Raw genomic sequence first — 115,343 nt, 5'->3', positions numbered from 1 at the left:
CCGGAGCGGTTCGGTGATGGACGACATGATCGTCGCCTCGCTGGGACCGTACGCGTTGACCATGCGGCGTCCGGGAGCCCAGCGGGCAACCAGTTCCGGCGGGCACACGTCACCGGCGACCACGACCACGGCCAGGTCGTCGAGCCCGTGATGGTCGACCGACGCCAGCGCCGCCGGTGTGGAGAACGCGTGGGTGACGCGTTCGGCGGCGAGCAGTTCCGCGAGTTCCGAACCGCCGTAGATGGTGGGTGGCGCGATCACCATCGTCGCTCCCGCGCCGAGTGCCATCAGCATCTCGAACACCGAGGCGTCGAAGCTCGGGGACGCGAAATGCAGTGTCCGCGAACCGGACGTGACGCCGAGGAGCTCCCGTTCGTCGGTCACCAGGTTCATCAGGCCACGATGTGTGACCGCGACTCCCTTGGGCCTGCCGGTGGATCCCGACGTGTAGATGACGTACGCCACCTGATCGGACAGGATCGGCCGCATGCGGTCGCGGTCGGTGAGCGGCAACCGGGATTCGTGGGTGCAGCGCACCTCGAGTGCCGGGTCGTCGAGCAGCATCCACCGGACCGAGTCCGGGAGGAGGTCCCGTTTCGCGAAGACGGTGAGCCCGACCATCGCCCCGGAGTCCTGCACCATGTGCAGGATGCGGTCGGCGGGATATCCGGGGTCCACGGGAACGAAGGCGGCACCGGACTTCGCCACCGCCCACACGGCCACCACGGATTCGAACGACCGGGGCAACGCCAGCACGACCCGGGTTTCGGGTCCCACCCCCCGATCGACGAGCAACCGGGCGAGCTGGTTCGACCGTTCGTCGAGGTCGCGGTACGACAGGATCTCGCCTTCGAAGACGACCGCAGGCCCCTCGGGTGCGGCGGCAACGGCGTCGGCGAGGATCTCCGGCAGCAGTTGCACCGGCCGGGCCTCGGCGCCGCGAACCGGGGTGAGGGCCGCGTACTCCTCGTCGCTCAGGACGGGGATGTCGCCGACCGGCCGGTGCGGGTCGGCGACCACCGCCTCGAAGATCCGGTGCAGGCGTATCGCGTACTCGGCCGCGGTGTCTTCGTCGAAAATGTCCGTCGCGTAGACGAGTTCGGCGTCGATGCCGCCTGCCTCGCCGGCCACGCCGAGCCGCTCGGTGAGCGTGAAGTGCAGGTCGAACTTGGCGATGCTCGCCGGGGCCTCCACCGGTTCCACCGACAGCCCGTCCAGCTCGAGTCGGTCGGCCGACACCGCCTCCACGCCGAGCGCCACCTGGAAAAGCGGATGGTGCGACGTGGAGCGGACGGGGCTCAGGACCTCGACGAGCCGCTCGAACGGCAGGTCCGCGTGGGCGAACGCCTCGAGGTCCACGTCCCGGGCCTGTTCGAGCAGTGCCGCGAACGACATTCCGGGGTCCACGGTCGTGCGCAGGACGAGGGTGTTGACGAACATCCCGATGATGTCGTCGAGTTCCACCCGGCCGCGGCCGCCGACGGCGGTGCCGACGGTGATGTCGGCGGTGGTGCTGAGGCGGCCCAGGAGCACGGCGAGTGCGGCGTGGGCGACCATGAAGAGACTGGCGCCGTGTGCCCGCGCGAGTTCGGTCAGGGCCCGGTGCGTGTCCGCGTCGAGGGTGAACCGCGTGGCCGCGCCGCGGTGGGACGGGGCGGCGGGCCTGACCCGGTCACCCGGCAGGTACAGCTGATCCGGGACGCCGGCGAGCGCCTGCGTCCAGTACTGCAGTTGCGCGGCGGCGAGGCTGCCCGGATCGGATTCGTCGCCGAGCACCTGCCGCTGCCACAGCGCGTAGTCGGCGTACTGCACCGGCAGCGGCGCCCAGGCGGGTGCCCGGCCCGCGGCGCGGCCGGCGTAGGCGATCATCAGGTCCCGGATCAGCGGTTCCATCGAGGCGCCGTCGGCCGAGATGTGGTGGACGACGAGGGCGAGGACGTGCTCGGTGTCGCCGAGCGAGTACACCTTGACCCGCAGCGGCACCGCCTGGGACACGTCGAACCCGGCCAGGAGGAACTCCCCGAGGTCGGCGTGCAGGGCGGCTTCGTTCACCCGGACCGGCGCCGTCTCGGGACTGAACTCGCCGGGTTCGAGGATCACCTGGTGCGGCCCGCCGCGGGAATCCGGGAAGACGGTCCGCAACGATTCGTGCCGGGTGATCAGATCCTCGATCGCCGCGGTCAGCGCCGTCCGGTCCAGCGATCCGGTCAGCCGGACCGCTGCGGGCAGGTTGTACGTCGCCGACGAGGTGTCGAATTGGTTGAGGAACCACATCCGCTGCTGCGCGAGCGACAGCGGGATCCGGTCGGGACGCGGCTGCGGCACCAGAGCCGGTCCGGCGGAAACGCCGTCGGCGACCATGGACATTCGCGGCGCCAACGAATCTGCCAGCGCGAGGACGGTCGGGGCTTCGAAGATGTCACGCACCGTGACCCGAATGTCGAGCAGGGCGCCGACCCGGGCGGTCACCCGGGTCGCGGAGAGCGAGTTACCGCCTGCATCGAAGAAATCCGTGTCGAGACCGATGTCCGTACCGCCCAGCACTTCGGCAAACGCATCCGCGATCGACTGCTCCAGTGGGTTCCGCGGCGCCCTGTACGCGATCTCCTTGGCTGCGGCGCCGAAGTCGGGCGCGGGCAGGGCGCCCCGGTCGAGTTTGCCATTCGGGGTGAGCGGGATGGTGTCCAGGAACACCAGCGCCGACGGGACCATGTACCCCGGCAATGCCTGACGCACGAACGCGAGCAGAGCGGCCGGATCACGGTCGGCGCCCGCACCGACGAGCACGTGCGATGCCAGTCGTGTTTCCGACGGCGACTCGTAACCCAGAGTGGCAGCGAATTCGACGTCGGGATGTGCGTTGAGGGCGGCATCGATCTCGCCGAGTTCGATACGAAGTCCACGAACCTTGACCTGATGGTCGGAGCGGCCGAGGTATTCGATCGCATGTCCGGGAAGAGTTCCGTCGGTCATGCTGCCGGTCACACCGGAATGTACTGCGCGCCAGCGCACTATGTCACCGGTGCGGTACATCCGGGCACCGGCGGCCTCGAACGGACTGGCCACGAAGCGGTGTGCCGTGAGCGCGGCACGCTCATGGTACCCGCGTGCCAGAGCCGGTCCCAGCAGATACAACTCTCCCACGACGCCGACCGGCACGGGCCGCAACCTCGAATCGAGAACCACGGCGGCGACCCCGGGTAGCGGCCCGCCGATGGTGATGTCTCGGCCCTGGCAGAGCACCGAGCTGAACGTGGCGCCCACCGTCACTTCGGTGGGTCCGTACCCGTTGACGAGTTCGAGTCGGTCCGCCCATCGCGCCACCGTCTCCGGTGGGCAGGCGTCGCCGCCGACGACGATCGAGCACAGATCGTCCAATCCCTCCGGCTCAACCGACGCCAGAGCAGCATTCGTGATGGTCATGTGCGTGACGCGTTCGGACTGCAACACCTCGTGTAGCTCTACGCCGCCGTACACACCGGGCGGGCAGACCACCAGCGCGGCCCCGGAAGTGTGGGCCAGAAGCAGTTCGAGGACGGACAGGTCGAATGTGGGCGACGCGAGGTGCGCGACCCGGGACTCCTCGGTGGCCCGCACTGCGGTGGTATACGAGCCGGCGAGATTCGCGAGACCGCGGTGGGACACCACCACGCCCTTGGGCAGTCCCGTCGAACCCGACGTGTAAATGAGATAAGCGGGATGATCGATGTCCAGAGCGGAGATGCGATCCGCATCCCCGACCGGCGCCGTGCTCGCCGACGACAATTCGCGGAGCACTTCCGGGTCGTCGAGTACGAGCCAGTCTGTCACCCCGGGGAGGGTGTCGGCGAACTCGGCGCAGGTGACACCGACGACGACACCCGAATCCCGCAGAATGTGCGCGATACGGTCCACCGGATGCGCGGGGTCGATCGGAACGTAGGCCGCACCGGTCTTGGCAGCGGCCCACACGCACAGCACCGATTCGACAGAGCGCGGCAAGGCCACTGCGACGTAGGTTTCCGGGCCGACGCCCGTCCCGATGAGCGCACGTGCCAGCTGCGTCGATCGCCTGTCCAGCTCACGGTAATCGATCGAGACGCCGTCGAAGACGACCGCAGTCGAGTCCGGATACCGTTCCGCCGTCGCGACGAGCAGCTCGGGCAGGGTGGCGTTCGCGAGAAGCGGCCCGCCCCACACCGGTGCGAGAGACTGTTGCTCGGCCGCACCCAGGATGGCGATATCGCCGACGGCGATGTCGTCGGCGGAAGCGACCGCCTCGAGGATCCGCAGGAATCGGTCCGCGAATCCCGCGACGGTGCCCCGTTCGAAGAGTTCCGATGCGAATGTGAAGGCACCGGAGATCCCGTGGTGGTGACCGGCGTCGTCCACGACCTCGGCGAGCGCCAGATCCAGATCGAACTTCGCGATGTGGGGATCGAAGTCGACGGCCTCCACCACCAACTGCGGCAGTTCCAGCTTGACCGGTCGCAGATTCTGGAAGGCGAACATCACCTGGAACAGCGGGTGCCGATCGGACGACCGGGTGGGACGCAGGATCTCGACGAGCCGGTCGAAGGGAACCTCTGTGTCCTGGAACGCCGTGAGATCGACATCGCGCACCTGGTCCAGGAGAGCGCCGAAACTCTCGCCGGGGTGAATCCGTGTGCGCAAGGCCAGGGTGTTCACGAACATTCCGACGAGCGCGTCGAGTCCCTCGTCGCCGCGGCCGGCGACGGGTGTGCCGATCACGATGTCCGTGCTGCCGCTGAGCCTGTGTAAGAGCGTCGCGAACGCCGCATGAACGACCATGAACAGCGTGGTGCCGCCCTTCTGGGCGCGCTCGACCAGCCCCCGGTGGGTGTCGGCATCGATCACGAAGTCCACGCGTTCGCCGCGGTGCGACGCTACCGCCGGACGAGGGTGATCCGTAGGCAGATCGATTGCCTCGGGCGCACCGTCCAGAGCGGCACGCCAACGCTCGATCTGCTTGGCGGACAGACTGTCCGGATCGTCCTCGGCGCCGAGCAGGTCCCGCTGCCACACACTGTAGTCGGCGTACTGGACAGGGAGCGGCTCCCAGGACGGCGCCAGCCTTTCCACCCGGGATGCATACGCGGCCATCACGTCGGCGGCGAGCGGACCGAACGACCATCCGTCTGCAGCGATGTGGTGCGCGACGAGCAGCAGCACATGTTCGGAACGATTCTCCCGGAACAGGTGGATTCGGAACGGGATCTCCCGGGTCACATCGAAACCGGCGGCAGCGTACTCGGCGATCCGGAGCATCAGCTGGTCCGGCGCGGTTCGGATCGGTGTGAGATCGAATTCTGCGGCGGCGGCCGGCAGGATCTCCTGATGCGCACCGTCCGCCGAACCCGGATACACGGTCCGCAACGACTCGTGACGTTCGAGAACGTCACCGAGCGCTGCACGCAAAGCCGGGACGTCGATCCGGCCCGACATCCGCAGTGCGAGTGGGATGTTGTACGCAGACGACGAAGGATCGAACTGATTGAGGAACCAGACCCGCTGCTGCGCCAGCGACAACGGGATCCGTCCGGGACGCTCGCGCCGCGTCAGCGCGAGCCGCCCCGAGGACGCGTCCGTCCCCGACGTGGCCACTGCGGACACAAGTTCACGCACAGTGGGATTGTCGAACAGCGTGCGAACGGAGACACGGGTGCCGAACGCCGAACCGACCCGGGAAACCACCTGGGTGGCGGACAACGAGTTGCCACCGAGAGCGAAGAAGTTGTCGTCCACTCCGATTCGTGATTCGCCCAGCACATCCGCGAACGCTGCGGCGACGGCGAGCTCGTCCGCCGTGTTCGGTGCCGTGAATCGGGTATGGCTCACGAACACGGGCGCGGGGAGGGCACGGCGGTCGAGCTTCCCAGCCGGTGTCAGCGGGATCGAGTCGAGAACCATGATCGAACCGGGGACCATGTGCGCCGGCAACGCCCCGCCGACGAATGCGGTCAGGTCGTCCACGTCGACGCAGTTCCCCGACGCAGCACAGACGTAGGTGACCAGTGCTGTGACGCCGGATTCGGTGTCGTGCGCGACGGTCGCGGCGAATCCGACCGCAGAATGCGCTCGGAACGCGGAGTCGATCTCACCGAGTTCCACCCGGAATCCGCGAATCTTCACCTGGAAGTCGCTGCGCCCGACGTATTCGATGACGTAGGTCCCGGTGCGGGACTCGACCCACCGGACGAGGTCGCCGGTACGGTACATCCGCCGACCGGGTGCACCGTGGGGGTTCGCGACGAAACGCTCCGCGGTGAGACCGAATTTCTGGTGGTAGCCGCGGGCAAGCGCCGGCCCCGATACATACAGCTCCCCCGGCACACCGGGGGGTACAGGATGCAGCCGCGCATCGAGAACGAAGGCCTCGACACCGCGCACCGGAGCGCCGATGGTCATCCGCTCGCCGAGCGTCAGCGGTCCACTCTGCGTCACCATCATCGAGGACTCGGTCGGCCCGTATCCGTTGAACAGTGCCCGCCCCGGTACCCAACGCTCGGCGAGGTCGGAACCCCAGGCCTCTCCGCCGACGACGATGACGGCGAGTTCATCGAGTCCCGTGGGGTCGACGGACGCCAACGCGGCCGGTGTGATGAAGGCGTGTGTGACTCGCTGCTCGCCCAGGAGTTCGGCGAGCTCCGTACCGCCGTACACCGAGTGGGGAACGACCACCATCGTCGCGCCCCTGCAGAAGGCCATCAGATACTCGAACACGGAGGCGTCGAAACTGGGTGATGCGAAATGCAGGGTACGGGCGTCGGCGGTGAGCTCGTACTCGTCGGCCAGCTCGGCCAGCAGGTTGGCGAGCCCCGAGTGCGTGACGGCGACGCCCTTGGGCAGTCCGGTGGATCCGGACGTGTAGATGAGGTAGGCGAGCTGGTTCGCGTGCATCCGTCCGAGACGATCGGCCGCTGTCACCGCGGCCGAGGAATGGGACGCCACCAGCGCAGTGTGGTCGGGATCGTCCATCACGAGCCACGATGTCGAGTCGGGCAATCCGGCTCGGAACTCGGTCGTCGTCAGGCCGAGCGCGGCCCCCGAATCGCCGAGCATGTGTGCGATCCGTTCGGCTGGGTAGTTCGGATCCACCGGCACGAACGCGGCACCTGTCTTGGCAACGGCCCAGACGGCGAGAACCGACTCGATCGAGCGGGCGAGCGCGACGGCCACGAACGTCTCGGGGCCGGCTCCGGCCTCGATCAATTCGCGCGCCCAGAGGTTGGATCGCCGGTCCAGTTCTCCGTAGGTCATCGAACGGTCGCCGAAGACGAGCGCCGACGCAGACGGGTCGGCCGCCGACTCGGCCAGAACGTCCGGCAGCAGTCGAGCACGTCGACTCGCAGGCCCGCGAACCGGCGCCAGGCGGGCCCTCTCGGCGTCGTCGAGGAGATTCACGTCGCCGACCACCGTGGTCGGGTCTGCAATCACCGTTTCGAGGATTCTCACGAGCTGCACCGCGTACCGGCGCACAGTAATGTCGTCGAACAAGTCTGTGGCGTAGGTGAACTCCGCGCGAATACCCGACGGAACGCCCGCGGGATCGATGCTCTCGCCCAGTGTCAGCTGTAGGTCGAACTTCGCGACACGCGCGTCGATGTCCTCGACGCGCACCCGGAGTCCGGGGAGCTCGATGTCGTCGATTGCCGTCGGCTGCATCGACAGCGCAGTTTGGATGACCGGGTGATGTGCGGACGTCCGCACAGGGTCGAGAACGTCGACGAGACGCTCGAAGGGGAGGTCCGCGTGGCCGAATGCCCCGATGTCGCCGTCGCGTACCCGCGTCAGCAACTCGGCGAACGTCTCGGCGGTCTCGATGCGCGTGCGGAGCACGAGCGTATTGACGAACATTCCGACCAGGTTGTCGAGAGCTCGTTCGCCACGTCCGGCGATCGGCGCTCCGACGGCGATGTCGTCCGACGCGGACAGTCGGCCCAACAGGAGCGCGAACGCAGCATGCGCCACCATGAAGACCGTAGCTCCGTGTTCACGCGCCAACCGCTCGATGCCGCTGTGGATCTCTGGGGTGATGGCGAAGCCCACAGATCCCCCGGCGTAGGACTGCTCGGTTCGGCGTGGGCGGTCGAAGGGGAGTTTCAGCTCGTCCGGGAGACCGTCGAGCGTCCGTGTCCAGTACTCGAGTTGGCGTCGGGCGAGAGACTCCGGCTCGTCCTCGCTGCCGAGCACCGCCCGGTGCCACAGACTGTAGTCGGCATACTGGACCGCGAGTGGAATCCACTCCGGAATTCGGGACTCTGATCGGGCCGCGTACGCGGTCATGACATCCCCGCCGAGCGGTCCGAACGACCAGCCGTCGGCGGCGATGTGATGCAGCGTGATCGCCAGGACATGTTCGCCGGGACCGGTACGGAACAGCGTGGCCCGCACCGGCAGGTCCACGGACACGTCGAACCCGCGGGACGCGAATGCGATCATCCGAGAATCCAGCTCGTCCTCCGGTACGTCCACGAACCCGAGGGGCATGGAGAGGTCCGCCGCGGGCACGACGACCTGGACGGGTCCGCCTTCGGTATCGGGGAAAACTGTACGAAGCGACTCGTGACGTCCGACTACATCGTCGAGTGCCCGCGCCAGCGCTGCGACATCGAGAGCACCGGACATGCGGACCGCGAGCGGCAGGTTGTACGCCGGCGAGGCCGGGTCGAACTGGTTGACGAACCACATCCGCTGCTGCGCCGGTGACAGCGGTATCCGGGCCGGTCGCTGCACCGCGGCCAGCACCGGGCGCGCGTCTCCTGCGGCCGTGGGCGCGGCGAGACGAAGAGCCAACTCCGCGACCGTGGGCGCGGTGAACACATCGCGCACAGAGAGTCCGGTGCCCGACAACTCACCGAGCCGCGCCGCCACTCGTGTGACGGAGAGCGAATTGCCGCCGAGGTCGAAGAAGTTGTCTTGCGCGCCGACCCGGCCCGAACCGAGCACGTCGGCGAACACTGTCGCGACCGTGCGCTCGGCCTCATTTCGCGGCGCGATGTACTCGGTTGCACTCCCGTGGAATTCAGGAGCGGGCAATTCTTTACGATCCAGTTTCCCGCTGGTGTTCAGCGGGAACTCGGCGAGCACTGTGATCGCGGACGGCACCATGTACGACGGCAGGGACTCCGAAGCCTGTCGGCGGAGTTCCGCAACGTCCAGCTCGCCCGGTGTTCCGACTACGTACGCGACCAGATGATCGCCCACAGTGGTGTCGGAGTACACCGACACCACGGCACCGGTGACCGCCGGGTGTGATCGGAGCACTGTCTCGATCTCGCCGAGTTCGATGCGCTGACCACGGAACTTCACCTGGAAGTCGGTACGTCCGATGTAGACGAGCGCTCCTGCCGACGTCCATTGCACGAGGTCGCCGGTGCGGTACATGCGCTCACCCGTGCGTCCGAACGGGTTCGCGACGAATCGATCGGACGTGAGATCGACGCGGCCGAGGTATCCGCGTGCGAGCTGAGCACCGCCGAGGTAGAGCTCCCCCGGAACGCCGACCGGAACGGGATGCAACCGGGAATCGAGCACGTAGGCCTGTGTGTTCCATTCCGGACCACCGATCGGCACACTCGTGGTGTCGGCTGGACCGGTCTTCCAATACGTCACCGATACTGCGGCCTCGGTGGGCCCGTACAGGTTGTGCAGTCCGGCCTCGGAGAGTTCCCGGAAGCGCAGGACGGTCGCGGGCGGCAGCGCTTCGCCGATGACGAACACATGCCGCAGCGAACGGCACGACCCCACGGCGGCGGCCGCGACGAATACGTCGAGCATGGACGGCACGAAATCGGTGACCGTCACCGCATGCTCGTCGATGACCCGAGTCAGATAGGCAGGCTCACGGTGCCCGTCCGGAGTGGCCAGCACCATCGTGGCACCCACCTGCAGGGGCCAGAAGTATCCCCACAACGACACGTCGAATGTGGTTGCGGTCTTCTGCAACCACACATCCCGATCGGTGAGTGCGTACTCCGACTGCATCCAGAGCAGTTGATTCACGATGGCCGCATGCGGTACCGCGACCCCCTTGGGCTTGCCGGTGGAGCCGGAGGTGTAGATGACGTACGCAGGGTGTGCAGGCCGCAACGGTTCGATACGCTCGGCGTCGGTCAACGGCACCGCAGAGACACCCGAGAGGTCGAGAGTGTCGAGGGCCGACACGGGGATCCGGTTCGGCAGGTCCGGTCGGTCGGCCGAGGTGGTCAGCACGCACACCGGCTGCGCCGACGCGAGTACGTAATTCGTTCGCTCCGTCGGGTGATCGGGATCGACCGGCACGTATGCACCACCGGCCTTGAGTACTGCATAGATTCCGACGACCAGTTCCAGCGACCGTCGCATCACCACGGCCACTCGGGTTTCGGGGGCCACACCCAGCGCGATCAGATGCCGGGCCAGCTGGTTCGCGCGCGCATCGAGGGCTGCATACGTCAGCACGTCACCGTCGAAATCGACGGCAACAGCATCGGGTGTACGCGCCGCCTGCGCCTCGAACAACGTCAACAATGTCGACTCCGGCACGTGGTGGTCGGTGGCGTTCCAGTCGTGCATCACCCGCGCATACTCGCCTGGGATGAATCCGGTGACCTGGCCAACCGCGGCGGAGGGCTCTGCGATCAACGCACGGATCACCGAATCGAGCCGCGCCGCAGTCAACTTCGCTTCGTCGCGCTCAAAGGTATCCGGCAGGTAGGCCACCCCGAGCCGCAAGGTGTCGTCGACCTGGGCCATCAGACTCAATGGGTAGTGGGTGACACTGTGCACCTGGACCGAGTCCACACGCATACCTGCGATGTCGGTCTGCGCCTGCAGCGCCGCCTCATCCATGGGGTACGACTCGAAGACGGTGAGCGTGTCGAACAGCGCCCCGACCCCCGCCTCGGCCTGGATTTCCGTCAGGCCGAGATAGTGGTGATCGAGCAAGTCGGCCTGCTGCCCCTGCACCCGTGCCAGCAACTCGGCCACCGACTCGTCCGCGTCGATTCGTACCCGGACGGGGACGGTGTTGATGAAGAGCCCGACCATCGATTCGATCCCGGGGATGTGCGGGGGGCGGCCCGAGACGGTGGCGCCGAATACGACGTCGTCCCGTCCGGTGAGTCGCCTGAGCAGCAGAGCCCACGCAGTCTGGATCACCGTGTTCGGCGTGACGCCGTGCTGTCGGGCGAACGCGAGCAGCTCGGCAGTGTCCGCCTCGGAAAAGTGGATCGGGACTTCTTCCGGGTCCGCCGTCACGCTGCCGCCGGTACGGGCCGGCGCGAGCAGAGTCGGCTCGTCGAGGCCTTCCAACGCGTGCGCCCACGCCGCCCGCGAGGCGGAGGGGTCTCGGCGGGCCAGCCAGTCCAGGTATTCCCGGTACGGCCGCACCGCCGGCAACGCAGACTGATCGCCCGCGGTCGCATAGAGCACCAGCAGGTCCTGCACGATCAGCGGGATGGACCATCCGTCGAGGAGGATGTGGTGGTTGGTCATCGCCAACTCGTGCCGCTCCGCGCCCGTGCGCACGAGCAGCAAACGCAGCAGCGGCGCCTCGGACAAGTCGAACGGCGCGGTCCGGTTCTCTGCGACCAGCGCCTCGAGTTCCCTTTCCCCGGAATCACTCCCGCGACCCGTGAGGTCGACCACGGTCAGTGGGACCTCTACTCCGCGGAGGGGGATCTGCGCTGTGACATCGCCGTCCTGCACGAATACCACCCGCAGGTTGGAATATCGCTCCAGGAGCGCGGCGGCAGCTGCCCGCATCCGATCCGCCGACACATCGCCGAGCAGGGTCATCCGCAGCTGAGAATGGTAGACATCGACGCTGTGCTCGGCGGCCAACAGCGAATGGAAGTGGAAACCGGCCTGCAGCGGCGACAGCGCCCACACATCCTCGAGGGTCGGGTACGTCCGCTCCCAGACCTCGATCTGGGACTGGGTGAGCGCCACCGTGCCGATGTCCGACGGGGTCAGTCCCCCACCGGATCCGGCGACGACGTGTTCGATCTGTGAGACGAGCGCCTGCTGCCACAGATCGACGAGTTCGCGAACGTCGTCGGCTGCGAGCAGTTCACCGGCAAACCGCACTGCAGCTCCGAGTCGCGGTCCGGCATCGGTATCCGTTACGCCGACGTTGATCTCGATCGCTGCGGAAGCGCTCATGTCCTGATCGGTTTCACCCGAAAAGACTCGCGACGACGCGAGATCCGGCACCCAGCCGATCTCACGCATCTCCGGGGACAGATCGCCCATCCCGGTCTTTCCGAGGTAGTTGAAGACGACCTGGGGTGGGTCGAAGCCCGCGAGAATGTTGGCCGTCGCCGAATTGAGGTATCGCAGCAGTCCGTACCCGACGCCCCGGTCGGGGACCGCCACGAGCTGCTCTTTCACCGCCTTGATCGCGGCACCGGCCGACGCGCCGCCGACGAGTGCGTCCTGGGTGTCCAGCCCTTCCAGGGCGAGGCGCACCGGATACACGCTGGTGAACCAGCCCACGGTACGAGACAGATCGGCGCCCGGCACTACCGACTCCTCGCGGCCGTGACCCTCGAGGGTGATGTACGCGGAGTCGGCGGGCACCCCGCGCGCACGGCGCCACTCGGTGAGGGCCACCGCGAAGCCGGCAAGCAGCGAATCCCCGACAGAACACCCGAATGCCTCCGGCACCCGGGCCAGCAGCGTGCCCGTGATCTCGGTGGACAGCTCGACCTGCAACTCCTGCGTGGTCGAGGTCCTGTCCCGCGCCGGATCGAGCGCCCTGCAGCCGAGGAGCGGGTCCGGAGCGTCGACAACGCTTCGCCAGTAGTCGAGCTGCGCGAGGGTGGACGGCTGACGGGCAGCCTCCGACAACCCGTGCGACCACCGCCGCAACGACGTGCCGACCTCCGGCAGGTTCGGAGCGTGCCCGGCTGCGACGGCACCTCCCGCCGCAACGAGGTCCGGCACGATGATCCGCCAGGACACACCGTCGACGACCAGGTGATGGGCAACCACGAGGAGCCATCCGGGCCGGGCCGCACCACGATCCAAAAAGACGTACTGCGTGAGCACCGGGGTCTCGAGGTCGAGTCGGTCGGCCGCGGCAGAGAGTTCGCGGTCGATCAGCGCGTCGAAGGCTGCGTCGCCGAGGTCGGGATTCACCGGCACCGTCGTGACCAGTCGATCGGCGTCGACGGCACCGGCGGGCAACACCGAGTGATGCACATCCGCACCGTCGCGGACCAGCCGGGACCGCAGCGCGTCGTGCCGGTCGAGCACCGCCTGCACCGTCGTCACGATGTCCGATCGATCGATCCCGGTCGGCAGCGTGAGTAGCACGGACTGCGAATATCGGCCCACCGGACCCGACCGGTCGAGCAGTGATCGGACAACCGGTGTCAGCTCGACGTTTCCCACGCCGCCACCCGCCAGTTCGGCGAGCGCGCGTCGATCCGCCGACGCGACGGTGGCCACTTCGGCGAGCGCGGCAATACTCTTGCGCTCGAACACGTCCCGGGGGGTGAAAACGATCCCCGCGGCCTTGGCTCGCGAAACCAGCTGGATCGACACGATGCTGTCGCCGCCGAGAGCGAAGAACGAGTCGTTCACCCCGAGGTCGTCGACACCGAGCGCCTCCCGGAACAAGGCCGCGAGTGTTTCCTCCATCGGAGTACGTGGCGCCACTCGAGCGACCGCGACATCACCGACGGCCGGGGCAGGCAATGCCGCCCGATCCAGTTTGCCGCTCGCGTTGAGCGGGAAGGCGTCAAGCGTGACGAACCCGTCCGGAATCATGTATGCGGGCAGACGACTCTCGGCATACGCCGTCAGTGCCTCTGTGTCGACCGTCGTGCCCGCACGTGCGACGAGATAGGCCACCAATTGTTCGCTCGCCGCTCCGGAGTACACGGTCACGACCGCCTGGGCAACCGAGTCCGCCGACTCGAGTACCGCCTCGATCTCACCGAGCTCGATCCGCAGTCCGCGGAGCTTCACCTGGAAATCGTTGCGACCGAGGTACTCCAATTCGCCACGGTCAGTCCAGCGAAGACGGTCACCGGTCCGGTACATCCGAGCGCCTGGCGCGTCGAAGGGGTTTGCCACGAACCGTTCAGCGGTGAGTTCGGGGCGTCCGGCGTATCCACGAGACACCTGGGTGCCGGCCAGGTACAACTCACCGGTCACTCCGACAGGACTGGGGTGGAGCCGCTGGTCCAATACGTAGGCTCGGGTGTTCCACACCGGTGTACCCACGGTGACGATGCCCGAGTTCGAGGTGTCCACCCATGAGGTGGTCGAGGCGGCCGCGACCTCCGCGGGACCGTAGGCGTTGAGGACGGCAGCGTCGGAGACGGCCGCGAACCGTCGCGCCACATTGACGGACAGTGCCTCGCCGCCGACGAACACGGTACGCAGCGACGAGAAACGGGACGGCACAATCACGTCGGTGAATACGGCGAGCATCGACGGGACGAAATGTATCGCCGTGATCTGCTCGCTGTCGATCAGTTCCGCGAGGTAGTCGGGATCCTTGTGTCCGTCCGGTTCCGCGATCACGACGCGTGCTCCGACAGCCAGGGGCCACAACAATTCCCAGAGGGATGCGTCGAACGACTGCGGTGTCTTGACGACAACCCGGTCGGTCTCGTCCAGCGCACCGAGAGACACCAGGAACTCGAAATGGCTTCCGAGACCGGCGTGCGAGACGGCCACACCCTTGGGCCGGCCGGTCGAACCCGACGTGAAGATGACGTAGGCGAGGTTGTCGGCCGCGAGGGGCCGCAGCCGGTCGCGGTCAGTCACCGGGGCGTCGTCGAACCGGTCCAGTTCGAGACTGTCCATCGCGAGCACCCGGACTCCGGAGTCTGCCTCGAACTCGCCTCGAACTGCGGTCAGGACGAGAACCGGGTCGGATGCCTCGATGACGTGGGCCACTCGCTCCGCCGGAAGGTCGACGTCGAGTGGCACGTACGCCGCGCCACTGCGCAGCACGGCATGCAGGGCGATCAGAAACTCGATCGACCGACGGGCTGCGACCGCGACGGTGGTTTCGGTTCCGGCGCCTTCGGCGATGAGTGTGCGGGCCAATCGGTTCACTCGCGAGTTGAATTCCCGGTACGTCAAAGACACGTCGCGGTACACCACCGCCACCGCATCAGGTGTCCGTGCCGCCTGCTCGTCGTAGCGGGCGAGGTAGGGCCGCTCGCTCACCTCCACGTCCGTGGCGTTCCATTCGCGCAGCACGCGAACCAGTTCCCGTTGATTCAGCATCGGCAGGTCCCCCACCGCCGTGCCCGGATCGGCCAGCGCTGTCGCCACGATCCGCGCGAAACGGTCCGCGAACGACTCCACCGTGTCACGGTCGAACAGATCGACCGCGTACGTGAACGCACCGGTCAGACCGGACACGTTGCCGCGCTCGTCTCGGATCTCGGTGAGCGTCACATTCAGATCGAATTTCGCGACCTCCGGATTCATCTCGACGGCGCTCACCGTCAGACCCGGCAGTTCCAGCACTCCCGGTTCGAAGTTCTCGTATGACAGACCGACCTGGAACAGTGGGTGACGGGCTGTCGACCGGGCGGGTTCGAGTACCTCCACGAGACGCTCGAACGGCAGATCGGCGTGCGCGAACGCGGCGAGGTCGAACTCCCGCACCTGTGTGAGCAAGTCGGCGAATGACAGTTCACCGGATACTCGCGCGCGCAGGGTGAGAGTGTTGACGAACATGCCGACGAGGTCCTGCAGAGAGGGTTCGGCACGGCCGGCGACGGGTGTGCCCACGGTGACATCCACTGCGTTCGCCAGCCGTGAGAGCAGAACCGACAGCGCGGCGTGCCACACCATGAACGGCGTGGCAGCGGAGCGGGCCGCGAGTTCGGCGACGGCTTTCGCCGTGGCAGCGTCGACCGAGAACGGTACCGTCGCACCCGAATTCGTCGGCACGGCCGGGCGGGGCCGATCAGCAGGCAACTCCAGCAGGTCGGGGATGCCGTCGAGCGCCGCGGACCAGAATTCGATCTGCTCGGCGGCCTGCGACCGACCGTCGGTCTCGTCGCCGAGAAACTCCGCCTGCCAGTAGCTGTAGTCCGCGTACTGCACGTCCAACGGCGCCCACGACGGTGCGCGCCCAGCCGTACGCGCCGTGTAGGCGAGCAGGATGTCACGTGCGAGCGGGGCCATCGACGATCCATCTGCGGAGATGTGGTGCACCACCACGGCCAGCACGTGTTCGTCGACGGACAGTCGCAGCAATGCCGTGCGCAGCGGCACCGCGGAGGTGACGTCGAAGCCCTCTGTGGCGAGCTCCACGAGTCGCGCCGGCAGCTCCGCCTCGGCAATCGGCTGCACGTCGAGATCGAGGGACACGTCGTCGGCGCCGACGATCGCCTGATGCGGGCCGTCCGTCGAGTCCGGATACAGGGTACGCAGGGACTCGTGACGCTCCAGGACGTCGCGGATCGCCGAACGCAGTCCGTCGTCGTCGAGAATGCCGGACAGCCGCAGGGCGAAGGGCATGTTGTAGGCCGCGGATGCGGTATCGAACTGGTTGAGGAACCACATGCGACGTTGCGCCGGGGACAGCGGAATCCGTCCGGCACGCGTGGCGGCGACCAGCGGGGCACGTGGTGCCGTCGGCACTGTTCCCTCGATACGCTTCGCGAGCGCCCCGACGGTGGGAGCATCGAACAGGTCACGCAGGGCGATCGATGCACCCAACTCGGCCCGAATACGCGAGGTGACCCGCGTGGCGACGAGCGAGTTCCCGCCGACGTCGAAGAAGTTGTCCCGGAGGCCGATACGATCGACACCGAGAACCTCGGCGAAGATCTCCGCGAGGTCGGCCTCGACCGACGTGCGCGGGGCCACGTACTCCGAGGCGAAACCACCGAATTCGGGCGCGGGCAGGGCCTGACGATCGAGCTTTCCGCTCGTATTGAGCGGGAATTCGTCGACGACCATCAGCGCTGCCGGAATCATGTACGCCGGCAGGGACGCGGCCATGCACTCTCGAAGTAGCGTGGTATCGAGGTCGTGTCCCGGCTCGGGCACGACGTACGCGACGAGGTGATCGCCGGTGCCGGGATCGGAATGGACCAGCACGGCAGCGCTCGTGACCGACGGTTGTGCCCGCAGGACGAATTCGATCTCGCCGAGCTCGATGCGCTGGCCTCGGAACTTGACCTGGAAGTCGGTGCGCCCGATGTATTCGAGTGCACCCGCCGACGTCCATCGCACGAGGTCGCCGGTGCGGTACATACGCAGGCCGGCAGTAAACGGATTGGCCACGAACCGGTCCGAGGTGAGATCGACGCGGCCGAGGTAGCCCCGGGCGAGCTGCGCGCCCGCCAGGTAGAGCTCACCGGCAACGCCGACGGGAACCGGCTGCAGACGCGAATCGAGAACGTAAACCTGGGTATTCCACTCGGGCACGCCGATCGGCACCGTGCCGGTTGTCGTGGTAGCGGTGTCCCAGTACGTGACCGAGACTGCCGCCTCGGTGGGCCCGTACAGGTTGTGCAGTCCGGCATCGGACAGCGCCCGGAACCGCGTGACGGTCTCCGGGGGCAGCGCCTCGCCGATCACGAAGACGTGCCGCAGGGTGGCGCACGAAGTGGTGGGCACGGACGCGACGAAGGCGTCGAGCATCGAGGGCACGAAGTCCGTGACCGTGACACCGTGTTCGTCGATGACCCGAGCGAGGTACTCAGGGTCGCGGTGACCGTCCGGGGTGGCCAGCACCAACGTGGCTCCCGTGTACAGCGGCCAGAAGTAACCCCACAGCGATACGTCGAAAGTGGTTGCGGTCTTCTGCAGTAGCACGTCCCGTTCGGTCAGCGCGTATTCCGACTGCATCCACAGGAGCTGATTGACGATCCCGCGGTGCGGCACCGACACACCCTTGGGCCGACCTGTGGAGCCCGAGGTGTATATGACGTATGCGGGGTTGTCGGGGCGGAGCGGTGCCAGTCGGTCGGAGTCGGTGACGGCAGCGCCGGAACAGGAATCCAGCGCGATCCGATCGATCTCGACGAATGACGAACCGGCGGGAAGTGCGCCGCGGTCGGCCGAGGTCGTGAGCACGCAGACGGGCTGTGCGGAGTCGAGCACATACCCGATCCGGTCCGTCGGGTGATCGGGATCGACCGGCACGTAGGCACCGCCGGCCTTGACGATCGCGTACATGCCCACCAGCAGGTCCGGAGAGCGCCGCATCGCCAGCCCGACACGGGATTCGGGTCCCACCCCGCGGTCGATCAGATGGCGCGCCAGACTGTTCGCGCGGCAATCGAGTTGGGAATACGACAGCGTGACATCTCCGAACACCACCGCCACCGCATCGGGGGTGCGGGCAACCTGCGCGTCGAACAGCTCGGGCAGGCACACCGCAGGCACGCGGTGCTCGGTGTCGTTCCACGTGCCGAGGAGACGGTCGCGTTCGACGGCGTGGAGCAGGGGAAGATCACCGACTGTCGTCGCGGAGGATTCCGCGACCGAACGCAACAGGTTCACGAATCGCTCGGCCATCGACGCGACGGTCGACTCGTTGAACAGATCGGTGGCGTAGTCGAAGCCGGCCACGAGACCACCCGGCGCCCCCGCGTCCCCGAACCGTTCGGTGACGGTCAACTGGAGGTCGAATTTCGCAACATGGACATCGATTTCTGCCGCCGCGACCTCGAGGCCTGGCAGTTCGACGGAGGTCGGCGCGGTGTTCTGGAACGAGAGCATGACCTGGAACAGCGGATGGCGCGCGGCAGACCGGTCGGGGCTGAGCACCTCCACGAGTCGCTCGAACGGAACGTCGGCGTGGGAGAACGCGGCAAGGTCGGCGTCGCGGACCCGGTCGAGAACCTCCTCGAACGTGTCGCCCGGCTCGGCGGTCGCGCGAAGCACCAGGGTGTTGACGAACATGCCCACCAGGTCGTCGAGCACCTCCTCGCCGCGTCCGGCGACCGGGGTGCCGATGACGATGTCCGTTCCGGCGCCGAGACGATGGAACAGCACCACGAGGGCTGTGTGGGTGACCATGAACAGCGTGGTGCCGGTGCTCTGTGCCAGATCGACGAGACGCCCGTGGACGTCGGCGGGGACCGTGAATTCGACACGACCGCCCCGATACGACATCTCGGCGGGCCGAGGCCTGTCGGCAGGCAGCTCGAGCATCTGGGGCACTCCGGCGAGCGCCGACTGCCAGTGGGCGATCTGCCGCGCGGACAGGCTGTCCGGATCGTCTTCCGATCCCAGGAGTTCGCGCTGCCAGAGGCTGTAGTCGGCGTACTGCACCGGGAGGGGCGCCCAGGCGGGCGCGTGACCGGCGACGCGCGCCGTGTACGCGACCATGACGTCGGCGGCAAGCGGCGTCATCGACCAACCGTCGGCGGCTATGTGGTGGACGACGAGGACGAGGACGTGCCGGTCCGGTGCCTCACGGAACAGCTTGGCGTGCAGCGGTGTGTCGGTGGTGAGGTCGAATCCGGCGCCGCCGAGGGTCGCTACCGCGGCGGCAAGCGACTGCGCGTCCACGTCGATCGGATCGCCTCCGGGCAGCACGCTCGTGACGGGCATGATCAGCTGATAGGGGCCGTCGGGGCTGTCGGGGAATACGGTGCGCAGCGCCTCGTGCCGTTCCTGGACATCGCAAAGTGCCGCTCGCAGCGCGTCCCGGTCGAGAGCGCCGGTCAGCCGCAGGGCGATCGGCAGGTTGTAGGCGGCCGAGGCCGTATCGAACTGGTTGAGGAACCACATTCGCTGCTGCGCGACGGAGAGGGGCACGCGGGCGGGGCGGTCCCGCACGTCCAGCACCGGCCGCGGATCGGATTGCGAACCCGCCCGTGTCGCTGCGACCGCCAGCTGCGACACCGTCGGCGACTGGAACAGGTCTCGGACGCCGATCCGAACCCCGAGGGCAGCATTCACCCGGGACACGACCTGGGTGGCCGTCAGCGAGTTGCCGCCGAGGTCGAAGAAGCCGGTGTCGACGCTCAGTTCGGGGAGGCCGAGGACGTCGCGGAAGATCCCGAGGAGGATGTCCTCGGTGACCGTTCTCGGGCGCACGATGTCGGCCGAGCGTGCGGCGAAAACCGGTGCGGGCAGAGCGTTGCGGTCTAGTTTGCCCGCCGGAGTCAGCGGCACCGAGTCGAGGAGCATGACCGACGAGGGCACCATGTATCCCGGCAACCGCTCCCCCACGAACTCCGCCAGCACCCCGGTCTCCACGTTCGCCCCGGCCGCGGGAAGCACATATGACACCAGGCGGCTGCCGGTGCCGTCGTCGAATCCGACCGTGTGCGCGAACTCCACCACCGGATGCGCCGACAACACCGCATCGATCTCACCCAACTCGATCCGGAAACCCCGGATCTTCACCTGGTGATCACTGCGGCCGAGGAACTCCAGAACCCGGTCCCCGTCCGGCGAGGTCACCCACCGGACCACGTCCCCGGTGCGATACATCCGACCACCGAACGGGCACGCCACGAACCGCTCCGCCGTCAATCCGGCTCGATGCACATAGCCACGCGCCAGACTGGGACCCATCACGTACAGCTCGCCGCGCACGCCGGCCGGCACCGGACGCAGCCGCTGATCCAGGACGACGAGGTCCACACCGACGGTCGGCGAGCCGACACTCACCGATTGGCCGGGCACCATCGGACCGGTCGCCGACGACATGATCGTCGTCTCGCTCGGGCCGTACGCATTGACCATGATCCGGCCCGGCGCCCACCGCGTCACCAACTCCGGCGGACACACGTCACCCGCCACCACCACCGTCGCGAGTTGGTCGAGCCCTCGATGATCGACCGACGCCAGCGCCGCCGGAGTACAAAATGCGTGCGTCACACCATATTCGGTAAGAAACTCCGCGAGCTCCCCGCCACCGTAGACCGATGTCGGCGCCACCACCAGCGTCGCACCCGCGCACGTCGCCATCACCAGTTCGAACACCGACGCATCGAAACTCGGCGACGCGAAATGCAGCACCCGCGACTCCGACGACACCATCAGGCGATCCCGCTCGTCCGCCGCGAGGTTCACCAGACCCCGATGCGTGACCGCCACTCCCTTAGGCCGCCCCGTCGACCCCGACGTGTAGATCACGTACGCCGGGTGATCCACCGAAAGCGCCCGGGTGCGATCGGCGTCGGCGACCGGGTCCGACGGATACGACGCGACGGCCTCCCGAAACTTGTCGTCGTCGAGGACTATCCAGTGCGTGCACTCCGGCAAGCCATCCCGCAGCGCAGCGGTGGTGATACCGATCGGCGCTCCACAATCGCCGAGCATGAACGCGATGCGCTCGGCCGGGTACTCCGGATCCACCGGGACGAACGCCGCCCCGGCCTTCGCCACCGCCCACACACTCGACACCGACTCGACCGACCGCGGCAACGCCAATGCCACCACGACCTCCGGGCCTACCTGGAGGTCGATCAGCAACCGCGCCAACCGGTTCGACGTCTCGTCCAGGGTGCGGTAGCTCAGGGCGCCGTCTGGGTTCCCACGACCGGGTGCGACGAGGGCGTCGGCGTCCGGGTTGCTGCGGACGGCACCGGTGAGGAGGTCGGGCAGCGTGGCCGGTGCAAATCCGGCGCGGCCGGAGGCGGGCACCAGCTCGCGGCGCTCGTCGTCGTCGAGGACGTCGAGATCGCCGACCCGTCGAGGCCGATCGGTGTCGGAGGTAAGGAAGGCGCCGAGGAACCGGGTGAATCGCGCGTGATGAGCACGGAGGGTGTCATCGGAGTACAGGTCCGGGTTGGCCTCGAAGTCGAGGTTGAGGCTGGTGCCTGCAACGCCGTGATAGACGTTGACGGCGAGGTCGGTGATCGGTCCGGTGGACAGCAGTTCGAGTCTGCCGACGATGCTGCCGAGGGTGATCTCGTCGTGGAACAGCATCACGTTGATCAGCGGGCCGTAGAAGCCCTGGTCGTCGGTGGCCGCGTCGCGCCGGATGTCGATGTGCGGGTAGCGCTGGTGGCGGAGCGCCGCGGTGACCTCCAGCCGGACCGCGGCCACCAGATCGGCGTTGGTCATGTCCGGGCGGACGTGCAGGCGCAGCGGGACGACGTTGGACACCATGCCGCCGGACCGTCGGAGCAACGCGGTGGTGCGGGCGGTGACGGGCAGGCTGACGGCGACCTCGTCGCGTCCGGTCATCCGGGACAGGTACGCGGCGAACGCGGCGATGACCTCGAATGCGGTCGACGAGTCGTGACGGTCGATCGCGGCCTCGAGGTGGTCGACGAGGGTGCCGGGGATCTGCCCACCCGTTGTCCGGCTTCGTGCCCGCGCGGGTGCCGTGCGGTCGACGAGGCTGTGCGGTTCACCGATCATGGACACCCGCGCAGCCCAGTACTCCTGGTCGGTGCGGTAGCGCGGCGAGATCCGGTAGTCGTCGTCGGCCCGGATGACGTCGGTGAGTGCGGCGGCTTGGGACGGTGTGGCGGCACGCCCCTCGACGGCTGCGGTGTACAACTCGGCGGTCCGGGCGATGAGCGTCATCGATCCCATCCCGTCGAGCGCGACATGGTGGACTCGGCTGTACCAGTAATGACGATCCGGCCCGGTGCACAGAACCACCGAGGTGACGAGCCGATCGCCGCACACGTCGAGCGGAGTGGTGTACTCCAGCCGCATCCACTCCTCGGCCGCGGCGCGCGGATCGGACTCGTGCTGCAGGTCGACGAATCGGACCGACGCTTCCAGCGTCGGATCGACCAGCTGATAGGGCACCCCGTCGACCTCGACGAGCCGGAGAAAGGCGGAGCCGAGTTCGCGGCCGGCGGTGACCATCGATTCCGAGAGCAGCGGCACGTCGAGGTGGCCGACCAGCTCGACGCACTGCGCGATGGTGACGGGGACGCCGGGATCGAGTTGCTGGGCGAACCACATGCCCTGCTGAGCGGCGGAGAGTGGAAAGGCACCGTCCGGAATGCGACCAGCGGCGGCCACGTCACCACTCGGCACAGCTTCGACCACCTTGTTCGTCCTCTTTCCCGCTCCGGCGGTGGGTTGAACACCCACCGGCCACCGAAGAAACTCATAGTGACCTGCGAACCTGGGAATTTACCGAACCTTACCCGGGAGTACGCTTCAGGTTCCTATCGGACGTACGGTTAAGTTCGTTTCAACGCGTCTCACGATGTGGGCATCGCGCACGTTTACCCACGTATATCGCGTTTCCAGCCCCGCTACAGCACTGCCTACCCCGCTCGCCGAAGGAGTGGGGTAGCGGTTGGTGCCGGGCGCTTATCGGCCCGCTACACCCCTGATCTTGGCGATGCGATTGCGCAGCCCCCATTGGGTGACCTTGAGGAGCGCTTCGCGGACGATGCCGCCGCTCATCTTCGATTCACCGATCTCCCGCTCGGTGAAGGTGATGGGAACCTCGCGCACGATGAAGCCTTCCTGGATCGCCCGCCAGGCCAGGTCGACCTGGAAGCAATAGCCGTGCGACTCCACCGCACCGAGGTCGAGCTTCTCGAGCACCTCACGGCGGTATGCCCGGTAACCGCCGGTGATGTCCTTGATCTTCACGCCCAGCGCCAACCGCGAGTAGATGTTGCCGCCACGCGAGAGCCACTCGCGATGCTTCGGCCAGTTCACCACCGTGCCGCCCGGCACGTACCGCGAACCGAGGACGAGGTCGGCGCCCGCATCGACCTGGTCGAGGAGACGATGCAGCTGCTCGGGCGCGTGGCTGCCGTCTGCGTCCATCTCGACGAGGACGGTGTAGTCGCGGTCGAGTCCCCAGCGGAAACCGGCGATGTAGGCGGCGCCGAGCCCGTTCTTCTCCGTGCGGTGCATCACGTGGATGCGGCCGGCCTCGTCGTTCGACGCGAGGGTGTCCGCGACGTCGCCGGTGCCGTCGGGGCTGCCGTCGTCGACGACGAGAACGTGCGCCTCGGGGAGGGCCGCGTGCAGGCGTCCGACGATCAGGCCGAGATTCTCCCGCTCGTCATACGTCGGAATGATCACCAGAGTCCGTGCGCTCGGTGCCCCGCTCTGCCCGGATTCGGTCTCCGATGCCATGAGGATCCTCCCTGCCGGCAACTGCCGGCGCGTTCTCGGTACTGCCCTGAACCTTCTCGGTCCGGTTCTGAATCGATGTACGGACTTCGCGTCGTCGTCGCACCACGGCGAACGCGACGGCAGCGACGGCGCCGAGGCAGAGGAGTACCTCCGGAATCGGGCCGAGCCGACTTGCCAGCGTAGTACCGGTGCGCAGCGGCACCTGCGACACCAGGGCAGCCGGCACGAAAAGCGGTGTTTCCTGCACCGTGGATCCGTCGGGGGCGATGATCGCGCTCACACCGCTGGTCGCGGACACGACGACGGCGCGCCCGTGCTCCACGGCCCGCACCTTCGACATCGCGAGCTGCTGGTACGTCATCTCCGTGTCACCGAACGTGGCGTTGTTGGTGGGGACGGCGAGCAGTTCCGCGCCGCTGCGCACCGACTGCTCGAACGCCCGGTCGAAGGCCACCTCGTAGCAGGTCGCGACGCCCACGGCGATGCCGTTCGCGTGGACGACACCGTCGCCGTCGCCGGGAACGAAGTTGCCTGCCCGGTCGGCGTACGAGGAGAAGTGCCGGAAGAACCCGCGATACGGCAGGTACTCGCCGAACGGCTGGATGATCTTCTTGTCGTGCCGTTCCTGCGGTCCCGCCTCGCCGTCCCACACGATCACCGAGTTGGTGGTGGTGCGGTCGGAGTTGACGAGCACCGTCCCCACCAGGATGGGTGCACCGATCGCCTCGGACGCCCGCGTGATGTCGGCGGCGGCGTCGGCATTACGCAGCGGATCGATATCCGAGGCGTTCTCCGGCCAGATCACGAGGTCGGGTTGCGGCGCCGCGCCCGACGCGACGTCGGCCGCCAATTCGAGGGTGCGGTTGACGTGGTTGTCGAGGACGCGTTTGCGTTGGTCGTTGAAGTCGAGTCCGAGTTTGGGGACGCTGCCCTGGATGGCGGCGACGGTGACGGTCCGGTCGCCCGCGTCCTCACCCGGCAGCGTCGGCCAAAGCGCGAGCGAGACGACCGTCGCGGCGAGGGCGGCCACCAGGCCCCCGGCCAGGGGACGCTTCCAGTTCTCGGCGCCGCCGGCCCGGGCCCGCACCGTCACGGCGAGCGACGCGATCCCGGCACCGGTCAACGCGACCGCGAAGCTCAGCAGCGGGGAGCCGCCGATGCTCGCGAGCGGCAGGAACCAGCCCTCCGATTGACCGAACGCGAGCCGGCCCCACGGGAAGCCGCCGAACGGAACACTGGAGCGGAGCCATTCGGTGAGCGACCAGCACGCCGCGATCCACAACGGTGCCCAGCGCAGCCGGGACACGAGGACCGCGAGGAGCCCGAACAGTCCGACGAGCAGCGACTCGACCGCCGCGAGCGCAAGCCACGGGAGGGCTCCGACGAACACCCCGATCCACGGCAGGAGCGGGACGAGGAAGCCGAGTCCGGCGAGGTAGCCGTAGCCGAATCCCGCGCGCAGTCGCGGTGCCGGACCACCGCCGCCGGTCAGGACCAGCGTCAGCAGGGCGATCCCGATGGGCGCGAGGAACCAGAGCGGCCGGGGCGGGAACCCGGCGAACACGAGGTATCCGGCGGCCACCGACGAGGCGGAGCGCACCAGCACGCCGAGTTTGCCGGTGGTCCAGCGCGTCATCGCGTCACCGCTCATGGACGACGCTCCCCCGGTGCACCGAACGCAGAAGTACCGGTGTGGGCGCATCCTCCTCGAGCCGCGGCAGGGCCGGCACCCGGGACCGGGGGTCGGTCGACCACCGCTGCACGGAGTCCTTGGGGGCACTGACGACGAGTTCGCCCGCATCCCACACGGCGTAGGACGCCGGCGCGCCCGGGTCGAGGGTCCCGGCGAGACCGTCGCGGACCCCGCCGGCGCGCCACGCACCGCGGGTGGCGGCCGAGAACGCCGCCCGCGGGGAGATGCCGCTGCCCGGTGTGCGGTGGTGGACCGCCGCGCGCAGCATCGCCCAGGGTTCGACCGGGGTGACCGGCGCGTCGGAGCTCAGGGCCAGCGACACCCCGGCGGAGGCGGCCCCGGCGAACGGGTTGAGGGTCAGGGCGCGCTCGGTTCCGAGGCGCTGCGCGTACAGGCCGTCCGGACCACCCCACAGGGCGTCGAACGCGGGCTGGACGCTGGCGATCACACCCCACTGCGCCAGCCGCGCGGCGTCGTCGCCGGTCATCATCTCGGCGTGTTCGAGCCGATGCCCGGCCGCCGCGACCGCGGGACCGCCCAGCTCGTCGGCGACGACGGCGAACGCGTCGACGGCGGCCCGGACGGCGGCGTCACCGATGGCGTGGAACCCGGCCTGGATCTTGGCGATCGTGCAGGCGCGGACATGCGCGGCGATCTCGTCGACGCCGAGGTAGCCCTTGCCGGTGGCGCCGTCCCGATCCGCATAGGGTGCGCTGAGCCACGCGGTGTGCGACCCGAGGGATCCGTCGATGAACAGGTCGCCGCCCAGTGCGTGGGCACCGGTGATGTCCAGCACCTTCCGGGCCTCGTCGGCGTCGGTCACCGCCTGGCCCCAGTAGCCGCGGACCTCGACGCCGTGCCGGGTGCACAGGAGTTCACGGAAGTCGTCGAGCCCGGCGATGTCGGGTCCGCCGCACTCGTGGACCGCGACGATGCCGCGGGAGGCGATGGTGTCGAGGGCGGCGACGCGCGCGGCGGACCGCTGCTCGGCCGTCAGCAGTGACCGCGCGACGGTTCGGGCGGCGTGGTGCGCCTCGAACGTCAGCGGCCCGTCCGGGGAGAATCCGGAGGTGTCGCTCAGATCCGCGACCAACCGGCGAAGCGCGGTCGAGCACACGGCCGAGTGCACATCGATGCGGGACAGGTACACGGTGCGCCCGGGTGCGGCCTCGTCGAGCTGCGCGGTGGTCGGTCCGGTTCCTTCCGGCCACGTCGACTCGTCCCAGCCGTGCCCCCAGATGACGGCGTCGGCGTGGGTGCGGGCGAACGATGCGAGCCGGTCGAGGCATTCGCGGAGCGAGCCGACACCGACCAGGTCGAGGCCCACGATGTTCAGGCCGAGGGCCGTGACGTGAACGTGGGTGTCGACGAATGCGGGGGTGACGAAGGCGCCGCCGAGGTCGACCACGTCCGCGTCGGGGTGCAGTGCGCGGGCCGCGCGGTCGTCGCCGACCCACGACACCACACCGTCGGTGACTGCCATCGACGTGGCGTCTGGAGCAAAGGAACTGTAGATTCGGCCGCCGACCAGCAGTTGTGTAGTCACGGGCAACCAGTCTGCCTGTTAGGGCAGGACGTGGGGATCACGGGTCGGGGTTCGGGGCTCCTCGTCGATCACTTCACCCTCGAATACCTCGTCGACCACTTCGCCTTCGATGACCTCGCCGCGACCGCGGCGGGGTGCGCGCGCGAACGCCTCGGCCCCGGCGGCGACGGTTGCGGCGCGCCTGCCTGCCAAGAGGACCACGACGGGCCGAAGCATCCAGCGGGTCGGGGGAATGAGGAACAGCAGCCCGAGCACCGACGTGACCAGGCCTGGAACGAACATCAAGGCGGACCCGAGTGCGACGAGTGCGCCGTCGGCGACCGCGGCGCCGGGCGAGCCGTCCCCGCGCGCGGCACGGCGGAGGCCGTCCATCACCCGACGCCACTGCGAACGCATCAGCAGCACTCCGACCAGCGTGCCTCCGAGCAGCAGGAGCACGGTCCACAGCACACCGATGGCATGACCGACGACGACGAGTGCGGCGATCTCCACCACTACGTACAGCAGGAACAGTGCGGCGTACATGACGCCCCCTTTCGGACGGCCGGGTTCATCGAGGGTCTGCGGATCAACCGTCTGACCGTTCAACGTTCGGCGGCGCCGTTTTTCTCCCGGCGGCAGATATCGAAGCGCTCACGATCTAACCCTCAAGTTGACATTGAGACTATGAACATGATGCAGTTCACTGCGATGGGGGTCTTCCGATCCCGCGCACAACGAGGAGCCGATATGACTCGTTCCACCGTCTTCCGCCGAGCCGCAATCGTTCTCGCGTCCGCAGCAGCCTTCGGCATGATGTCCTCGGGACCGGCGTCCGCGGCACCGGTCGCCGACTTCGCGAAGGGTGCCGCGGAACTGCAGGCACTGGCCACCGAGGTCTCCCCGGCCGCCTCCGCCGCGGTGGACGCCCTGCTCGGAGCCAGCGTGTTCATCCCGAAGGACGTGCTCGAAGTCGGACTCACCACACCGCAGGACTTCATGTACCCCTCCCCCACGCTCGGATGCGGCGTCGCCGACAATCCCGCGACGGTCACCCTGGCGAGCGCCCAGGGCGGACCGAACTTCTTCCCGCAGATCAGTGCGAACCAGCTGCGATTCCAGGCCATCCCCGGCTATGTCGCGATCCCGCAGTCGTCCGACCTCAGTGTCGCCTGGATCAATCTCTCCACGTTCCAGGGCGGGATCGTCAAGCTCGACGACAAGCTGCCGATCCTGAACACCCCGCTGCTGTCGAAGATCGTCGACACCGGCAAGGGCACCGTCCTCGCCACCGTGTTCGGCACGGTCGGATACCCCGACGCCGTCACATGCACGGTGGTCCCGACAGTCGGAACCTTCACCGTCTGAGAGCAGACCGCTTCCCCACCCGCCGGCCTACGGGCCGGGTCGCACCAGCCCCGTCTCGTAGGCCAGCACCACTGCCTGCACCCGGTCGCGGACGTTCAACTTGGTGAGAATGCGTCCCACATGGGATTTGATTGTCGACTCCGAGAGGAACAGCTGGGCGGCGATCTCCGTGTTCGACAACCCCGTTGCCACCAGTTGCAGCACCTCGCGCTCCCGCTCGGTCAGCACGTCGAGGATCGCCGGGTCGCGACGCGGGGCCGGACCGTCGTCGAGGAACCGCGCCAGCAGGCGCCGCGTCACCTTCGGCGACACCACGGCGTCACCCGCGGCCACACTGCGAATGGCCGACACGAGGTCTTCCGACGGGGTGTCCTTGAGCAGGAAACCGCTGGCCCCCGCCCGCAACGCACCCATCGCATGCTCGTCGAGGTCGAAGGTCGTCATCACCAGCACCCGGCTCGCGACACCCGACTCCATGATCTGCGTAGTCGCGCTCACCCCGTCCACCACCGGCATCCGGACGTCCATCAGCACCACGTCCGGTTGGAGTGTGCGGACCGCGGCGACAGCGGCCGCGCCGTCGCTCGCCTCGCCGACGACGGTGATGTCGTCCTGGGCGTCGAGCACCATGGTGAGGCCCATGCGCATCAGTTCCTGGTCGTCGACGAGTAGCACGGTGATCGGCACAGCGCCAACCTAACACCGCAGGCCTCATCCGGTTCGGTCCAGCGGTGACCGGGTAGTCCAGTGCTGTGAGCCTCTCCCACGCACTGCGGTCGGCCGTCGCCGGCCCGAGTTCCCGGTGGTCCACCCCACCGAACGGCACCGCCCAGCATCCGATCAGTATCACCACGGCTTCCGTCTCCCGCGAGGAACAGCAGCGGGTGCGGATGCGCAAGTACGTGATCGTGATGGCTCTGCGGACACTCGCGTTCGTACTGTCCGCGGTGGTCTACGGACTGACCGCAAACGCATGGGCTGCGGTGGCGATCATCGGGGTGTCGCTTCCGCTGCCGTGGATCATCGGCCTGTTCGTCGACGACCTGCCGCCGTGGGAACAGGGCGACTCACACCGGTAGCGTTGCCGTACGGCCCAATTCGATGCACTCAGGCGCCCGTTCGCGCATTCGTTGCTCGCCGTCGGTGCACACCCCTATGATCGAGATGGCGGCTAGTTGGAGTGCCCACAGATCGGGGTGTCCAGATGCGAATCGCGGATGTGTTGCGAAACAAAGGTCCTGCCGTGGTGACGGTGGATCCAGGGATGTCGGTCAGCACGCTGATCGGCGAACTCGCCAGGCACAACGTCGGCGCCCTGGTGGTGACGGAGAACGACGCCGTCGTCGGAATCGTCACCGAACGCGATGTGGTGCGCCGCATCCACGAGCGGGGCCCCGACATCCTGAACGGCCAGGTCGCGGACATCATGACGACGTCGGTGTTCGCGTGCCTCCCGACCGACACCGTGGACAGTCTCGCCGAAACAATGACCGAACGCCGCATCCGGCACCTGCCGGTGATCGTAGACGGTCAGTTGGTCGGCATCGTCAGCATCGGCGACGTGGTGAAGAGCCGGATCGGCGAACTGCAGACCGAACGCGACCAACTCGAGTCGTACATCGACCACGGCTGAACCGGGGGAACCATGTCGTTGTTCGTCGTGGAGTACACGTACAGCCCCGAAACATCGTCTCTTCGGGACGATCACCGAACACAACATCGCGGGTGGCTCTCGGAACTGGTCCGCCGCAAGATCGTGCGTTCGACCGGGCCGCTCGCCGAAGGTCACGGTGCGCTGTTCATCGTCGACGCCGAGGACGAGGACACCGTCGCACGCCTGTTCGCGCAGGATCCGTTCGCCCACGAGAATCTCGTCGAGAAGGTGCATATCCGCGGTTGGACGCCCGCGATGGGCGAGTTCAGCGAGTAGCGAAGGTCACACGGCCGCACTCGTGCAGCGTACCGCCGTCGCGGACGGCACTGCGTCGTTCACTGAACAATTCGGTACTGCGAGCAGAGATCCCGCCTGCACTCTCTAGGATGTGCGCGGTGTCCACAGGATTGCTGAACGAGCCGATCGACCGGCTGACGCCGTCGCCGCGACCGCACTCGATCCGGAAGCCGGCGATCCTCGCCGCAGCCGGCGCTGCGGTGGCAGCCGTATTGTTCTGGATTGTCTCCGGAAGCCTCACCGACGATGCCTACATCAGCTTGTCGGCCGCCCGGAACCTGGCGGTCCACGGGGAGTGGGCGATCGTCCACGGGCTGACCGCGAACACGTCGACGTCCCCGTTGAATGTGCTCGCGCTCGGCGCACTGACATTCCTCACCAGGTTGTGGGGCCCGGGCGATCCCCTGCTCGCACTCGGAATGCTCAACGCGGCGGTCACCGGCCTGATGGGATGGGTGCTGGCGCGGATATGTCAGCGCCTGGGCATCGGGCCCGGCTGGGCGTGGCTCGCCGGTGCGCTGGTGGTGTTCAACCCGTTCGTGCTGTCCGCGGTCGGGCTCGAGGTGCTACTGATACCGGCCGCCGTCGTCGTGATGGTGTGGCTGGCACTCGAAGGCAAGGCCGCCTGGTTCGGTGCGGCTGCCGGCACGGCGGTGCTGGTGCGTCTGGACCTGCTCGTGTTCGTCGTCGTCATCGCGGCCCTGTCACCGGCGATCCGCACCCAGGTGCGCCGCACCACGGCCGGCTTTGCCGCCGTCGCCGGACCCTGGTACGTGTTCAGCTGGGTCGTCCTCGGTTCGGCTCTGCCCGATACATTCCTGATCAAACAGGGGCAGGCCTCCGACGTGGGGGGTTTCAACTACCTCACCGGACCCGTCATGTACTTCGAATCCAACCCGTGGCGGACGGTGGCGTCGTTCGGTCCCGCCGCCCTCGCAGTTCTTCTGCTCGCGCTCGCCCTCGTCGCGTACGCCCGGGGACGGCAGCGAGCGGTCCCCGTGCCGGGGCCTGTGCTCGCGCTCGGCGTGTCCGGTGCTCTCTACTACGTCGCCTACGTCGTCCTCGATACCGTGCCGTACCACTGGTATTACGTGGCGCCCGCGACGACGCTGGCGGTCTTCGCGGCCCTCGTGGTCGGTCTCTACTGGACGGCCGCACGCGGCACGTCGGACCGCGGAGTCGCCGGGGCACCAGCCGTCCTGCTGCTCATGCTGGGGGCAGGCGCTGTGTATTACGACGTGGAGGGCGGTCTCCCCTGGGACGCGCCGCCCATCTTCGGCAACTGGGCGAGCGCACACGACTACGAGCGGGTCGGCCGCGCGGTCGGCGCACTGGTCGGGGACGCGCCGGTGCGATCGCCCGGTGAGATCGGCACCCTCGCGTACTTCTGCGAATGCGTCATGGTCGACGAGTTCTCCGACCGCGGATTGGTGGTGGAGGACAGGTTGGTGCCCCGGCTCGCCGACGCGAACGAACCGGCACGCACGCTGCTGCGGGGCAACTACGCCTTCTTCGATTACCGCCTCGCGCCGGTGAATCCCGCGTTCGATCTCCGGTACGGGGAGGGGCACGGTCCCCGCGGGCCGATGTCGTGGGATGTGTATTCCGCCGCGCGCGGCGTCGGCCACTTCACCCTGGTTCCGCTCGCCGGCTGACCAGGGCCCGGCTTTCCGGCGGCCCCATGCTCCGAATATGCGGCGCAATGCGGAGGTTCGCAGCTAGCGTGGGGAATGCCAACCCGCTACCACGTCAGCTCGGTGTCGAACCGTGATTCCATTGCCCGATACGGATTGGACTACAGCCGTACGGGCGCTGCTCGCGGAATCGCCGGAAGCTACGGCCCCGAGCAGCAGGGCTCCTTCCTCGCCGCCGGTGAGCGGGAATGCGACTGGTTCGTGCGGATGAACAACACGGGCGGAGCCGTGGACGTGTGGGAGGTCCACGGCATCGACGATGACGACCTGATCCAGTCGCCCGAGGGCTTCTACTACTTTCCCGGCATCATTTCAGTGGACCAGCTGCGATTGGTGCAACGCGACCTACCCCCGGCCCGGAATCACTGATCGTGACCACGATCTCGGCGGGATGTGGTGTGAGGCTCGGTCGGCGCCCGCGAACCCCGCTCAGACGATGTATCGCAGCAGCGAGACGCCGTTCGGGAAACCTCGGGCCTCGAGCAGGAGCAGCCTCGGCATCTCGTACCCATCGGGGAACAACCTTCTCCCCTTCCCCTGCACGGTGGGGTAGACGAACAACCGGTATTCGTCGACCAGGCCGCACTCGATCAAGGCATGGGTGAGCGTGATGCTGCCTGTGACCACGATGTCGTGGCCCTCCTGCTCCTTCAGGGCCCGCACCTGGTCGATCCAGTCACCGGCGAGCACGGTCGAGTTCCGCCACCCAGGGTCGACCATGGTCGCGGATACGACGTACTTCTGAATCCGGTTGAGCTCGTCGGTAGTCCCGGTCCGGTCATCGGTCTGCTGGGGCCAGAAGCCGCGGAAGTCCTCGAACGTCTGCCGGCCCAGCAGGATCGCGTCGGCGCGCTCGGACTGGAGTCGGGTCGCCTCCATCAGCTCCGGGTCCTGGTCGGTGGGGTCGAACCAGGACCCGAGCATCTCGATGGAGCCGTCGAGGGTGATGTTCTGGGTGATTGCGAGTGTCCTCATATACATACCGACTTCGAGTCGGCCGCAGAATCATCGCCGGCGCAGTTTCCGAGCCCAGCCCAGAGTGTCGCCCAGCGCAACGCGGGCGGCGTCGCGTCGGAGGTCAACCCTTGATGAGATCGTCGATCTGGCCGATCGCCTGCGACGCGCCCTCCACCACACCCATGTCGAGCACCTGCTGGAGACCTTCGGCGGTCGCATAGGTGCTGACGTAAGTGGCGATGGTGCTGCCGTCCTGGTCCTGGAAGGAGAACTCGTTGGCGGACACGGGCATCGATTCGATCGGGGTGAAATCCGCGTCGGCGAATCCGTCGGTGAAGGTGAAGCCGGCAGGCTCATCGATGGAGATGATATTCCAGTAGCCCGCATGTTTGTCGCCTTCCGGTCCGGTCATGTAGTAGGTGACCCGACCGCCGGGGGTGAACTCATGGTCGACCACTGTCGCCGGGTAGGTCGGCGGACCCCAGATCTTCTCGAGCTGACGAGGATCGGCATAGATCTGCCAGATCCGCGCTCGGGGCGCGGCGAATTCGGCGGTGATGGTCAGGGTCAGTGCATCGGCGTCATGGCTGACGTTGGTGACAGGCATCGTTCATTCCTTCCGTTGGGGTTGCGTTGCGATCAGTTCGTCGATGCGCGCAATCCGACCGCGCCAAACCTGTTCCAGCTCGGCCAGCATGGATGACACCGCGCGAACTGCTTCCACATCGCCCGTGGCGAGTTGTTCACGGCCGCTGCGTCGTTTGACGAGTAGACCGGACTTCTGGAGAACGGCGACGTGCTTCTGTACGGCAGCGAAGCTCATTTCGTACTTCGCTGCCAGCGTGGAGACGGAGTGCTCGCCGGCCAGCACGCGACGCATGATGTCGCGCCTCGTTCGATCGGACAGCGCGTGGAACAGGGCATCGGCCCGGTCCTCGTCCGTTTCTGACACAACAGAAACATACAACCAATTGGTTGTATGTGCAAGACCGGATGTCCGCCTGGATCCACCTACCCCTTGTCGGCATTCCGCGCGCGGCGAAGACTCGAATCCATGAGTAATAAAGCAGTGGTCAGTCTCACCACCGGTCTCGAGGACGCCGAGAAGGTGACGGTTGCGTTTCTGGTCGCGGTCGGCGCGGCAGAACAACAGCGCGAGACGCTGATGTTTCTCACGAAGGAAGCGGTACGACTCGCGCTCGACGGCACGATTCAGGGGGTCGCCTGCGAAGGATGTCCGCCGCTGCCCGATCTGGCAGCGCGATACAAGAATGCGGGCGGCATCTACATGGTGTGTCCGATCTGCTTCGAGGCCAAGCACCTCGACAAGGACGCGCTGGTCGCCAACGCCGAACTCGCCGGGACGGTGCCGATGTGGAAGTGGATCGGCGACGAAGGGGCCGTGACGTTCAGTTATTGACCGGCGGTAGGGCGGTGGAGCCGCGCCGGTGACCCGTGCACGGTGAGTCGACTCGGGAGACGAGGTGCAGTTCCGGGGACGGCGACCCTCAGAGTGGGTCGAGACGGGTTTTGAGCAGACAGAATTCGTTGCCTTCGGGGTCGACCAGAACGTGCCACTGCTCCTCCCCTGCCTGGCCGATGTCGGCCGGGCGAGCGCCGAGCGCGAGAAGGCGTTCGAGTTCGGCGTCCTGATCGCGATCGGTGGCGTTCACGTCGATGTGCAAGCGGGATTTCCCCTTCTCCGGCTCATCCCTTCGACTGAGGATGATCGTCGGCTGCGGCCCGCCGAAGCCTTCGCGAGGCCCGATCTCCAACGTGCCGTCGTCCTCGCGATCGAGCACGACGAAATCCAGGACCTCGCACCAGAACCGCGCCAGCACCTCGGGGTTGCGGCAACCGAGGACGAGCTCACTGATACGACATGCCATGACGAACCTTCTCTCGGCGGCGATTTCGAGGAGCGGCCACGCGCGACCCTACGACGTACACGATGGTACGGGTGCGAATCCGATCCCGGACTAACATCGGCGCGCCCCGGACCTAGTCGTAGATGACGGCAAGTCCCCGGCGCTCGAGGTCCGCCAAGCCGTCCCGCATGGCCTGAAGCTGTTCGGGTGAATGCCCCACCCAGTCCGTGAGCTCGCCGACAATTCTCACGGGCTCCCGGGTGCGGTAGGAGCGGGTCGGATTTCCCGGAAACTTCTTGTCCGTCACGTTCGGGTCGTCCTCCAGTGCGCCTTCCGGTTCCACGATGTAGATCCGACACGGGCCGTCACCGGTAGCCAACTCGGCTCCCCACACGGCGGCGTCCAACGTGTGCGTCACATAGACGTGGTTCGAGACGCGTCCTGCGGCATAGTTCGACGGGCGCCCCGGCACCAGCACATCACCCACCGACAGGTCCGCCCTGGTGCCGTGGAGGAGCGCGCCCGACTCGTGCACTACAAAAGGTTTCGTCACGGCAAATCCTCCGTTGTTGTCGGTTCGACGATTGTGCAGCACGCCAGGGGTCTTGCCACAAGGCCCTCTCCCTGCCATAGAGTGAGAAGGGGACACACCACGTCGAGTCCTGTGGATGGAAATCGTCCGGTCGAATCTTATTGCTCCGGTATCGATTCCGGTATCGATTCCGGTGTGATACCGGTGGGCGGTCCGCAGATCGGAACCAGGTGCGCGTCGCATCGACGATGATTGACCGCGTGGAGAACACGAGCACCCAATCAGGCGACACCGTCCGAGAGTCGTATTCGGCCAGATCCGAGGAGTACGTGGAGCTCTTCGGCGCCATGACGTCGACGCACCCATCCGATCGGACCCTGGTGAGCAGCTGGGCCGCCGCCCTGACAGGTCCCGTGCTCGATGCGGGGTGCGGTCCGGGGCTGTGGACCGACTTCCTGGCCGAGTGCGGATCCGCGGTGAGCGGGATCGATCTGGTTCCCGAGTTCGTCGAACGAGCGCGCATACGGTATCCGGACCTCACCTTCGACGTCGGCCGCTTCGAGGCATTGGGCGCCGCGACGAAATCGCTGGGTGGTGTGCTGTCCTGGTACTCGCTCATTCACCACGGTCCGCGGGACATCCGGGTTCCGCTCACCGAGTTCGCGCGCGTGATCCGGCCGGGCGGAGGGTTGTTGGTGGGCTTCTTCGAAGGAGAAACCGTGGAGGCCTTCGGCCACGCCGTGACCACCGCCTATCGATGGCCGGTGGCCGAACTCGGCCGGGAATTGGTCGCGGCCGGCTTCGACGTGCTCGAGACACATACACGGACTGGGATCGGTTGCAGACCGCACGGCGCAATCACCGCACGCCGGCACAGCACCCCGTGAGTCGTCACGGGGTGGTCGTTCCGCGCGCGGAGTCCAGACGGTGCAGCAGGGCACGCGCACCGTCGAGGAGCAGTTCGAGGGCGTCCGGATAGGCGCTGCGTTCGGAGAGGTCTACGAGAAGTTCCGCGGTCGCCGCGATGTGCGGATGAGTTTCGGCCGGAAGCTGTGCGTAGGAGGAGCGCCACAGTTGCCGGTCGGACTCACGCACGTCGTCGGGTAGCGCGAGTTCGGCACCGTCGAGGGCCGCGAAGGCCAGCATCTGATCCACGTAGGCGCGGTAGAGGCGCACCGCGGCGCCGTCGGGAAATCCCGCCTCGCGCAGAATTCCGAGGATCGTCTCGACAGCGGACTTTTCGGAGGTGCGGCCACTGACTCGGCTCGCCGACAGGACCGCCGCCTGAGGGTGGTCCAAATATGATGCGTGCGAACGTATTCCGAGGGAATGCAGATCGCGCCACCAGTCCCCCGTGGGCTCCCATCCGTGGAACGACCGGCCGATCAGTTCGTCGGCGATCGCCAACGTCAGGTCGTCGATGCCGTCGAAATACCGGTAGAGGGTGCTGGGGTCGGCGCCGAGTGCAACGCCGAGACGGCGGACCGACAGACCTGCACTGCCGTGGTGGCGGAGCAAGCGCAGGGCCGTGTCCACGATCAACTTCTCCGAGAGCACGGCACCCTGCTTCGTCGGCCTCCGCCTGCGCCGGGCCGATTCTGGGACCACCTGCTTCGCCATGACCGCCTCCTTGCGCCCCGGCCACCTTATGCCAACACCGTTGACGATGTAAACGGCGAAGGTGTTGCATGTCACAGGCAGCGCGCGGCACCCCGATCTCGACATCCACCCAGCGAAAGCGACGCACACATGGCAGCACAGAACACCGGTACAGCCGGCGCACCACAGGCGACGGGTCTCCCCAAGACCCTCGGGATCGTGGACGGAATCGCGATCGCCGCGTCCAGTACCGCGGCGACGACCAGCATCGGCGTCGGCCTGGGAGTCATCGCAGCCGTGGTCGGACTCCAGATGCCGGTGGTGCTCCTGCTGGCCTTCGTCCCGATCCTCGGAATTGCCGGCGGATACGCTCGGCTCAATCGTGTCGAGCCCAACTGCGGAAACAGCTACGTGTGGGTGGGCCGCAGCCTCAATCCGTGGCTGGGCTTCCTCACGGGCTGGATGGCGATCATCGCGGTCGTGGTGTTCATGGCCTACACCACCGCCATCGCCGGGTCGGCGATCCTGCAACTCGGGGGCATGGCCGGTGTGCACGGCATCGGGGGGCTCGTTCTCGACCCGGACTCCACGCTGCAGTCCACACTGGTGGGACTGGTCATCCTGGGGGCGGTCACCTTCACCGCCGTCCGGGGCGTCGCGGTCGCGGCGCGGCTGCAGAAGTATCTCCTCGTCTTCGAATACGCCGTGCTGATCGGTTTCTGCGTGTACGGGCTGTTCGCCGGCAGCCAGCCGTTCTCACTCGACTGGTTCAATCCGTTTGCGATTCCCTCGTTTGCGTTGCTCGCGCAGGGCATGGTGATCGCGGTCTTCTTCTACTGGGGTTTCGAGGCGGCGTTCAGCGTGAGCGAGGAGGTGCGCGACCCCCGCGATGCCTCCCGCGCGGGTGTGATCACCGTTTTCCTGGCACTCGGGTTGTTCCTGCTCGGCGCGGTATCCTTCCAGCGCGTCCTCACTCCGGCGGAGCTCGCGGACAACGGGACCGTCGGGCTCGCGTTCCTCGGTGAGGCGCTCGCCGGCCGACCCCTGGCAGCGCTACCGGTGATCGCGCTGATGTTCTCCGTCGTCGCCTCACTCCAGGCGACCGTGATTCCCAGTGCCCGTGGACTGTTCGCCATGGGCCGGGACCGCACGCTCGGCCCGGTGTGGACCCGGATCCATTCCCGCTACGGAACCCCCGCAGCCGGCACGGTGCTGCTCGGCGGCATCTCCGCAGGGGTTGCGTTGCTGGCCACGGTCATTCCCAAGCTGAGCGACCTTCTCGGTGCCGGAATCAGCTCGATCGGTCTGGTCGTCGCCCTCTGGTACGGCCTGACCGCGCTTGCGGCCGCGGTGCGGTTCCGGAGAGTGCTGTGGGAGCATCCGTGGGAGGGACTGCGTGCGGTGGTGTCTCCCGCGCTCAGTGCGCTGGTGCTGCTGGCACTGGGCGGCTATCTGGGCTGGATCTTCTACACCTCCGCCGATCATCTCGAATTCAGCGCAGCCAACGGCTGGTTCCAGCTGCTGTTCCCGGTGCTGATCGTGATCTCCGGGCTGGTGGTGGCCGCGCACGCGAAGTGGGTCCGGAAGTCGCCGTATTTCGTCACCGGACGGGGAACGGACGCCGGCGACGCGGACCTGCTCGACACGCCCGCAGACGTCCCCGTCACCATCCCGTTCTGACCGGCCCGCCATCCGACACCAGCACTTCCCGACAGGAGATTTTCGATGTCAGCAGCACCCGCAGATCTGCTCTTCACCGGCGGATCCGTTGCCACCCTGAACCCTGCCCGAAGCCGTGCCACGACCGTCGCCGTCACCGGCGGCCGGATATCGGCGGTGGGCCACGACGAGGTCCGGGAACTGATCGGCCCTCACACCGAGGTCGTGGACCTCACCGGACGGATGCTGTTGCCCGGTTTCCAGGACGCGCACATCCATCCCGTGCTGGCAGGCCTCGAATACGCCCGCTGCAACCTCACAGGCACCAGCGACGCGGCCTCCACCCTCGCCGCCGTCCGCACCTACGCCGAGGAAAACCCGGAGGTGCCGTGGATCGTCGGGGGCGGGTGGTCGATGGAAGCGTTCGACGGGGGCACACCCACCGCGCGACTCCTCGACACGGTCGTCCCCGATCGTCCGGTGTTCCTGCCCAACCGCGACCACCACGGGGGGTGGGCGAACACCAGAGCCATGGACGTCGCCGGCGTCACCCGGCACACCCCGGATCCCGTCGGCGGACGCATCGAACGCGACGCCGACGGCGAGCCGACCGGCATGTTCCAGGAGTCGGCGATGGAGCTGATCGGCTGCCACACTCCGCAACACACCCCCGACGACCGACTGAAGGCACTCCTCTTCGCCCAGCGGTACCTGCATTCGCTCGGCATCACGGCCTGGCAGGACGCGCTTCTCGGCGATGCTTCGGGCATCGCCGACGTCTCGGACGCCTACCTGACGGCAGCACGGGACGGATCTCTCACCGCGCGGGTGGCGGGCGCGCTGTGGTGGGATCGCGATCGGGGCGCCGACCAGATTCCCGAACTGCTCGAGCGGCGCTCCCGCCTCCGAGTGGGACGGATGCGGGCCGATACCGTGAAGGTCATGCTCGACGGTGTCGCGGAGTCCCGGACCGCGGCCATGATCTCCCCGTATCTCGATGGATGTGGTTGTCCTACCGCTCATTCCGGCACCAGCTTCATCGATCCCGAACAACTGCGCGGCTATGTCACCGAGCTCGATGCCCTCGGATTCCAAGTGCACTTCCACGCCCTCGGTGATCGCGCGGTACGCGATGCGCTCGACGCGGTGCACGCGGCCCGGACGGCCAACGGATTCCGCGACACCCGACCGCACCTCGCTCATCTGCAGGTGGTGCACCCCAGCGACATTCCGCGCTTCCGCGCACTCGGCGCCACGGCCAACATGCAGCCGCTGTGGGCGGCGCACGAACCGCAGATGGACGAGCTCACCATCCCGTTCCTCGGCGACGAACGCGCCGGCCGGCAGTATCCGTTCGGTTCCCTGCTGCGCGCGGGCGCCACCCTGGCAGCCGGCAGCGACTGGCCGGTCAGCAGCGCCGACCCGATCCACGGCATCCATGTCGCGGTCAACCGCGTGCTGCCCGGTGAGGACGGCCGGGACCACCCCGTGTTCCTACCGGAGCAGCGCCTCGATCTCACGGCTGCGCTCACCGCGTACACCGCGGGGTCCGCGTACGTGAATCGTCTCGACGACACCGGAAGCATCGAGGTGGGCAAGCTCGCCGATCTGGTGGTCCTCGACCGGGATCCGTTCACTTTCGGCGACGACGCGATCGCCGACACTCGCGTGGCTCTGACCTATGTGGGCGGTGACCGCGTCTACACCGCGCCGAATGCGTGAGATGCCGATAATCGGCCCTACTGCGCCCCGAGGGCGTCGATCGCGGCCCGGAGCTTGGTCGTGGCCTCGTCTGCGACGTCCTGCAATGCCGGTTCGCCGGTCACGTCGACCATCAGTCGCGGGTTCATCGCGTCGACGATGATCGTGCCGTCGGCGGACGTGTCGGCGCGGACCACCACATTGCAGGGCAGCAGCAGGCCGATCTGCCGGTCCACGGTGACGGCGCGGTGTGCGAGCGGCGGGTTGCATGCGCCGAGGATGAGGTAGTCCTCCATGTCCTCACCGAGTTTCGCTTTCAGCGTCGCCTTCATGTCGATTTCGGTGAGCACGCCGAAGCCCTGCTCGGACAGCGCCTGCCGAGTGCGCTCCACCGCGTCGGCGAAGGTGGTGTGCAGAGTGGCAGACAGTGCGAGATTCATGATCATTCCTGCTTTCTGTGTGACGAGGGCGGGTGTCGCCGTTCAGGCGAGCGCGAGGAAGAGTTTTTCGAGTTCGGCTTCGGTCATGGGCTCGGCGCCCTCCGAGGTCTCGCCCGTCAGGCATTCCCGCAGACCGGTGGCGACGATCTTGAATCCGGCCCTGTCGAGCGCCCGCGAGACGGCGGCGAGTTGGGTGACGACGTCCTTGCACTCGCGGCCCTGCTCGATCATCGAGATCACGCCGGCGAGCTGACCGTGCGCACGGCGCAGCCGATTGAGTACCAGGGCGATGCTGTCTTCGTCGCCGACCATGGTGTTGCCCTTCCGTAGGTTTCTCACCACAGTACCCCTGGGGGTATTTTGGTGCGACTCGGAGGCCGTCGTGGCGCCGATCGGCTTCCACGGCCACACTGGAGGTGTCCCGCCGAAGTCAGGAGACAGTGATGGGCGACAACAGGCCGTTCGGGTTCGACCCCGACGATCTCGACCGCGTGATCCGGGAGGCGGGCGAGGAATTGCAGGGCGTCAAGGACCGCATCGTCAGGTTCCTCGACCAGGCGGATGCGCAGATTCCGTGGTCGGGCGTCTTCGCCGACTTCGCCCGGTCACCGCGCCCCGGTTCGAAGCCGGAGACGACCGGCGAGACCGGTGACGGCGTGTGGGCGATCTACACGGTCGACGCCGAGGGTGTCGCCCGCGTCGAACAGGTGTATGCCACCGAACTCGACGCGCTCCGCGCCCACAAGCACAATACCGATCCGCACCGCTCGGTGCGGTTCCTCCCCTACGGCGTCACCGTCAGCGTCCTCGACCAGCAGGAGGAACCGACCCCCCGAGAGACGGAGTGACCGAGAGACGGAGTGACCGAGCCGCTCACTCCTCCGGTTCGAGAGGCAACTCGGCGGTGACCCGCCAGCTTCCGTCGGTCTGCCGTCCCGCCTCGAGCGTGCCGTGCAGCACGGCCACCCGCTCGCGCATGCCCAGCAATCCGTTGCCGGACCCGAGGGAGAACTGGCCCGACGAGTTGCCGTTGTCGGTGATTTCGACGAGGACATCCGTCTCGCGGCGACGGACCCGCACCTTCGCGCGCGGGCGTTCTCCTGCGTGCCGCAGCACGTTGGTCAGCGATTCCTGAACGAGGCGGTGGACGCCCAGACTGACCGCGGGGCTGATGTCGTCCAGCTTTCCCGTCAACTCCAGTTCCACCGGCAGACCCGCGCTCCGCATCATGTCGACCAGCCGGGCGAGACCGGCCGTCCCGTGCTGGGGCATGTCGTCGGTCGCAGGTTCGGTGCGCAGCAGCGACACGGTGCGCCGCAGTTCCGCCAGTGCCTCCCGTCCGGTGCTCGCGATGTTGGTGAGCGCCTGCTTCGCGATCTCGGGATTGTTCTTCAACGCGTAGGACGCACCGTCGGCCTGCACGATCATCACGCTCACGGCGTGGGCGACCACGTCGTGCAACTCCCGCGCGATCCGAGTGCGCTCGGCCGCGACCGCGTCCTCGGCACGCCGGTCCCGGTCGTAGTCGGCGACGGCGAGCCGTGCCGCCACCTCCTCGTCGTACGCCCGGCGGGCCCCGAGGAACTCCGCCGTGATCCACGACAGCGCAAAGATCAGCGCCGAATACAGACCGGCCTCCAGCGGCCCCTGCTCGAGCAGCCAGATGGCGAGCGCGGAGTCGAGTACCAGGCCGACCGCGTACACGGCGGCGGCACGCCGGTCGACGTAGGCGACGAGGGTGTAGAGCCCGACCGCGAGGGCCAGCAATCCGGGATGCTCGGCCTGGAGATCGTCGATCGAATAACTGACGAAGGTGATCGTGATCGACACCACGAGAATCGCCCCGGCCGCGGCACGCGGGTAGGTGCGGCGCCACACGATGGGCAGGCACAGCAGGAAGCCGAGGACGAGCTGCACCCACGGTGAGCGATCCCCCGCCGCGGTGAAGGCGAACACCTCGAGGGCAAACAGGATTGCCGCCAGCATCGAGTCCGCAACCGTCGGCTTTCCTCGCAGCCACAGACTGAACCTCCGCATGTGCACAGCGTAAGTACCTCGCGGTGGGTGTGGTTGAGTCAGCACCATGAGTGTGGGTGACTGGGCGCTTCTTCTCACCGCCGCGACAGCCGCCGGGTGGGTCGACGCCGTGGTGGGCGGCGGTGGGCTGATTCTCATCCCCGCGCTGTTCCTCGTCGCCCCGCAGCTGACGCCGCAGGCGGCGCTGGCCACCAACAAACTCACCGCGTTCACCGGCACGTCCGCCGCCGTGGTTACGTTCGCACGGCGCATCCCGATGAATTGGCGGTTGCTGGTTCCGGCCGGCCTGCTCGCGGCGATCACATCCGCGCTCGGCGCCGCGACGGTGTCGCGGATCGACAAGGACGTCTTCATCCCGCTGATCATGGCGGTGCTCGTCGGTGTCGCCGTGTTCGTGACGATCCGGCCCCAGCTGGGGACCACGCTGGCGAAGGATCCGCCGACCCGGCGGAAGGTCGCCGCGGTCGTCCTGCTCTCCGCCGGCCTCCTCGGCTTCTACGACGGCCTGTTCGGTCCGGGCACCGGCACCTTCCTCATCATCAGCTTCGCGACCTTCCTCGGTACCGAATTCGTGCGCAGCGCCGCGATGGCGAAGGTGATCAACCTCGGATCGAATCTGGGTGCGCTGGTGTTCTTCGCCGCCACCGGTCACGTGCTGTGGGCGCTCGGTCTGAGCATGGCGGTGTGCAACGTGATCGGCGCGGTCACCGGTTCGCGGATGGCCCTGAGCAGGGGCGCCGGTTTCGTCCGGATCACCCTGCTGATCGTGGTGATCGCCATGGTGATCCGGTTGGGTTGGCAGCAATTCGCCTGAGCGACCGACTACGGTGGTCCAGGTGACGGCTCCACGACAGGTTGATCCGGAATTCCTTGCCCTTCCGCTGCGTTCGCTGGCGGACGCGGCACTCACCGCGGCGCGTGCGGCCGGGGCGTCGCACGCCGACCTGCGCGTGCACCGCCTCACCAGCCAGTCGCTGCGACTGCGCGACGGCGAGGTGCAGTCGGCGGTCGACACCGACGAACTCGGCTTCGCGGTGCGCGTCCTCGTCGACGGCACGTGGGGTTTCGCCTCACACGCCGAGCTGACGCCCACGACGGCCGCCGCCACCGCGGAGCAGGCGGTGGCCGTCGCCCGTGCGCTGCGCGGACTCAACCGGGAGCACGTCGAACTGGCAGGCGAACCGGTGTACACCGACGTCCACTGGGTGTCCGACTACGACGTCGATCCGTTCGAAGTTCCCGCCGCCGAGAAGATCTCGCTGCTCGGCGAATACTCCCGCAGGATGCTCGCGTCGGACGGCGTCGACCACGTCACCGCAGGCTGCCTGCAGGTGAAGGAGCAGACGTTCTACGCCGATCTCGCCGGATCGTCCATCGTGCAGCAGCGGGTGCGGCTGCATCCGCAACTCGAGGCCACCACCGTCGACCAGTCGGCCGGCGTGTTCGAGACGATGCGCACCCTCGCGCCCCCGGTCGGGCGCGGATGGGAGTACGTCGCCGGTGACGGCGTGTGGGACTGGACCGGCGAACTCGCGGAGATCCCCCATCTGCTGGCCGAGAAGGTGAAGGCCCCGACCGTGGTGGCCGGCCCCACGGATCTGGTGATCGACCCCACCAACCTGTGGTTGACGATCCACGAGTCCATCGGGCACGCCACCGAATACGACCGCGCCATCGGCTACGAGGCCGCCTATGCCGGGACGTCGTTCGCCACCCCCGACCTGCTGGGCACGCTGCAGTACGGGACGCCGATCATGCACGTCACCGCCGACCGGACCGAACGGCACGGGCTGGCCACCGTCGGCTACGACGACGAGGGCGTGGCAACGCAGTCGTGGGACCTGGTCGCCGACGGACTCCTCGTCGGTTACCAACTCGACCGGGCGTTCGCGCCGCGACTCGGGCTGGAGCGTTCGAACGGCTGCTCGTACGCCGACTCGCCGCACCACGTTCCGATCCAGCGGATGGCCAATGTGTCGCTGCAGCCCGATCCCGACACCGATCGCAGCACGGACGATCTGATCTCGGGTGTGGAGGACGGCATCTTTGTGGTCGGCGACAAGTCCTGGTCGATCGACATGCAGCGCTACAACTTCCAGTTCACCGGTCAGCGGTTCTACCGCATCCGCGGCGGGAAACTCGACGGGCAACTCCGCGACGTCGCGTATCAGGCGACCACCACGGATTTCTGGGGTTCGATGGACGCCGTCGGCGGCCGGTCCACCTGGCAGCTCGGCGGCGCATTCAACTGCGGCAAGGCGCAGCCCGGTCAGGTCGCGGCGGTCAGCCACGGCTGCCCGGCGGCGCTCTTCCGCGGCGTGAACGTACTGAACACCCGGACGGAAGGCGGCCGATGATCGCACCGCAGCAACTCGTCGAGCAGGTCCTGGCCCGCGCCACCGTCGACGAGACGATCGTGATCGTCACCGACGCCAGCGAGGCCGCCCTGCGGTGGGCGGGCAACTCGATGACCACCAACGGCGTGTCCACCTCCCGCAGCTGGACGGTGATCTCGATCGTCCGGGCCGGTGAGGATGCGATGGTCGGCATCGTCACGTCGGCGAGTGTCGACGCCGCTGACATCGACGGCGTGGTGCGTTCAGCCGAAATCGCCGCGCGCGCAGCCACGCCCGCATCAGACGCGATGCCCCTGCTCACCGGTTCCGGCACCGACGAGCACTGGGAGACTCCGGCCGAGCGAACCGAGATCGGCGCGTTCGAGCAGCTGGCCCAGGATCTGAGCATGGGCTTCGACGGCGACGACCAGCTCTACGGTTTCGCCCATCACCAGTTGCACACCACCTGGCTGGCCACGTCGTCCGGAATCCGGCGCCGGTTCGCTCAGCCCACCGGATCGGTCGAGATCAACGGCAAACGCGGCGACGCCAGCGCCTGGGTGGGCACCAGCACCAAGGACTTCACGGATGTGGCGAGCGTGAAGTTATTGCAGGATCTGTCGACCCGACTCGATTGGGCCCGCAACCGTGTGGCGTTGCCCGCGGGCCGTTACGAGACGATCCTGCCGCCCTCCGCGGTCGCGGACCTCATGATCTACCTCCTGTGGACGATGGAGGGGCGGGCCGCGGAAGAGGGGCATTCCGCCCTGTCGGCGCCCGGCGGCACCCGGGTCGGTGAGAAGCTGAGTGCGCTCCCACTGACCCTCTCGTCCGATCCGGCCGCGCTCGGCCTGGAGTACGCGCCGTTCGTCGTCACCGGGTCGTCGTCCGAAGCCCTGTCCGTCTTCGACAACGGCATGGACGCGGGGCGGGTCGACTGGGTGCGCGACGGCACCGTCAACGCCCTCGCGTATCCGCGGGCCGCGGCGAAGGAGTTCGGCGCCGAGGCGACCGTGCCCGGCGACAACCTGATCCTCGACGCGGGGGGTTCGGTGTCGCTGGACCAGATGGTGGCCGAGACCGAACGCGGTCTGCTGCTGACCACCCTCTGGTACATCCGGGAGGTCGACCCCGCCACGCTGCTGCTCACCGGTTTGACGCGGGACGGCGTCTATCTCGTCGAGAACGGCAAGGTCACGGGTGCCGTCAACAATTTCCGGTTCAACGAGAGTCCTCTCGATCTGCTGCGCAGGGTCACCCAGGCCGGGGCCACTGAGCGGACGCTCCCGCGCGAATGGAAGGACTGGTTCACCCGTACGGCGATGCCGCCGCTGCGCATTCCGGATTTTCACATGTCGTCGGTCAGCAAGGCGCTCTGAGCCCCAGGATTCTATGCGGACGCTCGTCTAGGTGACAGCCCGTGCAGTTTCCGTTATAAATGCTGCAGACATCCCGCCTATGAGATTTCTCACTCCAGAGACGTTTCGCCGCGGATGTCATATTCAGGTCTCCAGAAAGCGGGGCCACCACCCATCGTGTCGCCGCGTTGTCGCTGCATGCGCCGGGTACCGCCCTTGCACGTCCGACCAGGAGGTTTCATGCACTCCGACACTCGCATCCGCGAGGCGCTTCACGGCCCCACCAGGGTCACGAGACGATTCGGTCTCGCCGATGTGGCACTGACGACGTTCGTGTGCCTCGTCTGCGCGACCGGTATCGGCATCATCACCGGTTCCGTTCTGGTCGCCGCGGCGGGAGGGCTGATCGTCGTCCTCGCCACGGCGCTGATGGTGGCGGCGGTATGACCGCCCCACGGAATCAGCGAAGCACCCCAATCCAGGAGATCACTTTGTCGAACGACGTACTCGAGGCGGCAGCACCGCCGGCACATTCGATTCCGCACCGCCACCCGGACGGACGCGAAGTTCTCGCCACCGCGAAGGGCATTCTCATCGCCACCCGCGGATACGGCGACACGGAGGCATTCGAGGAGTTGCTCGACGTGTCCCGACATCATCACGTCAGTGTGATGCGGGCAGCGAAGTCGCTGGTGGAACTGGCCACCCGGCGGCAGCCGTGCCCCTCGGTGACGACACCGGCACCGAAGTACGCGCTCGAGTTCAGGGAGTGGACGACACTGCTGGCGCGGTGACGCGGTCTCCGTGGGCGCGGGCGAGGCGCTCGTAGGCGCGGTGCGTGAGCCATTCGAGTGGTCCTCGATCGAACCACCCCAGCCACAGGCGGGACACGAGGATCAGGGTCGCCGAGACGACGCCGAACAGGACGAGGGTGCCCGGAACGACGGTGGCGCCATCCGATCGGGCGGCCAGCCCGAAACCCCAGCCGTAGCAGACGGTCGAACACAGGATGTTCTGCAGCACATAGCAACTGAGCGCCATCCTGCCCACGTTCGACAGTGCGCGGCCGGCCGCGCCGGGTTCACGCCCGTCTGCGTAGCGGTGCGCAATCGCCGCCAGGAGCCCCACTGCCACCAGCGGCGCGGTTCCGTACCTGCCCAGCAGCAGCCCGGCGTCGCCACCGAGGAGTCCGAGGGTGAAGTCGAGCGGGAGCGCCACCCCCAGCCCCACCACCATCAGACGGCGTCGGAGGGCACCGCGGTCCGACTCCAGGATGCGTGCCTCGAAGAGGTGCGCGCCGACGAGGAACAGTGCGATCGACAGCGGCAGGATGAAGACCACCTCGAGGCGGAACAGCACCATGTTGTCGATGCGGAAGGCGACGAGATCCCGGAAACTGCCGTCGGCGTAGGGATTCGGGGACAGCGGCCGCGGTTCCCGAGCCGGCGCCGAAGCTACCGCCGCGGCAACGAGGGCCAGCATCGCCAGGTGCACGGTCACCGCACCCACCGCCCACACCCGTTGTGCGCGAACGCCCGTCGTCAGGATGAACGCGACGATCAGGCCGGTGAGCGCGTACCCGGTCAGGACGTCGAACTCGGTGAACAACAGGAAGTGCAGCACGCCGTCCACCATCAGAAGTCCTGCGCGCCAGGGGTACCCACCAGGCCACCGCAGACCCTGACACCGGGCGGAACGCTGCTGGATCACCAGCCCGATGCCGAACATGAGGGTGAGCAGGCCGAGGAACTTTCCCTGCGCGAACTGCTGCAGCACGGCCTGCACCGGCGCCCACGCGCCGGTCGCCCGGCCGGTGCCGTTCAGATAGCCGACCAGGCCCTCGACGTCGGTGAAGATCCAGATGTTGGTGCCCAGCGTTCCCAGAATCGCCGAACCGCGGACGACGTCGAGCGCGGCGTAGCGGCGGGACGTCGGTCGTTGCGGCGTCATACGGTCGGACCCCCGTTGCTTATTAGTACGGTCGTGCCAGCAAAAGTCATGCTAACACGACCGTGTTAGCATGGTGGGGTGCCGAGACTCATCGACCACAACCAGAGGCAGCAGGAGATCGCCGAGGCGGTGTGGCGGGTGATCCAGCGCGACGGCATCGGTGCGGTGTCCGTCCGTGACGTGGCCGCCGAGGCCGGAATCTCGAGCGGCTCACTGCGGCACGTCTTCGCCAGCAAGGCCGAACTTCTCGCCTACTCCATGCGACTCGTCGCGACGCGGGTCCGCGAACGAGCGCAGGCACACGCGACGATCGCCGACCCGTGGCAGCGTGCGCTGGCCGTGCTGGACGAGGCGCTCCCCCTCGACGATCGCCGGCGCTGCGAAATGGAAGTGAACCTGGCCCTGGTCGCCGAGAGTCCCGCCCATCCGATGCTGAAGGAGATCGCTCTCGACGCCCAGCGGCAACTCCGCGGTGCGTGCGCGGCGATCCTGACCGGCCTCGCCCAACGGGGGTTGATCGCGCCCGGCCTCGACGTCGACGCCGAGGCAATGCGCCTGCACGCCCTCGTCGATGGTGCTGCGATGCACGTACTGCTCGGCGACACCGACACCCCGGACACCGCGCAGCGCATGATCGCCGAGCATCTCCGCGGTCTGGCCTGACCAGCGGGACGTGCGGTGCCCACGCGCCGATCGCGGGCGCGCTCGCTACCGGTCGTCGGCGGTGAGGGCGAGCCCGATGGTGCCCGTCTTCCCACGCCGCAGGAGGCTGCCTTTCATCGTGAGCCAGCCGAGGATGCCGTACTTGCGGGCGATCACGTCGCGCGTGTGATCGGTGTCCGCGGCGTCGAGGATGACGGCGCGCGCGGGAACCTCGGGGCCCTTCGGCTTACCTCGCGCATCGCACGCGGCCACCGTCACCTCCGGATTGCGGCGGATCCGCTTGACCTTGTAGGAGTCGGTGACCGTCCACATCAGCAGACGGTCACCGTCGGCGGCAGCCCACAGCGGCGTCGCTACCGGGGTGCCGTCTTTCCGAAACGTGGTGAGCAGGACATACTTCGCGGACGACACCCGATCGAATTCTGTGGTCACCCGGCCCATGCTAGACCGAAGCCGGTCAGTCTCCTTCGAGTTCGCCTTCGGTTTCGAGGTAGACCTGCCGCAGTCCGTCGAGGGTCTGCTGCTCGGGGTGCTCCCACATGTCGCGCTCGGCCGCCTCGAGGAGGCGTTCGGCTATGCCGTGCAGGGCCCACGGATTGGACTGTTCCATGAACTTGCGGTTCTGCTCGTCGAGCACATAGGACTCGGCGAGTTTCTCGTACATCCAGTCGGCGACGACGTTGGTGGTGGCGTCGTAGCCGAACAGGTAGTCGACGGTGGCCGCCATCTCGAACGCGCCCTTGTAGCCGTGCCGGCGCATCGCCTCGAGCCACCGCGGGTTCACGACGCGCGCGCGGAACACCCGGGACGTCTCCTCCGACAGGGTCCGGGTGCGCACCGATTCCGGCCGGGTGCTGTCGCCGATGTAGGCCTCGGGCGACTTCCCGGTGAGCGCCCGCACGGTCGCGACCATGCCGCCGTGGTACTGGAAGTAGTCGTCGGCGTCGGCGATGTCGTGCTCGCGGGTGTCGGTGTTCTTGGCCGCCACGGTGATTCGCCGGTACGCCGTCCGCATGTCGTCGGCGGCTGGGGCGCCGTCGAGTCCGCGGCCGTACGCGAAGCCACCCCACGTGGTGTACACGTCGGCGAGGTCGGCGTCGCCGCGCCAGCTCTTGGAGTCGATCAGCTGCAGTAGTCCGGCCCCGTAGGTGCCCGGCTTCGAGCCGAAGATGCGGGTGGTCGCGCGCCGTTCGTCGCCGTGCTCCGCGATATCCGCTTGCGCATGGGCGCGCACGAAGTTGCTCTCCGCCGGTTCGTCCAGGGCGGCGACGAGCCGGACGGCGTCGTCGAGCAGCGCCAGCACATGCGGGAACGCGTCCCGGAAGAAGCCACTGATCCGGACCGTGACGTCGATGCGCGGGCGGCCCAGTTCCGCGAGGTCGATCACCTCGAGGTTCACCACGCGGCGGCTCGCCTCGTCCCATACCGGGCGGACGCCGAGGAGCGCGAACACCTCGGCGATGTCGTCGCCGGACGTGCGCATCGCGGACGTGCCCCACACGGACAGTCCCACCGACCGCGGCCACTCCCCGTGATCGGACTTGTAGCGGTCCAGCAGCGATTCGGCCATCGCCTGACCGGTCTCCCAGGCGAGCCGGGACGGCACGGCCTTCGGGTCGACGGAGTAGAAGTTCCGGCCCGTCGGGAGCACGTTGATCAGGCCGCGCAGGGGGGAACCGCTCGGACCGGCGGCGATGAATCCGCCGTCGAGTGCGTGCAGCACCTGGGCGATCTCGTTGTCGGTCTCCCGCAGTCGGGGCACCACCTCGGTGGCGGCGAACCGCAGAATCTTCGCGACCGTGGCGTCGCCGGTGAGGGTGTCGGCGGCGTCCGGATTCCAGTCGGCGTCGTGCATGCCCCGCACCAGCGCGTGCGCCTGCTGCTCGATCTCGTCCACGCGGGTGCGGGATTCGTCGCCGTCCTCGCTGAGGCCGAGCGCCTCGCGGAGTCCGGGCACGTTCTGCTCGCCGCCCCACATCTGCCGGGCACGCAGCATGGCGAGTACCAGTTCGACCTCGGCGTCGTCGCGCGGCGCCTCGCCGAGAACGTGGAGGCCGTCGCGGATCTGGACGTCCTTGATCTCGCACAGCCAGCCGTCGACGTGCAGCAGCATGTCGTCGAACACGTCCTCCTCGGGACGTTCCTCGAGCCCGAGGTCGTGATCCATCTTGGCGGCGCGCATCAGCGTCCAGATCTGCTGGCGGATGGCAGGCAGCTTGGACGGGTCGAGCGCGGAGATGTTCGAGTGCTCGTCGAGGAGTTGCTCGAGCCGCGAGATGTCGCCGTAACTCTCGGCGCGGGCCATCGGCGGGATCAGGTGATCGACGAGGGTCGCGTGGGCGCGGCGCTTGGCCTGCGTGCCCTCCCCCGGGTCGTTGACGAGGAACGGGTAGATCAGCGGCAGGTCGCCGAGCGCGGCGTCGGTGCCGCACGACGCGGACATGCCGAGCGTCTTCCCCGGCAGCCATTCGAGGTTGCCGTGCTTGCCGAGGTGGACGACGGCGTCGGCGCCGAAACCACCGGCGGCGGCGTCCGCCGCGATCCACCGGTAGGCGGCGAGGTAGTGGTGGCTCGGCGGCAGGTCGGGGTCGTGGTAGATCGCGACCGGCTTCTCCCCGAATCCCCGCGGCGGCTGCACCATCAGCACGAGATTGCCGAACTGCATTGCGGCGATGACGATTTCACCGGCAGGGTCCTGGGAGCGATCGACATACAGCTCGCCCGGGGCGGGGCCCCAGTGTTCCTCGACACCCTCGCGCAGTTCGGCGGGCAGCGCCGAGAACCACTCGCGGTAACGGGCGGCGGAGATCCGGATCGGGTTTTCCTCGAGTTGCTCGTCGGTCAGCCAGTCCGGGTCCTGGCCGCCGGCGGCGATGAGGGCGTGGATCAGCGCGTCGCCGTCCCGGGCGGCGAGGCCGGGGACGGCGTCGGGCCCGTCCGCGGGGCCCAGGTCGTATCCGGCGGCCCGCATCTCGGTGAGCAACCGGATGGCGCTGGCCGGGGTGTCGAGGCCGACGGCGTTGCCGATGCGGGCGTGCTTCGTCGGGTACGCCGACAGCATCAGGGCGATCCGGCGCTCCTGAGCGGGGATGTGCCGGAGCCGGGCGTGCCGGACGGCGATGCCCGCGACCCGGGAGGCGCGTTCGGCGTCGGGAACGTAGGTGGACAGCCCGTCGGCGTCGATCTCCTTGAACGAGAACGGCACCGTGATGAGGCGGCCGTCGAATTCGGGGACCGCGACCTGGGTGGCGACGTCGAGCGGCGACAGCCCGTCGTCGTTGGACTCCCACGACTCCCGGCTGCTGGTCAGGCACAGCCCCTGCAGGATCGGCACGTCCAGCGCGGCCAGCGCGGCCACATCCCAGGCCTCGTCGTCGCCACCGGCCGAGACGCCGGCCGGCTTGGTGCCGCCGGCGGCGAGCACGGTGACGACCATCGCGTCCGCGCGGCGCAGCGTCGTCAGCAGCTCCGGCTCGGCGGTGCGCAGTGACGCGCAGAAGATCGGCAGCGGTGTGCCGCCCGCCGCCTCGACGGCGTCGCACAGCGCCTCGATGTAGCGGGTGTTCCCGGCCAGGTGCTGGGCGCGGTAGTAGAGAACGGCGATGGTGGGGCGGTCCGGTGCGACGGCGGGGGCGAACGGCGCGACCCCCCAGCTCGGCAGGTGCACCGGCGCCTCGAAACCGTGGCCGGTCAGCAGCACGGTGTCCGACAGGAAGTGGTGCAGCTGGGCGAGGTTGTCGGCGCCGCCCTCGGCGAGATAGTTGTGTGCCTCCGCCGACACACCGGCGGTGACGGTCGAGCACTCCATCAGCTCGGCGTCCGGTGCGTGCTCGCCGCCGAGAACCACCACGGGCAGTCCGCTGGCCAGGACCGCGTCGAGGCCCTCCGCCCACGCCCGCTTACCGCCGAGGATGCGCACGACGACCAGGTCGGCGCCGTCGAGCAGTCCCGGCAGGTCCTCCTCGACCAGCAGCCGGGCCGGGTTCGCCCAGCGGTAGTCCGCCCCGCTGGCGCGTGCGCTGAGCAGGTCGGTGTCGGAGGTGGAGAGCAGCAGGATCACGTGTGGAGCCTTCCTGGGGGTGTCGCGCCCCGTGGCAGTGGTTCTGTGCGGAACCGCCGGTCGGAGGACGGCAGGTGAGGGTCTGGCTCGCCCACCGGGTTCGGCGAGCTCACAGTGGCGCGACCGCACCGGATTTTCACCGGTTTCCTCTCCTGCCGTCGCAAGTGCTGGTGATGCTACCCGGGCCCGCACGTAACCTGGGACCATGGTCGACTCCCGTTCCCGCCCCGATGCGTGCCCCGGCGCGCTGCAGGTCCACCAGGCCGCCGACGGTGCGCTCGCCCGGGTCCGCCTCCCCGGAGGTGTGCTGACCTCTCCCCAGCTGCAGACGCTCGCGGAGTCGGCCCGCGACCTCGGGAACGGCGAGATCGAACTGACGTCCCGGGGCAACGCGCAACTGCGGGCGGTGGGTGACCCACGGGAGTTCGCCCGGCGCCTCGCCGAGGTGGGCCTTCTGCCGTCGGAGACGCACGAGCGGGTGCGCAACATCCTCGTCTCGCCGCTGACCGGCCGGATCGGTGGTCTCGCGGATCTGCGGGATCTGGTCGACGACCTCGACCGGACGTTGTGCGCGGACTCCGCGCTGGCGGAACTGCCCGGCCGCACCCTGTTCACCCTCGACGACGGTCGCGGCGACGTCTCGGCGCTCGGCGGCGACTTCGGCGTCCATGCGGTGAGCGAGACGGAGGTGGCCCTGGTCCTTGCCGGGCGGGACAGCGGCGCCCGGATCACGAGGACGGAGACGGTGTCCGTGCTGCTCGACGCCGCGCGTGTCTTCCTGGAACTGCGTGATCGGCACTGGCGGCTGTCCGAGATCGCCGACGGGGTCGACCGGACACTGGCGGCGCTCGCCCTCACCCCGACCGCGGAACCGGTGCGCGGGTTCGACGAGCATCGGCCACCCATCGGGTGGCTGGACCAACCGGACGGCAACGTGACGCTCGGTGGCGGTCTGGCGTTCGGGATCCTCGACGCCCGGTTGGCGGAGTTCCTCGCCGCGGTCGAGAGGCCGGTGATCGTCACGCCGTGGAAGTCGGTGCTGCTGTGCGGCCTCGACGAGTGGTCCGCCGAGCAGGTGGTGCGCGTCCTCGCCCCGATGGGCCTGATCTTCGACGAGAATTCTCCCTGGCTGAACGTCAGTGCGTGCACCGGGCAACCCGGTTGCGAGAAGGCACTCGCCGATGTCCGCTCCGACGCACGGGACGCCGTCGCGAGCGGTGAACTCCCGGTGGCGGGGCGGCAGCACTGGTCGGGCTGCGAACGCTGCTGCGGACGGCCGAAGGGTGCGGTCGCCGACGTCGTCGCGACCGAGACGGGTTACCGGGTGGAGGAGCCGTGAACACGGTCCCTCTATCGTGAGCGGATGATCGAGTACATCCGAGACGGCGCGGAGATCTACCGCCAGTCCTTCGCCACGATCCGCGCCGAGGCGGATCTCAGTGCCTTTCCCGAGGGCGTCTCGCAGGCCGTTGTCCGCATGATCCACGCGAGCGGTCAGGTCAATCTCGTGGACGACGTCGCGTTCACCCCCGGTGTCGTGAAGGCTGCCCGCGCGGCGCTGGCGGGCGGCGCCCCGATCCTGTGCGACGCGCAGATGGTGGCCGCCGGCGTCACTCGCAAGCGGCTCCCGGCGGACAACGAGGTGCTCTGCACGCTGCGTGATCCGCGGGTGCCGGTGCTGGCGGAACAGATCGGGAACACCCGCTCGGCGGCCGCGCTCGAATTGTGGGGCAGCAAACTGGAGGGGGCCGTCGTCGCGATCGGCAACGCCCCGACCGCCCTGTTCTACCTGCTGGACATGATCGAGTCCGGCGCACCGCGACCCGCCGCGATCGTCGGCGGTCCCGTCGGTTTCATCGGGGCGGCGGAATCGAAGGAAGCGTTGATCGAGCATCCCAGCGGACTCGACTATCTGGTGGTCCGCGGCCGCCGCGGCGGCAGCGCCATCACGGCGGCGGCCCTGAATGCGATTGCGAGCGAGGTCGAATGAGCTCCGAACAGCGGGTGACCGGGAAACTGTGGGGCGTCGGTATCGGACCGGGTGACCCGGAACTGGTGACCGTCAAGGCCGCGAGGGTGATCGCCGAGGCAGACGTGGTGGCGTTCCACAGCGCCCGGCACGGGAAGAGCATCTCCCGCGCGGTGGCGGCGCCGTATCTGCGGGAGGGCCAGATCGAGGAGCACCTCGTCTATCCGGTCACCACCGAGACCGTCGACCATCCCGGCGGCTATCAGGGTGCGATGGACGAATTCTACGAAGACGCGTCAGGACGGCTCGCCGCCCATCTCGAGGCCGGGCGTTCGGTGGCGCTGCTCGCCGCCGGCGATCCGCTGTTCTACAGCTCGTACATGCACATGCACAAGAGGCTGGCGCAGCGCTTCGACGCCGAGGTGATTCCCGGGGTCACGTCGATCAGCGCCGCCTCGGCCGCGCTGGCGATGCCGCTCGTCGAGGGCGAGGAAATCCTCACCGTCCTCCCCGGCACCCTCCCGCAGGGCGAACTGACCCGCCGGCTGCGTGAGACCGATGCCGCCGCGATCCTGAAACTCGGGCGTACCTACCCGGCCGTCCGGCAGGCGCTGAAGGACTCCGGGCGCATCGACGAGACGTGGTACGTCGAGCGGGCCAGCACCACCCGGCAGAAGATCGACGCCGCCGACGACGTCTCGGACGGAGACGTCCCGTACTTCTCGATCGCCATCGTGCCGAGCCCGTCGAACACCCGCCGCGGCGACGCGCCGCCTGCGGGCGAACTCGTCGTCGTGGGGCTCGGACCCGGTGATCAGGCGTGGACCACACCGGAAGTGCAGCACGAACTGTCGCTGGCCACCGACCTCGTCGGCTACGGCCCCTACATCGACCGGGTCCCCGAACGTCCGGGACAGCGCCGCCACTCCAGCGACAACCGGGTCGAGGCCGAGCGCGCCGCGATGGCACTCGACCTCGCGAAGAACGGGGCCCGCGTCGCCGTCGTGTCGTCGGGTGATCCGGGCGTGTTCGCGATGGCGGCCGCCGTCCTCGAAGTCGCGGCCGAAGAACAGTGGCGCGGCGTTCCGGTCCGGGTGCTGCCCGGGATGACGGCCGCGAACGCCGTGGCGAGCCGGGTCGGCGCTCCCCTCGGGCACGACTACGCCGTCCTGTCGCTGTCGGACCGGCTCAAGCCGTGGGACGTGGTGGCGCAGCGCATCTCGGCGGTGGCGAGCGCCGACATGGCCTTCGCCGTCTACAACCCCGCGTCGAAGTCACGCACCTGGCAGGTCGCGGCGATGCGTGATCTCGTTCTCGAGCACCGCTCCCCCGACACCCCGGTGATCATCGGCCGCGACGTGGCCGGCGCGCAGGAGTCGGTGCGGGTCGTGCGGCTCGCCGACCTCGACCCGGCCGAGATCGACATGCGCTGCCTGCTCATCGTGGGCTCCTCGATGACGACCGTCGTCGAGAACGTGCACGGGACGAGAGTGTTCACACCCCGTCGCTATCCGGGCTGAGGTTCCGGTCAGTCGAGTCGCCCGGAGCGGAGTTCGGTCACCGCGATCCGGGCGGCGTGCCCGATCGCGGCATCGACGACGGGCAGGACCGGGTCTGCTCGGGCGGCCCGGGTGAACACCGCGACGGCGACGGGGATCTCACCGGGAAACGTCACAACGGCGACCTCGTTGCGGATGGCGCCGATGGTTCCGGTCTTGCCGGCCACGTCCACGTCGGAGTACGGGAACCCGGAACGGATGCGGTGCTGCCACACCTGGGCAGACATCGCCTGCCGGACGAACGCGGCGTGCGGCCCGGGCACCGCCCTGCCCGTCCAGATCGCATCGAGCAACGTGGTCATGTCCCGTGGAGTGGTCGCGCTCGCATACGACGGGTCGTAGGCGGACACGGTCCACGCCTCGTCGTTGTCGGCGAGTGCGGCGAATGCTTCGGCGGTGGTGTGCGCGTGGGCGTCGATCACCAGGCTGCTGTGCGCATCCGCGGCGCCGCCGATGACGCGAGTGCTCGTGAGACCGAGATCGGACAGCACCCGCTCGACGCTCTCGAGTCCCACTCGGCCCAGAACCAGGTCCGCGGCTGCGTTGTCGGACACGGTCATCATCGACAGCGCGAGATCCCGCCAGCTCAGCACGATCGGGTCACGGAACGTCGACACCCCGGTGGGTCCCGGGGTGCAGTCGGCCGGGGTGACCCGGACGGTCGCGGTCGGCGACAGTTCCCCGGAATCGAAAGCGCGGCAGAGGGATACGAACAGCGGGAGTTTGTAGACCGACGCCAGCACCACCAGATCGTCCGCGCCGACCGCGATGTCACCCGCGCTCCCGTCCGGGGTTCCGACACGGCGGGCGTGCAACCATCCGATGCACCCGGCGTCGGCGAAGACGTCGCGGATCCGCTTCTCCGCCGACGGCGTCATCGATCGGCCTTGAACAACACCCGGTCGAGGGCGGCGGCGGACGCCGCGACGTCGGAGCCGGAGCGCCACACGACACGCAGGCGCAGCGCGAGCTCGTCACGCAGCAGATCGACCCAGGCCACCCCCGGCATCACCGTGGGTGCCGTCGTCGTCACGCCGAAATGCCCACCGGCGGAAACGTGGGTGAGGAGTTCCCGCGGTCCCGGTGCGACCACGATGTCGGGGTCCAGACCCCGGGCCCGCCACAGGTCGACGAGCAGGTCGTGTGCCGGCGGATTGTCCGACCGCGGGCCGGTGGCCAGTGTCAGCCCGCGAAGCATCCGCACCTGGGCCTTCTTGGCGGTCGCCACCGGATGGTCGTCCGGCACCACCACCCACCGCCGGAGTTTCAGCACCGGTCCGCTGTCGAGACCGGTCAGCAGGGCGGGATGTTCGACCACAGCGACGTCGAGACTGCCCGCCCGGACGGCGTCGACGAGTTCGGTGGTGGGCGCCGTGGTCGTCACGACCCGGGTGCCGCGGGCCTCGTCCGCGTCCCGCAGCACACGAACACACCGCACCACGACCCCGTCGGCCACCGAGTGCGGGACACCCCAGCGCACCACCGCATCTCGGCCACCCGCGATGCGCTGCGCCTCGTCCTCGAATCTCGCCGCGTCGGCGACGAGAAGCCGCGCCCGCGGAAGCAATTGGCGTCCGGCGTCGGTGAGCCCGACACCGCGAGCACCGCGCTGAACCAGTTCGGTGCCGAGTCGCTGTTCGAGCCGCCGCACTCCCTGCGACAGCGGTGGCTGGGTCATCCCGAGTCGCTGTGCCGCGTTGCCGAAGTGTCCCTCTTCCGCAACGGCGACAAAGAAACTCAGGTGGCGGAGCAGATCCATGGCGATCATTCAACCAGTTCCGGCCGGCCGCACCGGACGACGCGGCCAATTCCCGTGCACAAAACGGGGACCTGAACTGGGGTGATAGCGCACCCGACTCACCGCGACGACGGATGCGTCTTTGCGCTATGAGCGGGGGCACCCGACATTGGGTCCATGCTCACACACCGAAACCACCCGAAACGCAGGCGCATCGGCCGTCGCGGCTTCTGCGCTCTGGCTCTGGCGTTGCCCGTGCTGGCCGGCGCGTGCACGGCCACGGCGGAACAAGCCCCTCCCACGCCATCGGTGGCGACGGCCCCCGACCTTCAGTCGCTCGACGCGAAGATCGACGCCCTGGAGGCGCGATACTCCACCCGGATCGGCGTGGCGGCGGTCAATCCCGCGACCGGCGAGGTCTACAGCCACCGGGGCGACGAACGGTTCGCGATGTGCTCGACGTTCAAGGCCTACGCGTCCGCCGCGATTCTGCGCAAGGTCGAGGACGGATCGACGTCACTCGACGACACCGTCGTCGTCGAGCCCGGCGACCTCGTCGAGAATTCGCCGGTCACCGCCGCCGCGGTCGGGACCCCGATGACCCTGGGGCAGATCGCCGAAGCGGCGCTGACGCAGAGCGACAATACCGCCGGAAACTACCTGCTCCGCGAGATCGGCGGGCCGCAGGCGATCACCGCCCTCGCCCGCGACGTCGGCGACGAGAGCACCCGATTGGATCGGTGGGAAACCGAACTCAACACCGCATTCCGCGGCGACCCGCGCGACACGACGACACCGGACGGACTCGCACAGGGTGTGCGGGCACTGCTCCTGGAAGACGCCCTCGATGCGGCGAGCCGCGATCGCCTTCTCGACTGGATGCGGTCGAGCAAGACCTCGGACAAGCGCATGCGCGCCGGTCTGCCGCCCGGATGGACTGCCGCCGACAAGACCGGTGGCGGCGGTTTCGGCACCGCCAACGACGCCGGTGTCGTGTGGAGTCCGCAGGGCGACCCGATCGTGCTCACCATCCTCACCGACAGCCTGACCGATCAGGAAGATGCGCAGGGAAACAACCAGGCGATCGCCGACAGCACCGCCGCCGTCATCGCCGGGTTGGCCACGCCGTGAGCCACCGGTGCAGGGTGGTCGCCGGCGCGACCGGCGCGTCGAACTGGATCAGATGCCCGGCGTCGTCCCTCCCCCGCACGACCGGCCCGGCCCTCGTCCGTCGACCACGGCGCCGTCAGCAGGTCCATTTGGCCGGGGGTCAGGCCGCGGTGGGACGCGCCCGCGATGTGGGCCTCGAGGGCGCCGCGGTGCACGGCCGCCGGTTGCGCCGCGAACACGTCGGCGTTGCCGGCGACCAGCCTGAACTAGTCCGAGCCCTACGGGCGCAGGGCCACCACGTCGACGAGCGCCAGAGAGGCGTACCGCGCGCCGTGGACCAGGTGGGCTCGGAGCGAGACGGCACCCCCGTAGTCGTGCGCCACGACGTGCGGTGCGTCGACGTTCCGGTACCGGAGGAGATCGGCGAGCAGTTCGCCCTGCACACCGAGGTCGACGGGGTGACCCGGCCTGGTCCGGGCGCCCTACATCAACTCGCGTCCCGTGGCCTGCAATTCCAGATAGTCGCGGACCAGCAGGTGCGACCCCGGTGTGGAGGCTGCGGTCCACGGACTGTGCTGGGGAAACACGGGCGCCATCGATTCGGGAATCTCCTCACGGCACCTGATGACCGCGCGCAGTTGCGGCGTCAGCGAGTTCCACCACGCGTCCAGTGCGCTCCTGCACCGGGCGAGGTACTCCGAGACCGGACCCTGGAGCATCGCCATCTGCGGCAGCGAATCGGCTCCCGCCGTGATGCTGGCGACGCATGCCTGCCCGCAGACGGTCATGACCTGCCCGATGAACTGCGGCGGCATGATGCCCTCCGGATTTCCGAGAAGGGCGAGGCGCGCGCCATCGGAGAGGGCCTCATACGCCTTCTCCGGGTCGACTGCCGTGTCACCCACGAGTCGAACTTACCCGGCCGTCAGCATCCGCTCCGGGGAACCGCGTTAACTCCTCGGTACGACCTGACACGTATCGGCGAATCAGCTCCGGAGCGTCCTGATTCTCACGCATCATGGGATCGTGTCCGGCGATCACCGAACGAGATCCAGCACCGGCCGCACACTGGCGGTCGTTCCGCCGGGAGCGGGCGCCGCCGCGATGTCGTGCGGGATCGTGTCGGTGGCGCTGCACCTCGCGGACTTCGAGACGTTCTCCCGGCTGTGGTTCGCCGTCGGCGTAGCCGTCTGGCTGCTCCTGGTCGTGGTGTTCGTCGGCCGCCTGACCGGCGATCGCGCGCGGTGGATCGACGAGGCGGACACCCCGCCGGCACTCACCGGGGTCGCGGCGACCAGTGTGCTCGGCACCCGGTGCGCGCTGCTCGGGTGGGAACCGGTCGCGGTGGTGGCGCTGGTGATCACGGTTGCGGCGTGGATCGTGTTGATGCCCGCCGTGATTCGGCACTGGGTGTCGCCGACGGTCGGGGTGCATTTCCTGCTGTGCGTCGCCACGCAGGCAATCGCGGTGCTGGGTGCGACGGTGGCCGCCGCGGCGACCGCGTGGTGGCTTGCGACGGCGGCGCTGGCGATGTTCGGGCTGGGGCTCGGCTTCTACGTGGCCGTCCTGGTCCGTTTCTCCTTCGCGCAGCTCCGGGTGGGCGCGGGCGATCACTGGGTGTTCGCGGGCGGTCTCGCGATCAGCGCCCTGGCGGCGGGCAAGCTCGCGGCCGCCGCAGTGGTCGTCGAGTGGCCGAGCGTGCTGCACCGCTCCCTGCAGGTCGTCGCCGTGGTGATCATCGGGATTTCGCTCGCCTGCTACGCCGTGCTGGTGGTGTGCGAGATCCGCTGGCCGCGGGTGCGGTACGACGTCCGGCGGTGGTCGACGGCGTTCCCGATGGGCATGACGTCGGCCGCGGCGCTCACCGACGCGGCCGCGGCGGGAGCGGCGTGGCTGCGTCCGGTCGGCGCCGTCTTGGTGTGGCCCGCGGTGATTCTGTGCGCGATCCTGCTGGTCGCGTCCGTTCGGCACGTGCAGTCGGCGGCCCGCGCCTGATTCCGATGCCGCGGGCTGCGGATCACCAGCCGCGGCGGCGGGGTTCCGAGCCGATCAGCTCACCGGTGCGGGCGACGTCGCGGCTGCGGTAGACGATGTACGGGCGGAACAGATAGGCCACGGGCGCGCTGAAGGCATGCACGAGCCGGGTGAACGGCCACAACGCGAACAGGGTGAGCGCGATCGCGACGTGAATGTGGAAGGCGAGCGACGCCTGCGCCATGAGGTCGCCGCGGGGTTGCAGGATCCAGATCGACCGGAACCACGGTGACACCGTCTCGCGGTAATTGCTCTCCTCACCGACGACGCCGGTTCCGAGCAGGGTCGTGGCGAGTCCGGCGATGATCGCCGCGAGCAGGACGGCGTACATCAGCTTGTCGTTCCAGGTGGTGGCCGTGAACACCGGTCCCCGGGTGCGTCGGCGGTACACCAGGATCAGGGCGCCGGTCAGCGTCGCGACACCGGCGACGCCACCGAGCACGAGGGCCTGGACGTGATAGGCGTCCTCGCTCATCCCGATCGCGTCGGTCCACGACTGCGGAATCAGAAGTCCGATGACGTGCCCCACGATCACGACGAGGATCCCGAAGTGGAACAGCGGGCTGCCGATCCGCAGGAGCCGGTGTTCGTAGAGTTGCGAGGACCGGGTGGTCCACCCGAACTTGTCGTAGCGGTACCGCCACCACGTGCCGACCACGAAGATCGCCAGGGTCACGTACGGCACGATGTCCCAGAAGAGTTCACCGGCGGCCATGTCAGTGCGCTCCGTCGCGGCGGGGTGGAACCGTCAGGGTGAACGGTTCGAGCCCGACCGCCTCGGCGGGCGGACCGGCGGTCGCGAGTTGCCGGGCACGGACCGCGTCCTGATCGGAGGCGGCGGGCAGGGTCGCGCACACCGCACCCAGGACGGGTGCGTACGGCGAACCCGACCCGGCGAGCGCGGCACACAGCATGTCGAGGGGAACCCGGTGCGCCGACAGCAGTCCCGCACCCGCGGCGGCGTCGACGAGCGCGGCGAACTCGAGCACCACGGACAGGTGATCGGCCGATTCGTCTCTCGGCGGTTCCACCCCCGCGCGCCGGTAGGCGTCGGCGAAGGCCAGGATCTCGCGGCCGCGGTTGCGGGTGTCGCCCGCCGTCCAGTACGTGAGGTACAGCGTGGTGCGGCGGCCCAGATCGAACGTGTCGACGTACTCGGCCGCGGCCGTGTAGGGGTCCGTCTCGCCGAGGAACCGGTGGGTCTGCGCGAGTGCGTCGCGGGCACCGTGCGGCAGGTGCCCGAGAATCTCGGCGACGACCCGGAGCCGCTCCGGCAGGCCGTCGTCCGGATACGCGAGCAGCAGGGCCGCCGCATGCCACACGAGCCTGTCGTCGGTCCGGTCGCGCCGACGCCGGAACAGACTGGTCACGGTCGATCACTCCGCTCGGGGAACATGCCGGCCGGGGAGCCCTTGCCGTCCCAGTTCAGCAGGTTCACCCGCGACGGGTGGCTCGCGCCCGCGGAGATCGCGTCGGTGGTCTGCCGTTCGCGCAGCGCGTGGAACGTCTCGACCGCCACCGGAACGGGTCCGCCGCTGGCCTCACCGAACGGTCCGGACCCGTGCATGCCCGGCCCGCCGTCGAAGTCCAGTGCGCATTCCGTGGCGGTCTCCTCGAGCCGATGCCCGTCGGCGGCGTACGCGGTGGGAATGACATAGCGTTCGTCGTATTTCGCGAGGGCCAGCAGGCGGTACATCTGGTAGATCTGTTCCTCCGTCATCCCCACCGCTTCCGGGATGTGGGCCTGCGGTTCGCGGCCGAGGTTGATGTCGCGCATGTACGACCGCATGGCGGCGAGGCGCCGCAGGACGCCGTCCACGACGGCGGTGTCGCCTGCGGTGAACAGGCCGGCCAGGTACTCGACCGGAATCCGCAAAGATTCCAGTGCGCCGAACAGGTTTCCGACGTCCTCGCCGTCGTGACCGTCGCGGCTGACGGCATCGACCACGGGAGACAGCGGCGGCACGTACCAGACCATCGGCATCGTCCGGAATTCCGGGTGCAGCGGCAACGCGACCCGGCAGTCCTTGATCAGGGCATGGACCGGTGAATTCTGGGCCGCCTCGATCCATTCGTCCGAGATCCCCTCGGCCCGCGCACCCTCGACGACGGCGGGATCGCGAGGGTCGAGCAGGAGGTCGAGTTGCGCCTCGTAGAGATCGGTGTCGTTCGGCGCCGATGCGGCGGCGAGAACCTTGTCGACGTCGTAGAAGAGCAGCCCGATGTAGCGCAGGCGCCCGACGCAAGTCTCCGCGCACACGGTCGGCAGCCCCACCTCGACCCTCGGATAGCAGAAGGTGCACTTCTCGGCCTTGCCGGTCTTGTGGTTGAAATACACCTTCTTGTAGGGGCATCCGGACACGCACATCCGCCAGCCGCGGCACTTGTCCTGGTCGACGAGCACGATGCCGTCCTCGGACCGCTTGTACATCGCACCCGACGGGCACGAGGCGACGCACGACGGATTGAGACAGTGCTCGCAGATGCGCGGCAGGTAGAACATGAACGTCTCTTCGAGTTCGAGTCTGACCTTCTCGCTGACCTGCTTCAGGACCGGGTCGCCGGGAAGGATCTCGGGTGAGCCCGCGAGGTCGTCGTCCCAATTGGCCGACCACGTCACCTTCATCGGCCGGCCGCTGATCAGGCTGCGTGGCGCGGCGACCGGCATGTGCTCACCGAGCGGTGCCCGGGTGAGGTTCTCGTAGTCGTAGGTCCAGGGTTCGTAGTAGTCGTCGATGGACGGCATCTTCGGGTTCGAGAAGATCCGCGACAGTTTCTTCAGCCTGCCGCCGTCGCGCAGGCGCAGCCGTTCCTTCTTGTCCCGCACCCATCCGCCGCGCCATTTCTCCTGGTCCTCGTAGGTGCGCGGATAACCCTGGCCGGGCCTGGTCTCGACGTTGTTGAACCACACGTACTCGGTGCCGGAGCGGTTGGTCCACGCCTGCTTGCACGTCACCGAACACGTGTGGCAGCCGATGCACTTGTCGAGATTCATCACCATCGCGAGCTGAGCCATGACACGCATCAGTACGTCACCTCCTGCGAGCGGCGGCGGACCACCGTCACCTCGTCGCGCTGGTTTCCGGTGGGGCCGAGATAGTTGAACGCGTACGACATCTGCGCGTAGCCGCCGGCGAGATGAGACGGTTTGATCAGCAGCCGGGTCAGCGAATTGTGGATGCCGCCACGCTGTCCGGTGGTCTCGGTGAGTGGCACGTCGATGGTGCGTTCCTGGGCGTGGTAGACGTAGACGACGCCGTCGGGCATGCGGTGCGAGACGATCGCGCGGCACACCACCACACCGTTGCGGTTGACGGCCTCCACCCAGTCGTTGTCCCGCACCTCGATCTTCGCCGCGTCGTTCGGGCTCATCCACAGGGTGGGCCCGCCCCGGGACAGCGACAGCATGAACAGGTTGTCCTGGTACTCGGAGTGGATCGACCATTTCGAGTGTGGTGTCAGGTAGCGCACGCTCAGCCCGATCCCCTGCCGATCGCCGAGTGCGGGTTCACCGAACAGCCGGGCCATGTCGAGTGGTGGGCGGTAGATGGGGAGCTGCTCCCCCAGTTCCTCGATCCAGTCGTGGTCGAGAAAGAAGTGCATGCGCCCGGTGAGCGTGTGGAACGGTTTCAGTTCCTCGATGTTCACCGTGAACGGCGCGTACCGGCGACCGCCGGTCTCGCTTCCCGACCATTCCGGGCTGGTGATCACGGGAACGGGCCGGGCCTGCGTGTCCGCGAACGTGATCCGCCGCTCCTCGCTGCCCCCGGCCAGGTGCGCGAGCGGTCGGCCGGTCCGCTTCTCCAGTTCACGAAATCCCTCGACGGCGAGCCTGCCGTTGGACGTGCCCGACAACGCGAGGATGGTCTCGGCCATCTTCTCCGCGGTGTCCAGCGCGGGCCGGCCGGCGGCGACACCCGAGTCGAGGACGCCGTGCCGGGCCGCGAGCTCCCCGACCTCGCGGTCCGGATGCGTCGTGACACCCTTGGTGGTGAGTCCCGCCCGCTCGACGAGGGGACCCAGGGCAGCCCACTTCTCGGCGACGGCGGGATAGTCGCGTTCGACCACCACCAGCGGTCCCATCGTGCGGCCGGGGACGGGCGTCTCGCCTCGTGCGCGCCAATCCTGTTCGCGCCCTCCCCGATACGCCATCGCGCCCGGAGTGTCGTGTTGCAACGTGCCCAGCACGACGTCGCGGCGTACGCCGAGGTGCCGCCGCGCCAGCACGCTGAACGCTCTCGCCACCGCCCCGAAGGCGTCGAAGTCCGAACGCGTTTCCCACGGCGGGTCGATCGCCGGCGAGAAGGCATGCAGGTACGGGTGCATGTCGGTACTCGACAGATCGGACTTCTCGTACCAGGTTGCGGCGGGGAGGACGACGTCCGACAGCAACGTGGTGGACGTCATCCGGAAGTCGACGGACATCAGCAGGTCGAGTTTGCCCTCCGGAATGTCGTCACGCCACGTCACGTCGTCGGGGCGGAGATGCTCGGCCGCCGGTTCGGCCTGCAGATTCGACGACGTGCCGAGGAGGTGCCGGAGAAAGTATTCGTTGCCCTTGCTCGACGAGCCGAGCAGGTTCGCCCGCCACACGCTCAGCACGCGCGGCCAGTTCCGGGGATCGTCCGGGTCGGTGAGCGCGAATTTCAGTTCACCCGAGGCGAGTTCGCTCGTGACGTGCTCGACAACGTCGCGGCCGCGGGCCTCCGCCTCGTCGGCGAGGTCGAGGCTGGAGCGGTCGAACTGGGGGTAGAACGGCGTCCACCCCATCGACACCGCCGAGGTCATCACGTCCATCGTGTGCCGACCGCGGAAGTTTCCCCGCCCGGTCGGGCTGGCGAGGGCGTCGGCGCGGTATCCGTCGTACCGCCACTGGTCGGTGTGGACGTACCAGTAGGACGTTCCCGCCATCTGGCGCGGCGGGCGATGCCAGTCGGTTCCCATCGCGACCGTCGCCCATCCCGTGACGGGCCGGCACTTCTCCTGCCCGACGTAGTGCGCCCAGCCGCCGCCGTTGCGGCCCATCGAACCGGTGAGCAGCAGCAGGGCGAGGACTGCCCGGTACGTGGCGTCGCCGTGGAACCACTGGCAGATCCCGGCGCCCATGATGATCATCGAACGCCCGCCCGAGTCGACGGCGTTGGTCGCGAACTCGCGGGCGATCCGGATCACCTGTGTCGCAGCGACACCGGTGATCGACTCCTGCCAGGCCGGTGTGTACGGGCTGCTCGCGTCGTCGAAACCGCCGGGCCATTCGCCGGGAAGTCCCGGGCGCGCGACGCCGTACTGGGCGAGCAGCAGATCGAAGACGGTGCACACCCGCAGATCGCCGAGGCGGCGGACCGGCACGCCGCGCACCAGTGTCTCACCGCGACCGTCCGGGGTGTCGAACCGCGGCAGGTGCACGGCGGCCGTCTCGCCGTCGGGTGCGGCCACGGTCAGTGCGGGGACGACGTCACCGAGGTCGAGGTTCCATTTCCCCATTCCCTCGTCGCCGTACCGGAATCCGAGCGAACCGTGTGGCACCACCACCTCGCCGGTTGCACCGTCCACCAGCACCGGTTTGAATGCGGCGTTCTCGCTCGACTCACCGAGATCCGCGGCGGTGACGTTCTTTCCCGGCACGAGTCGGCCGCCGCGTTCCTCGAGCGCGACGAGGAACGGCAGGTCCGTGAACTGCCGGACGTAGTCGACGAAGAACGGTTCCCGCCGCGTCACGAAGAATTCCGACAGGATCACGTGCCCCATCGCCATCGCCATCGCACCGTCCGTACCGGCGGCGCAGGGCATCCACTCGTCGGCGAACTTCGTGTTGTCGGCGTAGTCGGGGCTGACCGACACGACCTTCGTGCCGCGGTATCGCACCTCGGCCATCCAATGCGCGTCGGGTGTCCGGGTGACCGGGACGTTGGAACCCCACATCATCAGGTAGGACGCGTCCCACCAGTCCCCGGACTCCGGAACGTCGGTCTGGTCGCCGAACACCTGTGGCGAGGCGACCGGCAGATCGGCGTACCAGTCGTAGAACGAGGTCATGACACCACCGAGAAGTTCGATGAACCGTGACCCCGCGGCGAACGAGACCATCGACATCGCGGGGATCGGCGAAAATCCGGCGACGCGGTCGGGTCCGTACGTCTTGATCGTGTGCACGTGGGCCGCGGCGATCATCTCGGTGGCCTCGGCCCACGACACCCGCACGAGCCCGCCCTTGCCGCGGGCCTGCTGGTACTTCCTGCGCCGCGCCGGGTCGGCCTGGATGTCGGCCCACGCGTCCACCGGATCACCGAGCCGGTTCTTCGCCTCCCGGTACATTTCGACGAGGATCCCGCGCGCGTAGGGGTACCGCACCCGGGTCGGCGAATACGTGTACCAGGAGAACGCCGCCCCGCGCGGGCAGCCGCGCGGCTCGTACTCGGGGCGGTCGGGCCCCACCGACGGATAGTCGGTCTCCTGGGTCTCCCACGTGATGATCCCGTCCTTGACGTAGATCTTCCACGAACACGACCCCGTGCAATTCACCCCGTGTGTGGACCGCACGATCTTGTCGTGGCTCCAGCGGTCCCGGTAGAAGACGTCACCCTCGCGCCCACCCTCCCGGGTGACGGTGCGCCGGTCGTCCGAGAACACGCCCGGCGTGAAGAACCGCCCTCCCCTGAGCAGAGCCTCCTCCACCGGACCACCGGTGTGCGCATCCACCACGTTCTCCTCCAGATCGAGCGAACCGACATCAGCCGGGCGAAACCGAGGGATCACACCCATGGAACCGCACCTGTCGGGGCGCTCGTGGCGATTCGCGCGAAACCGACATCCGCACGCGAGGGCCGGGTAGTTCAGTCGGTGATGCCGCACCGGACCCAGTACTGGCCCCGCCAGATCACGTTGTACAGATTCCACGGCGCAACGTCGTAGGTGTCCCACGGCTGACCGACGTGGGCGGTCCATTCCGGAATCCGGCCACAGCAGATCCGGTGACCGAACGCGGCGAAGAGGGCATTGCAGAGTGCAGCACGCATCAGGTTTCTCCTGACTCGGGGCGGCCCCGGACCGGGGCTAGCCTTGGTGCTTGCTGCGCATACGGGCACAGTACCGGTTCCGGGCCGGGACCGGGCGGGTGCTCTAGCCGGACGCGGACGTATTCAGTGCCACCGCGGCGTGAATCAGCGCCGTCAGCGCCTGCTCGTCGATCTCGTCGCCCTCGTGGAAGTCGATGGCGCGCCTGGTGTTGCCTTCGAGGCTGGAGTTGAAGAGGCCGGAGGGGTCGTCCAGCGACGCGCCCTTGGCGAAGGTGATCTTGACCGCCTTCTTGTACGTCTCACCGGTGCAGATCATTCCGTCGTGGTACCACACCGGGACCCCGCGCCACTTCCACTCCTCGACCACGTCGGGATCGACGTGCTTGACGAGAGCGCGAATCCGAGCGAGCGTCTCACCGCGCCAGTCACCCAGCTCGGCGATTCTCGCGTCGATCAGCCGAGAGGGTGAGTCTTCTCCGTTGCCTTCGTCAGATCCGCTCTGCCTCTTCGCCATTGCCAGTCACTCTCGTCGTGGTTGTCATCACTTCCCGTCCCCCGAGTATCCTCGCCGGTCGCCGCGAGTGCAGTACAGGTCGCACCTCTCCTTGACCTCGAGTGCACTCGAGTTTTTAGCATCGAACGCATGACAACGACCGCCGCCTCGCCGACCGGCTGGCCCGAACTGCTCGGGCCCCGATACCGGTCCACATCCGCCGTCCTCGCCGGCGGCGTCGCACTGCATGCAGTCAACATCTTTCTGACGACGACCCTGCTGCCCACCGCGATCGGGGAGCTCGGTCACGAGTCGCTGTACGCATGGAGTGCGACCGTCTTCATGGTGGCGTCCGTCATCTCGTCGATGACGGTCAGCCGCCTGCTCGCCCGTCGTGGGGCACTGGGTGCGTATCTGTTCGCGCTGGCACCGTTCGCCGCCGGCACGATGATCTGTGCCGTGAGCCCGGTCATGGAAATCCTCCTCGTCGGACGTGCCATCCAGGGTCTCGGGGGCGGTCTGCTCGCGGGGCTGAGCTACGCGGTACTGCGCGAGGCGCTGCCGGAACACCTGTGGGCACGCGCGACCGCCCTGGTCTCGGCCATGTGGGGTGTCGGAACGCTGGCCGGTCCGGCGATCGGCGGATTGTTCGCGCAACTCGGCCAGTGGCGCCTCGCGTTCGTGGCGCTTGCCGGGGTCGCCGCCGCCATCGCGGTGATTGCACCGCGGGCCTTGCCGCGCACCGAGCGTGGACGCGGCGGGGAGCCGGTCCCGGTCGTGTCACTCGCACTGCTCACCCTCGCCACGATCGCGATCAGCGTCGCAGGCATCCTCGGCGACCGCACCCGGATGCTGATCATGATCGCACTCGGGGTCGTGTTCGTCGGTCTCTTCGTCGCGTGGGAGCGGCGCTCACCGAACCGAGTGCTACCGAAGTCGACCTACACCACGGCGTCGTCGCTGAAGTGGATCTACCTCGCCATCGCGGTGTTGGCGTCCGGCACCGTCTCGGAGGCCTTCACGCCCCTGTTCGGTCAACGGCTGGCCGGACTGGCGCCGTTCGCTGCGGGATTCCTCGGCGCCATGATGTCGGTCGGGTGGTCCGTGACCATGGTCTTCAGCTCCGCTGTCTCCCGGCCCCGGGCGCAGCAGGCAGCCACGGTCGCCGGACCGGTCGTCCTCGCTGCCGGGCTGCTCGTGACGGCAGGCCTCTGGCGCGACGACGCCGGCCCCGGCACCGTGATCCTGTGTGCCGGCGTGCTCGTCGCCGCCGGCGCCGGGATCGGACTGGCCTTCCCCCACCTCATGGTCGCCGCCATGCGAAGCAGCGACGACGAACAGGAGGGCGCCAAGGCGGCAGCCGGGCTCAACACGGTCGAACTGATCGCCATGGCCGTCGGGTCCGCGATCGCCGGCGTGCTGGTCAACCTCGGCGCGCCCTCGCCGCTGACGTCGGCGCGACTGCTCTTCCTCGGTCTCGGGGTCATCGCCGCGGTCGGCGTCTACCCGGCGTGTCGCGCGACGCGGCACCCCATCGCGAGGTCGTCGGACTCCCCTACGGCCGTGGAGTGAAGTGTTCCGCGCGGCGCAGGATGTCGTGGGCACGCGCCAGCTGCGGAAGGTGACCACCGTGCGTGACGCGGGCACCATCCGCCCCGAGACGTTCGATCGTCGCCTCGGCCCAGGAGATATCGAGCGCGTCGGGGGCCAGCGCCGTGTTGATCACCGGCACCTGCTCCCCTGCGAGGGTGAGCTTTCCGGTCATTCCCATCTCGCGGGCCAACCGGGTGTCGTCCCGCACCACCGTGGCGTCGGGCGACAGCGTCGGCCCGTCGACCGGAGGTCCGATCTGCGCCGCCCGGCTCGCGTTGACGAGACGGGATCGGGCATACGCCAGAGCCATCGGGCTTCGCCCCGCACCGGTGTCACGGCAGTAGTCGCCGATCCCGAACGCGAGCCGGACCACGGGGCGCGTGCGAGCGATATCGTCGACAGCCACTACCGCTGCCGCGGATTCGACGAGCGCGACGATCGGGACGCCGGGCATCTCGCCGGCGGTGTCACGCACCTGCTCGGGAGTTTCGGTTTTCGAGAGCATCAGCCCCTGCAGCCCCGGCAGACCGCGGATCGCGTCGAGGTCACGCCCCCAATGGGCGGTGGTGGCGTCTCCGATCCGCACCCAGCCCGCGTGTCGCTCGAGCCAGGCCGCGGCGCAGGCACGGCCCTCCTCCTTCGCCGCGAACGGCAACCCGTCTTCGAGATCGATGATCAGGGCGTCCGCACCGGACGCTGCCGCCGCGGCGATAGCCTCGCTGCCGATCGCGGGGACCAGAAGCCAACTCCGCGCCATCGCGACGTCGACTTTCCCGGTCTGGACTGTCTCGACGCTCATGCTGCTCTTCCCTCGGCCATACCGAGGAGTCTGCGCATCTCCGAGCGAAGCCACACTCGACGAAGCGGAGTGCACCCGGGCCGTCCGGTCGCCGCTTCGGCAGGGGCGGCGCCCGGACTCTCCCGTCAGAAGTCGAAGCCCCACGACACCGGGTTGAACACCACCCGATACCAGACGTTGGCTGCGGCGTCGAACGTGCACGGCACGATCACCACGCCCGACGTCTGCTCGAGCGACGAAGCCTTTCCACAGAAGTACTGCGCGCCCTCGCCGGATGTCTCGGCGCGGTAGACCGGTCCGACGTGCCACGGTTCGGCACTCGCCGTGCCGGCGCCCAGGGTGGCGCCGAGGACGAAGGGCGCGGACAGGATTCCGACGACTGCTGCGGTACGTCGAGCGGACTTCTTCTGCACGAGAGCTCCTTGGTTGGCGACGACGCGACGGTTCTGTGCGGTTAGTTCGCGCACGAAGCGCCGAGCGTTACCGTCCCGCGGCAACCCTCTGCTCGAACACCTGGCTCGACCCGTTCTGCTCGGCAAGCGCGCGGGCGCCGTCCAGGGCCGCCTGGGCGGCCGCCTTCACCGTGGCGGGATCTTCGGCGGTGGCGGGCGTTTCGACGGGCGCCGGAGCCTGTACCGGCGCGGACGATTCGGGATCGGGAGCCTCGACCTCGGGTGTCTCGATGGCTGGAGTGGGCTTCTCGATGGCCGGAACAGGCTTCTCGATCGCAGGAGCGGGCTTCTCGATCGCCGGTGCAGGCGCCGGGGTCGGCTTCGGTGCCTCGACGACGGGCGGTGTGCCGCCCTTCTTCAGATACTGGCCGCAGACGGGCCACGCGCCGGGGCCCTGAGTTTTCAGGACGTTCTCGGCGACCCGGATCTGCTCGGCCTCACTGGCTTCCGAGGGGTCGCCCTTTCCGCCGTTCGCCTTCCAGGTTTCCGGCGTGAACTGAAGACCGCCGTAGAAGCCGTTTCCGGTGTCGGTGGTCCAATCGCCCCCGCTTTCGCATTCCGCGACTGCGTCCCAGTCGTGCGGCGCGGCGGACGCAATTCCGGCGGCCAGTCCCAGGAGGGCGGCAGCGACCGCGCCGATCAGGGCGATCCAACCGAGGGTGCGTTGTCGAACAGTGCGAGTGATCATGCTGGCTCAATCCTCTCCGCGCCTGCGGACGGGGCGTGCCTGCGACAACGTGTCGCTGCCGGCTCGGCGTCACCTTGCGGTGCCTCGTCCCGCGCCTCGAAGGTGTCGGGATTCCGAACCCGCGTGCGCAGATTTGCAGCGGCGGGCCCCCGAACGTGGCCTCCTCCCGAAATTCACACGGCATGAACAAGGTACGGATGTCCGACTATCGAGATGCGGGAGTGAAAATTGTTCAGTTCTGAGGTTTCGATATCGTTCCGACGTCATGTCGTGACACTTTCGTGACGCGTAGAGCCGCCGCGCGAATGCCGTAGCGGCCCATCCGGTCACGCTCCGCCGTCAGGTCTCGGTCGTGACACGACACCGAAAGGAGCCCGCCTGTTATCGGCCGACCGGGCGAGATCGATGAACTACCGGGACCCCGATTTCGTCATAAGGGTTATGACCGAACGATTATCCGGTCCGGCTCCGGAATCCGACGGGATGTGGTCGACAGCGCTGGCCCGAGGACTCATCCGCGAGGATGTGTTGCGCTCGACGAGTTACTCGGACACCGGCTACATCGACCTCCTCGAGCCGCATCCTCGGTTGCGGCCGACCGTCGCGCAGCGGGCGATGGCCAGCAGAACCGTCGCCGCCGTCTACGAACGACTGTGGCGGCCCATCGCCGTCGCGGCGCTGAGCCTGCATGGGCTGTCCGTGGCCGAGGAGCGCGAACGGGCAGCCGACGCCCTGCATCTCGACGGCGGGCAACGCGTCCTCGACGTGGCGTGCGGGCCGGGAAATTTCACCGGCTTCTTCGCCGACAGGCTCGTCGGCGACGGATTCGTCATCGGCGTGGACAACTCGCCGGCGATGCTCGGGCGCGCGGTCCGCGACAACGCGCGACCCCGGGCGGTCTACCTCCGCGCCGACGCGGCCGGCCTTCCGTTCGACGACCGGACGTTCGACGCGGTGTGCTGTTTCGCGGCGCTCTACCTCGTGGCGGAGCCGTGTGCCGTGCTCCGCGAGATGGTGCGAGTGCTCGCACCCGGTGGCCGGATTGCGGTGATGACCAGCTATGGTCGCGAATCCCTTCTCCTGCGAAAGGGACTCGAGCTGGGCGCGGCGTTGTGTGGGGTACGGGTGTTCGACCGCACGACCGTCCCGGCTTTCCTTGCCACCGCCGGACTCGTCGACGTCGAGCAACAACTGCGCGGCATCTCGCAGTTCGTCACCGCCCGCCGACGAGGCTGATCGGCGGATGACGGGGAGGGTACCCGTGTTCGAACTGCGCGGTTCGAACACGTCCGTCGCGCAGTCGAACTCCGATCGGAACGCGGGAGGAGGGCGGGACCGGCGGGGCACAGTGTAGTCATCTCGGGCGGCAGGCGCCATCTTCCGCACACCGCTGCGCGTGCGTAACATTTACATCATCTCGGTGGATCCCTGGGGAGGCCGACGTGGGTGGACTTGGTATCGATCTCGGCACTGCCAACACTGTCGTCGGGACCCCCGATGACGGGATCGTCTTGAACGAGCCGTCTTTCATGCTCGTTCGAACGAAGGATCCGCATCGCGCTCTTGCGATAGGCACGGAAGCGCGAAGTCTCGTCGGCCGCACTCCTATCGGAATCACACCGGTACGACCGATGCGTGACGGGGTGATCGTGGATCTGGAGTCGGCGCGCGCCTTCGTCACCGCCGTCATCAAACGGGTGTCCGCGTCGAGGCGATACGGTCTGCGGCCGAAGGGGGTCATCTCCGTTCCGGCGGGCGCCACCCCACTCGAACGTCGCGCGCTGCTCGAGGTCGGACACGAGGCCGGTTTACGGAAAGTGGGATTGGTGCCGGAGCCGGTCGCGGGGGCCCTCGGCTGCGGGATCAATCCGCTCGAACCGCGCGCCCACCTCGTCGTCGACATCGGCGGCGGCACTTCCGAAATCACGGCGATCTGCTTCGGCGGCATTCTGTCTCATCGCAGTTGCCGGCTCGCCGGGGACGAACTGACCAACGCGCTGTACCAGTACCTGCGCGCGGAGCACAAGATCGTCGTCGGCGAACTCACCGCGGAGCGGGCCAAACTGTGCGCACCCGATACCGCCGAAGGGCAGTCGCTCGTCGTGGAGGGTCGCGACGCGGTCACCGGACGGGCACGACTGGTCACTCTCGAAACAGAGGAGATCGTCGAGGCGTTGCGGCCGACGACTACGGGAATCGTGCACACCCTGATCGAGGTCCTCGAGGACCTCCCGCCCCAGGCGATCGGTGACGTGATGTCGGAGGGGCTGCTCGTCATCGGTGGTGGTGCGTTGCTGCGCGGTCTGTCGCAGCTTCTCGAAGAGTCTTTCGGATTTCCGGTCAAGACGGCGGAGCGCCCACTCACCTGCGTCGCCGAGGGCGCGACGGCGTGTCTCACGCACCCGGAGGTCGTTGCCGCGTACAGCAGCTGATCACCGATTCGGCACCGGGACGGATGGTCGCGGGTAGTAGTGTTCGAGAATTTTCTTCACCACCGGTCCGGCCGTCGCGGAGCCGGAGCCGCCGCCACGGATCAGCGCCGTTACCACGATCTCGGGTGCGTCGAACGGCGCCACGGCGGAGAACCAGGCGTTGAGTCCCTCCCCCGGCGCCGACGGATCCTCCGCCGTGCCGGTCTTCGCGCCGGCGGGCACCGGGAGGTCGGCGAGTTGTCCGGCGGTACCGGCCGCAGCGGATGCTCGCATCCCTGCCCGCACGGGGCCGAGCTGGTCTGCGAACGGTAGCCGCTCCGGTGCCGCTGTCGGGATGGGGATCTGCGCCGACCCGTACGCGGCGGCGAGCTGGGGCGTCACCATGGCACCGGTGGCGACGCCGGTCGTCCAGCGCGCGACCTGTATCGGGGTCGCGCTGACGGTGCCCTGCCCGATACCCATCAACAGGGTCGATCCGGGATACCAGGTGGCCCCGATGCTTCCGACGTTCTCCGGGGTGCCGATGAATCCCTCGGCCTCACCGGGCAGGTCGATCCCGGAAAGCCGGCCCGCGCCGAGTTCCGCCGCGACGTCCGCCATCTTCTCCGGGCCCAGGAGTTCACCGAGCTTGTAGAAGTAGACGTTGTCGGACCACTGGATCGCCTGGAGCAGATTGTGCGGGCCCATCGGTTGCCAGTTCCGGAAGGTGTGGCCACCGTAGGTGTAGGACGCGCCGGTCTCGATCACGGCGTCCGGCGACAGCACCGGAAACTGGGTATTCGCCGCCGCGACGACGATCTTGAAGGTCGAGCCGGGCGGGACCGCGGTCTGGATGGCATTGTTCACCAACGGACTCGGCCCCGGAGTCTGGCTCTGCGCCGCGAGCGCGACGACGTCGGCCGGAGGCCCGTACACATTGTTGTCGGCTCCCGGGACACTGGCGAGGGCCAGCACGGCGCCGGTCCGGGCGTCCATCACGACGGCGGCACCGAGGTCCCCCTTGCTGGTGCGCATCGCCTCGACGAGCGCGTCGGTGGCCAGGTTCTGCACCCCGATGTCGAGGTGCAGGCGCAGATCGTGGCCCCGCACCGGGTCCACCCGCTCGCCGGTTGCCACCGGATTTCCGGACGGATCGACGTAGATGCATTGTTTACCGTCGGTGCCGCGGAGCAGGGCGTCGTACTGTTTCTCGAGTCCCGCCTTGCCGACCCGTGATCCGAGCGCGAGATGCGGCCACAGTTGCATGTCGTCGGCGTCGGCGACCCCGACGTGTCCGAGGACTGAGGCGAGCACCGCGCCGTACGGATACTGCCGTCGGCCGGAGGGAACGACCAGGACACCGGGCAGTCGCGCGTCCACGATGCGCCGGGCCTGGTCGGGCGCGACTCTGCCCACGACCACCTGCGTTTCCCCGTCGCCGCCGGCGGCGATCAGGTCCGCCAACTCGTCCGGAGTCGTGGGGAGCAGCGCTGCGAGACGATTGCGGGTGTCGTCGCCGTTCTCGTCGAACATCCGCGCGACCACCGCCACGGCGTATTCGTCGACATTCACCGCGAGGGGAACACCGTTGCGGTCGAGGATCAGTCCGCGCTCGGCAGGCAGTCGGATGCACCGCATCATCTGCTGGTCGCTCATCGTCCGGAATTCGGCGCCTCGGTCGTGTTGCAACTGCCAGGCGAACACCGACATCGCGACGAGCGCCGCGGTCATCGTCATGGTGCCGGCCGATATACCGCGTGGGCGCCGGCGGCGTCGGGGATCCGGGGCCCACAGCGGCCGCGCGACACCGTCCCGGCGCACCGCGAGTACCAGTCCGATGGCGGCGAATCCGACGATCGCGGCCGTACCCCCGTAGCTGAACAGGGGAATCGGCATCCCGGTATGAGGGAGCAGCGACAGGCTCTGACCGATCGACACCAGCGCGTGGATCCCGAACAGCCCGCCGACTCCGGCCGCGACGAGTGCAGCCTCCCGGGTCCGAGCCGTGCGCGCGGCGAGTGCAGCCCGCCACACGATGACCGAGGTCGCCGCCACGACGGCGAGGCCCGCGACCAGGCCCCACCCGTACACGAGACTGGCGAACGCGAGATCGTGTTCGGATTCGGGAAGAAATTCCGCGCGCACGCCGTACAGCGGATCCCGCGCCAGTCCCCACAGGCCGCCGCTGCCGATCGCGATGTTCGCTTGCAGCGCGGCCCATCCCGCCCCGGAGGGGTCGGCGCTGCTCGACAGGAACACGTGCACCCGTTCGAGCTGGTAGGGGCGGAGGAAGAGCACCGCCAGCGGGAGCGACGCGATGCCCAGCACGAACAGCGGAACCAGAGGCAGCAGCGGAACCCGGGCAAGGATGAGCATGAACCCCACCGTCGCCACGAGCACGACCGCGGTCGAGAGGTCGGGTTGGAGTGCGACGAGTGCGATCGGCAAGGCCGCGATCGCCAAGGTCGCGAGGAATCGGGCCAGGGTGAACCCGCCTGCGAGCATGCTTGCGGGCACGAGTACGAGAGCGAGCTTGGCCAGTTCGGACGGCTGGACGGTGAACGCGCCGAAGTCCAGCCAGCGTTGGGCGCCCTTGGTCGCGACTCCCGCGAGGGGCACGACGGCCAACAACACAGTTGCCGCCGCGAACACCGCCCAGCCGAAGACGCGGAGATCACCCATCCGGAGGCGGGACACCAGGAACATGATGCCGAGACCGACCGTGGCGAAAAGTGCGTGGCGGACAGCATGTCCCATCATCCCCGTCGAGGTGAGATTCAGGAGGCCGAGCAGCACGAGGACGATCGCCGCCCCGACGATCCACGGGTCCGATTCACGCTTGCCGTCGTACATCCCTCCCCCCGGCGCCTAACAGTGTGCGTTCTCGGCGGGCACCAGCAGTGGCTCGGACGCGGCGGTCGCCGGTGCGCTGGTGATCGCCGCGACGGCGTGCGCGGCACCGGGGGGCAGATCCGTCCGGACGATTCCGTACACCTGATGCTCCCCCGGCGGAACGGGCAGCGAGACGTCGTCGCTCGTGCGCGCCTCTCCGGAGCATCGGTCGTAGATGTTCAACCGCCACGTCACCGTGCCGACCGTGGCCGCGGGATCGAGGTGCACGTCGACGCGGACGTCGCACGCCTGTCCGGGCACGCACTGACCGGAGGCAAGGGTGGCGGTGACCAGAGTGATCGGCCCGGCGCTGCTGGGGGCTGCGACGTCGACGGGTCTGGGCACGGGTGTCCCGCTCCCCGGTGCGGGCTCCGCCGGGGCATCCGCAGGTTCCGGTGGGGGCGATACCGGGCGAATCTGGTTCTGCTCCGACGAATTCACCGGATCGAGGACGGCGTCCCAGCCTCGGCGCAGTTCGGACCACATCCGCGGGGCCGCCCACAGAGCCGCGACGAGAACCAGGAGCGCGATCAGGCCCAGCACGCCGTTGCGTCGCGACGGCCGTCGGCTTCGGCGATGCCACGGGTTCCGCACCGGTGGGAACCAGCCGTGCGGGGCGAGTGTCGTTCCGGATACCACGGGCGGCGGCGGGGACTGGACCGTCGGTGGCTCCGCCGCTGTCTTTCCGTCCGATCGCAGTCGTCCCGTCGTCGCGGCGACGAGATCGGCGAGTTGATGCCGCCTTCTGCGCTCCTCGCCGGCATCGACATCCGGAGCGATCGCTCCGCCCACCGCATGCACGAGTCCGTCGAGATCCGTTGAATCGGAGATCGATTCGTCCAGCCGGTCGGAGAGCGCCGAACCCCGGCAGTTCGCGGCGACGTCGCGAAGGAGGCGTGTCACCGCCTCGTTCATGGGGTCCCGCGACATCACCGGGCCGGTGCACTCGATCGTGAGGTACCCGGTATCGGTCACCCTCACGTCGTCGTCTCGGAGTCGGACCGGGTATCGGCCGTGACCGCACGCGATCTGGTCGAGCACATCCGCGACGAGCAGGACGGCTTGCGCAGGCGTCAACCTCGCCACCGCAAGCAATCTCCGGAGCGAGACTCCACCGCCACCCGTGTCATCGTGTTGTGCGGCGGGCGGATCGGATCGGCCCTCAGCGGGCTCGATTCGCCTCGAGAGGAGCCCGGTCACTGCTTCGATCATCGCGCACCCCGAAACGCTATGCCTCCCGTACGGGTTGGACCGGAGCGGGGGGCGGCGGACCTTGAGCTGGGCTCCCTCGTTGTCGAAATCCACTACAAAACCGCGTTACTCCATTTAACTCCGATCCGTGTGCCCGGAACATGCCCTTTACTCATCCGAGATGCGGGCGCAGATCGCTCGGCGCCGCTCGGCCGATGCGATCCAAAGAAACCTTCCGGTTGGACTTTTCTGTGGCATCGTGGTGACCCATGGGGGATACCAACGTCGACGCCGTCGCCATCTATCACATACACGACGACGATCGGATCACTCCGATCGTCGCCCTCGATTACGACGTTGAACCAGCGATGCGCCACCGGCTACTGCAGGCGCTGGCAGGGCGCGGGTGACACGATCCCAGCCCGGTGTTCGACGGAGTGGACGGACCGACGTCCGCGGTCCTGACGTTGCACTCGGCGGGCGGGCGCACCCTTCGTATCGAGGACGGCACGAACGTTCTCTTCGAGGGCCTCATCGCGCCGCCGCACGGATGGATCGAACAGGTTCGCCGTCTCGGCGCGGTCGGCGTGATCGCCGGAGCGGGCATCAATTCGGTGCCCGACTGGGAACGGTCACTCCCGCGAACGTCCTCGGTGGAGAGGATTTCACTGCGTTTGCCCACGAGGTGTCTCGACACTCCGCGCGTCGTTGCCTGCCGACACACTGAACACGGTGACATTTGCGCTCGAGGACGACCGACCCCGCCGCGCGGTGATCGAAGCCGTGAGTAGCGCGGCGGAGCACCGGGTTGCCATTCCTGCGCACATATTCGACATCGTGCACCGTCGCGCTTCCGACCACGCGTCGTTCGGATGGAGAGACGCCCGGACTGAAGCGGCTCCTACGGAAGGTCCGCAACGACTCCGGCCGCTAGCCGATACGCCCGGCCAACTCACTCACGGGGTGTTGATGTACTCCTGGATAGCCTGCTGCGCCTTGGGATTCCCTTGACCGATTCCGACGATCGCGCCGGTGATCGCGCCGATCGGCGTGCCGATGATGCAGCCCGCGAGGCTGCCGGGGAACATCGAGACACACCCGACACCCAGACCCATGAGCGCACCGATCGCGGTCCCGGCCGCTCCCCCGTTGGCCCAGCCGACGCCGAGTTCGTTGAGCATGTTCTCGAGGGCCTGCTGCTTGTCGACCTCGTGCCGTCCGGGGATCTCGAGTGCCGGCGTTCCCGGTGTCGGCAGTACGGGATCGGCGTGGGCAGTGCCCGCGCCGAGTGTCACCGCAGCGGCGACGACCGCCGACATGGCCGATTTCTTGATCAAGTTCATCGCGATCCCACCCTGCTGACGAAGGAAAACCGGTTCCGACTGTAACGCGCGGCTGCATCACCGGTGGCGAAACCGCGGCATCGGAAGACTACCGCGGCATTCGCTCACCAGCACGGGGAAACTGTCACGTCACCCGCCGAATGAAAAGCCGCTTCGCCCAGAGGTAGCCGACCAGCGCGATCCCGGCGCTCCAGCCGACGGCAAGCGCGGCGCTGTTGCCGATGGGCGTACCGAGCAGCAGTCCGCGGATGGTCTCGATGACGGGGCTGAACGGCTGGTACTCGGCGAACCAGCGCAGTCCGGCCGGCATCGAATCGGTCGGGACGAACCCGCTCCCGAGGAATGGAAGCAGGATGAGCACCATCGGAAGGTTGCTCGCCGTTTCGACACTCTTCGACACCAGTCCGAACGCGACCGACAGCCACGTGAGCGCGAAGGTGAACAGTGCGAGCACCGCGAACGCGGCGAGCCACTCTCCGAGGTCGGCGGTGGGACGGAATCCGATGAGGACGGCGACACCGACGACCACGACGAGGCTGATCAATGTCTGGATCATGCTGCCGACGACGTGCCCGGTCAGGACCGACACACGGGCGATGGCCATGGTGCGGAACCGGGCGATGATGCCCTCCGTCATGTCCGTGGCAACGGAGATCGCGGTTCCCTGCGCGGCGCTCGCGATGGTCATCAGGATGATTCCGGGTGCGACGTAGTCGATGTATGCGCCGCGCCCGCCGGCCGGATCGCCGAGTCCCGCGCCCAGCGTGCCGCCGAAGACGTAGACGAACAGCAGCAGGAGGACGATCGGCATCCCGACGAGCAGCACTGTCATGGACGGATATCGGATCATGTGCCGGACATTGCGTCGCAGCATGGTCGCCGAATCGCTCAGCGCGTAACCCATGGTCGTCATCGCAGGCTCTCTTTCCGGGGTTCGGTGCGCTCGGTGAGCGCGAGGAAGACGTCGTCGAGATCGGGCGTGTGGACGGAGAGGTTCTCGACCTGGATCGCGGCGTAGTCGAGCCGATCGAGGACTGACCGCAGCGACTGCACGCTGCCGTCGCTGGGAACCTGGAGGGTGAGCGATTCGTCGTCGCGGGTCACGTCGCCGAGAACTCGGGACGCGGCGTCGAGTTCCTCCGTCCCGGCGAGTTGCAGTGAGATGTGACCGCCCGGAACTAGCCGCTTGAGTTGTTCGGGAGTGCCCTCCGCGACCAGCGTGCCGCCGTCGAGCACCGCGATGCGGTCGGCGAGCTGGTCGGCTTCTTCCAAATACTGCGTGGTGAGGAAGATCGTGACGCCGTCGGCGACGAGCTCCCGGATGATCTGCCACATGGTGCGCCGGCTTCGCGGATCGAGACCCGTCGTCGGCTCGTCGAGGAAGATGATCCGTGGATCACCGACGAGTGTCATCGCGAGGTCGAGCCGTCGGCGCATGCCGCCGGAGTAACTTCCGGCGGCCTTGGCTGCCGCCTCGACGAGATCGAATTGCGCGAGCAGCTCCGTGGCCCGCTTGCGACCGGCACTGCGTCCCAGATGGTGCAGATCCGCCATCAGGATCAGGTTCTCGCGCCCCGTGAGCAGGCTGTCCACCGCGGAGAACTGGCCGGTGACACCGATCGTGGCACGGACCGCATCGGACTCGCGGATGAGGTCGTGCCCGGCGATTCGCACGTCACCGCCGTCGGGCTCGATGAGGGTGGACAAAATCTGGACGGTGGTGGTCTTGCCTGCGCCATTGGGTCCGAGGAGCGAGAAGATCGTTCCCTCGGCGATGTCGAGGTCGACGCCGTCGAGCACGAGCTTGTCGCCGTAAGACTTTCGCAATCCCGTGGCCGTTATCGCTGATCGGGTGGTGATCGATGCTGTCATCACTCTGCCTTTCGACTGGTTGACTGCTGGATGTCGGCGCGGTGAATCACGATGTCGCCGAAGCTTGTACGGGCCCGCACGTCGATCTTTTCGTCGGTCGATTCGGGACTGCCGACGGAGTTCATTCGGTTGTGCACCTTCCCGAAGGACGTGTGTGCGTCGAGCCGGGCGGCGGTGCCCGGGCGGATTCCGATCTCGATCCGGCCGCACGCGGTCTCGAGCGAAGCGGTGCCCTGCACCACCTGCCCGATCCGGATGTCGCCGTTGGCGGTCGCCGCGGTCAGGTCGGCGCGGGCGTCGTCGACGGAGATGTCTCCGTTCGCCGTCTTCACTCGAAGACTGCCGGCCACCGCGCCGATCCAGTTGTCGCCGTTCGAGTTCTTGACCACCGCGCTGCCGTCGATCCCGCCGAGGCGAATCTTCCCCGACCCCGTGCTCACGTCCGCGTTCCCCGAGACGTGTTCCACCACGACGCCGCCGGCGCCCGTGTGCACGTCGAGAGGACCGGTCTCCCCGAGCTGGATGTCGCCCGCCGACATCTTCACACGGCAGACTCCGACCCGGCCGACGACGCGGAGAGTCGAGACCGACGCGTCGCACTCGAGCTGGGAACCGGTCGGCAACGCGATGGTCACGTCGACCGAACCGGCCTTGCCGAACAGTCCGAGACCCCGCTGCTTCGGCGTCTTGACCAGTAATCTGCCGGCGTCGTATTCGATGCGGGTCTGCTCGGCCGCCCGGACGTCCGGCTCGCGAGAGTCGTCGCTGGGGCGCACGTCGACGACGGTGTCGTCCCGGTCGCTCGCGGTGATCCGGGCGTCACCGACCACGAGTTCGATCGTGGCCGATATCGGCGCGGGGGTGCTGAAAGTGGGCATGGTGAACCTCCGGAAGGTGAGGGTGGAGAACGTGTGGTGGAAATCGGATGGGCTAGCGCACCCAGCCGGTGAAGTCGTCGCTGCCCTGGGGCGCGCGCCGCTCGGAACGGCGGCTCGCGCCGCTCGGTTCCAGCGCCGAGGCGGCAGACCGCACCAGCCAGGCGTTCACGGACAGTCCGGCGTCCCGGGCGGCTTCTTCGACGCGATCCTTGAGGTCCTGTGGGAGGCGGAGATTGATTCGGGTCATCGGACCGTCGTCCGGTTCGGGAGACCGGACCGACGCGACGTCCGCGGCCGCCGGTGCCTCGTCGTGCGGGGGCTCGACGGGGGCGGCGGTGACGACGAAGCTGGGTTCACGACCGCGGAGACGGAGGTCGACCGAACCCGGGGCCAGGTCACGGGTGATTTCGTTGGCCGCGTCAGACAGCGCGTCCAGGAGCGCCAGCCGAATGCCGGATTCCAATGGTGCAGTGAGCCTCTCGGCCAGGGCGCGGCTTTCGTCTCCCCCGGCCTCGGCGGCTACCGCAAGCTCGCGGCGGAGGGAATCGACATACGGTGTGAGATCCATGATGCCATCATGGCACCACGATGGCACCATCGCAAGACTCTGGTTCAAATATCTGGTGCCATAATGGTGCCGGTGTGGCACATTCCACGGTCAGACCCTGGTCACGGCAGTGATTCGGGCAACCCGAAGGGCACGAAATGCTCCGCCCCGAGAAACGACGTGAGATCCGCGATGCTGTCGCCACGCAGGGTCAGCACCGTGATCGACCAGCGCAGATGGGTGCGGGCACCCTCGTCCCACAGATAGAAGGCGACGGCCGGTTGCCCGTTCGCTGTGATCGGGAGGTGACGCCACGCGCCACAGCCGGTGAGCGGAACCCGGACCGCGAAGTCGGCGACGGCCCCGAGACCGCGGTACCAGTGCGCCATCGGCGGCATCGACCAGGTGACATCCTCGGTGAGCAGCGCGACCAGGGCGTCGGCATCGCCGCGCTCCAGCGCACTGGCGTATCCGCCGACGAGGGCACGCAGGCGCGCGTCATCGATGTCCCGCAGGGTCTGCGCCTGCGTCACCGGCGGGACCTTTTCGGCGACGACGGCGCGGGCCCGCTGCAGGGCACTGTTCACCGACGCCTTCGTCGTGTCCATGACGGCCGCGATCTCGGCAGCGGAGAAACCGAGAACCTCGAACAGCAGCAGCGCCGCCCGCTGGTTTCCCGGCAGATGCTGCAGGGCCGCAACGAATGCCAGTTCGACGGCTTCGCGCTGCTCGTACCGCGCGTCAGGCCCCGCCGGGCCGGCGGGCAAACCCGCATCGGCATACGGGCCCAGCCAGGCCACGTCCGTCACCGGGACGTCGCCGATGACCGCGCGATCACTCGACGGTCCCAGGTCGACCGGCAGTGCCCGCTTGCCACGACTCGCAACGGCATCGAGGCACGTGCGGGTGGCGACGGTGTACAGCCAGGACCGCAGCGTGCTGCGACCCTCGAACCGCGCGAACCCCCGCCACGCCCGCAGCAGCGCATCCTGCAGCGCGTCGTCGGCGTCGTGACTCGACCCGAGCATCCGGTAGCAATGGGCGTGCAGTTCCCGGCGCAGCGGGCCCACGAGGCGGGTGAACGCCGCGTCGTCCCCGTCGCGGGCCCGGGCGAGGTCGGGATCCGGCCCTGCAGCCGTCACGTCGGAGGTCCTGGCGGGAGTCTCGCTCACAAGAGCGATTTTGCCCCACCGTGTGCAGTCCGTAGGGCGACCGCGTCGAGACCCCGTTCGGAAACAGAGCACCCCGCCGGCAACGGCCACCACCCATTGCCTCCCACGCACAGGTGGAGCAGTGTGAAACACGGGGAATTGACCGGCGACGCCGCGTCGGCGCCGCCCTGAGCAGAAGGGGGCCGATCGTGTTCGCACGCTCGACAACAACTCATACGCATCCGTCGTACACCGACGCCGAGATCGAGCACGTGCGCGACACCGAGATGGCCTGAGCTGTCGAATTGCCGAGAGGAGGACCCCACCCTTCCGGGGCCGCCCGGGCCGGTTGTGGCGGCGAGAGTGGCGCGGGCACCGAAACTGGCCCGGCCGCGCAGCAGTAGTCGCCGGGAGCCGCGGGTCGCATCGGCGGGGGCGGGGTTGGGTTTGGTATACGGGGTGATGCGATGGAATCGGTGCCACGGCGAATTGTTACGTCCCACGCCGCTGGTTGGTGCGGTCTCGTGGTCGCGGCTGTTTATGCGTATTGGGCAACCGGACTGCGGCCGTTTACGGCGCTCGCCTATGTCGCCGTTGGAGTCCCCGTCGCCCTGCTCACCTGTCTGGCCGTCGTCAGCGGCACCGCTGATTCTCGTCGTAGCGGCATGCCGCGGGTCGGGACACTCAGCCTACGTTCGGTGCGTCCATGGCTGATATTGCTCATGATCGCCGCCGGGCTCGAAGCCGTCGGCATCGCCCTGGGTGGCCGGTCGATCACCGTGCCGACACTCAGCACGGTGATCGATCATGCCCTGGCGTGGCACCCGGTTCGGTTCGTCCTGTTCTGCGGATGGCTCGCGTTCGGCGCCGCACCGGCCGTCCGCATCATGCATCGCAGCCGCGGTGAGGCGATGTGAGGTGGAGATCGGAATCATCTGGCTCATGTTGATCGGCGCCGGGATCGGCATCGAGCTGTGCAGCCATCGAACGGGCGGACGGTGGTCGAGCCTGGCGAGTATCGCCTCGTCGCTGTGGGTCCGGCCACCCGGCCGATTACTTCTCATCGGGATCTGGGGCTTCGTCGGATGGCACGTTTTCGCCCGGTACACAGTCCCCTGATGCCACATCTCACTACTCCACTCCATGCAGGGTGCAGTTGCGGTTCCCACACAGGTTTCGCGACCAGATTCAGCCACATGACCGCATCACCGGGCTGTCCGCACGATCCCGAGCCATGGCGTGCTCATTGGAGCTGCCCCCGACCACGTGTTGCGTTCGCTTCCCGACCACTGTGCGCTACAAAATATCCGTGTGGCGTAGGTCACATTGCAGTGAGGTGCCAGCCACTGGATCTACCATTTCCCCGTATCGGTACACACGAGCACACGGTGCCGACAAAGTCCCCGTCAGCCAATCCCCCACTGGCTGGCGGGGATTCGGTAGCTAGCGGCACGGGAGTACTACGAACGTTCCGGCGAGGCCCGGTCGGAGTCGACCCCACTCCGACCGGGCCGCTCCGCCTCATCGGTCGCCCATTACTATTCGGTCGACAGACAGCGGCGGGCCGACTCGAGCGCGCATGCTCCACTGGAGCGGCCGTGACGGCTACACGTACAGATCGCGCTCAGTGTGTTCCCGCTTTCCCACCGATCAGGTCAGCCCTGCTTGGGCACCCAGTGGTCGGTGACGAGCTCGAAACTTTGTTTGATCTCGCCATACGCTGCTCGTTGGGCCTCCTCGCCCTCGCCATACCGCCGGACGGCGATTTCGTGTGCCGCCGTGAAGGCTGCCTGTACCTCCTTCGACGATCGCCGCAGTGTCTGTGGGAGCTCGGTCCGGTTCACCGCTCCACCCCTTCGTGGTCGTGGCCGTGATGTCGTACCTCTCGATTGTCCACCCGGTACCCATCGCAGTGGTACCGGGCCGACCGGATTTCCGCGCCGTCTTTTGGCCGAATCAGGCATCGTGGTACGCCGCGCACGTACGTTGGTCACTGAGTGCTGCCAGCCCCCGGTCGGATGAGTCTGGCCACCTCCACGGCTGCCCTGAGTCGCAACGAACCCCCATCGTCCTCGGTGCTCGCGTCCACTACCCGCCGAACCCGATAGGCCACGGTATTGCGGTGGACATGAAGTCGCTCGGCCGCGCGATTGAGGCTCAGCCCTTCCCGGTGGTACACCGACACCGTTTCCAGGAGCCGGTCGGCGTCGGCGCGTTCGAGGATTTCACCGAGCACTTCGGAAGCGAATTCACGGGCTCCCTCGACGTCCGCACACAGCAATGCCGCTACCGCACAATCGCGGTAGGCGAGAAACGCCGGAATGGGCGTCGCCAACCTGGCCACCCGCCGTGCGAGCCCGGCCTGGACGTGGCTACGACGAAAGCCATCGACGCCCTTGCCCGGTGAACCGACGCAGACATGCATGCCGTCTATTTCGATGTGGCGCCCGACTTCGGCGCGACGACGCGGTGAGCCGACCCAGCCATACAACACCGATCGCCCCGCGGGCATTGTCAGCGACTCCGTGCCACGCAGCATTTCCACTATCCGGGCGCCCGCTCGATCCAATTGATGTGTCACATCGCTGTCGTCGCCCGCATCGGACCAGACGATGAATCCCGCGTGCCAACCATCGAGCCGGTAGCGAATCCGTTCACTCGCCAGCCGGACGTCGACGGCGTCGCCACGGAGCACGCGCCGTATCTCGGCCTCACCGAGGCTCTGTGCACGCCGAGCCAGACGTTCCCTCTCCCTGAGATACTCATCTATGATCGGCACCAACGCCGCGTCTACGTAGCGAAAAGTGTAATCCGATGTGGCAGCAGAGGTCTCGGCCAGGAGAATGGGATCGTCAACGCGGTCCGAGAGCAACTTCAGCCAGAACTGCCAAAACTCTCCATGCCCGATTCGATAAGCGCGCAACAGCGTTTCAATCGCAAACCCGTGTCGCGCCAGATCCACCGCCCAGTCGACCGCTTCCCGCGGCGCGCTCGCCACGGTCGGCTCCGTCCACGCGCCGAGCATGCCGCGCAGCAGAGCCATGTGCGCGGCAGTCGACCGATCGAGCCCGTCGTGCAGCTCCACGGGCGCCTCGTCGAGCTCTGGCAACTCTGCACGCATCCGATCGTTGATTGCCTCCCGCGCCTGATCCAGATGGTCGCCGAGCTCCGCCGCGACAGCGGCCACCAACCGGCGACCCTCGGCGGAAAGCCCGCCCCGGCGATCTTGCGAACTCGCTTCCGGCACGCCGCGGAGCATAACACCCAACTGTTGTACTGCAGTACAATGCCGCGAGAATCCTTGGCGTGCAGACACTTGGCTGGCGACTACGCCGCCCCTACCGTTGGTCGCACCGACAAGGACAGACACATGTCACAGCAGATCGACTACATCGTGGTCGGCGCAGGTTCGGCGGGGTGCGCGGTGGCGTCGCGGCTGAGCAAAAACAGGTCTGCACAGGTACTGCTCATCGAGGCAGGCGGCGGCAACCGCAAGCTCGCGGTCAAAGCTGTACACCGAGTACCGACTCACGGGAGGCTGACACCATGCGAAAACTGACCGTCGGCATGAACCTGAGCCTGGACGGCTACATCGCCACGCCCGGCAACGATCTCGGCTGGAGTGTGCCGAGCGACGAGCTGTTCCAGTGGTGGTCCGACCGGGTGGGGGCGACGGGCCTGGCGCTGGCGGGACACGCCGAAGGTGGTGTTCTCCTCGACGACCAGCACGGTCGACTGGAACACCCGCCTGGTCACAGGCGACGCGGTCACCGAGATCACCCGGCTCGAGGCCGAGGACAGCAGCCCCATGGATATCGGCGGTGCCACACTCGCCGCAGTGGCCATCCGGGCCAGGCTGATCGACGAGTACGTGCTGGCCACCCATCCGGTTCTGGTAGGTGGCGGCACGCCATTCTTTACGGCCCTGGACAATTGGGTGAACCTGACACTGGTGGAGACCCGAACGTTCCCTGACGGGGTGATCCTGACCAGGTACGAGACCAGACGCTGAGTACCCAACATCGAATCGGCCTGGGCTTTGGGCCGCCCAAGGATCTCGTGGCGCTGTGTTTCGAGGCGATCGTGATACCCGTCCCGGATCACAGGCCGTGTAAGTAAGGGATCGGTGACTGGGATGGCCCGAGTGCGGGCGTTGAACACTGGCAGCTGCGATACTGAGCTGATGGACGGCCAAGCTGCTCGTGCCTTCGACAGTGCCGCCCGGCGGTTCCTCGAAGTCAGCGCCTCCGCGACAGGTCACTATGACGCCCCCGGCCTCGGCGAGTGGTCCGTGCGCGACCTGCTGGGGCACACCAGCCGGTCGCTGACGACGGTGGAGACCTACCTCGACGTCGCCGGCGCCGACTCCGGCCCGGTGGACCTGGACAATCCCGTCGCGTACTACCTGGCCATCGCCGGCGCCCTGGCTGACACCACAGCGGTGGTGCAGCGGGGACGCGCCGCCGGCGCCGCGCTCGGCGAGGACCCGATGGCCGCGCTGAGCGCGTTGGTGCTCCGGGTACCCGAGCGGGTCCGGGCCGCCCCAGCCACAGCCCTGGTGCGCACACCATTCGGGATGATGACCTTGCAGGGCTACCTCCCGACCCGGACCCTCGAGCTGACCGTGCACACATGCGACTTGGCAACCGCCCTCGGCGTCAGCGCCGATGTCCCCCACGATGCAGTAGCCGAGACGTTCGCCGTCATCGGCGGTCTGGCCGCAGCGCAGGGAACAGCATCCGCGGCGCTGCTGGCCTTGACCGGCCGCCTTCCCCTGCCAGCCGGTTACTCGGTTCTCTGACGCGTGACTGCACTCCCCCAGCCCAAGTCGACCGCGTGCCGCAGATCGATCCACGACCGGACATCCTCGTGTCGGCGCCACTCGAGCCGATAGAGTTTCGCTTGCGTTGCCCCACAGGACGTCGTCGTGGTGCTTGCTGCCGACGGTCTCGCAGATGGTGGTCCGCTCTGCGCACCTCGAGACCGGCGAACGACCGTCGGAATCTACGTGGACCTCTCGCACGAGGCCCCACGACACCGGGCATGACCGCGCGGTAGGGAGTGTCTTCGATGATGGCGGCGTCGCCCTCGCCTCGGACTCCGATGGATACCAACAGGTAGGGATGGAGACGGTCACCATCCGTCCTCCGCTCAGCGGCGTCGTCCAAGTCGAGAGGTGTCTGGTCAATGACTTGCTATTTGGCCCGGTCCACGACAACTTCGGAAAGCGTGTTCGGAGGTCGTCGATGAATGCGGCGGCCTCTGTCGCGCTGGCTTCGAGCTGATGTTCGGCGCTCTCGGAATCTTGGATCGGCCAACGATCGGAAACTGGTTTGCGAGGCATGCCATGCAGCGCAAGCAGGCCGGTCCCTGCTTCCGAACTCGCGAGCGCCAATGGCATGGCCCGGGATGCTTCGTCCTGCACTACGCGATCCACCGCTCAGCTCTACGTCCATCTCGGTCGAGTTGTCGGGATCGCCGAATCGACACGACAGATGTGGCTGAACTCAGAGGAACGTGATCGCTGCAGCCACTGCCAATGAGGTCACCGCGCTTATCAATCCGACGGCGTGTCGTATCGCTGGGCGAGTTCGTCCGGCGGTGAAGTCGGCACAAAGCGCCCGCCGATGCTGGGGCGACGAGACGAGCAGCACCGCGGCGAGCATCAGGGTGACTAACGGTACGCCGGTCGACCACGTCCGATTGTCGTGGTCGACCGTAGGAAGGCAGCGGCTGCACAGAAGGGCGACCGCACCGAGGGTCAGTGATGTTCGCACCCACGCCAGTGAGGTTCGTTCTGGTTGCAGTCCCGCGTCACCACGCGCTGTCGTCGTCATCGGATCGCGAACACGAGAGCAAGCGTGGTGCCGGCGAATGCCAAGACACCGACCAGCATCGGTGCCAACGCCGGTGCAGGCAGGCTGTGACCGCGGCGCATCGCCGATTCCACACCTATCCATCGGAGGAAGCAGCCAATGGCGATCACTACGGCGGCCACCAACAGTCCGATCACGAGGAGGCGATGGATCAGTGGAGGTAAGTCGGGACCGAATGCTTCGAAACCGACTGCGCCGGCGATCATGCCGAGGGCTGTACGTATCCAGGCCAGGAATGTTCTCTCGTTGGCCAGGGTGAACCGGGGGTCGGGATCTTGTCCGACGCGGAAGGGCCCGGGACGCCGGCAACCCGCGATCACGACAGCGGAGCGGCTGAATAGATGTCGCCGTACTCGGCGCGGAGGGACTTCTTGTCCAGTTTGCCCACGCTGGTGCGAGGAAGTTCGGACCGCATGAGGACAGTGTCGGGTAATTGCCACTTCGCCAATCGCGTGCTGAGTAGCTCCTGTATCTCGCTCAGTGGCAAGCCCTCTCCGTCAACCGTGGTGACCAGTACCAGCGGTCGCTCCTGCCACTTCGGGTGTGGAACCGCTACCACTGCGGCCTCCGCGACTCGCGGGTGCGCCGTGATCAGGTTCTCCATGTCGATGGACGAGATCCACTCGCCGCCACTCTTCACCACGTCCTTGAGCCGGTCGGTGAGTTTGAGGTGGCCGGTCGGTGCGATGGTACCGAGGTCACCGCTGCGCCAGTAGCCGTCCACGAATTGATCGGGGCTCGGCTCGCGCCCGTAGTAGCTCGTGGTGATCCACGGCCCGCGCAGCCACACCTCGCCGACGCTGACGCCGTCGTGCGGAAGTTCCCGCCCCTGATCGTCGACGATCCGCATGTCGACCCCATTCACCGGCAATCCCTGGCAGCGCTTGAGATCCCATTTCTCCTCCTCGGAGAGGCCACCGAGGGAAAACTTCACGCCGCGGTTGACGAAGGTGGTGGGTGTGGTCTCGGTGGCACCGTACGCGTGGATCACGTCCGCACCCACCTCGTCGTGGAAGCCGCGCATGAGCGCGAGCGGCGGCTCGGTGGATCCGGACAGCAGCCGCGCTCGGCTCAGGTCGGGCTTGGCGTCCAGGGTGCGGATGTACTCCAGCATGGGCCCGAAAATCGCCGGGGCGCCATTCGCCACCGTCACCGCCTCGGCGATCATCGCGTCCACCAGCACGCCGATATCCGCGGCGGTGTACGCCCCGGGCAGGACGATCCGGGCCGCGGTGTACACGGCCGACTGCGGCAGGCCCCAGCTCTGCGCGTGGAACATCGGGGTGATCATCATGACGGTGTCCTCGGCGGACATCAGCAGGTTCACCGCCTGCGCCATGGTGTGCAGGCAGATGCCGCGGTGCGAATAGTAGACGCCTTTCGGCCGCCCGGTGGTGCCGGTGGTGTAGCAGGCGCTGTACGCGGACCGTTCGTCGATCACCGGCCAGTGGTATTCGAACGGTGCCCGCGCCACCAGCTCCTCATAGTCGGCCGCGTCCGGCAGGGTGGTCTCGATCTCGATGACCGGGCGATCCGCCATGACCACCCACCGGCGGACACCGGGGGCGTGCGATGCGATGGCTTCCGCCACACCGATCAACGATTCGTCGACCAGAATCACCGTGGCGCCGCTGTGCGCGGCGACGTACCCCAGATCCTCGGGCGAGAGCCGTAGGTTCATCTGCAGCATCACCGCCCCGATTCCGGGGATCGCCCAGTACAGCTCGAAGTGCCTGCGGCTGTTCCAGTCCAGGATCCCCACCACGTCGCCCGGCTGCACGCCCAGCGCGTCCAGTACGTTCGCGGCGCGCTGCACCCCGGTGTAGGCGTCGGCGTAGGTGTACCTGTCCCAACCTCCGTCGGGCGTTCGGTACACGATCTCCTGTTCCGGATAGGTGCGCGCCGAATGCCGTAGCAGCGTGCTGGTGTTGAGCTGGTAGTCGTCGCCGTGGGTGGATTGGTGTCCGGTGATCATGGTCATGGTGGTGCTCCTGCGTGGTGGTCGCCCGGCGCGGTGAGCGCCGGGCGATGAGATGGAGGGGGTGGATCCGGATCGCCGGGGTCAGTGGGCCTTTCGCTCCGCGAGGTGGACGGCGTCCCGGTCGGGGTTCGCCAGCAGCGCCACGGCCAGGCCGGACACGATCAACAGGGCCGCTCCGATCAGGAAGGCGGTGTGATAGCCCGACGCCGGCTGATGCGCGGCCTGGATCAGGCGGCCGGCGAGAAACGGAGCGATGACCCCGGCGGCGCCGAGAAAGGCGAACAGCACGCCCAGCACCGCGCCGCGTTGCGCCACCGGGGTGATCTGCGCGACTGCCGCGCTGGATGCGGGGAACGTGGCGGTGAACAGGTTGAACGCGGGCAGCATCAGGATCAGCTGCAGTGTCCCGTCGGTGAACACGAAGCCCACCATGCAGAGCCCGGCGATCACCACCGCGATCCCGGCCACACCTGCCCGCGCCCACCGCGTCGGTATGCCACGGGCGATCAGCATCCGCGACACCACGCCCTGGCCGAACATCGCGATCGCGCCCGTCGCTGCGGTCGCCGCGATCCAGTTGCCGGTGGAGATGGTGCTGATCTCGCGCACCGACTCCAGATACGTCGGTAGCCAGGTGGTGAGCAACGCGGTCACGAAGTAGCAGCCGAATCCGGCCAGTGCGAAACACACCCAGGTGCGGGTGGCGAACAGTCGCCAGTATGACACCCGCCCTATGACATCGGAGGCGGATCCGGCCACGTCGGGCGCGGTGGCGGCACCGTCCAACTCGGGTGCGGCGGTGCTGACAGGCTTGTCGTACGGTCCCTCTCGGCCGACCAGCAACCACACCGCGGCCCACACCAGGCCCGCGATACCGAGCACGCCGAAGCACCAGCGCCAGCCCCAGTGCACCTGGACGAACGCCATCACCGGCGCGGCGACCAGCAGTCCCAGTCCCGACGCGGCCAGCACGATGGAGTTCGGCAGGTCGCGGCGCTCGTCCGGGAACCACTTCATCACCGCATGTAATGCGACCGGTGTGGCCGGCCCCTCCGCCAGTCCGAGCACGATCCTGGACACCAGCAGCACCGCGAACGAGGCGCCGCCGAGCACCGGGAACTGTACAAGGGCCCAGACCACCGCCATGACGAGCAGCATCGGCTTGGTTTTGATCCGATCAACGAGGAAACCGCCCAGCACGGTGCCGATCCCGAACAGGAAGAAGAACGAGCTGGCGATCAGTCCGTACTGGGACGGGGTCAACCCCAGATCCTTCATCAGGGCGCGGGCAGTGAGTCCGAGCACGGACTTGTCACCCCAGTTGATCAGCATGAACAACGCCAACATGGCGGTGATCAGCCACGCCCTCCGAGTGGAATGGGCCCAGCCGGGCGGGGCCGCCTGCGAGTTGAGGGTGAGGGACACGACGATGCTCCTTCGTGCAGAGTGCGGGCGGGTGTGGACTGGGATCGGAACTGAGGGAGCGGAGTGTCAGACGGCCGAGTAGGTGGTCTTCGACGTCAAGCAGGCCGTGAGACCCTCGGGGCCGAGCTCACGGCCGAGACCGCTGGCTTTCGTGCCGCCGAACGGCGCGACCGGGTCGAGCATGAAGTAGTTGATTCCGAAGGTGCCGGAGTCGATGGCATCGGCGACCCGACGGGCCGAGTCGGGATCAGCGGTCCACACCGTGCCGGCGAGACCGTAGTCGCTGTCATTGGCCAACGCGATCGCCTCGTCCACCGAGTCGTACGGCAGCACGCTGAGGACCGGTCCGAAGATCTCCTCCCGGGCGATGACACTTCCCGGGTCGACGTCGGCGAAGACGGTCGGCTGCACGAACCAGCCACGATCGAGCCGCTGCGGGCGACCGCCGCCGGACACCAGCCGGGCACCGTCGGCCCGGCCGCGCGCGATGTACCGCTCGACGCGGGCCCGGTGCGCCTCGGTCACCATGGGTCCGACGACGGTGCCGGGATCGAGCGGGTCCCCGACCGCCGCGCTGCGGCAGAGCTCGGCGAAGAAGTCGACCACCTCGGCGTAGCGACCGCGCGGAGCCAGGATTCGGGTGTTGGCGACGCAGGTCTGGCCGTTGTTGAGCAGCGTCGCCTGGAACAGGCCTTCGGCGTTGGCAGCGAGGTCGACGTCGTCGAGCAGGATCGCGGCAGACTTGCCACCGAGCTCGAGGGTGACCGGCCGCAGCAGCTGCCCGCAGCGCGCGCCGATCTGTCGGCCCACCTCGGTGGATCCGGTGAACGTCACCTTGTCGACGCCGGGGTGCCCGACCAGGTAGCGGCCGATGTCGGCGCCGCCGGGCACGATGGAGATCACCCCGGGCGGCACGCTCGCGGCGCTCACGGCGTCGGCGAACACGTAGGTGTCCAACACCGTCTCCGGGCTGGGTTTGATCACCACGGCGCACCCGGCGGCAAGCGCCGGCGCGACCTTGAAGGCGGTGAGCAGGTTCGGGTAGTTCCACGGGACGATCGCCCCGATCACGCCCACCGGGAACCGGTCGACGCGCGCGCTGCCGCCGAGCAGACCGGGCCGGACCTCGGAGAACTCGGTGTTCCGGGCCAGGTCGGCGTAGTAGCGGTACACCGCGACCGGGATGGCCACCTCCACCGCCAGCGCGGTGGTGATCGGCATCCCGTTTTGCTGTGCGACCAGCGCGGCGGCCTCGGATCCGCGCGCCTCCACCTGGTCGGCGAGGCGGTCCAGCAGGTCGGCGCGGCGGCCGGGATCCCAACCCGCCCAGCCGACTCCATCGGCGAGAGCCCGGCGGGCCGCCGCCACGGCGGCGTCCACGTCGGCCTCGCCGGCCGCAGGCGCCCGGCCAATGACCTCACCGGTGGCGGCGCCGATCACCGTGATGGTGTCGGCGCCGGCCGGGGGCCGCTGCGTGCCGTCCACGAACATCGTGGCGTGTTCGATCATGTTCAGTCTCTCCTGTCCGTGTGCGATCAGAACGGCTGGTCGCCGACCACGGTGACCCGCTCCATCACCCGGCGCTGAGGGAAGTAGTCGCTGATGGCGTAGTGCTGGGTGATGCGGTTGTCCCACATGGCGACAGATCCGGGTTCCCAGCGGAAACGCACCTGGTACTCCGGAACCCGCGCCTGGAACAGCAGGTAGTCGAGCAGGTCATCCGCCTCCTCACGAGGCAGGTCGTCGATTGCTTCGGTGAAGGGCTCGTTGACGTACAGGAACTTGCGGCCGGTCTCCGGGTGGGTGCGGACCACCGGATGGGAGATGCGCGGATGGATGCTCTCCATTTCGGCGATCGCCTCATCGGTCATCGTCAGTCCCCACGACTTGACGAAGGTGTGCGTCGCGGTGAGGTCGTCGATGCGCTCGCGCACTCCGTCGGGAAGGTTGTCGTACGCGGCAGCCATATCTGCCCACATCGTCTCGCCGCCGATCTCGGGTACCGAGATGGCACGCAGGATGGACAGCATGGACGGATCGCGCCGGAACGAGGTATCGCTGTGCCAGACGTTCTCCATCCCCACAGCGGTGTCGCCCTTGGCCAGCCGGGAGATTTCCCGCACCTCCCCGTTGGGAAAGAAGTCGTTGGCTTCGATACCACCCCAACGCTTCGCCAAACGAATGTGCTCGGCCCCAGTCAAGTGCTGATCGCGGACGAACAGCACCTTCCATTCCAGCAACGCCCGGTGCAACTCGACCTGCGTCTCATCGTCGATCGCCGCCAGGTCCACACCCTCGACCACCGCACCGATCGTGACCCCGACGGGGCGGAGGGTCAGGCGCTCGTAGGGCTGGCCAAATAGCTGCTCACCTGCAGTGCGGCGCAGTTCACGGGTGCCGAAGTGCAGGCGCGGAAATCCGCGGTCACCAACCATGGGGACGCGGGCAAACGTGCTCTCGTGCGTCATCGTCGTCATGGTTGAAGTGTGTCGCCAATCACCACCGACGCCACTGTGTCTTCTCGCAACTGCGACCCGGTACGCATGTGCAGTAGCACAATCACAGGATGAAGCACTACCAACACAACATCGCCGGCCCCGGGCCGCGCCCCGACGGTGTCGACCGGATCCTCAGCGAGTTGGGCGGCCGGATCGCCGATGTCTCGCTACGCACCACTCGGACCGCGGTGACCACCGTGCTGTTCCCGCCCGAGATCTTCGACGCCGAGATGCCGGCGATCGCGCGCCGCTCCTTCCCACTGGTGCTGGCGAGCCTGCGAACCGGCAGCACGCCCGGCCAGGACGAGCTCGCCATGCTCCGCGACCGCGCGGCCCAACGGGCCCGCGAAGGTGTACCGCTGAACCTCCTGCTCCATATCTGGCAGCACGGCTTCCAGGAATTCTTCGAGGAGTCCGGGTGTATCGCGAACACCGACGAGACCAAAGCGTTGACCTGGATCGGGCTCGCAATAATGCGGCTGCAAGAGATATTCCTGGCCGAGATGGTTACCGCGTATCAGGCCGAGCAGGAAACCCTCACCGAGGAACGGTCCGGAGCCGTACCACTGATCGCGCGACTACTGCTGCTCGGCCAGGATCCGCGGGCGGACGCGGAACGGCTGAACATCACCCTCGCAGAGGGCTACGACGTCCTCGCGGTGCGCCTCGGAGCCGCCGCCGACAACGGCCTCGATGCGGAGGCGCGGGAAGTGGCAGAGCGGCGACGCCTCCACCGCATGCTGGCGCTGCTACGAACCGGTGGAGGTCCCGCGACGCTGTCCATGCTCGACCGGACAGGGGGCTACCTGCTCGTGCCGCGGTCCGGCGACGCCCCGAGGAGCGCCGAACGACTGGACCGGTTGGTCGCCGGCCTGGAATCCGCTGCCGGCGCCACGATCACCGCGGCGGTGGTGGAGGACATCGCAATCAGCGGGGTGACGACCGCCGCTCGGCAGGCCGACGAGGTTCTCGATCTGGTGCGTGCCCTGGACCGGAGCCCCGGCCTATATCGTCTCTCCGACGTGTTCATGGCCCACCAATTGAGCCGCCCCGGCCCCGGCATCGACCACCTGGTGACCGCCGCGGCGGCGGTGCTGAGCCAGGACGAACTGCGCACCACACTGCAGACCTACTTCGAGTGCGATCTGGACCGGCAACGCACCGCGCGCCGCCTGGGCGTGCACCCGAACACGGTGAACAACCGGCTGAACCGAATCGCCGAGATCTCACCGCACAGTCCTTTCACCCTCGCCGGCATCACCGCGCTGTCCGCGGCCCTGACCGTCGAACGGCTGCGAACCACCCGTCCACCGGACCAGTCGTCGCGCGCCTAGGGATACCCCGATTCGGCGGACACCATGTTGAACCACTTCACAATGCGCACGCAGCCTGCAGTCTCACCAATTGGCCGACGGGCCCACCGTGTGTCCATACCAGATGAGATTTGGGGCCACGAGTCCGGAGACCTACAGGTCCCTCACACGCTTTCCCCTCCGCGAGTGCTGGGACGAAGCAGATTGTTCGGGCTCAGGATCATGTCCAACTGCTCCCGAGTGAGCAGGCCCGATTCCCGTGTGAGTTCGGTGACGGTGCGGTCGGAGTCGAGTGCGCGCGCGGCGAGTGCGGTTGCGGCCTCGTAGCCGATGTGCGGGTTGAGGGCCGTGATGAGTCCAATGGAGTTGTCGACAGCCTTCCGCATGTGATCGACGTTCGCGGTGATGCCCGGGACGCATCGGGTCGCTAGAGTATCCACCGCCGCGGACAGGTGGGTGATCGATTCGAGCAGTTTGTGGGCGATGAGCGGTTCGAAGGCGTTCAGTTGAAGTTGGCCGCCTTCGGCGGCCATGGTGATCGCAATGTCGTTGCCGATCACCTCGAATGCGACCTGCGAGACCGCCTCGGGAACGACTGGATTGACCTTGCCGGGCATGATCGACGATCCGGCTTGCACTGCGGGAAGACCGATTTCAGCAAGTCCCGCCCGTGGCCCCGAGGACAGTAGCCGGAGGTCGTTACAGATCTTCGACAGCTTGACGGCGGCACGCTTGACGGTTCCGGAGATCTGGACGAACGCCCCGACGTCCTGCGTCGCTTCGACGAGATCCTCGGCAGTGACGAGCTCCATCCCGGTGATCGAACGAAGTGCGGCGCAGACCCGGCGTGCGTAATCGGGATGTGAGTTGAGTCCGGTCCCGATTGCGGTGCCGCCGAGGTTGATCTCCCGGGCGAGGAGCGCGACCTCGTCGAGTCGGGCGATGTCCTCACCGATCATGACGGCGTAGGTACCGAACTCCTGTCCGAGTGTCATGGGAACTGCGTCCTGGAGTTGCGTGCGGCCCATCTTGATGTGGTCCGCGAACTCGACGGCCTTCGCCGCGAACGCTGCGGCAAGTCGGGCGAGGGAGTCGTGTAGTCCACCGAGAGCGGTGATGGTCGCGATCTTCACCGCGGTCGGATAGGCGTCGTTGGTGCTCTGCCCGAGGTTGACGTGCTCGAGGGGGTGTACGTACCGATAGTCGCCACGGTCGTGGCCGAGCAGTTCGAGTGCCCGGTTCGCGACGACCTCGTTGGTGTTCATGTTGGTCGATGTTCCCGCACCGCCCTGGATGACGTCGACGACGAAGTGCTCGTGCAGTCCACCGTCTCGGATTTCTTCACATGCGGTGATGATCGCCCCGGCAATCCGGGGGTCGAGTAGCCCGAGATCCCGATTCGCGATCGCCGCTGACGCTTTGACCGCGACCATTGCGCGGACCAGTTCGCCGTGGTGCGCGATGGGCGTTCCACTGATCGGGAAGTTCTGCACCGCACGCAGCGTGTGAACTCCGTAGTACGCGCCGACCGGGATTTCGAGATCGCCGAGCAGGTCGTGCTCGGTTCGGGTGACGAATTCCGTTGGTTTCACGCTGTGAGTGATGGTCATCGGGCAATCCTGGGGTCCGAGGGGGCGGCGGCATCGAGCAAGGAGTCGAAGACGAGCATGTGGCCGGCGAAGTGGGTCATGGCGTACTCCAGGTCGGCCTCGGGGATGGCCATCTGGGGCGTCACTCCGCACGCCCAGAACACCGGTGTGGCATCGACGGGTAGTCCGGGGTAGATCCCGAAGTCGGGCCGGGTGAGGTCGGCTATTCCCAGCACGGACGGATCACCCACGTGTAGGGGAACGCCGTGGCCGGTCGGATATCGGCCGGTGACCTCGACCGCGGTGGCGACCAGCGCCGAGGGTACCGGCCGCATGCTGACCGCGAGCGGGGCTGCGAAGATCCCCGCCGGCGTGGTACTTCGACTCGTGATGTACACCGGTGGTGCATCGTGGCTCACGGGGATCCCGGCCCTGCGGAGCGGGGCGTCGAAGGTATGGCTGCATCCCAACGCGAACGCAACGGCGTCGTCGCGCCAGTGTTCGGTCAAGTCGGTGGGTTCGGCCACGAGCATGTTGCGTTCCCAGACGCGGTACCGCGGGAGCATGGTCCGCACGTCGACGGTGCAGTTGTCGTAGGTGAGCTCGGGGTTCCCCGGGTCCGTCCTGGCGAGGAGCGGGCACACGTCGGGGTTTCTGCGGCAGTACTTCTCGAAATCGTCGGCGGCGAAGGACGGCACGACGACGAGGTTGGCTTGCTGGTAGTCGTCGAGGATGCCGGCGGTTGGTGCAGTCCACTCCCCAGCCGCGACCAGGCGGCGCAGGTCGCGCGGATGCCCCGGTGACAGCGGCGTCATTGCAGTGCCGCGTTCGCCGATTCCCGCACGGTGCGCAAGGTGATCAGTGCAAGCACCACCGCCGCCATCAACAGGAATCCGGGAGCCAGGAGGTTGTCCGTGCGGGAGATGAGATAGGTCGCCAGGTACGGCGTGAGCCCACCGCCGATGATGGTTCCGATGTTGAACGAGATCGACAGACCGGTGTACCGCACACGAGTGGGGAACTGCTCCGCATAGGTCGGGTAGGTCACGGATTGGACGATCGGCATCGGCAGCGCGAGGACCACCATTGCACCTACCGCAAGCGCGAAGCTGCCCTTGTCCATGACGATCATCGTGGGCAGCACCAGGATCGCGTAGCCGAGGAAGCCGATCGTGATGACCTTCTTGCGACCGATCCGGTCCGAGAGCCCACCGAAGAGCGGCATCAGGGTGGCGACGAAGAAGCTGATTGCGCCCATGATCCAGAACGTATTGGACTTCGGGTATCCGAGATACGTGGTCAGATAGATGTTCATGAAGATCAGGCCGACCCAGTACCCGGTGTTGGATCCGATCGAAAGGAAGATGACCTTGAACACCGCGGCGGTGTGTTCCGTGAGAACCTCGGCGAGCGGGGACTTCGCGGGAGCGTGGTTCTCGGTTTCGGCGACGAAGGCGTGTGAGTCCTCGAGTTTGCTCCGCGCGACGAGGGTGACGGCGATCAGGGGAAGGGCAAGCAGGAACGGTATGCGCCAACCGAAGTCACGGAGTTGGTCGTCGGTCAGCGCCGTGGTGGTGACGCCGGCCACCAGTGCAGCTGTGCCGCCCCCGAGAGCGACACCAACCGGGGTGAATGCGCCGAAGAAGCCGCGGCGGCCGATTGGTGCGGACTCCGAGAGGTAGGTCGCCGATCCCGTGACCTCGCCGCCGGCGAAGAAACCCTGCGCCAGTCGCACGATCAGCAGTGCGATGGGGGCGAGGATGCCGATCGATTCGGCAGTGGGAAGGAGACCGACCACAGCGGTGGCGGTTCCCATGCCAATGATGGTGGCAACCAGTACGGGCTTGCGCCCGATCCGGTCACCGAGGCGACCGAGCACAATTCCGCCGAGTGGCCGCATGATGAAGGCGCTGCCGAAAACCGCCAGGGTGGCGAGGAGTGACGCCGTCGGGTTGTCGTTCGGGAAGAACAGAGGTCCGATGATGACGGCGAGATAGCCGTACACGCCGAACTCGTAGTATTCGACGGCCGTGCCGGCCGCAGCGGCGACGGCCGCGCGGCGCGGTTGCATGCGAGGTGGGGCGGGTACGTGATCGCCTGTATGGGGCACGGAGGCAGGTACGGTGGTCATGGCGAACTCCAACGAAGAAGTGACGGAGGTGCTGCGAGGAAGACCCCGGTCAGGGGTCGGAAACATGGCACCGCGACGCTGGGGTGCCGAAGTGGTCATCGGCAGGATGGCAGTCCTGCCGATGACCCAGTTCGAGGTGTCAGACCGCGAACAATTGGTTCAGGTCTGCGAATGCTTTGAATTCGAGTGCGTTCCCGGCCGGGTCGAAGAAGAACATCGTCCACTGTTCACCCGGTTCGCCGGCGAATCGGACGTAGGGTTCGATCACGAACTTCGTCCCGACAGATATGAGCTTGTCTGCGAGAACCTTGAACTCATCGACCGGGAGAACCAGTCCGAAGTGGGGCACCGGAACATCGTGTCCGTCAACCGGGTTCGTCCCGGCGACGCCGTCACGCGACGTCGCTCCGGGGCCGTCACCGACCTGGTGCGTGACGACCTGGTGTCCCCGGAAGTTCCAGTCGATCCACTTGGTATCCGACCGGCCTTCACCGAATCCCAGCACGCCGCCATAGAATTTGCGGGCGGCATCGATGTCGTCGACAGGGATGGCCAGATGGAACGGTACGAGAGTCGTCAGTTGGGCGGTCATATGTGTCGTCCTTTTCTGTGTATTTTCGAGCTCGATGTGGGATGGGTGATCGGTTTCTCTGGTTAGGCCTCTCCTCTCGGGAGCGCCGCGAGTCGGACCCGGGTGCCGGGTGCCGCCTGCGCCAGGAGATCGACATCGCGTTCGGTCACCACCCCGATGACCGGGTATCCGCCGGTGACCGGATGATCGGCGAGAAAGATGATCGGTTCGCCCGAGGGCGGAATCTGGATCGCTCCGAGGGCCATACCCTCACTCGGCAGATCTATCGATCCGACGCTCAGGGGCGGACCGGTGAGGCGCGCTCCCACACGGTCACAGTCTGCACTGACCGTCCAGCTCGTGGTCGTCAGCGCGACCCGATCCCGAGGTGCGAACAAGCCGTCGCGAGGGCCCCAGCGGAACCGCGCCTCGACTGCCCCGACCGGCAGGCGCGGTGGGGTCAGCTCGAGCGGAACGTCGTGCGGTGGCCGAGCCTCCGTCCCGAGCATGAAGTTTGCCCCGGGACGCACCCGGCCGGGGCCGAGTCCGGACAGGCAGTCGGTCGCCGCCGAACCGAAGACCCGTTCGGTCTCGATTCCGCCTTCGATCGCGACGTACGCACGCAGTCCCGTCGCAGGACGGCCGAGCGACAGAATCTGGCCGGCCCGCAGGAGCGTACGCCGGCCCTCCGCCGGGGCGCGGCCGTCGATGTAAATGTCGACTGTGGCACCGGTAACGGCAACGTACCGATCCGCAGACACTGTGATGACGAGCCCACCGAAGGTGTTCTCGAGCGCCGTCGCGCCGTCAGCGTTACCGACGAGACGGTTCGCCAGTGCAAGGCTGCTTCGGTCGGCAGCACCGGAGGCCGTGACCCCGAGGTGCGCGAAACCGGGCCTCCCCAGATCCTGGAGTACGGTGCTCAGACCTGCCTCGATGACGGAGACCTGCGCGAAACCGGTCGCATCGGAAGTGAGCCGACCGGGGTCGGTCAAAGTCGCGGTCATCTACCCACCACCTCGAAGATCACCCGATCGCCTACGGACAGACGGCTGGGGTTGGCGGCACTGATGTCCCACAGAACCTCGGTGGTCGAACCGATCAGATGCCACCCGCCCGGTGTGCCGCCCGGATAGACGACCGTCTGCGTGCCCGCGATGGCGACGAGGCCGGCGCCGACCCGTGGGCGCGGAGAGGGCCGGCGAGGCAATTTCAGTGAGTCCGGCGCGCCGTCGATGTAAGCGAAACCCGGCGCGAAGCCGAAGAATCCGACCCGATGTTCGGCGGCGGCGTGTGCCTCGACGACCTCATCCGGCGTCATCCCCAGTGACCGCGCCACATCGTCGAGATCCTCGCCGTCGTATCGCACCGGAATGACCACCGTTTCACGATCGGGACGCCCAGTCGGCTCGACCACATCGGTGGTGTGCAGGAGATGGCGGATGTTGTCCGCGAGCACCCGCATGTCGGACGACGCGTGCGCGCGGAACATGATCGAGCGTGCGGCGGGTATGACGTCCTCCAGGAGCGCCGACCAGGCCTGCGCACGCGCCGCAACGACGACGGACGCGATCCGGTCGGGAGTGACATCGACGATCCAGGCACGATCGCCCGCGCGGAGAAGCTCGCCGGACTCAGCCATGGCGAGGAGCACCGATCCGGACCAGTGCCACACCGTTCTGTTCCAAGAGCGAACGGGTCTGACGGGCGATGTCGACTGCGCCCGGGGTATCACTGTGGATACACATTGCGATCGTCTCGGCGTCTTCCGGCACCACTGTCGCGGACTGGTTGCACACCGAGTCGACAACGCCGGTGGCGACCATCTGCACGGCGCGTTTTGCTGCCGCCGACGGGTCGAGTACGAGGGCCTCCGGATGCGACCGCGGCACGAGCAGAGCGTCGTCGGTGTACGACCGGTCTATGAAAACCTCTGCATGCGCCCTCAGTCCGGCATCGAGGGCGATGTTCCACAGCACGGTGTCGTACTGACAGAGCACGGGTAGTTCCGGATCGAGAAGTTCGATCGCTTCGACGATTGCCCGCGCATGGCCGTGATGCCGGGCTGCGGTGTTGTACAGCGCGCCGTGTGCCTTGACGTAGGACACCTCCGTCCCCGCGATTCGCGCGAACGCCTGTAGGGCACCTATCTGGTACACGATGTCGTTCACGAGCGTCGGCGTCGGAACGTCGATGAAACGGCGTCCGAAACCGACCAGGTCTCGATACGACACTTGAGCACCTACCGAAACCCCTCGCGCCGAGGCCATTTCACAGGTTCGACGGAGAATGTCGGGATCGCCGGCGTGAAAGCCGCATGCGATGTTCGCGGCAGTGACCTGGCCCATCAACGGCGCCTCGTCGCCGACTCCCCATACCCCGAACCCCTCGCCGATGTCCGTATTGATCGAGACCGTTCGAGTACTCATCAGCTGCGCTCCGCCCAGTACGTACGCATGTCCTCGGCAGAGTTCTCCCATGCGCGGTGCAGACCGGTCTGCCCGCCGTCGATGTGCAGGACGATCTGGCGCGCCAGTTCGTCGGAGTTTCCGTCGGCGAGCGCCTGCACCATGGCCTTGTGTTCGTCTTGCACCCGGCCGTAGGCACACGTCCCGTGTACGTAGTACCGGGAGTACGGCTCCAGCCGGTGATACATCTGCGCGATGATCTCGTAACGCATCGGCAAGCGCGACAATCGATACATGTCGAGGTGGAATGCCAGATTGGTACGCGACCACACATCCGCACCGGTTTCGGCCACACGGTCCATCTCTTCTGCCATCGTCTCGAACCGGCCGATGTCTCGTCGCGAGACCCGATCGGTGACATGCTCGGCGAAGCTCGGTTCGACAAGCCGGCGCAAGTCGTAGATCTCGTCGATCTCGCCGAGGTCGAGCGCGGTGACGAACGTGCCGCGGCCGGGGACGGACCGCAGAAGTCCCTCGCCCGCGAGGGTGCGGATGGCCTCGCGTAGGGGTATGCGGGACACGCCGAACCGATCGGCCAGTTCCTCCTGCACCAAACGGTGACCAGGAGGATAAATACCCTCGACGATCGAGGTCCGGAGCCGGGATGTCAGATCCCCTTCCGGAGACCCGAACTCTTGTGACGTAGGCGACATATTCACTGTATACACTGGATGCAGTGAGCTCGTCCAGCCCAACGGGGTCATCTCACGCGATGTTTACACAGGCGCCGTTCCGCGATCGAGCGGAAAGCCGGAACAACCCCAGGGGTGCAATCTTCGACCCCTGGATGCCTGCTCGACCACCCCTGCGGGTTCCTTACGCGGCGTCCGTTACCGCGAAGACTGGGTTTCGTTCACAGGACACGGAAATTCACACAACAGTCGGGAGAAACACAATGTCCTTCGTCAGCACTCGCACCGCAACCGCAGTCGCAGCAGGCGCCGCCCTCGGGTTCGGCATGCTCGTCGCCCAGAGCGCCACCGCCGCGGCGGCGCCGGCGCAGTCGTCGTACCCACAGGTCGTCTCCCCGCAATCCGACCTCTCCCCGTACCAGGTGCAGGTCAGGGATCGCATCGGCTGCGCGAACGCATGGCCCATGGTCTCGTGCGACGCACCCGACGAGGACGTTCCCCCGCAGGTCACGCTTGTCGAGCCGGGCACCGAGCTCGTCGATCCGGGCACCGAGCTCGTCGATCCGGGCACGTCGTTGTTCGGTCCCGCCGCCGCATCCGTCGAATCTCTGCCTGCCGGCGCCCTGCACCAGGTCTACTACCCGCTCGAACCCGACGACGGGGTGATCTCCCACCCGCTCGATCCCGACATGCCCTGGATGTGACACCTTCGCGGATGTCGCAGCGCATACGCTGGGGCGATGGCGGTCAACCGAAGTCGTAAGGCCCGGGCGGCGCGCAAGCGTCAGCGCCGGATGACGAGTGTCGAGCACGACCTTAGCGACGAGCAGTGGGCAGCGCTGGTGGCGGCGTGGGATGGGTGCGCGTATTGCGGCGCGACCGACAGGCCGTTGCAACGCGACTGCGTGCTGGCGCTTTCCCGCGGCGGGCGGTACACGCTCGACAACATCGCACCGGCGTGTGGTTCCTGCAATGCCAGCAAGTGCAACGACGAGGTCACCGGCTGGTTGCGGCGTAAGCGGCTCGACGAGCGTGCATTCCTGTTGCGCCACATCGAGATCGGCGCAGCGCTGGCGCTGCGTTTCGGCGCAGCACCGGACGCCGGGCAGGCGACCGAACTCGGGACGTCCGAGGCCACGGCCTCGTAACCGACCGGCCACGAACGCGGGCCGGTCGGTTACGTCGCCGGCGGCTACTTGGTGCCGAAGATCCGGTCGCCGGCGTCGCCCATTCCGGGCAGGATGTAGCCGTGTTCGTCGAGTTCGCGGTCGACGGCGGCGGTGTAGATGGGCACGTCGGGATGGGCCTTGTGCAGGGCGGCAACACCTTCCGGGCAAGTCAGCAGGCAGACGAACTTGATGGATTTGGGGCCGTATTCTTTCAACCGCTCCACCGCCGCCACAGCGGAATTGCCGGTGGCCAGCATCGGGTCGACCACCACGACGTCGCGTTCCTGCAGGTCACCGGGCATCTTGAAGTAGTATTCCACTGCTCCCAAGGTCTTGGGGTCGCGGTACAGGCCGATGTGGCCGACCCGCGCGCCCGGCACCACGGTGAGCATGCCGTCCAGGATGCCGGTGCCTGCTCGCAGGATGGAGACGAACACCAGCTTCTTACCGTCGATGACCTTGCCGGTCGTGGTTTCCATCGGCGTCTCGATCTCGATGTCCTGCATCGGGATGTCGCGCAGCACCTCATAGGTCATCAGCGCGGAGATCTCGTTCGCCAGGAGACGAAAAGTGTTGGTAGAAGCGTCCTTACGACGCATCATCGTGAGCTTGTGCTGAACCAGGGGGTGGTCGATCAGGTGTACCGAACCCATGAATCACTCCTCGTCGTCGCTCTAGAAGACCGTGCCGTCACTGACGACGGACAGCGGTGGCAGCCCACCACGCAGGCGCTGCGCGAGTACGCGTCCCGCCGCCCAGGTGCCGCCCTCTAGCACGCACGCCAGCGGCATCCGGTCGTCGTCGACGCCCAGCTGGGCGCGCACCAGCGGCGCCAACTCGTCAAGCAGGGCCACCGTCAGGGCACGCCACTCGACCACCACTTCGTCACTCACCGTCCAGCTACGCGCGGCCCAGGCGGGCTCGCGCAGGCGCAGCACGCCGGTGTCCAGCAGCAGGCCGCCGTTGCGGTATTCGGGCAGGCCGGTCAGCGCCTCGAGCCCCATCACCTGCACGCCGGACCACTGAAAGGGTTCCAGCAACGAGTAGGTCAGCCACTGCGACAGCTTGTGGAACGGCACCCAGCCGTCGGTCAGCCCCGGACCGGATACCGCTTCGTGGCGCCAGCAGTCACCCAGCAGCCGGGTGCCGATGGCATTGCCCGCCGGCCAGATGCCCGACATCGACGTCAGGATTTGCGACAGGATGTCGTGCGCTGCGACCGTCCCCGTGGGCCGATCCGGACCACGCTCGACCAGCACGTCGAACAGACCACCCGGCCGTCCTTTCGGGCCGAACACCTCGGGCTGCGCGGCGAGAGCCTCCCCCAGCCTGCGCAGCACCAGCACGCGACCTTCGAGACCGACCAGCGGGTTGGCCGGTCCGACCTGGAATGCGTCGGCCAGCCGGTCCGCACGCAGCGCGCACAGGCCGTCCGCATCGACCCGCAACGGGTGCGTCGCGTCGCCCGAGAAGATTCCGCTCGTGAACGCGTGCCAGCTCGCCACGCCCAGACCCTCGGATCGAGCGAAGTCCTGCCCGCTCGCCTCCTCGTGGTACTGCCAGTCGGGGCCGGCGCCCGCATCGAGCAGCACGCTGACCACGGCCAGGTCGATCATGGCGCGGGCGCGGGCCGCGGTGTCCTGCTCTCCCAGCCGGGCATCCAGCTCAACCTTGCGGTTCACGCTGCCTGCCTCGAAATGGCGCCAGCGGCTGTGGAAGGGAATCGTCAGGTCCGGGTAACGCGCACGGGTCACGTCCACGACCTCGCCGGCCGCTGCGGGCAGTGCGTCGTCGTGGACGGTGAACCACCGCGACTCCCCCTGCCGCGCGCGCCCCAGCAACTGCTGCGCACGCTCCCGCACGGCAGTGGTCGAGCGCAGTGCCACGGCCGCGCCCTCGGCCCGCCCGGTGTCCAGAACGGGACCGACACCGAGCACGCTCATCCGTCCAGCTCCCTGCCCTTGGCCTTCGCCAGTTCTTCGGCGCCGGGCACTGCTCCCGGTGTGAAGTAGCCGGCCGCCATCTTGGCGTCGATCTCCACCCGCGCGTCGGCCGGGATCAGCTCGTCGGGCAGGTCCACCCGCACGTCGACCTCGATGCCCGAGCCGGTGATGGCGTCGTACTTCATGTTGCTCATCGACACCAGTCGATGGATCTTCTTGATCCCCAACCAGTGCAGTACGTCGGGCATCAGTTCCTGGAAGCGCATGTCCTGCACGCCGGCCACGCATTCGGTACGGGCGAAGTACTGATCCGCCGTGTCGCCGCCTGCCTGGCGCTTGCGCGCGTTGTAGACGAGGAACTTGGTCACCTCGCCGAGCGCCCGGCCCTCCTTACGCGAATAGGCCACGAGGCCCACTCCGCCGCGCTGCGCTCCCTGGATGCATTCCTCGATCGCATGTGTGAGGTAGGGGCGGCAGGTGCAGATGTCCGAGCCGAACACGTCCGAGCCGTTGCACTCGTCGTGCACGCGCGCGGTCAGTTGCACCCCGGGATCGGCCAGGTCACGCGCGTCGCCGAAGATGTAGAGGGTCTGACCGCCGATCGGCGGCAGAAACACCTCCAGGTCGGAGCGCGTCACGAGCTCGGGATACATGCCTCCCGTCTCCTCGAACAGCACCCGACGCAGATCCGTCTCGCTACATCGAAAGCGCTCCGCCACGCCGGGTAGGTGCCAGACGGGCTCTATCGCCGCCTTCGTGACCAGCGCCGCGCCACTGGGCAGCAGGAATCGGCCGTCCGGGACCAGGCGGCCGCACTGCACGGCCTCGATGATCTCCGGCAGCATCACGTGCGCTTTCGTCACCGCGATGCTGGGGCGGATGTCGTGGCCGGCCGCCAATTCCGCGGCGAAGACCTCGGCCACCATGGCACCCCACGGGTCCAGGCTCACGATCTTCCCCGGCTCGCTCCACTGTGGGTACGGACCGATCGCGTCGGTGGGTGCCGTATTCGTGAGGTCGGCTTTGTGCCGGCGCGACAGTGCACCCGACGCGACCGCAAGCGCCCGGTAGATGCTGTACGACCCGCTGTGGGTGCCGACCACGTTGCGGTGGGCCCGATTCGTCGTGGTGCCGACCACCGGACCGCGCTCGGCCGCGGTGGGCGCTCCCCAGTGGATCGGGAGGGAGCCGACGCCACCGCTGTGCGACGTCAATCGGATGTGGCCGGTGGCGCTCTCGGATCTGGCGGACACTGCGTCAGCGGACATGGCGTTCCTCCGTAAGGAAGGCCCGGCGGCACGGCATACCGCCGGAGTGTGTCTCCCGCGCCCGATATTTCCGGTCACTGGAATCCGCAAGCATAGCCACTTGGCGGTGCCGACGTCGGATGTCGAAATCGCGGTCTCCCGTTCGACGTATCAGTAGAAGCGCAGCGAGGAGGTGAGCGCGATGTTGTCGGCACATCTGCTGTCCGGTCTGACCAGTGAAGAAGTCGATCTGATCGTGGCGGAGGAACTGCATCTGCTCGATGCCGCCGCGTGAGATTCTGTCCGTGAGCAACTCGCGCGCACGAAGAACACGGTGAATGCATGAAACACGGCGACGACGAACACGACGCCCTCGGGGCGCAGCCTTTCGCCGTGGCGGTGCACCTCGAAGTCCGTCGCAGCCGTTCCGCCAACGCACACGTGGCCGAGCATCTCCGGATCCATCCGCGGATGCTGGCCCGGCTGGGCGCCAGGCCTCGTCAGCAGGCGCGTGTGAGCCACCGGGGGAAGACCGCACTGTTCACACTGATCCCGGACACCGATCCGACGGCGATCGACACCATCCGGATTGCGGAGTGCGGACGACGCAGGCTCGGAGTGGAGCCGGGACACGCGGTGAGCCTCGACCTTCGATGCATCGACCCCGGCATGACCGAACGCCAGGCCAGGATCGACGGGGAGTTCATCGAGCGTCTCGTCGACGACGGTCACCATCGACGGCTCGCCGTCCTCGCACCGCACGGCGGTGCCATCGAGGCCCGCACCGATCGGCAGGCCGAACAGGTCGTCGACTTACTCGGCTCAGGGAATTCGACGCTCTGGACGTGCAAGGGGTGGCGTCCGGACGGCAACGCCTACTCGGCGTGGCACATCTCTTCGGGTGATCTCAGCGTGCACAGCTTTCCGCTGCTCCGCTCGCTGGCCGCGAGACCGTTCCGGTGGGCGGTGTCGTTCCACGGGTACAGCGGAACCGAGGTCCTCGTCGGTGGTCTCGCCCCTGATCGGCTCCGGTCGGACGTGCGGAACGCGATCGCGCGGGTACTCGACGGGAGCGGAGTCGGTGTGCGCGTGGCCGATCCCGGGGAACGATGTAGTGGGCGATCCCCCGCGAATCTGGTCAACCGCCTGACGGTCGATGCTGCCGGCGGAGTTCAGATCGAGCAGTGCCTGGCGGCGCGGATGAAGTACGGGTCGGCGATCGCCGACGCCGTCAGCGGCGTCTACAAGTCCTGGATCTCCCCCGACCCGGGCGTTGACACCGCACTCCGATTCCTCCCCTGAGGATTTCGCGCCCGGTCACGGAGCCCAGCAAGGCCCGTCCGGTGGCGGGGTGTGCACGTAGCCGGGGTAACAAGGCAAGACCTGCGGAGCAGCGGGCACGGGGGCGGGCGCCGGCGCGGGGGCCTGCGCCGGCGGCGACCCGGGTGGGAGGCACGGCCCGTCCGGCGCCGGAGTGTGCTCGTAGCCGGGGTAGCAGGGCAATACGTCCGGGGCCGAAGCTGCCGGCGGCAGTTGCGGCGCGGGTGGTGGTTGCGGCGCGGGCGGCGGGGCCGGCGTCGGCTGAGCCGCTTCTTGACGGACGGGAGAGTCTTCGGGCTGCGCTTCTGCCTGCGGTTGTTGCGGTTGCGGTTCCGTCGACGGCGACGGCGACGGCGACGGCGACGATGCCGCTACCGCGGTCGGGCTCGTGACGGCCGGAGCGGTGGCCGCGATCGACGACCGGACAGGGCCGGACACGTCGGGCGAGGGTGATCCGGACCCGATCATCACGCCCCCGACGATCGCGGCAGCGACGATCGCCGCCACCGCGAGACCAGCGATCAGGACGCGGCGGTTCCGGTCCTCGGGCGAGGCCGCCGGAGCGACGGCGGCTGCAGACTTCGGCGGTGGTGGTTGCTGTGGTGACGGTGCCGCGGCGCGAGCAGCGGCCGCCAGTTCACCCGCGGACTGGTAACGCCGCGCGGGTTCAGCCGCCGTTCCGCGTGCGATCACCACGTCCATTCCGACGGGCACCGCCGGATTCACCGACGACGGGCGGCGCTGCAATTCGTGTCGGCTCGACGACGGAAAGTACGTGCCGGTGAGGCATTCGTACAACACGGTGGTCAGGCCGTAGATACCGGACGCGGCACCGAGATTCGTCGGCAGCCCGACATCGGTGAGGTAGACGGACCCGTCGTCCTGCACCGACACGTTGGCCGATGTGACGTACTGGTTACGGAGTCCGGCATCGTGCACGGCGTCCAGCGCCGACGCCAACTGCTCGACGACGCCGACGGCGGCGGGGACGTCCATCGCGCCGGAGGACCGGAGCATCGCGTGCAGATTCGCTCCCGGGGTGAGCGGTGTCGCGACGAACAACCGGTCGGCGATCTGCCCGAAGTCTTGTACCGGAATCACATTCGGGTGCCGGATGCGCGCCGCCACGGCGCTGTCTCGTCCGAACCGCTCGCGGTACTCGTCATCCTCGGTTGCATCCGGCGGCAGGGCTCGCACCGCGACGGGCCGTTGGGTGACGGTGTCGAATGCCGCCCACACCTCGCCGGTCGCATCCACCGACAGCTGTCGGTCCAACCGGTACCTGCCGAACAGGGCTCCCACTTGCATCGTCACTCTCCGCCGCTCGAAAATGGCCGCGTCTGCGGAACTGTGCACCGGGCGGTCGGACCGCCTCCACTCGTGAAGTCTAGGCGGTCGTGGCGGATCGCTCGCGCGGGGAACCTTCCGGCACCGCCCTCCCGACGCGGGAAGTTCGCATGCGAACTGGCCGCACCCGAGCGGAAGAACCTGGTCTGGGGTGGGTGCGTGAATTTACGCTGAGCGGTGCCGCCGGGAGCCGGTCGAATCTGCCCCGGACAGGGGTTCGGCCGGGAATGCGTTCACATTCTCGGCCGGATCTCTGCTTCTCGAATGTTTCACCGTTTCCGATTACTCTTTCGGTCCGCACCCTCAATCTACGCGCGCAGTGCGGTCCACCGCAATGCCGTGCACTCATCTATTTCGAATCCCGCGGGACCCTGCCAGCCCAGGTCAGCGTTACGTATCACGAAAAACAGGTATGCCCCCCGGTAGTTCGGCCGATGCCCCACGTACCCAGCCAGGGGATGATGTGACGTGTCTCATAGTCGCGAACCGGGGCTCCACGGCGGCCCGTGCTTCGCCAGTCACGGAAGGTGCCCGCACCGATGAATGCAGTACCGATTACCTGCGGTGACTACGTCACAGCGACCTTCTCGCGCGACTTCGTCGCCGAAGGATTCGACTACGACGCCGTCGAACGCATCCACCACGGCCTGTTCGACGAGTGGGGTCAGGCGCTGGGGCAGTCGGGGCTGTTCACCAATCGCACGGTTGCGACCGCCCTGCACTCCTGGCAGGACGACCCGCACTCTCTTCTGGAGGCACTGCTCGCGGAAGCGGACGAGATGACCCTCAAACGCTACGACCTCGCGTGGGACGCGCTCGACCGAGCCGACCGTGCCGGTTCCGCCGCCCCCGCCGCCGAATACGCGTAAACCGCCACCTTGTCGACCGACCACACCGAAGAACGAGAGCAATGAGCATCAACACGTACCCCACCGTCGAGACCATCCGATTCGGGCCCCGAGGCGACGAATGCCGCTACTGCGCCCAGACCGTCGTCAAGGATGGGCCCGGCTACCGCCACACCACCACAGGGCAGTACCGCTGCGATCCGTCGAGTCGCGCGGCCAAGGAAGCTCGTCTGTCCGACAGCCTCATCCGGAGATAGCACCGACCGGGCCCGATCCTTACCAGAAATCCAGAGCCTGCCCGATCGCGGTGGATTCTGCGTGCGTGGGCCGCAGCGCACCGCCGATGGCGTAAAGGGTGTGGCCTACCGCCGCGACGGCCATGCCGTGAACCCCGACGGGCAGCGGCGGCAGCGACGACCACGTCCCGGCTACCACGTCGAACGCCTCGACGGTCGACAGCACCCGCGTCGGCTCCTCACCACCGACCGCCACGATCCGGCCGTCGATGAACGCCGCACCCAACCCGCCACGCGGGGTCGGCATCGCCGGCAACGACACCCACACCCCCGACACCGGATCGAACCGCTCCACCGCACCGGAATTCTGATCCGCCGCGAGATCGCGTCCACCCACGGCATAGAAATACTTCCCATCCGACACCCCCGCCAGATGCTCCCGCGGAGTCGGGATATCCGCCACGGTCGTCCACTTCGTCCCGTCGAACACCTCCGTCGTCGGCACCAACGCACCGTTCGCCTGACCCCCCGTCACCACGATCCGGTCGCCCACCACCGCCGCGGCCCCGGCCGCCCGCGGCACGTTCAACGGCGGCAGATCCACCCACCGGCCATCGCGTAGCGCAAGCACCCGGTCCGACGTGGTCCCGGTGACTTTCGGACCTTCCGGCACCCATCCGCCGAGTACCACCAACTCGCCCTCGTAGGCGACAGCCATCGCATGATTGAGCGGGACCGGGAGGTCGGGTCCGGCCTTCCACGTGTCGATGGCCGGGTCGTTGCCCTCGACCTTGGGTGTCGACCCCGCGTTGTCGAGGCCGCCGAGCACCCAGATCGTTCCGTCGGCGACGGTCGTCGCCGACTGCTGGCGGGCGATCGGCGCATCCTTCACGGGACGCCACGCCGGGGCCCATTGCGTCTTGCGGGGGGCGATCTGCAGAGCCTCGGACACGGACGTCGATTCTGCGTGTGTCGGCTTGGTGCCGCCACCGACCGCGTACACCGTGTCGCCGACCGCGCCGACCGCCATTCCGTGCCGGGGCGTACGCAGCGGCGGCAGCGACGACCACGTCCCGGCCACCACGTCGAACGCCTCGACGGTCGACAGCACCCGCGTCGGCTCCTCACCACCGACCGCCACGATCCGGCCGTCGATGAACGCCGCACCCAACCCGCCACGCGGGGTCGGCATCGCCGGCAACGACACCCACACCCCCGACACCGGATCGAACCGCTCCACCGCACCGGAATTCTGATCCGCCGCGAGATCGCGTCCACCCACGGCATAGAAATACTTCCCGTCCGACACCCCCGCCAGATGCTCCCGCGGAGTCGGGATATCCGCCACGGTCGTCCACTTCGTCCCGTCGAACACCTCCGTCGTCGGCACCAACGCACCGTTCGCCTGACCCCCCGTCACCACGATCCGGTCGCCCACCACCGCCGCGGCCCCGGCCGCCCGCGGCACGTTCAACGGCGGCAGATCCACCCACCGGCCATCGCGCATGGCCATCACCCGGTCGGAAGCGACGGCTATCAGGTTCTGGCCGTCGGCTTTCCAACCGCCGATCAGAACGGGTTCGTCGTTGTAGGTCACGGCCATCGCGTGATTGAGCGGGACC

The 115,343-nt window shown here is 67.8% G+C and carries 96 protein-coding genes, 1 pseudogene and 1 riboswitch (2 of these 98 cut by a window edge); of the genes and pseudogenes, 37 read left to right on the top strand and 60 right to left on the bottom strand.

Features of this window, described 5'->3' with window-relative positions:
* The 5 genes from ACFTWF_RS16285 to ACFTWF_RS16265 form a co-directional block, all read right to left on the bottom strand.
* A protein-coding gene (locus ACFTWF_RS16285) for a non-ribosomal peptide synthase/polyketide synthase (RefSeq protein WP_378462233.1) crosses the window boundary here: on the bottom strand, nucleotides 1-22,947 show its 5' portion. Its footprint begins 8,076 nt before the window's first position; the window shows 22,947 of its 31,023 coding nt (coding positions 1-22,947); its start codon is at nucleotides 22,945-22,947; the stop codon falls past the left edge of the window.
* A gap of 270 nt (nucleotides 22,948-23,217) precedes the next feature.
* Nucleotides 23,218-24,000 (bottom strand): polyprenol monophosphomannose synthase, encoded by a 783-nt coding sequence (locus ACFTWF_RS16280; RefSeq protein ID WP_378462232.1) that lies wholly within the window; start codon nucleotides 23,998-24,000, stop codon nucleotides 23,218-23,220.
* On the bottom strand, nucleotides 23,927-25,651 hold the full coding sequence (gene lnt / locus ACFTWF_RS16275; protein ID WP_378462231.1) for an apolipoprotein N-acyltransferase: 1,725 nt from the start codon (nucleotides 25,649-25,651) through the stop codon (nucleotides 23,927-23,929). Before lnt ends, ACFTWF_RS16280 begins: the two co-directional genes overlap by 74 nt.
* Nucleotides 25,641-27,245, bottom strand: coding sequence for an amidohydrolase (locus ACFTWF_RS16270; protein WP_378462230.1), 1,605 nt, complete (start codon nucleotides 27,243-27,245; stop codon nucleotides 25,641-25,643). Before ACFTWF_RS16270 ends, lnt begins: the two co-directional genes overlap by 11 nt.
* Before the next feature lie 12 nt (nucleotides 27,246-27,257).
* On the bottom strand, nucleotides 27,258-27,764 hold the full coding sequence (locus ACFTWF_RS16265; RefSeq protein WP_378462229.1) for an FxsA family protein: 507 nt from the start codon (nucleotides 27,762-27,764) through the stop codon (nucleotides 27,258-27,260).
* A 204-nt stretch (nucleotides 27,765-27,968) separates the two neighbouring features.
* On the opposite strand from ACFTWF_RS16265, the gene ACFTWF_RS16260 reads away from it, so the two are divergent.
* Nucleotides 27,969-28,586 (top strand): hypothetical protein, encoded by a 618-nt coding sequence (locus tag ACFTWF_RS16260; protein ID WP_378462228.1) that lies wholly within the window; start codon nucleotides 27,969-27,971, stop codon nucleotides 28,584-28,586.
* A gap of 27 nt (nucleotides 28,587-28,613) precedes the next feature.
* Here ACFTWF_RS16260 and ACFTWF_RS16255 read toward each other — a convergent pair whose 3' ends face one another.
* Nucleotides 28,614-29,273 (bottom strand): response regulator, encoded by a 660-nt coding sequence (locus ACFTWF_RS16255; protein ID WP_378462227.1) that lies wholly within the window; start codon nucleotides 29,271-29,273, stop codon nucleotides 28,614-28,616.
* A 65-nt stretch (nucleotides 29,274-29,338) separates the two neighbouring features.
* Here ACFTWF_RS16255 and ACFTWF_RS16250 point away from each other — a divergent pair, with 65 nt between their 5' ends.
* The 5 genes from ACFTWF_RS16250 (at nucleotide 29,339) to ACFTWF_RS16230 (ending at nucleotide 32,600) form a co-directional block, all read left to right on the top strand.
* Entirely contained in the window at nucleotides 29,339-29,665 is a 327-nt protein-coding gene (locus tag ACFTWF_RS16250) for a DUF3099 domain-containing protein (protein ID WP_378462226.1), read from the top strand.
* A 125-nt stretch (nucleotides 29,666-29,790) separates the two neighbouring features.
* Nucleotides 29,791-30,219 (top strand): CBS domain-containing protein, encoded by a 429-nt coding sequence (locus ACFTWF_RS16245; RefSeq protein ID WP_378462225.1) that lies wholly within the window; start codon nucleotides 29,791-29,793, stop codon nucleotides 30,217-30,219.
* Between the two features lie 12 nt (nucleotides 30,220-30,231).
* Nucleotides 30,232-30,516 (top strand): YciI family protein, encoded by a 285-nt coding sequence (locus ACFTWF_RS16240; protein ID WP_378462224.1) that lies wholly within the window; start codon nucleotides 30,232-30,234, stop codon nucleotides 30,514-30,516.
* Nucleotides 30,517-30,626: 110 nt separating this feature from the next.
* Complete coding sequence (locus tag ACFTWF_RS16235) at nucleotides 30,627-32,192, top strand: hypothetical protein (protein WP_378462223.1); 1,566 nt, start codon at nucleotides 30,627-30,629, stop codon at nucleotides 32,190-32,192.
* Between the two features lie 75 nt (nucleotides 32,193-32,267).
* Nucleotides 32,268-32,600, top strand: a complete 333-nt coding sequence (locus tag ACFTWF_RS16230; RefSeq protein ID WP_378462222.1) for a hypothetical protein — start codon at nucleotides 32,268-32,270, stop codon at nucleotides 32,598-32,600.
* 60 nt (nucleotides 32,601-32,660) lie between these two features.
* Here the strand turns inward: ACFTWF_RS16230 and ACFTWF_RS16225 are convergent, their stop codons facing one another.
* The 3 genes from ACFTWF_RS16225 to ACFTWF_RS16215 all read right to left on the bottom strand — a co-directional run bounded on the left by ACFTWF_RS16225 (nucleotide 32,661) and on the right by ACFTWF_RS16215 (nucleotide 34,140).
* The gene (locus ACFTWF_RS16225) at nucleotides 32,661-33,206 is read right to left on the bottom strand and encodes a dihydrofolate reductase family protein (protein ID WP_378462221.1); all 546 of its coding nucleotides are present in this window, start codon (nucleotides 33,204-33,206) and stop codon (nucleotides 32,661-32,663) included.
* Nucleotides 33,207-33,309: 103 nt separating this feature from the next.
* Nucleotides 33,310-33,795: an SRPBCC domain-containing protein gene (locus ACFTWF_RS16220; protein ID WP_378462220.1), complete on the bottom strand. Its 486-nt coding sequence runs from the start codon at nucleotides 33,793-33,795 to the stop codon at nucleotides 33,310-33,312.
* A 3-nt stretch (nucleotides 33,796-33,798) separates the two neighbouring features.
* Nucleotides 33,799-34,140, bottom strand: a complete 342-nt coding sequence (locus tag ACFTWF_RS16215) for an ArsR/SmtB family transcription factor (protein WP_378462219.1) — start codon at nucleotides 34,138-34,140, stop codon at nucleotides 33,799-33,801.
* A gap of 102 nt (nucleotides 34,141-34,242) precedes the next feature.
* Here ACFTWF_RS16215 and ACFTWF_RS16210 point away from each other — a divergent pair, with 102 nt between their 5' ends.
* Nucleotides 34,243-34,608 (top strand): peroxiredoxin, encoded by a 366-nt coding sequence (locus ACFTWF_RS16210; protein WP_378462218.1) that lies wholly within the window; start codon nucleotides 34,243-34,245, stop codon nucleotides 34,606-34,608.
* A gap of 88 nt (nucleotides 34,609-34,696) precedes the next feature.
* Here ACFTWF_RS16210 and ACFTWF_RS16205 read toward each other — a convergent pair whose 3' ends face one another.
* The gene (locus ACFTWF_RS16205) at nucleotides 34,697-35,077 is read right to left on the bottom strand and encodes a VOC family protein (protein WP_378462217.1); all 381 of its coding nucleotides are present in this window, start codon (nucleotides 35,075-35,077) and stop codon (nucleotides 34,697-34,699) included.
* Nucleotides 35,078-35,189: 112 nt separating this feature from the next.
* A complete protein-coding gene (arr, locus tag ACFTWF_RS16200; protein ID WP_378462216.1) occupies nucleotides 35,190-35,609 on the bottom strand; it encodes an NAD(+)--rifampin ADP-ribosyltransferase in 420 nt (139 codons plus the stop codon).
* A gap of 227 nt (nucleotides 35,610-35,836) precedes the next feature.
* On the opposite strand from arr, the gene ACFTWF_RS16195 reads away from it, so the two are divergent.
* Nucleotides 35,837-36,475 (top strand): class I SAM-dependent methyltransferase, encoded by a 639-nt coding sequence (locus ACFTWF_RS16195; protein WP_378462215.1) that lies wholly within the window; start codon nucleotides 35,837-35,839, stop codon nucleotides 36,473-36,475.
* 4 nt (nucleotides 36,476-36,479) lie between these two features.
* On the opposite strand, the gene ACFTWF_RS16190 is transcribed toward ACFTWF_RS16195, so the two are convergent.
* Nucleotides 36,480-37,208: a TetR/AcrR family transcriptional regulator gene (locus ACFTWF_RS16190; RefSeq protein ID WP_378462214.1), complete on the bottom strand. Its 729-nt coding sequence runs from the start codon at nucleotides 37,206-37,208 to the stop codon at nucleotides 36,480-36,482.
* A gap of 129 nt (nucleotides 37,209-37,337) precedes the next feature.
* Between ACFTWF_RS16190 and ACFTWF_RS16185 the strand changes: the two genes are divergently transcribed.
* Together ACFTWF_RS16185 and ACFTWF_RS16180 are read left to right on the top strand one after the other, a co-directional pair.
* Nucleotides 37,338-38,867 (top strand): APC family permease, encoded by a 1,530-nt coding sequence (locus ACFTWF_RS16185; RefSeq protein WP_378462213.1) that lies wholly within the window; start codon nucleotides 37,338-37,340, stop codon nucleotides 38,865-38,867.
* A gap of 45 nt (nucleotides 38,868-38,912) precedes the next feature.
* A complete protein-coding gene (locus ACFTWF_RS16180) occupies nucleotides 38,913-40,568 on the top strand; it encodes an amidohydrolase (RefSeq protein ID WP_378462212.1) in 1,656 nt (551 codons plus the stop codon).
* Nucleotides 40,569-40,585: 17 nt separating this feature from the next.
* Here ACFTWF_RS16180 and ACFTWF_RS16175 read toward each other — a convergent pair whose 3' ends face one another.
* Nucleotides 40,586-40,987 (bottom strand): DUF302 domain-containing protein, encoded by a 402-nt coding sequence (locus ACFTWF_RS16175; RefSeq protein WP_378462211.1) that lies wholly within the window; start codon nucleotides 40,985-40,987, stop codon nucleotides 40,586-40,588.
* 42 nt (nucleotides 40,988-41,029) lie between these two features.
* The gene (locus ACFTWF_RS16170; RefSeq protein WP_378462366.1) at nucleotides 41,030-41,299 is read right to left on the bottom strand and encodes a metal-sensitive transcriptional regulator; all 270 of its coding nucleotides are present in this window, start codon (nucleotides 41,297-41,299) and stop codon (nucleotides 41,030-41,032) included.
* 131 nt (nucleotides 41,300-41,430) lie between these two features.
* Here ACFTWF_RS16170 and ACFTWF_RS16165 point away from each other — a divergent pair, with 131 nt between their 5' ends.
* The gene (locus ACFTWF_RS16165) at nucleotides 41,431-41,835 is read left to right on the top strand and encodes a hypothetical protein (RefSeq protein ID WP_378462210.1); all 405 of its coding nucleotides are present in this window, start codon (nucleotides 41,431-41,433) and stop codon (nucleotides 41,833-41,835) included.
* Between the two features lie 25 nt (nucleotides 41,836-41,860).
* Here the strand turns inward: ACFTWF_RS16165 and ACFTWF_RS16160 are convergent, their stop codons facing one another.
* Nucleotides 41,861-43,024, bottom strand: a complete 1,164-nt coding sequence (locus tag ACFTWF_RS16160) for a sensor histidine kinase (RefSeq protein WP_378462209.1) — start codon at nucleotides 43,022-43,024, stop codon at nucleotides 41,861-41,863.
* 46 nt (nucleotides 43,025-43,070) lie between these two features.
* Between ACFTWF_RS16160 and ACFTWF_RS16155 the strand changes: the two genes are divergently transcribed.
* The 5 genes from ACFTWF_RS16155 to ACFTWF_RS16135 all read left to right on the top strand — a co-directional run bounded on the left by ACFTWF_RS16155 (nucleotide 43,071) and on the right by ACFTWF_RS16135 (nucleotide 47,512).
* Entirely contained in the window at nucleotides 43,071-43,838 is a 768-nt protein-coding gene (locus ACFTWF_RS16155; RefSeq protein ID WP_378462208.1) for a TSUP family transporter, read from the top strand.
* A 22-nt stretch (nucleotides 43,839-43,860) separates the two neighbouring features.
* Nucleotides 43,861-45,381: a TldD/PmbA family protein gene (locus tag ACFTWF_RS16150; protein WP_378462207.1), complete on the top strand. Its 1,521-nt coding sequence runs from the start codon at nucleotides 43,861-43,863 to the stop codon at nucleotides 45,379-45,381.
* On the top strand, nucleotides 45,378-46,739 hold the full coding sequence (locus ACFTWF_RS16145) for a metallopeptidase TldD-related protein (RefSeq protein WP_378462206.1): 1,362 nt from the start codon (nucleotides 45,378-45,380) through the stop codon (nucleotides 46,737-46,739). Before ACFTWF_RS16150 ends, ACFTWF_RS16145 begins: the two co-directional genes overlap by 4 nt.
* 219 nt (nucleotides 46,740-46,958) lie before the next feature.
* Nucleotides 46,959-47,165, top strand: a complete 207-nt coding sequence (locus tag ACFTWF_RS16140) for a hypothetical protein (protein ID WP_378462205.1) — start codon at nucleotides 46,959-46,961, stop codon at nucleotides 47,163-47,165.
* Nucleotides 47,162-47,512: an ANTAR domain-containing protein gene (locus tag ACFTWF_RS16135; RefSeq protein ID WP_378462204.1), complete on the top strand. Its 351-nt coding sequence runs from the start codon at nucleotides 47,162-47,164 to the stop codon at nucleotides 47,510-47,512. Before ACFTWF_RS16140 ends, ACFTWF_RS16135 begins: the two co-directional genes overlap by 4 nt.
* On the opposite strand, the gene ACFTWF_RS16130 is transcribed toward ACFTWF_RS16135, so the two are convergent.
* Entirely contained in the window at nucleotides 47,481-48,668 is a 1,188-nt protein-coding gene (locus ACFTWF_RS16130) for a DUF418 domain-containing protein (RefSeq protein WP_378462203.1), read from the bottom strand. The genes ACFTWF_RS16135 and ACFTWF_RS16130 overlap by 32 nt on opposite strands.
* Nucleotides 48,669-48,746: 78 nt before the next feature.
* Here ACFTWF_RS16130 and ACFTWF_RS16125 point away from each other — a divergent pair, with 78 nt between their 5' ends.
* Nucleotides 48,747-49,331 (top strand): TetR/AcrR family transcriptional regulator, encoded by a 585-nt coding sequence (locus tag ACFTWF_RS16125; protein WP_378462202.1) that lies wholly within the window; start codon nucleotides 48,747-48,749, stop codon nucleotides 49,329-49,331.
* A 45-nt stretch (nucleotides 49,332-49,376) separates the two neighbouring features.
* Here the strand turns inward: ACFTWF_RS16125 and ACFTWF_RS16120 are convergent, their stop codons facing one another.
* Nucleotides 49,377-49,772 (bottom strand): PPOX class F420-dependent oxidoreductase, encoded by a 396-nt coding sequence (locus ACFTWF_RS16120; protein WP_141469883.1) that lies wholly within the window; start codon nucleotides 49,770-49,772, stop codon nucleotides 49,377-49,379.
* A gap of 16 nt (nucleotides 49,773-49,788) precedes the next feature.
* On the bottom strand, nucleotides 49,789-53,391 hold the full coding sequence (gene cobN, locus ACFTWF_RS16115; protein WP_378462201.1) for a cobaltochelatase subunit CobN: 3,603 nt from the start codon (nucleotides 53,389-53,391) through the stop codon (nucleotides 49,789-49,791).
* Between the two features lie 55 nt (nucleotides 53,392-53,446).
* A riboswitch (cobalamin riboswitch) is annotated at nucleotides 53,447-53,596 on the bottom strand.
* On the opposite strand from cobN, the gene cobG reads away from it, so the two are divergent.
* Genes cobG through cobJ form a run of 3 tightly spaced genes read left to right on the top strand, consistent with a single transcriptional unit; the run spans nucleotide 53,597 to nucleotide 56,880 of the window.
* Nucleotides 53,597-54,730, top strand: coding sequence for a precorrin-3B synthase (cobG, locus tag ACFTWF_RS16110; RefSeq protein ID WP_378462200.1), 1,134 nt, complete (start codon nucleotides 53,597-53,599; stop codon nucleotides 54,728-54,730).
* Between the two features lie 24 nt (nucleotides 54,731-54,754).
* Entirely contained in the window at nucleotides 54,755-55,381 is a 627-nt protein-coding gene (locus ACFTWF_RS16105) for a precorrin-8X methylmutase (RefSeq protein ID WP_378462199.1), read from the top strand.
* Nucleotides 55,378-56,880 (top strand): precorrin-3B C(17)-methyltransferase, encoded by a 1,503-nt coding sequence (cobJ, locus tag ACFTWF_RS16100; RefSeq protein WP_378462198.1) that lies wholly within the window; start codon nucleotides 55,378-55,380, stop codon nucleotides 56,878-56,880. Before ACFTWF_RS16105 ends, cobJ begins: the two co-directional genes overlap by 4 nt.
* 8 nt (nucleotides 56,881-56,888) lie before the next feature.
* Here the strand turns inward: cobJ and ACFTWF_RS16095 are convergent, their stop codons facing one another.
* Together ACFTWF_RS16095 and ACFTWF_RS16090 are read right to left on the bottom strand one after the other, a co-directional pair.
* Nucleotides 56,889-57,797 carry a serine hydrolase gene (locus ACFTWF_RS16095; protein ID WP_378462197.1) on the bottom strand — a complete coding sequence of 303 codons (909 nt, stop codon included), beginning with the start codon at nucleotides 57,795-57,797 and terminating at the stop codon, nucleotides 56,889-56,891.
* On the bottom strand, nucleotides 57,794-58,687 hold the full coding sequence (locus ACFTWF_RS16090; protein ID WP_378462196.1) for a LysR family transcriptional regulator: 894 nt from the start codon (nucleotides 58,685-58,687) through the stop codon (nucleotides 57,794-57,796). The genes ACFTWF_RS16095 and ACFTWF_RS16090 overlap by 4 nt, the downstream gene beginning before the upstream one ends.
* A gap of 147 nt (nucleotides 58,688-58,834) precedes the next feature.
* Between ACFTWF_RS16090 and bla the strand changes: the two genes are divergently transcribed.
* Nucleotides 58,835-59,788 carry a class A beta-lactamase gene (bla, locus tag ACFTWF_RS16085; protein WP_378462195.1) on the top strand — a complete coding sequence of 318 codons (954 nt, stop codon included), beginning with the start codon at nucleotides 58,835-58,837 and terminating at the stop codon, nucleotides 59,786-59,788.
* 257 nt (nucleotides 59,789-60,045) lie between these two features.
* On the opposite strand, the gene ACFTWF_RS16080 is transcribed toward bla, so the two are convergent.
* Both ACFTWF_RS16080 and ACFTWF_RS16075 read right to left on the bottom strand, forming a co-directional pair.
* Nucleotides 60,046-60,210: an alpha/beta fold hydrolase gene (locus ACFTWF_RS16080; protein ID WP_378462194.1), complete on the bottom strand. Its 165-nt coding sequence runs from the start codon at nucleotides 60,208-60,210 to the stop codon at nucleotides 60,046-60,048.
* A gap of 39 nt (nucleotides 60,211-60,249) precedes the next feature.
* Nucleotides 60,250-60,672, bottom strand: a complete 423-nt coding sequence (locus ACFTWF_RS16075; RefSeq protein WP_378462193.1) for a hypothetical protein — start codon at nucleotides 60,670-60,672, stop codon at nucleotides 60,250-60,252.
* A 121-nt stretch (nucleotides 60,673-60,793) separates the two neighbouring features.
* Between ACFTWF_RS16075 and ACFTWF_RS16070 the strand changes: the two genes are divergently transcribed.
* The gene (locus ACFTWF_RS16070) at nucleotides 60,794-61,762 is read left to right on the top strand and encodes a tellurite resistance/C4-dicarboxylate transporter family protein (RefSeq protein WP_378462192.1); all 969 of its coding nucleotides are present in this window, start codon (nucleotides 60,794-60,796) and stop codon (nucleotides 61,760-61,762) included.
* Nucleotides 61,763-61,784: 22 nt separating this feature from the next.
* Here the strand turns inward: ACFTWF_RS16070 and narI are convergent, their stop codons facing one another.
* The 6 genes from narI to ACFTWF_RS16040 form a co-directional block, all read right to left on the bottom strand.
* Nucleotides 61,785-62,516, bottom strand: coding sequence for a respiratory nitrate reductase subunit gamma (narI, locus tag ACFTWF_RS16065; RefSeq protein WP_378462191.1), 732 nt, complete (start codon nucleotides 62,514-62,516; stop codon nucleotides 61,785-61,787).
* A gap of 1 nt (nucleotide 62,517) precedes the next feature.
* On the bottom strand, nucleotides 62,518-63,171 hold the full coding sequence (gene narJ, locus ACFTWF_RS16060; RefSeq protein ID WP_378462190.1) for a nitrate reductase molybdenum cofactor assembly chaperone: 654 nt from the start codon (nucleotides 63,169-63,171) through the stop codon (nucleotides 62,518-62,520).
* Nucleotides 63,168-64,826, bottom strand: a complete 1,659-nt coding sequence (gene narH, locus ACFTWF_RS16055; RefSeq protein WP_378462189.1) for a nitrate reductase subunit beta — start codon at nucleotides 64,824-64,826, stop codon at nucleotides 63,168-63,170. The genes narJ and narH overlap by 4 nt, the downstream gene beginning before the upstream one ends.
* Nucleotides 64,826-68,503 carry a nitrate reductase subunit alpha gene (locus ACFTWF_RS16050; protein WP_378462365.1) on the bottom strand — a complete coding sequence of 1,226 codons (3,678 nt, stop codon included), beginning with the start codon at nucleotides 68,501-68,503 and terminating at the stop codon, nucleotides 64,826-64,828. The genes narH and ACFTWF_RS16050 overlap by 1 nt, the downstream gene beginning before the upstream one ends.
* Nucleotides 68,504-68,634: 131 nt before the next feature.
* Nucleotides 68,635-68,817 carry a hypothetical protein gene (locus tag ACFTWF_RS16045; protein ID WP_185723991.1) on the bottom strand — a complete coding sequence of 61 codons (183 nt, stop codon included), beginning with the start codon at nucleotides 68,815-68,817 and terminating at the stop codon, nucleotides 68,635-68,637.
* Between the two features lie 103 nt (nucleotides 68,818-68,920).
* Nucleotides 68,921-69,331, bottom strand: coding sequence for a DUF1801 domain-containing protein (locus ACFTWF_RS16040; RefSeq protein ID WP_378462188.1), 411 nt, complete (start codon nucleotides 69,329-69,331; stop codon nucleotides 68,921-68,923).
* A 129-nt stretch (nucleotides 69,332-69,460) separates the two neighbouring features.
* On the opposite strand from ACFTWF_RS16040, the gene ACFTWF_RS16035 reads away from it, so the two are divergent.
* Entirely contained in the window at nucleotides 69,461-70,882 is a 1,422-nt protein-coding gene (locus ACFTWF_RS16035) for an MFS transporter (RefSeq protein WP_378462187.1), read from the top strand.
* On the opposite strand, the gene ACFTWF_RS16030 is transcribed toward ACFTWF_RS16035, so the two are convergent.
* The 3 genes from ACFTWF_RS16030 to ACFTWF_RS16020 all read right to left on the bottom strand — a co-directional run bounded on the left by ACFTWF_RS16030 (nucleotide 70,866) and on the right by ACFTWF_RS16020 (nucleotide 72,842).
* Nucleotides 70,866-71,702, bottom strand: a complete 837-nt coding sequence (locus ACFTWF_RS16030; protein ID WP_378462186.1) for an HpcH/HpaI aldolase/citrate lyase family protein — start codon at nucleotides 71,700-71,702, stop codon at nucleotides 70,866-70,868. The two genes, ACFTWF_RS16035 and ACFTWF_RS16030, sit on opposite strands and share 17 nt — an antisense overlap.
* Before the next feature lie 125 nt (nucleotides 71,703-71,827).
* The gene (locus tag ACFTWF_RS16025) at nucleotides 71,828-72,115 is read right to left on the bottom strand and encodes a hypothetical protein (protein WP_378462185.1); all 288 of its coding nucleotides are present in this window, start codon (nucleotides 72,113-72,115) and stop codon (nucleotides 71,828-71,830) included.
* Nucleotides 72,116-72,182: 67 nt separating this feature from the next.
* Nucleotides 72,183-72,842 carry a transglycosylase family protein gene (locus ACFTWF_RS16020; RefSeq protein ID WP_378462184.1) on the bottom strand — a complete coding sequence of 220 codons (660 nt, stop codon included), beginning with the start codon at nucleotides 72,840-72,842 and terminating at the stop codon, nucleotides 72,183-72,185.
* Nucleotides 72,843-73,283: 441 nt separating this feature from the next.
* On the opposite strand from ACFTWF_RS16020, the gene ACFTWF_RS16015 reads away from it, so the two are divergent.
* Complete coding sequence (locus ACFTWF_RS16015) at nucleotides 73,284-74,078, top strand: class I SAM-dependent methyltransferase (protein WP_378462183.1); 795 nt, start codon at nucleotides 73,284-73,286, stop codon at nucleotides 74,076-74,078.
* Between the two features lie 206 nt (nucleotides 74,079-74,284).
* Entirely contained in the window at nucleotides 74,285-75,274 is a 990-nt protein-coding gene (locus ACFTWF_RS16010; protein ID WP_378462182.1) for a rod shape-determining protein, read from the top strand.
* Here the strand turns inward: ACFTWF_RS16010 and ACFTWF_RS16005 are convergent, their stop codons facing one another.
* Entirely contained in the window at nucleotides 75,275-78,106 is a 2,832-nt protein-coding gene (locus ACFTWF_RS16005; protein ID WP_378462181.1) for an FtsW/RodA/SpoVE family cell cycle protein, read from the bottom strand.
* A 15-nt stretch (nucleotides 78,107-78,121) separates the two neighbouring features.
* Nucleotides 78,122-79,357: a hypothetical protein gene (locus tag ACFTWF_RS16000; protein WP_378462180.1), complete on the bottom strand. Its 1,236-nt coding sequence runs from the start codon at nucleotides 79,355-79,357 to the stop codon at nucleotides 78,122-78,124.
* Between the two features lie 248 nt (nucleotides 79,358-79,605).
* Between ACFTWF_RS16000 and ACFTWF_RS15995 the strand changes: the two genes are divergently transcribed.
* A complete protein-coding gene (locus ACFTWF_RS15995; RefSeq protein ID WP_378462179.1) occupies nucleotides 79,606-79,746 on the top strand; it encodes a hypothetical protein in 141 nt (46 codons plus the stop codon).
* A gap of 546 nt (nucleotides 79,747-80,292) precedes the next feature.
* Here the strand turns inward: ACFTWF_RS15995 and ACFTWF_RS15990 are convergent.
* The 6 genes from ACFTWF_RS15990 to ACFTWF_RS15965 form a co-directional block, all read right to left on the bottom strand.
* Nucleotides 80,293-80,679: a hypothetical protein gene (locus tag ACFTWF_RS15990; RefSeq protein WP_378462178.1), complete on the bottom strand. Its 387-nt coding sequence runs from the start codon at nucleotides 80,677-80,679 to the stop codon at nucleotides 80,293-80,295.
* Between the two features lie 124 nt (nucleotides 80,680-80,803).
* The gene (locus ACFTWF_RS15985) at nucleotides 80,804-81,592 is read right to left on the bottom strand and encodes an ABC transporter permease (protein ID WP_378462177.1); all 789 of its coding nucleotides are present in this window, start codon (nucleotides 81,590-81,592) and stop codon (nucleotides 80,804-80,806) included.
* Nucleotides 81,589-82,551, bottom strand: coding sequence for an ATP-binding cassette domain-containing protein (locus ACFTWF_RS15980; RefSeq protein WP_378462176.1), 963 nt, complete (start codon nucleotides 82,549-82,551; stop codon nucleotides 81,589-81,591). The genes ACFTWF_RS15985 and ACFTWF_RS15980 overlap by 4 nt, the downstream gene beginning before the upstream one ends.
* A complete protein-coding gene (locus tag ACFTWF_RS15975; protein WP_378462175.1) occupies nucleotides 82,551-83,429 on the bottom strand; it encodes a DUF4097 domain-containing protein in 879 nt (292 codons plus the stop codon). Before ACFTWF_RS15975 ends, ACFTWF_RS15980 begins: the two co-directional genes overlap by 1 nt.
* A gap of 52 nt (nucleotides 83,430-83,481) precedes the next feature.
* The gene (locus tag ACFTWF_RS15970) at nucleotides 83,482-83,997 is read right to left on the bottom strand and encodes a hypothetical protein (protein ID WP_378462174.1); all 516 of its coding nucleotides are present in this window, start codon (nucleotides 83,995-83,997) and stop codon (nucleotides 83,482-83,484) included.
* A 101-nt stretch (nucleotides 83,998-84,098) separates the two neighbouring features.
* A complete protein-coding gene (locus ACFTWF_RS15965; protein WP_378462364.1) occupies nucleotides 84,099-85,157 on the bottom strand; it encodes a sigma-70 family RNA polymerase sigma factor in 1,059 nt (352 codons plus the stop codon).
* 494 nt (nucleotides 85,158-85,651) lie between these two features.
* Between ACFTWF_RS15965 and ACFTWF_RS15960 the strand changes: the two genes are divergently transcribed.
* Together ACFTWF_RS15960 and ACFTWF_RS15955 are read left to right on the top strand one after the other, a co-directional pair.
* Nucleotides 85,652-86,044, top strand: coding sequence for a hypothetical protein (locus tag ACFTWF_RS15960; protein WP_378462173.1), 393 nt, complete (start codon nucleotides 85,652-85,654; stop codon nucleotides 86,042-86,044).
* Between the two features lies 1 nt (nucleotide 86,045).
* Nucleotides 86,046-86,246, top strand: a complete 201-nt coding sequence (locus ACFTWF_RS15955; RefSeq protein ID WP_378462172.1) for a DUF6186 family protein — start codon at nucleotides 86,046-86,048, stop codon at nucleotides 86,244-86,246.
* A 536-nt stretch (nucleotides 86,247-86,782) separates the two neighbouring features.
* On the opposite strand, the gene ACFTWF_RS15950 is transcribed toward ACFTWF_RS15955, so the two are convergent.
* Both ACFTWF_RS15950 and ACFTWF_RS15945 read right to left on the bottom strand, forming a co-directional pair.
* The gene (locus ACFTWF_RS15950) at nucleotides 86,783-86,971 is read right to left on the bottom strand and encodes a ChaB family protein (protein WP_378462171.1); all 189 of its coding nucleotides are present in this window, start codon (nucleotides 86,969-86,971) and stop codon (nucleotides 86,783-86,785) included.
* A 146-nt stretch (nucleotides 86,972-87,117) separates the two neighbouring features.
* Nucleotides 87,118-88,314: a helix-turn-helix domain-containing protein gene (locus tag ACFTWF_RS15945; RefSeq protein ID WP_378462170.1), complete on the bottom strand. Its 1,197-nt coding sequence runs from the start codon at nucleotides 88,312-88,314 to the stop codon at nucleotides 87,118-87,120.
* 183 nt (nucleotides 88,315-88,497) lie between these two features.
* Here ACFTWF_RS15945 and ACFTWF_RS15940 point away from each other — a divergent pair, with 183 nt between their 5' ends.
* The 3 genes and pseudogenes from ACFTWF_RS15940 (at nucleotide 88,498) to ACFTWF_RS15930 (ending at nucleotide 89,928) form a co-directional block, all read left to right on the top strand.
* Nucleotides 88,498-88,686 (top strand): NAD(P)-binding protein, encoded by a 189-nt coding sequence (locus ACFTWF_RS15940; RefSeq protein ID WP_378462169.1) that lies wholly within the window; start codon nucleotides 88,498-88,500, stop codon nucleotides 88,684-88,686.
* Nucleotides 88,674-89,139, top strand: a pseudogene (locus ACFTWF_RS15935) (dihydrofolate reductase family protein). Before ACFTWF_RS15940 ends, ACFTWF_RS15935 begins: the two are co-directional and overlap by 13 nt.
* A gap of 171 nt (nucleotides 89,140-89,310) precedes the next feature.
* Complete coding sequence (locus ACFTWF_RS15930; RefSeq protein ID WP_378462168.1) at nucleotides 89,311-89,928, top strand: maleylpyruvate isomerase N-terminal domain-containing protein; 618 nt, start codon at nucleotides 89,311-89,313, stop codon at nucleotides 89,926-89,928.
* Nucleotides 89,929-90,634: 706 nt separating this feature from the next.
* Here ACFTWF_RS15930 and ACFTWF_RS15925 read toward each other — a convergent pair.
* The 6 genes from ACFTWF_RS15925 to ACFTWF_RS15900 form a co-directional block, all read right to left on the bottom strand.
* The gene (locus tag ACFTWF_RS15925) at nucleotides 90,635-90,964 is read right to left on the bottom strand and encodes a DUF202 domain-containing protein (RefSeq protein ID WP_378462167.1); all 330 of its coding nucleotides are present in this window, start codon (nucleotides 90,962-90,964) and stop codon (nucleotides 90,635-90,637) included.
* Complete coding sequence (locus ACFTWF_RS15920; protein WP_378462166.1) at nucleotides 90,961-91,323, bottom strand: YidH family protein; 363 nt, start codon at nucleotides 91,321-91,323, stop codon at nucleotides 90,961-90,963. Before ACFTWF_RS15920 ends, ACFTWF_RS15925 begins: the two co-directional genes overlap by 4 nt.
* Nucleotides 91,320-92,984, bottom strand: a complete 1,665-nt coding sequence (locus tag ACFTWF_RS15915; protein WP_378462165.1) for a long-chain-fatty-acid--CoA ligase — start codon at nucleotides 92,982-92,984, stop codon at nucleotides 91,320-91,322. The genes ACFTWF_RS15920 and ACFTWF_RS15915 overlap by 4 nt, the downstream gene beginning before the upstream one ends.
* Before the next feature lie 81 nt (nucleotides 92,985-93,065).
* On the bottom strand, nucleotides 93,066-94,409 hold the full coding sequence (locus ACFTWF_RS15910; protein ID WP_378462164.1) for an MFS transporter: 1,344 nt from the start codon (nucleotides 94,407-94,409) through the stop codon (nucleotides 93,066-93,068).
* A 66-nt stretch (nucleotides 94,410-94,475) separates the two neighbouring features.
* Nucleotides 94,476-95,918 (bottom strand): aldehyde dehydrogenase, encoded by a 1,443-nt coding sequence (locus ACFTWF_RS15905; protein ID WP_378462163.1) that lies wholly within the window; start codon nucleotides 95,916-95,918, stop codon nucleotides 94,476-94,478.
* A gap of 26 nt (nucleotides 95,919-95,944) precedes the next feature.
* On the bottom strand, nucleotides 95,945-96,877 hold the full coding sequence (locus ACFTWF_RS15900) for a TauD/TfdA dioxygenase family protein (protein ID WP_378462162.1): 933 nt from the start codon (nucleotides 96,875-96,877) through the stop codon (nucleotides 95,945-95,947).
* 98 nt (nucleotides 96,878-96,975) lie between these two features.
* Here ACFTWF_RS15900 and ACFTWF_RS15895 point away from each other — a divergent pair, with 98 nt between their 5' ends.
* On the top strand, nucleotides 96,976-98,241 hold the full coding sequence (locus ACFTWF_RS15895) for a PucR family transcriptional regulator (protein ID WP_378462161.1): 1,266 nt from the start codon (nucleotides 96,976-96,978) through the stop codon (nucleotides 98,239-98,241).
* Nucleotides 98,242-98,384: 143 nt separating this feature from the next.
* On the opposite strand, the gene ACFTWF_RS15890 is transcribed toward ACFTWF_RS15895, so the two are convergent.
* The 8 genes from ACFTWF_RS15890 to ACFTWF_RS15855 all read right to left on the bottom strand — a co-directional run bounded on the left by ACFTWF_RS15890 (nucleotide 98,385) and on the right by ACFTWF_RS15855 (nucleotide 105,632).
* Entirely contained in the window at nucleotides 98,385-99,830 is a 1,446-nt protein-coding gene (locus tag ACFTWF_RS15890; RefSeq protein WP_378462160.1) for an aspartate ammonia-lyase, read from the bottom strand.
* On the bottom strand, nucleotides 99,827-100,624 hold the full coding sequence (locus ACFTWF_RS15885) for a D-glutamate cyclase family protein (protein WP_378462159.1): 798 nt from the start codon (nucleotides 100,622-100,624) through the stop codon (nucleotides 99,827-99,829). The genes ACFTWF_RS15890 and ACFTWF_RS15885 overlap by 4 nt, the downstream gene beginning before the upstream one ends.
* On the bottom strand, nucleotides 100,621-101,940 hold the full coding sequence (locus ACFTWF_RS15880) for an MFS transporter (RefSeq protein WP_378462158.1): 1,320 nt from the start codon (nucleotides 101,938-101,940) through the stop codon (nucleotides 100,621-100,623). Before ACFTWF_RS15880 ends, ACFTWF_RS15885 begins: the two co-directional genes overlap by 4 nt.
* Nucleotides 101,941-102,079: 139 nt before the next feature.
* The gene (locus ACFTWF_RS15875; RefSeq protein WP_378462157.1) at nucleotides 102,080-102,532 is read right to left on the bottom strand and encodes a VOC family protein; all 453 of its coding nucleotides are present in this window, start codon (nucleotides 102,530-102,532) and stop codon (nucleotides 102,080-102,082) included.
* 62 nt (nucleotides 102,533-102,594) lie between these two features.
* On the bottom strand, nucleotides 102,595-103,518 hold the full coding sequence (locus tag ACFTWF_RS15870; RefSeq protein WP_378462156.1) for a biotin-dependent carboxyltransferase family protein: 924 nt from the start codon (nucleotides 103,516-103,518) through the stop codon (nucleotides 102,595-102,597).
* Nucleotides 103,515-104,153: an allophanate hydrolase subunit 1 gene (locus ACFTWF_RS15865; RefSeq protein ID WP_378462155.1), complete on the bottom strand. Its 639-nt coding sequence runs from the start codon at nucleotides 104,151-104,153 to the stop codon at nucleotides 103,515-103,517. Before ACFTWF_RS15865 ends, ACFTWF_RS15870 begins: the two co-directional genes overlap by 4 nt.
* Nucleotides 104,146-104,940, bottom strand: coding sequence for a LamB/YcsF family protein (locus ACFTWF_RS15860; protein ID WP_378462154.1), 795 nt, complete (start codon nucleotides 104,938-104,940; stop codon nucleotides 104,146-104,148). Before ACFTWF_RS15860 ends, ACFTWF_RS15865 begins: the two co-directional genes overlap by 8 nt.
* Complete coding sequence (locus ACFTWF_RS15855) at nucleotides 104,940-105,632, bottom strand: GntR family transcriptional regulator (RefSeq protein WP_378462153.1); 693 nt, start codon at nucleotides 105,630-105,632, stop codon at nucleotides 104,940-104,942. The genes ACFTWF_RS15860 and ACFTWF_RS15855 overlap by 1 nt, the downstream gene beginning before the upstream one ends.
* Before the next feature lie 242 nt (nucleotides 105,633-105,874).
* Here ACFTWF_RS15855 and ACFTWF_RS15850 point away from each other — a divergent pair, with 242 nt between their 5' ends.
* Nucleotides 105,875-106,315 (top strand): hypothetical protein, encoded by a 441-nt coding sequence (locus tag ACFTWF_RS15850; RefSeq protein ID WP_378462152.1) that lies wholly within the window; start codon nucleotides 105,875-105,877, stop codon nucleotides 106,313-106,315.
* A gap of 90 nt (nucleotides 106,316-106,405) precedes the next feature.
* A complete protein-coding gene (locus ACFTWF_RS15845) occupies nucleotides 106,406-106,759 on the top strand; it encodes an HNH endonuclease (protein ID WP_378462363.1) in 354 nt (117 codons plus the stop codon).
* Between the two features lie 44 nt (nucleotides 106,760-106,803).
* Here the strand turns inward: ACFTWF_RS15845 and upp are convergent, their stop codons facing one another.
* From upp to ACFTWF_RS15830, 3 genes are read right to left on the bottom strand one after another with little or no spacing between them, the layout of a single operon-like run.
* Nucleotides 106,804-107,433, bottom strand: a complete 630-nt coding sequence (gene upp, locus ACFTWF_RS15840) for a uracil phosphoribosyltransferase (protein WP_378462151.1) — start codon at nucleotides 107,431-107,433, stop codon at nucleotides 106,804-106,806.
* Nucleotides 107,434-107,454: 21 nt separating this feature from the next.
* The gene (locus tag ACFTWF_RS15835) at nucleotides 107,455-108,723 is read right to left on the bottom strand and encodes a URC4/urg3 family protein (protein ID WP_378462150.1); all 1,269 of its coding nucleotides are present in this window, start codon (nucleotides 108,721-108,723) and stop codon (nucleotides 107,455-107,457) included.
* Nucleotides 108,720-109,991, bottom strand: coding sequence for a GTP cyclohydrolase II (locus ACFTWF_RS15830; RefSeq protein WP_378462149.1), 1,272 nt, complete (start codon nucleotides 109,989-109,991; stop codon nucleotides 108,720-108,722). The genes ACFTWF_RS15835 and ACFTWF_RS15830 overlap by 4 nt, the downstream gene beginning before the upstream one ends.
* Before the next feature lie 321 nt (nucleotides 109,992-110,312).
* On the opposite strand from ACFTWF_RS15830, the gene ACFTWF_RS15825 reads away from it, so the two are divergent.
* The gene (locus ACFTWF_RS15825) at nucleotides 110,313-111,272 is read left to right on the top strand and encodes a poly-gamma-glutamate hydrolase family protein (RefSeq protein WP_378462148.1); all 960 of its coding nucleotides are present in this window, start codon (nucleotides 110,313-110,315) and stop codon (nucleotides 111,270-111,272) included.
* Nucleotides 111,273-111,287: 15 nt separating this feature from the next.
* Here the strand turns inward: ACFTWF_RS15825 and ACFTWF_RS15820 are convergent, their stop codons facing one another.
* The gene (locus ACFTWF_RS15820) at nucleotides 111,288-112,598 is read right to left on the bottom strand and encodes a serine/threonine-protein kinase (protein WP_378462147.1); all 1,311 of its coding nucleotides are present in this window, start codon (nucleotides 112,596-112,598) and stop codon (nucleotides 111,288-111,290) included.
* A 578-nt stretch (nucleotides 112,599-113,176) separates the two neighbouring features.
* Between ACFTWF_RS15820 and ACFTWF_RS15815 the strand changes: the two genes are divergently transcribed.
* Together ACFTWF_RS15815 and ACFTWF_RS15810 are read left to right on the top strand one after the other, a co-directional pair.
* Complete coding sequence (locus tag ACFTWF_RS15815) at nucleotides 113,177-113,506, top strand: hypothetical protein (protein WP_378462146.1); 330 nt, start codon at nucleotides 113,177-113,179, stop codon at nucleotides 113,504-113,506.
* Nucleotides 113,507-113,547: 41 nt separating this feature from the next.
* A complete protein-coding gene (locus tag ACFTWF_RS15810; protein ID WP_185724012.1) occupies nucleotides 113,548-113,742 on the top strand; it encodes a hypothetical protein in 195 nt (64 codons plus the stop codon).
* Nucleotides 113,743-113,761: 19 nt separating this feature from the next.
* Here ACFTWF_RS15810 and ACFTWF_RS15805 read toward each other — a convergent pair whose 3' ends face one another.
* A protein-coding gene (locus ACFTWF_RS15805) for a kelch repeat-containing protein (protein ID WP_378462145.1) crosses the window boundary here: on the bottom strand, nucleotides 113,762-115,343 show its 3' portion. 1,433 nt of this gene lie beyond the right edge of the window; only the last 1,582 of its 3,015 coding nucleotides appear in the window; its start codon lies off the right edge, out of view; the stop codon is at nucleotides 113,762-113,764.

The sequence above is a fragment of the Rhodococcus sp. NPDC056960 genome, assembly GCF_042674125.1.
In the GTDB taxonomy this organism is placed as follows: Bacteria; Actinomycetota; Actinomycetes; order Mycobacteriales; family Mycobacteriaceae; genus Rhodococcus_F.
This window is presented reverse-complemented; position numbering and strand designations above follow the sequence as displayed.

Excerpts from the sequence above, each read along its gene's own strand:
- ACFTWF_RS16040 (WP_378462188.1), bottom strand. The coding sequence starts at position 69,331 with ATGGCGAAGAGGCAGAGCGGATCTGACGAAGGCAACGGAGAAGACTCA.
- ACFTWF_RS15860 (WP_378462154.1), bottom strand. The coding sequence starts at position 104,940 with ATGAGTACTCGAACGGTCTCGATCAATACGGACATCGGCGAGGGGTTC.
- ACFTWF_RS15815 (WP_378462146.1), top strand. The coding sequence starts at position 113,177 with ATGAATGCAGTACCGATTACCTGCGGTGACTACGTCACAGCGACCTTC.
- ACFTWF_RS15830 (WP_378462149.1), bottom strand. The coding sequence starts at position 109,991 with ATGTCCGCTGACGCAGTGTCCGCCAGATCCGAGAGCGCCACCGGCCAC.
- ACFTWF_RS15885 (WP_378462159.1), bottom strand. The coding sequence starts at position 100,624 with ATGACGCCGCTGTCACCGGGGCATCCGCGCGACCTGCGCCGCCTGGTC.
- ACFTWF_RS16245 (WP_378462225.1), top strand. The coding sequence starts at position 29,791 with ATGCGAATCGCGGATGTGTTGCGAAACAAAGGTCCTGCCGTGGTGACG.
- ACFTWF_RS16090 (WP_378462196.1), bottom strand. The coding sequence starts at position 58,687 with ATGATCGCCATGGATCTGCTCCGCCACCTGAGTTTCTTTGTCGCCGTT.
- ACFTWF_RS16105 (WP_378462199.1), top strand. The coding sequence starts at position 54,755 with ATGATCGAGTACATCCGAGACGGCGCGGAGATCTACCGCCAGTCCTTC.
- ACFTWF_RS16120 (WP_141469883.1), bottom strand. The coding sequence starts at position 49,772 with ATGGGCCGGGTGACCACAGAATTCGATCGGGTGTCGTCCGCGAAGTAT.
- ACFTWF_RS16195 (WP_378462215.1), top strand. The coding sequence starts at position 35,837 with ATGATTGACCGCGTGGAGAACACGAGCACCCAATCAGGCGACACCGTC.
- ACFTWF_RS16020 (WP_378462184.1), bottom strand. The coding sequence starts at position 72,842 with ATGATCACTCGCACTGTTCGACAACGCACCCTCGGTTGGATCGCCCTG.
- ACFTWF_RS16130 (WP_378462203.1), bottom strand. The coding sequence starts at position 48,668 with ATGACGCCGCAACGACCGACGTCCCGCCGCTACGCCGCGCTCGACGTC.
- ACFTWF_RS16230 (WP_378462222.1), top strand. The coding sequence starts at position 32,268 with ATGCCAACCCGCTACCACGTCAGCTCGGTGTCGAACCGTGATTCCATT.
- ACFTWF_RS15925 (WP_378462167.1), bottom strand. The coding sequence starts at position 90,964 with ATGACGACGACAGCGCGTGGTGACGCGGGACTGCAACCAGAACGAACC.
- ACFTWF_RS15810 (WP_185724012.1), top strand. The coding sequence starts at position 113,548 with ATGAGCATCAACACGTACCCCACCGTCGAGACCATCCGATTCGGGCCC.
- ACFTWF_RS16260 (WP_378462228.1), top strand. The coding sequence starts at position 27,969 with ATGACTCGTTCCACCGTCTTCCGCCGAGCCGCAATCGTTCTCGCGTCC.
- ACFTWF_RS15865 (WP_378462155.1), bottom strand. The coding sequence starts at position 104,153 with ATGGCTGAGTCCGGCGAGCTTCTCCGCGCGGGCGATCGTGCCTGGATC.
- ACFTWF_RS15870 (WP_378462156.1), bottom strand. The coding sequence starts at position 103,518 with ATGACCGCGACTTTGACCGACCCCGGTCGGCTCACTTCCGATGCGACC.
- ACFTWF_RS15990 (WP_378462178.1), bottom strand. The coding sequence starts at position 80,679 with ATGAACTTGATCAAGAAATCGGCCATGTCGGCGGTCGTCGCCGCTGCG.
- ACFTWF_RS15995 (WP_378462179.1), top strand. The coding sequence starts at position 79,606 with ATGGGGGATACCAACGTCGACGCCGTCGCCATCTATCACATACACGAC.
- ACFTWF_RS16170 (WP_378462366.1), bottom strand. The coding sequence starts at position 41,299 with ATGGTCGGCGACGAAGACAGCATCGCCCTGGTACTCAATCGGCTGCGC.
- ACFTWF_RS15905 (WP_378462163.1), bottom strand. The coding sequence starts at position 95,918 with ATGATCGAACACGCCACGATGTTCGTGGACGGCACGCAGCGGCCCCCG.
- ACFTWF_RS16210 (WP_378462218.1), top strand. The coding sequence starts at position 34,243 with ATGAGTAATAAAGCAGTGGTCAGTCTCACCACCGGTCTCGAGGACGCC.
- ACFTWF_RS16220 (WP_378462220.1), bottom strand. The coding sequence starts at position 33,795 with ATGCCTGTCACCAACGTCAGCCATGACGCCGATGCACTGACCCTGACC.
- ACFTWF_RS15845 (WP_378462363.1), top strand. The coding sequence starts at position 106,406 with ATGACGAGTGTCGAGCACGACCTTAGCGACGAGCAGTGGGCAGCGCTG.
- ACFTWF_RS15985 (WP_378462177.1), bottom strand. The coding sequence starts at position 81,592 with ATGACGACCATGGGTTACGCGCTGAGCGATTCGGCGACCATGCTGCGA.
- ACFTWF_RS15850 (WP_378462152.1), top strand. The coding sequence starts at position 105,875 with ATGTCCTTCGTCAGCACTCGCACCGCAACCGCAGTCGCAGCAGGCGCC.
- ACFTWF_RS15975 (WP_378462175.1), bottom strand. The coding sequence starts at position 83,429 with ATGCCCACTTTCAGCACCCCCGCGCCGATATCGGCCACGATCGAACTC.
- ACFTWF_RS16165 (WP_378462210.1), top strand. The coding sequence starts at position 41,431 with ATGGGCGACAACAGGCCGTTCGGGTTCGACCCCGACGATCTCGACCGC.
- lnt (WP_378462231.1), bottom strand. The coding sequence starts at position 25,651 with ATGAGCGGTGACGCGATGACGCGCTGGACCACCGGCAAACTCGGCGTG.
- ACFTWF_RS16265 (WP_378462229.1), bottom strand. The coding sequence starts at position 27,764 with ATGTACGCCGCACTGTTCCTGCTGTACGTAGTGGTGGAGATCGCCGCA.
- ACFTWF_RS16175 (WP_378462211.1), bottom strand. The coding sequence starts at position 40,987 with ATGAATCTCGCACTGTCTGCCACTCTGCACACCACCTTCGCCGACGCG.
- ACFTWF_RS16280 (WP_378462232.1), bottom strand. The coding sequence starts at position 24,000 with ATGGCATCGGAGACCGAATCCGGGCAGAGCGGGGCACCGAGCGCACGG.
- ACFTWF_RS16160 (WP_378462209.1), bottom strand. The coding sequence starts at position 43,024 with ATGCGGAGGTTCAGTCTGTGGCTGCGAGGAAAGCCGACGGTTGCGGAC.
- ACFTWF_RS16035 (WP_378462187.1), top strand. The coding sequence starts at position 69,461 with ATGACAACGACCGCCGCCTCGCCGACCGGCTGGCCCGAACTGCTCGGG.
- ACFTWF_RS16005 (WP_378462181.1), bottom strand. The coding sequence starts at position 78,106 with ATGTACGACGGCAAGCGTGAATCGGACCCGTGGATCGTCGGGGCGGCG.
- ACFTWF_RS16140 (WP_378462205.1), top strand. The coding sequence starts at position 46,959 with ATGCACTCCGACACTCGCATCCGCGAGGCGCTTCACGGCCCCACCAGG.
- ACFTWF_RS16190 (WP_378462214.1), bottom strand. The coding sequence starts at position 37,208 with ATGGCGAAGCAGGTGGTCCCAGAATCGGCCCGGCGCAGGCGGAGGCCG.
- ACFTWF_RS15890 (WP_378462160.1), bottom strand. The coding sequence starts at position 99,830 with ATGACCATCACTCACAGCGTGAAACCAACGGAATTCGTCACCCGAACC.
- bla (WP_378462195.1), top strand. The coding sequence starts at position 58,835 with ATGCTCACACACCGAAACCACCCGAAACGCAGGCGCATCGGCCGTCGC.
- narI (WP_378462191.1), bottom strand. The coding sequence starts at position 62,516 with ATGGCCGCCGGTGAACTCTTCTGGGACATCGTGCCGTACGTGACCCTG.
- ACFTWF_RS16240 (WP_378462224.1), top strand. The coding sequence starts at position 30,232 with ATGTCGTTGTTCGTCGTGGAGTACACGTACAGCCCCGAAACATCGTCT.
- ACFTWF_RS15980 (WP_378462176.1), bottom strand. The coding sequence starts at position 82,551 with ATGACAGCATCGATCACCACCCGATCAGCGATAACGGCCACGGGATTG.
- ACFTWF_RS16155 (WP_378462208.1), top strand. The coding sequence starts at position 43,071 with ATGAGTGTGGGTGACTGGGCGCTTCTTCTCACCGCCGCGACAGCCGCC.
- upp (WP_378462151.1), bottom strand. The coding sequence starts at position 107,433 with ATGGGTTCGGTACACCTGATCGACCACCCCCTGGTTCAGCACAAGCTC.
- ACFTWF_RS15880 (WP_378462158.1), bottom strand. The coding sequence starts at position 101,940 with ATGACCACCGTACCTGCCTCCGTGCCCCATACAGGCGATCACGTACCC.
- ACFTWF_RS16235 (WP_378462223.1), top strand. The coding sequence starts at position 30,627 with ATGTGCGCGGTGTCCACAGGATTGCTGAACGAGCCGATCGACCGGCTG.
- ACFTWF_RS16045 (WP_185723991.1), bottom strand. The coding sequence starts at position 68,817 with ATGCGTGCTGCACTCTGCAATGCCCTCTTCGCCGCGTTCGGTCACCGG.
- ACFTWF_RS16225 (WP_378462221.1), bottom strand. The coding sequence starts at position 33,206 with ATGAGGACACTCGCAATCACCCAGAACATCACCCTCGACGGCTCCATC.
- cobJ (WP_378462198.1), top strand. The coding sequence starts at position 55,378 with ATGAGCTCCGAACAGCGGGTGACCGGGAAACTGTGGGGCGTCGGTATC.
- ACFTWF_RS15895 (WP_378462161.1), top strand. The coding sequence starts at position 96,976 with ATGAAGCACTACCAACACAACATCGCCGGCCCCGGGCCGCGCCCCGAC.
- ACFTWF_RS16135 (WP_378462204.1), top strand. The coding sequence starts at position 47,162 with ATGACCGCCCCACGGAATCAGCGAAGCACCCCAATCCAGGAGATCACT.
- cobG (WP_378462200.1), top strand. The coding sequence starts at position 53,597 with ATGGTCGACTCCCGTTCCCGCCCCGATGCGTGCCCCGGCGCGCTGCAG.
- ACFTWF_RS16145 (WP_378462206.1), top strand. The coding sequence starts at position 45,378 with ATGATCGCACCGCAGCAACTCGTCGAGCAGGTCCTGGCCCGCGCCACC.
- narH (WP_378462189.1), bottom strand. The coding sequence starts at position 64,826 with ATGCGTGTCATGGCTCAGCTCGCGATGGTGATGAATCTCGACAAGTGC.
- ACFTWF_RS16180 (WP_378462212.1), top strand. The coding sequence starts at position 38,913 with ATGTCAGCAGCACCCGCAGATCTGCTCTTCACCGGCGGATCCGTTGCC.
- ACFTWF_RS16030 (WP_378462186.1), bottom strand. The coding sequence starts at position 71,702 with ATGAGCGTCGAGACAGTCCAGACCGGGAAAGTCGACGTCGCGATGGCG.
- ACFTWF_RS15855 (WP_378462153.1), bottom strand. The coding sequence starts at position 105,632 with ATGTCGCCTACGTCACAAGAGTTCGGGTCTCCGGAAGGGGATCTGACA.
- ACFTWF_RS15930 (WP_378462168.1), top strand. The coding sequence starts at position 89,311 with ATGGACGGCCAAGCTGCTCGTGCCTTCGACAGTGCCGCCCGGCGGTTC.
- ACFTWF_RS15875 (WP_378462157.1), bottom strand. The coding sequence starts at position 102,532 with ATGACCGCCCAACTGACGACTCTCGTACCGTTCCATCTGGCCATCCCT.
- ACFTWF_RS16095 (WP_378462197.1), bottom strand. The coding sequence starts at position 57,797 with ATGACGCCGTCGGCGGAGAAGCGGATCCGCGACGTCTTCGCCGACGCC.
- ACFTWF_RS16205 (WP_378462217.1), bottom strand. The coding sequence starts at position 35,077 with ATGGCATGTCGTATCAGTGAGCTCGTCCTCGGTTGCCGCAACCCCGAG.
- ACFTWF_RS15915 (WP_378462165.1), bottom strand. The coding sequence starts at position 92,984 with ATGACCATGATCACCGGACACCAATCCACCCACGGCGACGACTACCAG.
- ACFTWF_RS15835 (WP_378462150.1), bottom strand. The coding sequence starts at position 108,723 with ATGAGCGTGCTCGGTGTCGGTCCCGTTCTGGACACCGGGCGGGCCGAG.
- ACFTWF_RS15820 (WP_378462147.1), bottom strand. The coding sequence starts at position 112,598 with ATGCAAGTGGGAGCCCTGTTCGGCAGGTACCGGTTGGACCGACAGCTG.
- ACFTWF_RS15940 (WP_378462169.1), top strand. The coding sequence starts at position 88,498 with ATGTCACAGCAGATCGACTACATCGTGGTCGGCGCAGGTTCGGCGGGG.
- ACFTWF_RS15825 (WP_378462148.1), top strand. The coding sequence starts at position 110,313 with ATGAAACACGGCGACGACGAACACGACGCCCTCGGGGCGCAGCCTTTC.
- ACFTWF_RS16000 (WP_378462180.1), bottom strand. The coding sequence starts at position 79,357 with ATGATCGAAGCAGTGACCGGGCTCCTCTCGAGGCGAATCGAGCCCGCT.
- ACFTWF_RS16185 (WP_378462213.1), top strand. The coding sequence starts at position 37,338 with ATGGCAGCACAGAACACCGGTACAGCCGGCGCACCACAGGCGACGGGT.
- ACFTWF_RS16015 (WP_378462183.1), top strand. The coding sequence starts at position 73,284 with ATGACCGAACGATTATCCGGTCCGGCTCCGGAATCCGACGGGATGTGG.
- ACFTWF_RS15970 (WP_378462174.1), bottom strand. The coding sequence starts at position 83,997 with ATGGATCTCACACCGTATGTCGATTCCCTCCGCCGCGAGCTTGCGGTA.
- ACFTWF_RS15900 (WP_378462162.1), bottom strand. The coding sequence starts at position 96,877 with ATGACGCACGAGAGCACGTTTGCCCGCGTCCCCATGGTTGGTGACCGC.